This window comes from Rothia sp. HMSC065D02 (assembly GCF_001815285.1).
In the GTDB taxonomy this organism is placed as follows: Bacteria; Actinomycetota; Actinomycetes; order Actinomycetales; family Micrococcaceae; genus Rothia; species Rothia dentocariosa.
The window spans coordinates 156,783-238,683 of sequence record NZ_KV820091.1; the positions used below are offsets into that span (position 1 = coordinate 156,783).

Genomic DNA, 81,901 nt, shown 5'->3' on the forward strand with positions numbered 1-81,901 from the left:
AAACCCCGACACCCGCATCCACATCTTCAACAACCCCGAAAACAAAGGCCTCTCTGCTATGCGTAATCAGGGGCTCGAACATGCACGGGGTGAATGGGTAGTTTTCCCCGATTCTGATGATGCCCTCGAACCCACCTTTTTGGAACGGCTACATCAGCAGGCTGAGCTTACCGGTGCAGACGTGGTGAATTGTGCCCATAACATGGTAGATACGCGGGGGCACAAGACTAAACGCCTCAAGGGTACACCGGGTATACGCACCGGTGAACAAGCAGCTTACGAGCTTCTGCAAGATGAACTTTCCCCCTACGCTTGGGATAAAATCATTCGCCGTTCTCTTTTCAACGATGTTCGTTACCCCGATATTGAGCGCGCCGAAGATGAATGCGCTCTCCTCAAGTGCTACTTGGCGGCACAGAGCGTATCAGTGATAGAAGACCCTCTCTACAACTACTCCGTAACTCCAGACAGTCTGACGTGGAGTCGCATCACCCCGGTAGAAGAAACACACCGACTTATCGCATATTTTGAGGATGCTCTCGGAGAGCGCCGCAGCGAACCCGATGCGCAAAAAGCCCTAACCGTCGCGCGAGTTCTTGCGTTTCTTAACAACGCCCAGCAAGCATTAGTGGTCGGCGGTGACAGTGCGCGAGAGACACTACGTGAATGCCGCAAAGGTTTCACCTATACGCAAGCGCTCACAACACTTCGCACCAATCGAGTTTTTGGAGCAGCGGGAGTACTTCTTAAAACTTCCCCAAAACTCTACCGTGTTTTATACGGAATATATATAAAACGTACTTATAAAATGTAGAATATGAATTTTGGTACTGTCACGTATCTATAAGCATAAACAGCAGTCATAAAACACAAAGGGTTGGTATGGTAGGCTCCACACGCGATAATTCCCTTCACCTTAAGGGAACAAAATCCTCAAAGCAGCGCCGTGTGTACCTTGACCTCATCAATTCGGTGGCAATCATGTGGGTGGTACTCCTGCATGTGCGTTTTATTACCCCAGATAATCCTTCATCTTCGGCGTGGTGGGTTGAAAATATCCTATCTGGCTTCGGGGTTGCGGCAGTTCCTCTATTCTTTATGGCGACTGGCATTAATCTCTTGGATTTTACTCGCCGCGAGTCTATAGGAACGTTCTATCGCAAGCGTTTTACCAAAATTCTGATTCCCATGATCTTATGGGCGCAGGTCTATCTTTTCGTTCATATGTGGACGGGTTCTACTCCGTTTCCCGGAGTTCACGAAATTCTGCGAACATTAGTAGCCCCCAGCAGCGAGGCAGCCACCTTCTGGTATCTTGAGGCCTTAGTCGGCGTCTATCTAGTGCTTCCGATTTTCTCTTACGCCATACGTGGTGTTCAGACGGAACAAGCTACCACGACACGCACCGGATTCTTCTGGCTTATGGCGGCACTCGGCCTTGTCCTACCGATTATCACCCAGGCAATCCACCTGATCTACCCTCACGTCCTACCCGAGTTTGTTGCACCCATCACCGGGTATCTTGGGTTCTGTCTTCTTGGGTATGCGCTTGCCAATACCGAATTTTCCCGTGCGTGGCGCATCGTTATTTATCTGTTGGGCATCGTGGGATTAGGAGGATTTATCTTCGGCAGTGCTTATTTAATTGAGCATCGCCCAACATTCGTGCCTCTGGTACACGGATACCTTGCAGTTCCAGCAATTTTATGGGCAAGCGCGGTCTTGGTGTTCTGCAAGTATTCACGTATTGGCCAAGCATCGCCCACGGTGCAGAATATTCTAAAACGCCTTGCGGCCCTCACGTTCGGGGTTTATCTGGTACATCTTCTTATCATCCAAATTCTACAGGCGGTAAACTTCTCTCTGACTAAAGTGCAGTGGGAAGTTCCCTATGCACTCTTCGTGTGGGCTTTATCCGCCGTGATTGTGTGGATGCTGCGGCTCATTCCTCCGGTACGCCGCTGGATTCTACCTTAATGAATTTCATTCAGAAAACTCGTATTAGAAGTTTATCTAGAGTGCGTTAACGCAACACGATGAAGTTTTCTGAAGCTGAAAATCTTTATTCCGTTGGCATATCTAATAACTCTGAGTTACTACGTGTGTAACTAAATAGACTTTATGAGTCAGGCATTCAGATTGTACCCCCGCGATCTGAACGCTCAGCACAGGCGGCTAAGATAAGCCGGCCCTCTTTTCCATATGTATTAGTGGGTTTCGCCTCGTGCGGTATTCTCAACCAGCATTTCCCGTAAAGCCTCGCCCTCACTGAGCGCCTGCGCGGAACGGGCGTGAATCCTCATCGCCGCCAGATGCACCACGAACCCGCAGATAGGGCCCGCATAGAGCGCAACTAGGGCTCGCCCCACCACCGGAAGAGGAGTTAAAAACGCTACCGCGATAACTACCACGGCGGCGGTTGCCCACCCCGTTACATACGCACGATGGCGCCCAATAGCCAACACCATATTCCCCGACAGGGAAATTAGCGCCAGCACGGCGGAGGCAAAAACCAATACCGCCATGACTGTACCGGTGATAACTTCGGCATAAGCATCATTCTGATTAGCTTCCGGCGGGTAAATCAGCCTAAAAAGCATAGGAGCTACCAGGTATGCGGCACCGGCGCCGAAAGCCCCAAGCCCCAGCACCGCTACAGCAGGTTTTAGAAAAGCCGCTAACGGGCGATGCTGCTGCTTCAAGAACGCCGAAACAGCCACCCCCTGAAACGCCTGCAGGGGAATCATAATCGGCGAGCGCGTAATAGAAATCGCCAAAAAGAGTGCACCCATAACGAGTTTGGTGTGTTCACTCTGGTTCGGCTCGCTGCCGTCCAAAATATTGGGAAAGCCCATCATAATCACAGCGGCGGATGCCGAGGACAGGAACGACCAGATCAGGTTCATGCTGAGCTGTTTGACCTCAATATCGGCGCGTGCCGCCCAGGCTTTGCGCCCGCCGGGAAGAAAGAGGGCAAGAAGTATCCACAACGCCATGGGGGTTACGGTGGCGACTTCCAGACCCGTGAGCGTGGGAACCGCGAATGCTGCGGCGATCATCAGCACGAGACGACCCGCCGATTCTAGGGCGCCGATCCCGGCGAAGAGATACCAGCTGTCACGCCCAGCACTGGCACCGCTCATGGTTGCCTGCAATGCGTAAAAGGCTACACCTGCGGCAATGGATCCTACCGCCCACGGGGTATTTGTAGGAATTTGATCATGCGCCCACAGCGGGGAGGTGAGCACCACGAGAAGCCCCGCTAACAGACCGAAAGCACCGGCAACATATATCACGCGCACCCGGTATACGCCGTCACGCCGTGCTGCGCCAACCGCGCGGGTTACTTCCGGCTGAATGCCCGTAATAATACCGGTTACCGCGAAGAGCGCGCCCCAGAACAGCAGAAACTCTTTCATCTGGATACCGCCGAGCGCATGATTAGCGATAACGGTAGTGCCTAAAGTCGCCAGCGCCGTCAGCACCGAGGACGCTAAAAGCGCCATCGATTGATACCGGCTGATAGTCCCGCCGGCTGTGCCCTGCTGATCCGTATTCTCGGGGGTTATGTTCTCTGGGGCGGGGTCATCCTGGGGTGTGTTCTTCGCGCCAGCCATTGGACCTTACTTCACCACATGAACGGCAAGGTTTTTCACGCCCTGCCATTTCTTCGCCATGGCCGCCTTCGGAAGCAGCGTCAGCGCGTGAGCACGGGATGAGAAGCGAATGCGCGCCACCCGCGCTGCCTTCTTCCACCCGAGCTCGTCCATCTCGGCGGCCATCGTCTTGTAGTAGCCGCGTTCCTCTTCAAAGCGGGTGCCTTCCAGGGCACGCCATGACGAGTCGGACCCTCCGTGACGCCGGTACATGAAGGCTACCTGCGGATCGTAGTAGAGGGCGCCGCCGCGCATCGTAATGTCGAGGATAAGCGCCATGTCTTGGATAACGTTAAGGCCTTCACGGAATCCGGTATCTACAATAGCCTCAGCACGCCAACCGAGCGAGGGGAAATAGAACCAGGCACCGCGCAGCAGAGAAACCGCGAGCTCTTCACCCTGAAGAACCGCCTCTGCCGCAGGACGGTAGTGTTCTTTCGTGCGCTCCACAAGAGTATTAGACAGCGCATTATTCTCGTCAATAACCACCACACCGGGCTGGAAAATACTAGCTTCTGGGTGGGCGGCGGCGGAATCTACCAGCCACTGCACATAGTTGGGGAGCATCACATCATCCGCGCCCATAACGGTTACGAGGTCGTTCTCTACGAAGGTCAGACACTTACGGTAGTTGGCGTTCGCGCCCAGGTTCGTTTCGTTGCGCATATAGGTGATGCGCTCATCGTTCAGCGAGGCAAACCAGCCGGGAATAGACTCGTCCGGGTAGCCGTCATCCACTACAATCAGGCGCCAGTCGGGGTTGGTCTGCCGCACAATAGAGAGCACAGCCTGCTTCATCATTGAAACATCGCCGTAGTAGGGGAAGAGGATATCAACGGTCATCGTGTTCAGCTCCAGAGGTTGAGTCTTGGGGGTCTTGATCGGGATCTTGCGGGGTGCGATGCGCTGGCGCACCACCGGGCTGCTCGTGAAGCGCCCGCAAGATAGCCACTTCTTCGGCAAGGATGCGCGTCTTCTCCGAAAGCCTGGAGACCTCTAAGGTGAGGTGCAGACATACGGACATCAACAGCACGATAGAGAGCAGGAAGAGCAGGTTAACCGGCAGCGTTAAACCCACAAATTCGGTAATACCGTCCAGCAGTCCGGGGAATATTCCCAGCACAATAATGGCGGCACCGACGCCCAGCCACAGGGCCGCGTATTTTTCTTTCATCTTCAGGTTGCGCACCTGAATAATAACGAGCGTACAAATACACAGCGCAACGATAAGGAAGAATATACTAGCGCTCATGCTGATCCTTCCTATCAGTCTTTTTACGGTTCATCGAAATCCAGTAGGCAAAGAGTGAACGAACAAGATAAACCGCCGATTTCACCGGACCGGAGGAAGGGGTTCCGCCTTGACGCTCGCGCATTCTCACGGGGGTCTGCTTCACACGCAGACCCTGTCGAATAGCCATAGCGGTAACGTCGATGGTATCGCCTAAATACTCGGCGGGCAGGAATTTACAGTAGAACTTGATACCTCTGCGGTTGGCGATTTTGAATCCGCTCGTCACATCGGTGAAAGGGGTTTTCGCGGCGCGGGTGAAAAGGTGTGAAAGCAGGCTCATCGCCCATTTTCGAGGACCAGATACGTTGTATTCGCCCGAGCCCGCAAATCGGGAGCCAATAACAATATCGCAGTCCTGCGCGTGCGCAATCAAATCTGGAATGCACATAGGATCATGCTGACCGTCGGAATCCACCTGCATCGCATAATCGTAGTCGGCTCGGCGAGCATATTTATACCCGGTGCGCATTGCCGCCCCTACCCCCATGTTGTAGGGCAGATCGATCACAAAAGCACCGGCTCTGCGCGCGATTTCTGAGGTATGATCCGTGGAACCGTCATTCACCACAACCAGGTCTACCTCGGGAACCCTCTGTAAGAGCTCAGTGATGGTGTTACCGATAACCTCTTCCTCATTCCACGCAGGCATAATGACGAGTGTGCGCGGCTTCGGCTGCGAACTCTCTGAACTCATGCGTAGGGGATTCCTCTCGGTGATACTGGAATACACGTGTTATGACTGTACTCAGTCTATCAGTCAAAGGCAGAGAGCATTGAAACACTCGTGACAGCCGCCGCTACCCCCGTGTATGTATGTTCTCAACAGGGAATACCGCTCATTACTGAGGGGTTCCACAAGCCGTAATGCGGTAAAGAGTTGCCTCGCCCTTGGAGTACACAGGCTCCGCAACACCTTTCTGCTGCAGATTTTCCAGACCGGGGTACTGGGAACGATGATCTCCACGAATCTCTTCGTTAATCTCCCGTCCCTTAAAGTCCAGGTAGTAGTATGCCTTTGAATTTTGCACCGCAGAGCATACGGCGGGGTTATCGGCGGCCTCGTTGAGGTGCTGATAGATCTCACGGGCATCGGGGGTAGCCGTGTACAGAGGATGCGCAGCCGTCACCTTATATCCGGTGAGCGCATACGTCACCGCGCTGCCGGTCCAGGGCTGCACAATTACGGTTTCTCCAGTTGGCACGTAATCATGCAGATGCTCAATCACGTCACGTTCATCGGCCGAGAGGAGTAAGGCGTCTGACTTGGGAAGATACCGTTCCTGGGTGCCCTTAATATAACCCTGGATATTAGGATCTGTCTGCAGGTTGATACCCAGCGGAATCAAGAGAATAACTGCCAGCGCCAAGGATATAATTCCGCCGTGTTCCTTAAGCGGTGCGATGCGCTCGCCCAGGACCGCAATCGCCGCCTTAAGCCACTGATACGCGGCGTGCACGCCCACAACGGCCATCGGAGCCGCCAGAATTGGCACATTCGCGGCCAGGCGGAACGGATCGTGGTACCACACGCCCAAAACCCAGTCACGCCCGTCGTCCCAGACCATCCACCGGGCGGCAACATAGAAGTACATCACATACACCCAGCTGAGCAGCAGCCAAACGCCGATGCTTCGGGTACGCAGCAGATAGTAAGCGCCCATCAAAGCAAGCACCGAAACGGTCCAGAGCAAACCATTACTCATTTGACCGTTCAGAAGAGCTTCACCCACGGCCGTGCTATCCCATTGTGTGGGTTCCCAGCCGCCCGCCTCGCGAGGCGGACGAACGATACCCCACAGGATATTTAGGGTAATCGGGTATATCGCCAAGAGAACTAACTGTATAACGCAGACAAGCGGTTTGAGTTCGCCGCGCCACGCCGCACGAATCTGAAGCGCCGCACGCACCAAAATAATAGGCAGAGCGAGCGCGAGCATGGTCATCAAGACGTTAGGATGCGCCAGTGCAAGCCCTAGCGCCATGAAAAAGCCCATGTACAGCGCCGGAACCGTCTCGATGCGGCGCGCCTGTACCGTGCGTAGAAGCTGGGCGAATAGGCCCAGCACGGTGGGAAGAAGCGCAAGACCCAAGCTATTGGGGTAAAGCACACCGAAGTTGATGAGCAGCATGGGGAACGCCGTGAACGATGCCGAAACAACGCCCACGCTGAGCAGAGCCGGAATGCTGGCGCGCATCGTGGAACGCACCAGATACATGACCGACAGCGGCCAAATTACTGCTCCCACCAGCACGCTCATAAGGTTCGCGGTGGCGGGTACGCTTATGCCCGTTACCTGGTAAATAACCGTGGCAATACCGTGCCAAACGGCGGGATAGAAGGTCGGTGCTTCTCCGCCCGAGGTCATATTTGCGATGGTTAGCGAGGAAGCATCGCCCGTATCTGCCATATAGCGAATGGCGTTGAGGTGAAAGTTTACGTCATAGGTTTGCGAAATATATTCGGGGCGTCCGATAGCGCGGGCAATGCTGATGTACAGCAAGATAAAGCCAACGAGAACGCTAAGCCCCGCCGCAAGAGTCTGCGGGGTAAACCAGCCAGAACGCACAATTGCGGTGTTTTCCTGCTGATCGCGCAGTTTCTGTGGGGCGGGAAAATCTAGCCAGCCTCGACTGCCAAGCAGGCGACAGATCAAATACCCCAGACCGGCGAGAATAACCGCGAAAGCGAGCGGAATCAGGAATGAAAAACGCACTCCCACTTTGGAGGCAAAAATCGCGCTCACCCCAAATATACCCACGGAAATAGGGGCGGCAAGACCTAACGCCTCCACACCGCGCTGCCGCATAGCCAAAGCAACGATAAGACCCGGAATAAGGATTATCAGAGCACCCACTATCAACGGGATAGTGAGCGAAGCCCAGGTCGTTTCCATGCGGTTATCTCCTTGTGACTATGTTTTGCCGTGGCGGGCTCAAGTGTGCCGTATGCTGCTTGTGCTTGTGTACGTTTTATATGTGTTGCGATGTAAACCTTTAGTTTCCATAGTAGTGGCAATACGCCTGAGTACAATTTTTCACACCTTTTTGTGCACGTCTGTGTGGCGATTCATAGGTTTCCGCGAGGTATCAGCGGCATACGATTCGTTGAAGAGCCTTTCCGAATGTTTTGCGCGGTTATCCCCGGAACCCGATGGTCTTTATGTGTGTCAAATACCGGAACCTGGTGCATCACAAATTCCGGGGCAGGTCTGCTTTCGGTCATGGAGCTTTCCACCCGTTGTACTGTGGACGCATTCGACACAGGAACCTGCCAAAATCCCAGGTTTTATTACGTAATGTTGCTTGGTGCCCGTCATAAAAGCCCTGTCAGAGAAATATTGAGCAATAAACGTGTGCTGGGGGCGGCGGCGTTTTACTCTAAAGATAGTTTGCCCCACATTCACTGGCGATGCAGTATGAGAAAGGTCTTAACTATGGCTGAGCCTCTAGAATCAGAAACATCAGAGCTTTTCAAGCAAGCATTCGGACATCATCCTGCCGGAGTTGCCGTTATTACCGCCACCGATGATGCTGGCGAGCCCGCGGGTTTTACCGCATCCTCACTCACCTCGGTCGCCGCCGAACCCGCGATTGTAGCGTTCTCCCTCAAGGCTGACAGCGGATCTGCCGGTAAGATCGCGGCCGCTCCCTCATTCCTCATCCACATGCTTGATGCCGAGAATGTGCAGCTCGCCAAGAATTTTGCCACCCACGGCTACCCCCGTTTTGCGGATAAGTCTTCATGGGAGTTCCTCTCCAGCGGCGAGCCTCTCGTGCACGGGGTGCGGCGCGTACTGCGTGCCACCCCGCTCAGTCGTGTGGAGGCTGGCCCCGCTCTCGTGTTCACCGCCAGGGTTGAGGAATTTATTCGTCACGATTTGGGCGGTACTCCCCTGGTTTATCATTCGCGTTCATTCCACGCGCTCGGCAAGCATTCCAACGTAGACTACGCCATCTAAACCTGCCGCCGACCGCATCATATGGCTGCATCGAGGCTCTTGGGAGTGAATTAAAACGTTAGAAAACCCGCTTTAATTCACTCCCAAGAGCCTTTTTACTATGCATGAAAGCCGATTCACAGGCCCACAGAGGCGGCAGACGCGCTAAGGTATTAAAGAGAACGTAAGCCACATAACCCCACACAGAGCCACAGCATCGAAGGAGAATCCGTGAGCACCGAGGACCCCGCCCAGAGCGCAGCGCACGCCGGCGGCACAGCATCCGACATCCCCGTAGAGCCTCAGTCCTTGGAGTGGATGCGCCGCCTAGTTGCTATTCCCAGCATCTCGGGCACCTCGAATCTGGGCGTTATCGAGCTTATCGAGGCGGAATTCGCGCGCTACGGGTACGCCGGGCAGCGCACCTATAACGCAGATCAGACCCGCGCGAATCTGTGGGTTACCATACCCGCCGCCGATGGTTCGACCGAGGGCGGCATCGTGATTTCCGGTCACACCGATGTGGTTCCGGTCGAAGGGCAAACTTGGGATTCCGATCCGTTCATGCTGCGGGTTGAGGGTTCGCGCGCCTACGGGCGTGGCGTATGCGATATGAAAGGCTTCCTGGGCGTGGCACTGTGGCTTTTGCCGCAGGCCGCGCGAGCGCAGCTGAGGGTTCCGCTGCATTTCGCGTTCTCCTACGACGAGGAAATCGGGTGCGTGGGCGCCCCCACCATGCTTGAAGATGTTGTGAACCGCAATATCAGACCTCAGTTCGCGATCGTGGGTGAGCCGTCGAGTATGCGCGTGATTTCTGCGCACAAGGGGGCGCATCGTGGGCGCGTGGAGATCACCGGCACGGCGAAGCATGCATCGTTGGCGCCGCACGGCGTGAGTGCGGTCAATGCCGCTGGCGAGTTCATTACTTTCTTCTCACGCCTTGCCGACACGTGGCAGTCTGAGGGGCCTTTTGACGATGCGTTCATGGTTCCCTATGCGACCGGCGGCGTGAATTTTGTGCGCGGCGGGCTGCAATACAATATTGTGGCCGAATACGCCGAGCTTGAGTACGATCTGCGCACGCTGCCCTCAATGACCACCGAGTCTGTGGTGGAGTTGATTGAGGATGAGCTTTTCGACAAGATCCTGCCGAATCTAAAGGCGCGTGCTCAGAAGGCAGAGGAGCTTTCCGGTGCGCATTCGGGGGTTTTGCAAGAGCGTGTTCAGATCAAACATGAGCTTCTTGCCGCCGTGCCCGGCCTGGGAACGGCAGACGACGCCCCCATCATAGCCCTCATGAACGAGCTTTTAGGCACGAGTGAGGCCCCCGAAAAGGTCACCTACGGTACGGAGGCGGGGCAGTTCCAGCGCGCGGGCGTTGAGAGCGTGGTATGCGGCCCCGGCGATATCGCCCAAGCGCACTCCGCCAATGAATGGATTGAGCTGGAACAGCTTCGCGAATGCGAGCGCTTCTTTGAGGCAATCCTGAGGTGGACCTCGCAGTAGAGCCCCCTCCTTCCCCCGCTTTTCTACCTGGCGAGTTATTGCGCATGCGGCGACTTAATAACCCGCGAAATGCACAATAACTCACCGAATAGAAAGTCTGCGTGAGGCACACTCACCTGGGACATTTTCATAAAATGATTGTTATAATTCATGTTATGAAAACGTCTGCGCCCACATTGCTGCCTCTGCTGCGCAGTAACCTGCAAGGTGAGGTGACTGCGCTTCTTTTTCTGCATCCCGAACGGCAGTACACGGTTTCCGAAATTGCGGCTCTTACGAATGCATCGCAGGCTACCGTCTCGCGGGAACTGAGCCGACTTGAGGACGCGGGGCTATTAGAGTCTCGTCAAGTTGGCAAGAGTCGCCTCGTCAATGCGCTTGTGCATACCCCGGTGGGGCAAGCGTTGCAGCAGCTTATGTATGTTACCTACGGTCCCGTCCCGGCGCTTCGTGAGGCTTTAGCACAGGTTCCGCGTCTTGAAGCTGCGGCAATTTACGGCTCATGGGCTAAGCGCCGCAGTGGAGAGCCCGGGCAAGTCCCCCACGACCTTGATGTGCTCGCTATCGGCACTCCATCACGGCACGCTCTTTACGAAGCTATTGATGATGTTGAGCAGCGTCTTGGCCTAGAAATCAACGTCAAAAAACTCTCTCGTGAAGGCTGGAATTCGGATGATCCTTTCGTAAAAACCGTGCGTTCGCGCCCCATAACCCCGCTTTTCGGCGATTTAGGAGATAACGATGCCTGAAAAGCCGAAACCGGCTAAGCCTATGAAAAAATCGTGGACAACCGGGCGTGAGAAAGTTACTGAGCTTCTGGGCAGAGGAGAGCTAGAGCATGTTGAGGTAAACCCCGAACATGCCAAAGCTTTGATAAACCGTGCAGATAAACACCTTGCGACGGCACACATACTCGTTGAGACTGATCCGGAAGGCGCATACACCCTGCTCTATGACGCATCCCGGTTGGCTTTGACCGCAGCGCTTGCAGTGCAGGGGTTACGCCCTACAACTCGTGGAGGACATGTGGTCGTAGGGGATGCATTGCGTGCCCAACGCGGTCCGCACGATATGGTGAGCAAAATTTTTTCCCGTCTGCGCCGCACTCGGCATGAGGTTGAATACCCAGATGCAGACTATGAGCCCGTATCTTCAGATGAAGCCGAAGAAGCTTTGGAAGACGCGCGGTATATTGTGGCTCAGATGAAGAAGTTCATCCCGCAGCTGGGTGCTTTTGTAGGGTAGAGCTTCTATTGGATTAAGCCCGACCCAGATATAGACGAGGAATTATGTATCCGGCGAGGTATTGCGCATGCGGCGACTTAATAACCCGCGAAATGCACAATACCTCGCCGAATAGTTTTAAAGCCTCAGGGTTAGCGCCAGTAGTTGTTGGCTGCCGCGATGGTCTGGAACTCGATGGCTACCACCTGCGCCGCAGCTGTCAGCGAGTCCGGGTCTACCGCGTATTCCGGACGCCCCGCTTTGAGAGCATCCGGGTTAGGCTGAATCTGGTGGATGGTGTGCCGCGCGATGAGCATCGCCAACTGCCGCCCTTCTTCGGGGGTTTCGGTGATGAGAGTACCACCGGGAATACCCTGTAGTTCTTCTGCCGGAAGTCGCTGACTCATGGTAAATACTCCAATCTGCATATACTCCTTCAACGCCACCGTAATGAACTGCCCCGGGCGCCCTCAAGCAAGTTTCCCCTGATGCTCGGGTTAAGCCACCCCTTATAGCCAGCACCGCAGCGGCAAGCAAAAACCGCATCAACATCCGTGCCGCTTAAACACGCGTGATTCGCCTCCAAACCCTGGACTATCACACGTGATGTACGCCCCACTTTTCCACACAAACCCACGAATACCGCTTATGTCTTTGGGTTACTTTATCCCAAAGTATTGCTATTTCTAGCTCTATCACGTCTTATAGAAACACATATAAAACCAAATATTCCAACATAAACACAAGCGGAGGGTTCCGTGCACACCATCAGCCCCTACCTCGCCGAATTCCTAGGTACACTCATCATGTGCACTATCGGATGCGGCGCCATCGCCACCGTCGAGCTGCGACGCTCCAAAGGGCACGGCGACAACTTCTTCACTATCGCCTTCGGCTGGGGTTTTGCCGTAGCCTTCGGTGTCTACGCCTCACATCCGTATTCCGGCGGGCACCTGAACCCCGCGGTCTCGGTAGGGTTGGCGGCTTTTGGTGAATTTGATTGGGCTAAGGTCCCCGGGTATGTGATCGCCCAGCTTCTCGGAGCCATGGCAGGCGCGGGGCTGGTGTACCTGAACTACCTGCCGCATTGGAAGGCCACCGCCGATCAGAAAATTAAGCTTGGCGTATTCTCCACGGTTCCCGCCATTCACAACTATTTCACGAACGCGCTTTCCGAAATTATTGGTACGTTCATGCTCGTCTTCTCGGCGCTGTACACCGGCGTGAACTTCAAGCCCACGATTACCACCAGCGGCATGGAACTCTCCCTGAACCTCAACGATGTGCTCAAGCCCCTCGCCTTCGGCTTCATGGTAGCTGTGCTCGTGGTTGGGCTAGGCGGGCAGACCGGTTACGCCCTGAACCCTGCGCGCGATCTGGGGCCGCGCATCATGCACGCTCTGCTGCCCATTCACAATAAAGGAACCTCACGCTGGTTCTATTCGTGGGTTCCCGTCTTTGCCCCGCTTGTGGGCGGTTTTATGGGAGGAGCGTTCTTCAAACTCTATTACGAGAGTGAGTTCACTCTCTGGGTTGTCATCTCGTCGGCATGCGCCATCGCGCTTTTAGGGTTCGCGTATTGGGCAAATAGCCACCTGTACCGCGCACCCAGCGCAGAGGTGATTCCGCAGGGCGAAGACACCCAGGCGACTGCTGCGAGGGCTGCGGCGACCTACACCGCCACCGGTTCCATCCCGATTATCGAGAAGCGAACCTATCAGCAGTAGGCTCAGGTTAAGTTCGGGAGCGAAAAGTTGCAGCGGGAACGTGTCCTTCTGACTCGTTACCTCGTCAGCTTCGGAACGTTATTAGGTGCCTCGCACGCTCGGAATAACGTCCCTCAGCGACTGCAACTTTTCACTCCTGGATTCTCGATGTACCCTTACCCGATATGATCCGGCAGGTGGCGGTAGCGCATCCGACGGCGGATCCGACGCCACACAAGCACAAGGAGCGCACCGATCAGGGCGCCGACGGTGTTGTTGATAATATCGTCCACGTCGAAAGTGCGGTATGTGCAGGGCACCAAGCCCCAGTTGCCGCTCAGCTGGCTCAGTTCGATGAAGAGAGACAGCCCGAAACCTGCCAAGGCTGAGGCACGCAGACCCCAGCGCAGGCATCCGGCAGTAAACAGCCCTATAGGAATAAACAGGCCGATGTTAAAGAAGAGTTGGGCGAATGCCCGCGAGGTCGCGCCGCCGGTTCCCGGGGTTTGCAGCATCTGGAATGCTTGGATCCAGCTCCAGCCAGCATAGAGGCGTGGATAGTATAGCTCTGAGTGGCATTTTCCATCGCCCACCCCTATGGGGGTGAGGGTCAGCACCAGAACCAGCGCCAAGAACAGTGAAAATATGCCGGTGATGATATAGTGCCGGACTGTCAGCGACGATCCCGCGCGGCGAGCGCGCGTTCTCATCAGAAGAAAACCAAGGGCAAAAAGAGCGAGGGTAGCGCAGATGATTTCAAGACTAACCGTCCCCATCTGCTCCGATAGTAGTTTCCTCATCCACATTCCTCGTCAATAATGTACAGCGTCTATAGGCAAGCCGTGAGTGGTAAAAACTCGCCTAGCACCAGTGTAAAGCTATTGGGGCAACATCAAAGAACCGGAGCTTCATACGCCGCCGAATGCGCCCCTCACCTGTGCTGCACCCCATACGGATGCACCCTGTAGACCCTACCTAGCCGGGTTAGAAGAAAATATCGATAGGGATGATGGGGGCTACGTCGTCCCCCAGCAGCAGGACGAAGCAGAGCGTGCCCGCGAGCGCCGCGAGAACTGCCCCGATAACCTGCACGAGCCAGAGCATCAGGAATTTGGCTCGTTTGCCTTCGCGGCGTGCCGTAAGCGCTTCGACCATCGCGGTGGAGAAGGTGGTGAACCCACCGAGCAGACCGGTGGTGATGGCGGTACACCAGAAGATGACGGATCCGGAGGCACCGTAGTGAATATCAAGCGCGTTCGGGTTGGCGACCGGCATAATCAGCAGCCCGTAGAGGAATGACCCCACCAGGTTAATCACGAATACGGGGCTGATAATAGAGCGTTCGGTGCGTAGACGGGGCGACATTTTGACGTCGAGAAAATACCGGGTCATTGCCCCTAAACCGCCGAGCAGAAAGACCGTTAGTGAGAACATGATGAGTCCTCTTGAGCACTGGCACGGCGGGCCTCACAGCGGGCGGCGATTTTTCCGCCCGTAAAAAGACCTGATGCTGCGGCCGCTAGACCGCCGATAAAGAGCACGGCAAGGCTGAGCAGAACGTACCACCCGTGCACCGTGTAATGAATGAATACCGCCTGCGCTGTCACCGCCGCGATGGACGAGTAGGTGGTATACCCGCCCATCATGCCGGCGCCGAACAGGAAGCGGAACGGGCGCACCGCTTCTTCGCCGTGCATACGGGCGCGCGATGCCCACAGCGCGGTCAGAAGCCCCAGGGTGAAGGAACCGATCAGGTTCGCAGCAAGCACGCCACCGGGTGTGTGGATGCGGCAGAAGGCACCTATACCTCCTCCTAAGAAAACCAGCAGCGGCGCGGGTATGCGGTTCAAGTATGCGGCGAGCGTTCGTCTTTCTGCCATCGTACGGTGCGCCCCTTCGATGCGCTCGGGGTGAGAACTCGTGTTCTCGCGGCGATCCCCTACTTTCACCTTAGACCACGGAGGTACCAAGACGTTAATAAACGTGTTTTGTGTAGCCTACCGCTTATCACCTAAAAAGCGCGAGCAGGTCTTTTTTGCTCCGACAAGATAGGATTTTCCTACCTGCTCGGCACAATACGACCTGCTCGCGCGGTATGCGATATTAGCGGTTATTCAGTTTTCTTCTTCGCCCAGGGAATCTCAACCTCGGCCACTTTTTTCGCCGCAGATTCCTGTGCTGCTTCAGGTTCCTGTGCTTCGGTTTCTTTCTTCTCGGAATCGTCGGATGCCTCAGATTCGCTAGGCGCTTCATCACCATCGTCGGATTTATCCGAGTCTTTGTGGTCCAGCTCTTCCAGAAGGGTCGCGCCTTCCACGTCCATATTCGGAACGAGCTTATCGAGCCACTTCGGCATCCACCATGCTTTATCGCCCAGCAGGGTCAAAACCGCGGGGGTGATAGTCATGCGAACCACGAAAGCATCAACCAGCACGCCGAAGGCCAGGCCGAAGCCGATGGGGCGAATCATTGCGGATTCGGCGAAGATGAACCCGCCGAACACCGAGATCATGATAATCATCGCGGCAACCACCACACGCACCGCATGGTTGTACCCGGCGACGACGGCGGTTTTCGCATCCTTACCATGAACATATGCCTCGCGCATGCCGGAGACCAGGAACACCTGATAGTCCATCGCCAGGCCGAAGAGAATACCAATCATCAGGGTGGGCAGGAACGCCAGGATCGGCCCGGGATCGTGCACCCCGAAGATGGTACCCATGAAGCCCATCTGGTAGACCGCAACCACGGCACCAAAGCTGGCCAAAATCGAGAAGAGGAACCCGACCGAAGCAACCAGCGGCACCAGAATTGAACGGAACACCAGAATCAGCACGATAAACGACAGACCCATGACGACCGCCAAATACAGCGGCAGTTTCTGCGCCAGCGTATTGGAGACGTCGATGTTGCCGCCGGTCAGACCGGTCACGCCCAGGCGCACATCGGTACCCTGCACGTTAACATCAACCTGCCGCAGCTTCTCAACCAGGTTCACGGTTTCAACCGAGCTAGGCCCGTGTTTGGGGATAACCTGGAAAATCTGCAGGGTGTGATCATCAGTTTGTCCGATGGGAACTACGGTTTTTACGTTGTCGGGGTCTTTCGCCTCAACCGCATGGGCGATATCGAGCTGTGCCTGCTCGGCCTGCGCATCGCTCATGCCTGCAGGGGTGTGTGCCACTGCAACCACAGGACCGCTCATGCCTTCACCAAACTTGTCTTTAACAATTTGGTAGGCCTGGTACTCGGTGCTTTCCACCTGCGAGCTTTCTGCCGAGGGAAGACCCATGCGCATCTGACCCATCGGAATGGCAATAGCACCCAACGCCACCACGCAGAGCAGGATGGTCACCACAGGTTTGGCGAGCACAATTTTCAGCCAACCGTGCGGGGTAGCCTCACGTTTTTCCTGCTCGGCGTGATGCGCGGCGATCTTCTCGGGAGTATCGATAGATGCCCACGTTTTCTTCGACATGACCCTGCGGCCGATCAGCGAGAGCATAGCCGGGGTCAGGGTTACCGAAATCAACACAGCCACGAAGACGCACAGTGCCGCCGCATCGCCCATGTATCCCAGGAAGGGAATACCTGTCACGTTCAGAGCGAGCAAAGCGATAATCACAGTTGTTCCGGCGAAGAGAACCGCGTTACCGCTGGTGCCGTTAGCGACCGCGATAGATTTTCGCAGCGGCATGCCGTCCATCAGGTTAGACCGGTGCCTGTTGAGAATGAACAGTGAGTAGTCGATGCCCACCGCAAGACCAAGCATCATGCCTAGCATATAGGTGGTTGAGCTCATATCGATGAGGGATGAGAACGACAGGGTTCCCAGAATACCTATCACCACGCCCACAAGCGCCATAATGATAGGTAGCCCGGCGGCAATAAGAGTACCGAGCATAACGATAAGCGTGATGAGTGCCACCACAATACCGATAACCTCGCCAATACCCATACCCACATTAGGAGATTCGGCGATATTCTGGTCAAAATAGACCTTCAAACCCTTCAGATCGGCACTCTTGAAGTGTTCCATGAGCTTTTCTTTATCAGCCTGAGGGGTTTCTGCACTCTTTGTCTTGAAGAAAACCCCGGCGATTGCGGTCGAGTTATCTTCAGAGACCGTTCGGTAATCGCTTGTCAGTTCCAAAAGCGCAGATTTGCGGGCGTATTCCGACTGCTGTTCGGGGAGTTTCTTCTCAGCGTCGGCAAGTTCAGCAGACTTAGCGTCATATTCTTTCTGAGACTCTTCCAACTTGGCACGTTGCCCGTCCAACTGCCCCTGTTGGGAGCCGAGCTGTTCACGCACAGACTCTAGAGCGCCAGCCGCTTTGGCTTGTTCGCGGGCTTCGTCGAGTTGTTTTTGTGCAGCATCCAGCTGCTCTTTACCGTCTTTAAGCTGTTTACCGGCTTCTTCGAGCTGTTTCTTGCCATCCTCGATCCGCTGCGGGGCGGCATCTAGCTGAGGCTTGCTTTCTTCGAGCTGCTTTTTACCGTCGGCTATCTGCTGTTCGGTGGCGAAGGGATCGCTGACGGCATCAACAGCCGAGTCCTCATCCTTGAGGCTGTTCAGCGTGGTTATGAAGGCCTGTTTCTGTTCCTCGGTGATTGCAGACCCGTTATCTGTCTTTACAACGATCTGCCCGTTACCACGGTTAGCATCGGGGTACCGAGCAGAGAGTTCGTCAGTAAGACGCTGGGTTTCGGTTCCGGGCATCGTGAAGGTGGTCTTTAGCTGCCCATGGAATGCGCTATAGCTACCGGCAACACCGGCAATAACAAGCACCCAGATAGCAATAACCGCCCACGCCCTGCGTGCGGCAAAGCCACCTATGGAATATAGCCACTTAGCCACTATGGTTCTCCTCAAATGTCTCTGTATCGGTTGAGTATGGTGCGCGTATTTACCGCGCCTATGTGTATTTGCCGTCGATTAGCTCTTCGACATAGTCAAGGCAGTGTTCTATGTTTTCCCGCATTTTTTCGGCATTTTCGGGCGGCTGCGGGTTGCCTTCGGCGTCGTAGAAGGAGGTCGCGATTCCCTCGCAGATAGCGGAAGCAATAAGGTTCCCGAAGATTGCGATGCGCATCCGCGGTATGTCCTGCCGCTCCTGCCATAGCTTGTCAATGACCATCTCAATGGAGTTCAAATAGGAGGTTGAGCTGTACTCATTGAACTTATTATCGAGAGCGTAGTCGTGAAGGGCGAACAGCAGCCGAGCGTGGGGTTCTACATGCTCGGCAAGGCGTTCGGTGGTGAATGCGGCACGCACGCCGTTGAGCATATCCCGCTCAGGATGTGCTCCTCTGGGGGTACAAAAGTCGGGGATAACCTCAAAAATACGGCGCAGATACTCGTTCAGGCGTTCAACGACGGCGGCTTCAACCGAGGAAAAATGATTGAAAATGGTGCGCCTGGATACACCGGATTCTTTGGCAAGCGCATCCGCCGTGAGCGCCTTAAGACCGCCTGCGAGCACAAGTTTTTCTGCCGCATCCATAATGGCGATGCGGTTCTCGGCTTTGCGCGCGGAGCGTTTATCTACAATCTTTTGAGCAATACACACAGTTATTACACTAAGTGCAATATTGCACCAAGTGCAACTATTTTTTGTGTGAGCTCAACCATATTTCTGCACTCAGTGCATATTGTTTAAAAAGTCTCTGCTCGCCAGAAATCCCCGAGCCAAGCGGTCTATGAGACCGAAACCCCCTGCCGCATAAGCGGAAGACGTACCGAAAATTCGGTTCGTCCGGGGCGACTTCGCACAGAAATCAGCCCGCCGTGTGCCTGCACGATCGCCTGTACGATCGCCAACCCGAGGCCGGTCGTCCCGTCAGAGCCCGAACGCGCCTTGTCTGCCCGCGCGAATCGGTCAAAAATCTTAGGCGCAAACTCTGGGTCAATTCCGGGACCGTTATCCACAATGGTCATGAGCGCTTCACGCCGATCCGCAGATACCCGCAGCCCGGCAATAACGGTCGTACCCTCGTCCGTATGTTTGCGCGCATTAGAGAGTAGATTCAAAATAACCTGCTGAATCTGCGAGCGGTCCGCGATCATCTCAACCGGTTCATCCGGCACATCCATGCGCCAGATATGGTCGCGTGCCGCCGCCTGCATATCCGAAACGCTCTCGACAAGCAGCTCGGTTAGGTCGATGTTCTCAAATTTCGGTTCACGCCCTTCGTCCAAGCGCGCCAGCAACAGCAGATCTTCCACGAGACGCGACATTCGTTCAGTCTGCGAATCGATGCGTGCAAGCGAGGACTGCCCGCCGTCGGCGAGAGGTTCCGTCCACCGCAGCATATCGGAGTAGCCCTTAATGGCGGCCAGCGGGGTGCGCAACTCGTGGGATGCATCCGCAATGAAGGCACGTATCTGCTTTTCGGTACGTTCACGCACGTCAAGAGCCGAACTCACGTTATCAAGAAGTTGATTGAGCGCATACCCCACAGACCCCACTTCGGTGCGGGGATTCGCGTCCTTGGGGGTCACACGCACTTCGGGAGCAATAGTGTCAGATTCCAGATTGAGGCGCGCCACCTCAGTCGCCACACCGGAGACACGCTCTAGGGGCTTCATCGTTCTGCGAATTACGAACGAACCCAAAAACCCGGTACCGATCATCACGGCAACCGACCCAATACCCATTGTGATAGAGAGCATGGTAAGGGTCTGATACATTGCCCCCAGCGGCACACCGGTGATAAGCGCGTCCGAAGAAGGCCCCGGTGAAGAAACCTTCACCATGTATTTACCAACGTCAAGGTCCACTTCGGTAAGCTGACTATCTTGATTTGCAGTGCCTCGAAGAGCATTCAGAGTCGCGCGGTCTTTGTCACTGAGCTCCTTGATGCTGCCGTCGGCGCTCAAATACCCCGAAAATTTATACTCGCCCTGACGATCGACGCAAAGATTAATGGTTCCGGCACCCTGACCCGGCGTATACAGAGGGTTTTTCGGATTAGATTTATCGAGGCATTCAAAACCGTGACCGCTGGGAGAATTATTGGGGTTGGCGGCGCGATTCGCAGTTTCTTTGAGGGTACTGCCAATTTGCGCCCGCAGAGAGTTCTGTAGCGTGGCATAGGTTGAAACACTGGTGATAAAACAGGCGATTCCTAGAGCTGAAACGAGAATAAGAATAAGCCGCCTGCGCAGATGCGGCATTGGGCGTATGGCGGTTTTATCCCGTTTTTTTCGACTACCCTGTGGGGGCTGTGTCTCGGGAACACTGGGAGCTTCCACAATGGTCACAGACTTCACCCCTTCCAGGATATATTACTAAATCGGAATATAAGAATATATGCACCTTGACTAGGTGCTTTACGCAATCAGGGGGCTTAAACTGCCGGTCGAATCACATAGCCAGCACCGCGTACCGTATGGATCATAGGCTCACGACCCACATCAATTTTCTTCCGCAGATACGAAATATAAAGCTCCACAATATTCGCCTGACCGCCAAAATCGTAATTCCAGACATTATCCAAAATCTGGCTTTTAGAGACCACGCGCTTCGCATTCTCCATCAGATAACGCAACAGGTCGAATTGGGTTGCCGTGAGAGCGATAGGTTCACCGCCACGTGTAACTTCGCGAGTATCTTGGTTGAGCACCAAATCCCCCACAACGAGTTCGGCATCGTCAATAGCGGCAACACCCGAACGCTGCACCAGTCGGTGCAGGCGAATCATAACCTCTTCCATCGAAAACGGCTTGGTCACATAGTCGTCGGCACCGGCGGCAAGCCCTTCGATGCGGTTATCCACCGAATCTTTCGCGGTCAAGAAGAGGCAAGGCACTTCGGGGTAAAACTTCCGGATGCGGTCCAACAGTTCCAGACCGTCGAAACCGGGCATCATAATATCAAGCACCAGCACATCGGGGCGCCAATCGCGGGCAATAGCTAAGGCTGCGGGTCCATCACCAGCCGACTGCACCTCCCACCCGATCATCTTCAGGCCCATACTGACGAGTTCTTTGAGCATCTCCTCATCATCGACCACTAGGGCACGAATAGGGCTGCCGTCCGGATGTTCAAGGGTCGGCAGGTTTTTAGCGATTTCGGTTGCTTTGCTGCTCATAGTGTTAAGGGTAGCGGTATTTAAACGCCTGTGTAGGTTTAGTGGCTACTTTTCGAGCAGAACATAAAATATACATGCCCCGTACACAGCCTGCACACAGTATTCCTAACCCGCCAGTACAAGGATGTCCACAAAAAGTGGGTGACGCGCATTAGTCCACGTCACCCACATTATGAGGAATTATTTAGAGGCGAATACCGCTTGGTACTACTGTACGAGGCTGAAGCGGCACAACACCACCGCCGCCGGGAGAGCCATATCCGTTAACGCGGGATGGCGTGGCTGTTTGGGCATCCGAGAAATCTTCATCCCGAATCTCTCCTCGATCAGTGATCTCGGTGAGTATTTCTCCCGGTCTCCCACCCGTATCTCTTGGGGAAATATTTCAATCCATGAGCCGTTAGAGCAGGTCATGACTTTTACTTCCCGGTCTTTAATATACCGATAGGTGCCGTCCGCGTTAACGTATGTTTCTTGTCGGGTTCCATACCCGTAATTAGCTTCGGTGATTTCCTGCCAGGAACCGTCAGCATGCAGTTCTGCGCTGTGGCTCTTTGTTTTCATGGTCCAGGTTCCATCAGCTTTGACTTCCCCATGTTCATCGCCGCGCTTATCGTAGATCCATGACCCATCGGATTCGTTGATAGTGGTCCATTTCTTATCTTTGCTGTCCACAGATTCGGTGGATCTGGGGCGGGGCTTACCTGCTTTGTTATCGTCAGTCAGCGCTATCTCTTTTTCGCTGATGCCCTTTTTCTTGAGTGCTTCAAGGTCTGGGTTTTTGCCGGATTCGTGGCTCGGGCAGGTGATTGGAAACTTAACGTCCCGCATAAAATCAAGACCCCGTGCCTTTTCCGGGTGCTCCAAAAGTTCAGATACTTCAATCTGCTGCCCAGCAGACGAGGTGTTCGAGCCGGAGGATGATGCCACAGCATGCGAGGTTTGGGGCGAGGAACTATTGGATGAAGATGCGGTTCCTGATGAACACGCACCCAGGGCAAAAACCAGAGCAATGCCCAAAGAAAATACAGAAAGTCTACGCATTAAAAGTCCTTATCGGTGACTATGAGGGAAGTTACAGAATCAAATATACCCCGCCTCAGGTCTTCGCCACCGAAGACACGCTTCTGCCGGTCATAGGAACCAAACGTAGGTACCCTTCTACGAACACTTTCTAGCGCCCATTATTTAACAACCCGCAAACCATTATTTAACTCAACACCTGCTTTTACCCTTATATTCTGGGGATTTTTTTGGAAGAGTGCAGAATCATTATTTAACCCAAGGTCACACAGTATTTACTCTGTTACCGGAGGATCTTACATACCATCACGTAAAATCTGCGGAAGCATCCCGAGTTCATCAAGTTGCCTCACCACATAGATCGTCAGATCGTTTCCCTGCACCCGTACACTGTATTGACGAGTCCCCTCAGGTCGATACAGCAAATCACGATCAACCAGTTTCTTCAGGTATTTACTGCGAACCGCTGCAGACCCAGGCACAAGGTCTTCAACATCTTTAGCATGAGCCCGGCCCATCTCAGCAATACGAAGAAGCACCGCAACATCACGACTTGTCAGAACAGCATTCTGATAAGCCTTTTCGAGTACCGAACCGTAAAGCTCATTCAACACAAAACCGGTAGACGATAATTCAAGAATGTTCTTCACATCGGATTCGATTCCCCGCAAAACATATAAGCACCACGATTCAAGATCATCATCGCGCAACGAATCGGCGGTCTCCAAATGCCGATAGTAGGCGTGACGATCCGACCCAAAAACAACGGTTGGGTTCAACGCTCGATACCCATGTGTTGCGGTAAAGCCAAGCTTAACGAGCATCGCATAGGTGATGAGCCGTGACACACGACCATTTCCATTCCCGAAAGGATGAATCCACACGAACCTGTGATGACTAATAGCAACCTGCAGCAGGTGATACTGCGGGCTCATGGGTTTGTTCATAAACTCAACAAGTTGGCGCATATCAGCGGATACGGATTCCGGTCCGGGCGGCTGGTGCGTAGACTTTGCGATGCGCACCCCAGAACTTCGATAACTTCCAGGGATAGCATCACCTTCCCGATCAAGCCCATCGACTGCGAGCGCATGAAGTTCTCGAATAAACATTTCCGTCAAGACAAAATCTTCAGTCACAACGTCGTCAATATAAGCACTGGCTTTTTCAAGATTGAGGATTTCACGCACACCGTCATCAAAGCTCTGCCCATCACGCACACCTTGGAGCGCATCCAGCATCGTGGTGCGATTTCCTTCGATGCGCGCCGACATAATATTAGAGAGATTTTGAAAAAGCTTTTGCAGGTCGCTGTAGAGTGGCAGATCCGTTTGATCCTGCCCCTGCAAAGTGGTTCGAATTCGTTCAAGCTCAATAATGGTCGAAGCTAGATCAGAGGTAAAACTGATGTGGGGAATACGAATAGGCTCCATACCTTCTATACTACCTACAAAGACTGCATTAATTTAACAGCCCGCAAACCATTATTTAACCCAATACCCATCTTTACCCTTATATTCCGGGGAATTTTTGGAAGGGCACAGAATCATTATTTAACCTTCAGGCAAATATTATTTAACTCCGAGTCCTTGATGATGTGTGCAAAAGGGTGGCGCATCCAGCCATACAATCTGGATGCGCCACCCTCTACCTTCTTCACAAACAATTTCCGTTAAGACACAGCCTGCTGACCGGGCTGCAGAGGCTGACGCGGGGTCAGCGGAATGACCCCTCCCCCGCCGGGACCATCACCTCCACCAATCAGTAAATCTGGTTGAGGAGGAACGTAAATATACCGTTCTTTATCTACCGAAGATACCTCGCTCTTACGTGATGACGATTCCCGATATACTTTGCCGTCCGGGGTACTGTATACAGTTTCATAGGCGTTTTGAGTACGCCAGGTGCCATCAGATTTTACTTCTTCTGTTCGATCCCGCTCTTTTCTCTGCCAACTTCCGTCAGGGTTTACGTGAATAATATCTTCCCCGTCGCTGCGTGTATTATTTTTGATTTCCCATGAGCCGTCAGCATACAACACAGTAGTTTTATCATAATTACCGGAGTTATCAGAATCTTTCTGCGTCCACGTGCCGTCTGCTGCAACATGTATTGTCGTGTCACCATCGCGCGATTCCCAGCTCCACGAACCATCCGGATTGACCTTAGCCATACCGAAGAAGGGGTCTTTTTCTGAACGTGGTCGGGGCTTGCCCGCTTTATTCTCATCCGTCAGGAGTATGCCCTCAAGTTCAGCGGTAGCATGCTTATACTCATCGGTTCCAGGAACAGCCTCTTTAACGGGCATTCCCAAGGGCAGAGCCGTACGCGGTTTCAGGGGAATAACACCATTTTGAGGAATATACAACCCCATATCGTACATACTATTCATGTATTCCCTAGGAGTTATAACCCCACTCTGCGCCCCATGTGTGATAGATTTTTCCTCCCCGGTTTCTGTATTCTTTTCCACGGCTGTACCGTCAGGGTTTCCCGTGATGACCTTATTATTCGAGTATCCGCTAGACTTCCACGTACCATCGGCATGTGCCTCGACATTTTCTGGGGAAGATGAATCGCTCTTACGCTCGACACTCCACGTGCCATCAGCATTAACGCGAGTTTTTGTCTGTGAAGAAGAAACTTTTTCAATCCTCTCCCAAGATCCATCTGCGTTAATCGTCATTTCGTGATATATGTCAGACCCCGTTCCACGCTTCACATGGAATGTACCATCGACATTAACTACAACTGATAATTTATCCTGGCCGCTGCCTTCTTCAACAGTCCACGAACCGTCGTCCTTGAGCTTTACATTCTTTCCTAACGAGCTCTGAGACTTCTGTTCAGCGCGCGGGCGGGGTTTACCAGCCTTATTATCGTCAGTAAGACCCACAATCTGTTTCTCATGACTCTGTTCTTCATTCTTCTGTTTCTCCTCTGTTGGGTTCGTCGTGGGGGAAGCGGAAGAAGACTCGGGTGATGCAGAGGAAGATGTAGAGGAGACAGGGGAAGATCCCTCAGATTTACCCGGGTTGGCTCGTTCTACAGTCATGCAGGCACTGAGTGCCAGCATGAGAATACATCCGGCAGATAGGGGACCAAATACGCGAGTGTGATTATCATTCTTCATCGGAAGTTTCCTTACGGCTATGTAGTCTATGCGGTGCTTTGATGCGGTGTTTAAAAATACCTTCAGTTTCAGTCTACGGTTCTTGGACAGACCCGATGCCGCTAACACCCCACGTTTTCTTCCAACACTCAGCGAATATAGAGTACGTTCCCATATTTCTTCCAGCAAAGCTCCAGATAGAAGGGCGTTTTAGACACAAAAAGGGTGGCGCATCCAGCCGTAAAAATCTTGATGCGCCACCATACTACCGAGAGAAGTTCGGGGTTACTGAGCCTTCTCCCCTGGTTTAAGCGGGGTACGCGGTTTGAGAGGAACAACGCTGTTGCCGCCTACGCCGCCTTCAGCATAAGCAATCGGGTTTACAGGAACCGTCGAAGGGGTAAGCTCTTTCCCAACTTCACGCTTCTCTTGGCCTGGTTTCTCTTGGTAGACCTTGCCGTCGGCAGTTCCGTAGAGGGTAGAGTACGAATCTACGCTGCGCCACGTTCCATCGGCCTTAACCTCCATGCCCTTAGCACCTTTAGTCAGATCCGTATCGCCGCTCTCGCGTACTCGAATCCAGCTGCCATCCGGGTTTACATGAACCCGCTCGTTCCGTTGTGCGTCAAAACTTTCCCAGGTGCCGTCGGCATTCAGATTAGCTTTATCGCCTTTACTATTAGTCCACTCCCAGGTGCCGTCGGCTTTGGTGGTCATGGTATGGCTCTCGCTCTTATACTCCCATGAACCATCCTCATGCACTGTCGCTCCAGGGTAGGGGTCTCCGTATGTCGAGGTTGGCCGCGGCTTACCGGCCTTATTATCATCGGTCAGGGCTTTTGAGGTAGCGCTCGAACTTGCCGAAGCCGAGGCGCTGGTGCTGCTGGAAGCTGAGGCGCTGGGCGATGCAGTTTCCGAGGCAGAAGCGCTCGCGCTCGACGAGCTGGCGGCGGAAGACGAAGGTGTCACAGTGCTCACCGAGGAGGAGCAGGCGCTGAGGGCGAACACCGCAACAAGAGCGGCGGAAAGCGGCATCGCTAAACGATGAGGGTTATGCATAGAAGTCTCTTTCAACAGTGATTATTGCACGGTGTTTATAGCACCGACTTATTCATTCTATCGGTATCTCTCCATAAAATGCAGAATATATCCTTCATATTTTAGAAAGACCGCATCGTATTTTGGTAAAAGGTGGCAAGCTTAGAGCGCATAGATTCGCTTTCTCACGGTAAATAGCGCGAGGGGGCTGTAAAATCTTGAGAAAGCTTCGATACCGCCCACACGGAAGGAGGGATGCATGCGCATCAGCCGCATCTATAACAATAATGTCGCCCTCACCCGTGATTCCTACGGGCAAGAGGCGGTAGTTATCGGGCGCGGACTTGCCTTTGGTAAACGCAAGGGCGATCTGGTCGATCCGAGTAAGGTCGAGCAGACGTTCATTCCCGAACACGATATTTCCGCCGAACGGCTCAGCTGGTCACTCTCCGAGATCCCCCCGGAGATTCTTGCCATTGCCTCCGAACTTGAAACGAAGGTTCGCAATACCCCCGATATTAAAATCGCGAACTCCTTCATCATTCCTTTCGCAGACCACCTGCACTATGCTATTGCGCGCTCTCGCGAAGGACTGCAGGTTGATTATCCTCTCGCACCAGAGGTAACGCTGCTGTATCCGCGTGAAGTTGAATTCGGGCGTCGGGCACTTGATCTGGTATATGAGCGCTTGCATCTCACCCTAGATCCGCAGGAAGCGATTCCTTTGGCGTTGCATCTCGTCAATGCCCAGTTTGCGACGGCCGATATGTCGCGAGCCTTCCGCATGACTGAGGTTTTTGCGCAGGTTTTTGATGTTATCGGAGCAACGTATGGTAAGCCGATAGACACAAATTCCATGTCGGCGGCGCGGTTTATCACCCATCTGCGCTATCTCTTCGTACGTGCCGATCGAGAGAACAATAAACAACGACGGCATATTACTCAGCCCGGTGTTTTGGCGGCGCTTCGGGCGGATGCGCCCCAAGCCTTCGCATGCGCACAAAAGGTTCTTCTCCTATTAGAGATGCAGCTCAATCAGCCGTTACGCCAGGATGAGCTCACATATTTGACGATTCATATTGACCGCCTCGCCCAAGAGATGTGGGGTTCTTAGAATTTAAAATCATCACCTCCGTGCAATAAAAATTCTCTTGATCGTAAATAATGCAGAATTTTTAATGTTTTATTCACGATCACAAGCATTTTTAGTCAGAATACACTTTACCCCCTGACAAGCTCTCCCAAAACTCGATATATTCCTATATTGGAATATAAGAATATACGCTATTAATGTATCAAAATACAGCAAATAACAGCTCTTTACCCCCTGTCCGACTGATAACCTTTCACGCTCTCCACCCTCTAGACCATGTCCTTAAGAACGACATAGTTTAGGTCACATATACTATATTTATGTGCCGAGCGGTTCTCGTGTAGAAGCATTTTTTCATATATTTTTCTCCATATTTAAAACCATTACCGACCGTGATATTCTCAAAGGGCTTAGACCCTTAAATACGGAAACAACACACATTCTGTAGTAACGAGAGGACCATCATGGTCACTATCATCGTGGCGGCACACGGGGAGTCAGCACCCGCGCTCTTAAAGACCGCCAGCATGATCCTCGGAAACCTCGATAACGTGTATCCGGTGACATTTCTCCCCGGGCAGGGTCCGGAAGATTTGATCGAAGAGTACACGCGCATCGTTGCGGAAACAGGATCCGAAGAAACCCTTATTCTCGTCGACCTCTTCGGCGGCAGCCCCTACAATGCAGGCGCTCGATTCGCGGCAGAACACGAAAATATTGATGTTGTCGCAGGCGTCAACGTGCCGATGCTCATCGAAGTTATCAGCGGCGCCGGTCGCAAAAATGCAACCCTCAAGAGCCTGGTCGCCAAAGCCCATAAGGCGGGCGTGAAGGGTATTCGCTCCTTCCAAGAAGCCAACCAACCGGTACAGGAAGAAAAGCCTTCTCAAGAGGCAAAACCCGCCAAAACACCGGCGGCACCGGAAATACCCGCAGAACAGCAGGTTGAAGGCGGGCATATGGATGCTATTTTCACGCGCATCGACTCCCGCCTTATTCACGGGCAGGTCGCGGGCACCTGGGTTCCTTATGTGGCACCGCAAACCTTTATTGCCGCATCGGATGCAGCCGCCCACGACAACCTCCGCAAGACCCTGCTGCTGCAGGTGGCGCCCGCCGGAGTCAAAACCAATGTGCTCGATATTGCTAAAGCGGGGCGCGTATACAACAACCCCAAGTACACCGGCATGAAAACCATGTTTGTACTCGAATCCCCAGTCGATGTGGTGCGTCTAATAGACGAAGGCGTCGAAATTCCAGAGGTCAATGTTGGCGGAGTAACCTACAAAACCGGTATGACGCAGCTTTCTGAGGCTGTCTACGCGAGCGAAGAAGACCTCGACGCGTACCGTGAACTTCTCAAACGCGGCGTCAAGCTGTACGTACAGCAGCTTCCCAACCACAACCCCGTCGATCTGGCAAAAATTTTGAAAGAGAAAGGTCTCGCCTCATGAGTCCCCTCGCATTTATTCTCGTCATTGTGGTGGCGTTCATTGCGGGTGTCGCATCCGTGGTAGACGAACGCCAGTTCCACCGCCCCTTAGTAGCATGTACCCTCATGGGTTTCGCTCTCGGCGACCCTACCACTGGCATTATCTTGGGCGGTATGCTCGAACTCATTGCCCTTGGGTGGATGAACGTCGGCGCGGCGATGGCACCCGATGCGGCACTCGCATCATGTATCGCAACGGTCGTCGTCATTCACGGTCACCTTGATAAAGCGCAGGGCATCGCCGTTGCTATTCCGATTGCAGCAGCCGGGCAGGTACTCACCATTTTCGTGCGAACTATTACCGTCTTCTTCCAGCATCAAGCCGACCGGTTCGCCCAAACGGCGAATTTCCGGGGTATTGAGCTCATGCATATCAGCGGCATGGTTTTGCAAGGTTTGCGCGTGGCTGTCCCAACCGCCGTGGTTGCCCTTATTAACTCTGCAACCCTGCAGAACTGGCTGCAGTCTATTCCTGCTGAGGTGACGAACGGCCTGCGTATCGCTGGCGGCATGATTACGGTGGTCGGTTTCGCCATGGTCATTAACATGATGAAGTCCCGCGCCCTCATGCCGTTCTTCTTCCTCGGATTCATCGCGGCAGCCGCTATTCCGGCGTCCCAGGAAATCACGCTCAGCGGCGGCAACCATGATGCTATCGGCAACCTCGCCGCAACCCTGGCAGATCCCGCGCAGCTGAACCTAGTCGCGATCGGTATTGTCGGAGCGTGCCTGGGACTGCTGTATACCCAGCTGAATCCAATCTTCCATAAGAGTGAGGCGGCACCGGCAGCCGCACGCCCAGCCGACGACCTCGATAACGAGCTTGAGTAGGAGCGAATCATGACTGAGAACACTCAAGAAAAAGTAACCGCAGAGGTTCCCGACCTCACCAGGCGCGACAAGATTGATACCTACATCCGCTCCACCTTCCTGCTCGGCTCCTTCAACTTCGAGCGTATGCAGGCCATTGGTTTTGCGGTGTCGATGATCCCCGCGATTAAACGTTTCTACACCAAGAAGGAAGATCAGGCGGAAGCACTCACCCGTCACCTGGAGTTCTTCAACACCCAACCCTGGGTCGCGTCCTCCATTATGGGTGTGACTGCCGCTATGGAGCGCGAAAAGGCAGCCGGTAAAGAAGGTATTGATGATGCCGCCATTACCAACGTGAAGGTTGGTCTGATGGGACCGCTCGCAGGCGTGGGTGACCCGATTTACTGGGGTACCGCGCGCATCGTGCTGGCGGCGGTAGGTGCATCCTTCGCTATTGCGGGCAATATTCTGGGACCGCTGATTTTCTTCTTTGGCATGACCGCGATTCGGTGGGCTACCCGCTGGTACGGCTTCAAATATGGGTACGAAAAAGGTACCCAAATCGTGGGCGAAGCGGGCGGCAACACCCTGCAGAAGATTACGCAGGGCGCCTCGGTGATGGGCCTGTTCGTGATGGGGTCGCTCGTATACCGATGGACGACCATCAACATTCCGCTCAAGCTCACGGAATACGAACAAAACGGTAAGAACGTTGAGGTCACCGTGCAGTCGATGATGGATCAGCTGCTGCCCGGGCTCGCCGCACTGGCCCTGTGTTTCCTGTGCATGTGGCTTCTGCGCAAGAGGGTTAACGCCATTTGGATTATTTTCGGTCTCTTTGCCGTGGGTATTGCAGGTTCCTACCTCGGATTCCTGTCACTTCCCTCCTAGATCTGGGTGACCGTTTGATAACCCTGCGGGATGCGCGCTTCGGTAGACTGGTATCGGGCGCGCATCCCGTGATTTTTAGCCACCACACAGATCTGAGGAATCCCATGAAAAAACTGATGGCATTCGACTTGGATGGAACTCTGCTTTTTGACCGGATCATTGATCCCGCGAATGTACAGGCTATTCACCGTTGGCAGCAGGCCGGGAATCTTGCGGTGTGTGCGACGGGGAAAAGTATTTTCGCCACGAAACTTGCCCTCGATAAAACCGGCGTAACCTTCGATTACAACGTGCTGTACACCGGTGCGGTTGTGACCGATGCCGAGTACAATATCCTCCACGCGCAAACTCTACCGGTGTCGGTGGTGCGCGCCTGCTATGAGCGGTTCAAAGAAGAGCCGGGAGTCGCGCTTTTTGCAACGACTTTAACCCATGACTATCGTCTGGCGGATAATGTGGGGTCTTCGACTAATATTCTGCCCGAGTTCCTGCCGCTGGCAGAGTCCGAGATTGATACCCAAGATTATGTGGGTGTGCCCCTATGGATTCCTGAAGACGATGCTCGCGAGCGCACCTACCGCTGGATTCTTAAGGAGTTCGGTGATTCAGTGGATTGTCACAAGAACCAGGATTTTCTGGATATTGTGCCCCCGCGGTGCACGAAGGCGACCGGGCTGGCGTGGCTTGTGGAGTATCTGAAACCGGTCGAGTATGAAACCTACACGATTGGGGATTCCTGGAACGATGTACCCATGCATGAGTGGGCGGATCATGCGGCGTCGTTCAGCTATTCCCCGGATGATGTGAAGGCGCGAACCGAGGTTTCGGTGGATCATGCGTGGGAGTTTATTGACTCTTCGTTGGGTGCGTAGATTCTACGTTTCACGTGAAACTTTTTGCGAAAACAACGTCTATAGATTGTTAAAGCGGGGTAGATGGCGAATGTCTTCAACAAATAAAGAGCGCAATCCCGAGAGTTTTGGCGATGCTTTTCGGCAGGCCGCCCGTGAGTCTTTGGTGAAGAACCAGCGCGAGCGTTCCAGCGATATTGTTTCTATTGCCCCGATTCAACTGGCGCTCGCCGCGTTGGCTATAGGTATTTATGCCCTGTGGAATAGTTGGTTGTGCTTGATTCCGCTGGGAGTGGTGCTGGTGCTCATGTGGGTGCGGTACACCATGCAGCGGCAGATTTCCCGCGATTTTGCGCAGCTGGATGCGGCGCGCACGGCTTGGCGTAAAACCCGCGATAAGCAGTATTTAGAGTTTATGGCGGAGAATGCCGGGCGCATCCTGAAGGAGAATAAGGCGCTGACCAAGGATGCGCGCAAGCGTGTGCAGGAGTACGCCGACTACGCCTCATCCCGGCTTTAATCCGCTGCCCACTCCCTCGTTTTCCGCGAAAGAAAGGCTCTTTCATATGGACGAAAGAGCCTTTTGCAGCGATTCTGCCTGCTGAGTAGTACACCCAGGGGTGTTTTGATCACCCCTGCCGAGTACGTTGCTGCATTTATTACATATATGTAATAAATGCAGCAACGTACCTAACCTAAACCCATGCTTCCCCATTCCAGACTTCTTCTTTAAGTTCTCCCTTCATCACCTGATCCAAGAAATTTTGGGCAAAATTTTGAGCTTGAGAATACGACTCTGGGAACATTTGGGGTTCATCTACTGATTTTGCGATAAGTTTCCTGTATTCCTGATCATTCCAGTTCTCAGGGAAAATTAACCCCTGACAATATGGGTCAAGGTTATTTTCTAGCCTTTTAGCTTCCAGTGCTTTGTACAGATCTGCCGCACGTATCCCAAGAGACTGCTGCGCAAGTACTGGAATATCAATAAGATCTTTAATACGTGTGCTCCGAGAACCGCAATGTCCTACCCCTGGATATACCTGCATAGTTGCAGTTACTTTATCTGCAATATGATCTACCAGTGGATATAGGCTAATATTAGGCATTTCAGGAACATCAAAGACTTCTGCTAAATCATTTCCTGGATAGGATTCATAAGGGGCTGTCGTTATATCTCCCACAACAAGGTCAATATCAATCGGAGAGCATACCGGAGCTCCTGATGCTTTCGAAAGTATGGAAACTTGAAGTTTTCGCCCTGCTTTATCACCCGGCATGACGATATTACCTTTTTCTCGTAGCCTCATCACAACATCATCAGGCGGTATATGTGCGGGGTTTCGGATAAGAATATCCTGTAATGCTTTGTGAGCATCCTGGATAGTTGATTGTGTACTGAAAAGGTCAATATCCCTAGTAGCACGGGCTTTCGTATCTCGCCATAAAAGCGCATTACCCCCTTTGAGAACCCAACCGTGTGGTGATGCCCCAAATATACGTGCTAATACAATGGCACGGTTAAATTCCGCGTCCCGTCGAGCGGGTGCAATATCAGAATATCTTCCTTTACCATCTTTCACTGAGGTGCGTGCCTGAAGGTATGTTCGTGCCAAGATTCTTCTTTCATGGTCGTGTTTTTATAAATTTTCCGGGATATTTCAACTCGATCTGAGGGATAGATGATATCGGGATTACCAATATGCCCACGACCCTCAACCGGCATAATTTTTTCGCCAGATTCTAGGTATGAATCCAAAGCCGGATGCGCAGAAACACGTGTTTCAATCCTGGTTTTGAGAAGCTCACCCATAATCCAAGGTGCGGACGCCGAGTAAACCCTGTAAGAGTACTTGTGCACTGCATCCACAACATCAGACCAGTGAACCTCATACTCTTTCTGAATAAGTTCCTGCAGAACGAGTGAAACCTTCTCAAGGTCGCGGCCTTCCCGCAAGAAATCACAGATCAGTCGGGTTGGAGGAACCAAGGGAAGACCTTCAACAATAGTGGCTTCAGCAGACATATCTTGGCGACGCGACAGACGAATATCCTCGAAAGAGATCTGCTTACGCTCCCGTGAATAAAACTCGTACTGCTGTGTATAGAAGTCGCCTACCCCATATACTTCGGCCGCAGAGGCAGAAGCAACAATAAATTGGGGAGAATCCCACAGTCTCTCCCCCGCACTCTTTTTGGGGTCCAGCGAAAGCCACGCCGCGCGAAGATCGCGATGGATATCCCAGCGAGCAGAGGACAAAACGTACACACCTCCCCGCACCTGCTGTACATACCCTTGACGCACTTTACGATGCAGAGTCGCACGGCTTACCCCGCGCACATCCACCTGTGCCGAGGTTATGAGCCCATACTGTTCGCCCGCAAGAACTTCTACGTCTAGCCATCCCATACTGAGATTATTTCATATATGAAACAAAAACAGTAATATTTGAGATTACAAACTCATTTTAGAAGGTCTTATACTCACGACTGCCTCACAAGAACCTGGTTCGGCAAGGATATTCGCGAGGGCGTAAACCTCGCTATCGAGAACTATGCTCTGTTGCATAAGCTCTGGCGCGAAGAGCGTGTGAACAGGTCGGGGCGCTTCCGCACGCCGCTCAACGGATTTACCTCAACCCCGCGCCCGCTCAACGGTGTTGCCCCGTTCGTATGACACGGCAGCATCCGTACTCCCAAAATTGCGGAGCAGGCGGCATACTACGGCGACGGCTTCTTCCACAACAACATCTTCTGGCCTAAGGAACACACGCACGTGCCGGAGGCACCCACCCACACCTCGCTGATTGACTGTAAGGAACGCGGTGAAGCGCCCATTCTCGGCGGTACGCGTGCTCAGCAAGCCCAGCGGGCTGCGTAATTCAGCAGTGCATTCTTTGGCATTGCCAAGGGTGCCGCAGTTATCGATGCCGGTCCGAGTGATGATCCGCATCGCCTTACAGTCACCCCGTTTGAGCAGCTTCTTCAGGATGCTCACGACGGGTAACGATTATCTCGCGTGTGGTTAGATATAGGGGTGGGCGGACTATCAAAATCCGCCTACCGTTATATTCTTATTTTGGAATATATACCTTTTGACATGGCAATATTCCATCATTGATATAAGAAAATGTAGGGGAGATTCAGCACAACAGTGCATCGAATCTCCCCTTGCTATCAGGTTTTCCGTGAGGGCGAATATACGCCACGCTTATTTTCTGAAGGTCTTACGTTCTTTTTACAGAAGCAGTATCTTTTGCCCCATTCTCCACAACCTCTGGAGCATCAGGAAGATCCTCCGGCAGAGGGTCTGCATCCATATCCACAGCCGGTTCAGCAACTTCTTCATCAAGACGCTGCACCACCGGTTCGCCGATCTTTAGTTCTGATTCATCGGGACGTTTGAGCTGAGCGCCAAGATGAGTCAGTTGATCGCGGTTAACCAAGACAACTAATACCAAAGCGTTCAGAAAAAGACCGACGATAAAGAAAATCCAGCCGATCAGCATAAACCTTCCTCCACTGAGCACAGCACCTACTATCAGCAGTGCCGCCGAGCATAGATATGCGGGTGAGAGAAGGAATTTTGTGTTCATAGCAGACCTTTAGCGAACGTTTGAGCGTGGGTGAGAGCCTCGTGAACCGTTGGGTTTTGAGGGAAGAACTCCAAGCTTACCGGCATCAGACTCGCGGGTCGAAGACTGCGCGGCTTCATCCGATGCGGAGTTTTCTTCTTCACCATCATAAGCCCCGTCATCACCCTCAGGACTGTCATGACGCTCCGTATTTTTATCGCGCATAGCGCCCACAAGGTTATTTTCCATCTCACTTAAGCTTGTCACCAAAGCGGGCGTAGGCTCTCCTTGAGCCTTGGAAATAGTGACCATGTGTGCAAGAACATTCAATCCCAGCGCGGCAAGAACTAGAATCCATCCGAGCCACAGCAGCCATGTCTGTGAGAGGCTAATCAGCAAGGCACCGACCACGATAAGAAGTAGGGAGGTGAGATAGGCGGGCGAAAGTTTTTTAGAATTCATGGGTTTTCACAGCTTTTCAATTATAAAGAAACGCATAAAATATTCGTATACATTATGCGTTTGAACGGCGTAAAATTCCTCTTAATCCAATTTTAGATGATATGAGGTCTCAAAGCATTTCATACCGTGAATTTCCTTAATTTTCCCAGGTTCACGGTGTGAAAATCATAGCTTAACGTTGTTCATCAAATATGGCATTAGAAACATATGGCGAAGAAGGGGCGTCCTTCACGATGGGAATAGTCGAAGTTCCCAGATGACTGCGGAGCATGTTATACCTTTCAAGAGCTACGGCAGGCAACGAAGGCAGAATAAAGTTATTATTCGTGCGCACATTCTCAGCCTGAACCAGAATATCCAACTTACGAATTACTCGGGAAACATCGTGGGAATCGTAACGATCCTGAGCTGAAATCACTGCACGCTGTGCCGCCATCAGCGCCGCATCACGCAGACGAATATAGTCGCTTCGCTTATCCTTGAGCTTTTCGATATGGGGCTTATATTCCTCAGGCAGGCTCTCGATAATCTCGTCGCGGCGAGTAATAGCGGTGTACATATCCTTCACGCGAGCGTAGGTCTCTGGATCAACCGTTGCCTTTGCTTCTTCCTGCAGGGCTTCCAAAGCCGCATTCTGAGCCAGTTTGAGCAGTTCGGGAACGGCGGTATCTTCCTCATGGTTCACCTGCACCTTCAAGATCCTCACCACAAACGGCAGGGTCAGTCCGGGCACCACGAGGGTAAAGAACAGAACCGAAATCATCATCACGATAGCGTCTTCGCGCACCTGTTCCATACCGTCGATCATGGGAATAGAGAGCGCAAGAATCAGGGTCACTAGGCCGCGCATCCCCGACCAGGTCATCACGATAACCTCGGCGAAGGATTCAGGAGCGCCTTCATGCACCGGGCGGGCAGCCTTACCAATCAGCCAGATTACCGAGAACCACACAAGACGAATTATCATTGCGACCACAGCAATAACGGCACCATCGACGAAGAGACCGGCAATACGCTCTGAGTTGGCTTTATAGATAATTTCGCTCGCCTGCAGACCGATCAGCCCGAAAGCAATACCGGTCATAAGCAATTCAATAATCTGCCAGAAAGATGAGGTCGTTAGACGATCCTCTGCTTCTAAGGCCACCAAATACTTAGTGCTGGTGAATTGAATTGCGGCAATCACCACGGCAATAACGCCGGATGCATGAATATTTTCTGCCACCAGGTAGGCAGCGAAGGGAATCACAAGAGTTACGGCATTTCTCGTCACCACATCGTGGGCGCGCAGACGCACATAACCACCGATCCAGCCAAACGCAAAACCGATAATAACCGCTAGAACCGAGCCTAAAGCGAAGTCCCTCATAACTTCGAGTGGTTCGATGGCGTGGTGCTCCTCCATCGAATGAATAGCAGCATGAAAGAGCACAATCGATATAGCATCGTTGAAACTACCCTCAGTCTGGAGCGTGCCAATCAAACGTCGTGGAATACCGACAGGTTCGGCAACGGCCTCAACAGCAACGGGATCCGGAGGCGAAACTGCGGCACCGAGCGCCAGGGCGACAGCGACCGTCATTCCGGGAACCCACCACAGGGCAACACCGGCAACGGCAAGCGCAGATGCCGTGGTGAGCAGCACCGAATAAAGGAGAACGGACTTCCAGCGGCGCCGGAGTGTACCCCAGGAGAACTTTACACCGATAGCCCACAGCAGCGGTGGCAGGAAGATCGGCAGAATAATATCGCTGTCGATTTCAATATGGGGTCGATCGGGAGGTAGCAGCAGCGCTCCAACACCCAGGATGGTCATCATCACGGGCCAGGGAAGATTAAGGCGATCGCCAACGCTCACCATAATGACTGTTGCAAGTAGAATCAGAACTATAACGGATAAGTAGAGCATTGTCTCTCGTATCAACCCCTTGTATTTTTAGATACACTCATACTCAACTTTACCGGAGAGTCACAGGTAACAGCCCTTCTCGCAGGAGAGTTCGGGTAATGTTCACCTACAAGACGAATAACCGTAAGGTAATACTATTCCAATTTTGGAATATATCGTTTTACCCCGCAAAGACAGGGAACCCCTTCACCAAAATCAACCTCTGCGATCTTGGTGAAGGGGCAATTATATTCTGTGAGGGAAGCTGAATGCTATGCCGACCCACAGCCGCCGGAACCGCATCCGCACCCATCAGAAGCGGCAGGTTTCGGAGTCTCAACTGGCTGAGCGGACTCGTGCCCACCGCAGCATCCACCTTCGGAATGCGCATGCTGTTCTGTCGAGACGGAATCGGATCCACAGCCACCCGAGCCACAGCCGCAGCCACCCGAGGATGCGGCAGACTCGCTTTCGTGTCCGCCGCAGCATCCGCCGCCATCAACGGAACCGCAGGCTGAGCCGCGTGCCTCACGGTGACCCATCAAATCAACGCCGAGCTCCGAAAGATACGCTAGGTACCCGGCGAGCGCATCACGACTGCCCGAACCGGCGATCACAATCCCGCCGTGACGCAGTGCTTTGAGGGTTTCATTCACGAGCGGCCAACGCTCAATATCATCGGTAATGGTAATAGCACTCACAATATGCATAGCCAGAGATGCCAGCGAACGCAGCGACTCTTCATAGCCTTCGGGAAGGTGAATAACCTTATCGGGGGCGGCAAGCCGCAAGACGGAGAGGATGCGCATCAGCGTCATCGGAACCGCCTGCTGAGGTAGTTTTACGGTAATGCCGGTAGATTTCCCAGCTCCTAAAGCCACCATCCGGTCAGCGAGTTCATGAGAATCAATATCTTGGCTTATATCTAAAATTTCATAAGAATCAATAGAAATTGAACGTGTACCTAATGCTTCAGCTAATTCCTCATCTTCAGTATGAATTGCTATTACATTGCGAAATTCTTGGCGGCGAAGTGCAGATGCTGCTTCAATAAGCGCAAAATCTTGACCGTCTTCAGTGCTCAGAAGCGACTGCGCTTCATCGCGGGTCAATCCCTCTCCCCCGCTAATGCGTGCCACAAGTTCGGAATATGCGTTACTCATACCATTTATTAAACACCTACGTAAGCCTCAATTTTTACAGTTATGCCACTAGCAATTTCTATAGTTTTCTACATAAATACAATTACTTCTTCATACTCTTTACGAGAATTTATAGGTGTTTTTCATGACAGCAGAGAGATTTCACCCGTAAAATAGACGTGTGGTACTTTCTCAAGCAAAAATTTTAGACACAGCATTTGATCTTCTGGTAACCAATGGTTTAGCGGATTTGTCGATGCGCCGTTTGGCAGCTGAACTTCAAGTTGCTCCCGGCGCCCTCTATTACCATGTCAAGAATAAACAGCACCTTTTGGTGCTTCTTGCGAACTATATCTTGGATAAGAAAGCTCCAAAGGAGCTTCTTATGCCCGCGGATTCTAAGGATCCAGAGGCAGTGAAAGAGTCCTTGATCGTGCGCGGACAGGTTCTTTTCGAGACTATTTATTCTATTCCAGAATTTCCTGAAGTTATTCGCCTGGCATTGGCAACTAATCCTGAGCGGCTCAAGCCCGTGGCGGCCATTGCCTATGACGCTCAAAATATGGGGTTTGAGCCTGGGGAGGCGCTGCGCCGCGCCCGCATGCTCATTCACCTTGCCTTGAGCCTGGTGGAAGAGGCACAGGCTATTCCTGTATTGACTTCGCTGACTGCGGAAGCCGAAGAGAATCCCCTGCAGGAAATTCCTAAGCCGGTGTGTGAAGCATATACGGCTGATATTTCCACCGCGATCGATGGGCTCATGCTCTCCAAATAATTCCCGCATACAGATGCATATGCATCAGCCGGGGCTGCTGCCGTTGTGCAGTCGTGCCCCGGTGCGCAGGCGTGCAGATGGTATGTTGAAGAGTACCGTTTTATCGCATTGCCTGAATGGAGTTCTATGACGACCACCGCAATCCCGCAGTGGGCTTCTCTGCCCGAACATCAGGATGAAATTCAGCGGGTACGCCAAGCGTTTCGACAGACCTATGGTAAAGAGCCTGATGGGGTGTGGTCCGCCCCCGGTCGTTTGAATCTCTTGGGTGAATACATCGACTTTCTGGGTGGTTCGTGCATGCCCATGCCGCTACCCTACCGTACCTACATTGCGGGGTCGCTGCGCCGAGACGGGGTGCTGCGCGCATCCTCTCTGCAGATGCCCGGAGACGAACGCACAATCGTGATTCGGGATATTCAACCCGGGCATATTAAGGGCTGGTTCACCTATGTTGCCGGTGTTGCGTGGGCGATGAATCATGAAGGTGGTCGCGATATTATGCTTCCCGGTCAGTTCGGGGCTGATTTGCTCATTAACTCGCGGGTTCCCGTGGGAGGGGGGCTTTCTTCGTCCGCCGCTTTAGAATGCTCCACAGCACTGGCGCTTCTTGACCTTTCCTGTCCGCTGCGCCCCGGTTGCCCGGATACTGATGCGGTTCCTTCCGACCGCTCCCCCGATAACGATGCACTCCGGGCTCGCCTGGCGCAGGTATGCATCACCGCAGAGAACAAGGTTGCGGGCGCCCATACCGGCGGACTCGATCAGACGGCGTCGCTGCGGTCAAAGCTAGGTCAGGCTTTGGTCGTCGATTTCCGTGACTTTTCGATAGACCCTATTCATCTGAACCTGCAGAAGCACGGGCTAAGTTTTCTTGTTGTTGATACGAATACCCCGCACGCGCTTGCACATAATGGTTTTGCCGACCGGCGTGCCGCCTCTGAATCGTGTGCGAAAGCGCTTGGTCTCACCTTTCTGCGTGATGCTCTTCCCGAAGATCTTTCATGTGCACACCACGACGAACGTGAGGCTAAAGAGTGGCGTTTGGAACTAGTAGATTCTTCGGTTAATCGTTCTCTGACAGCATTAGAGGAACGTGAGGGTCCGGCAACTTTCCCGCGCGGCTGGGTTCGCCATGCGTTTCACGATATGACACTGGTGGGGCGCGCCAGCTACCTGCTCAAACATGCGGATGAACTGGGGTATCGGGCTTTTGAAGAGGCTGGGCGCATCTTTACCGAGTCCTTTATTTCGATGCGCGACGAGCTTCGCGTCTCCCGCCCGGAGATCGACGTTGCGGTTGAAGCCTGCCTGGCACACGGAGCCTTAGGGGCGCGCATCGTTGGAGGCGGTTTCGGCGGTGCTGTGATGGCTCTTGTTAAAACATCCCGACTTGAGGAAACAGCTCAGGCGATCGCCCAAGCATACGCCGAACACGGGTACGCCGAGCCTCGTTTTCTGCCGATGGTTGCCGGTTTTCCTGCGGATTGTGATTGGCTCTCGGAGAACTTTAGATAAATTTCACCCTAACTCATGTCATGATATTTCGAGGGTTGTTTATACTCTGTACAACCTCTACACTGTGTTTCATCCAGTCACCCAAAATAAAGGAGAGTCTTATGGGTTTCGATCCGAAGAACATCGTCGAGCAGGGCATCGACAAGGCAAAGAACTTCGTTAACGACAAGGCAGGTAAGGACGTCGTCAACGACGAGCACACCTCGAAGGCTGAAGAGGTCGTCAATGAGAACGTCCAGAAGATTACCGATAAGTTCGGTAAGTAAGATTCTAGTCTTCAAGAATTCCCCGCATTCATTTTCATGATGCGGGGAATTTTTCTGTATTCGAAGGCCTTTACCAGCAGATTCGTGATTCTTTCGCCTATGCTGGAATTATTGTCTCAAACGCTCTGTTTTTGTAGTGTTAGACAGCCCGCATGCAGCCTGTTGCTTTACCCCGATGGGTCACAGTAACCGCGGCGGGCTCCCTATTGTGTTATACCTTTGGAGATCAAAATGCTCGAACGTCAACAAGCAACCCAAGAAGACGCACGCAAAGTTCAGGAAGACGGCGGAGTCGTCATCTATTGGCGCCCTGGATGCCCCTTCTGCGAGCGCCTCGATTCGTCGTTAGGCGACCTGGGCAATCATGCAACCTGGGTCAATATTTGGGAGGATCCTCAGGCGGAGGCTCATGTGAAGAGCCTCAACGACGGCAACGCGGTTGTTCCCACGCTCGATACCGGCGATATGCATTTCGTGGTAGCTGACCGCCAAACTCGCGAGAAAGCCGCAACTCTCATTCGCAACACTCTTTCCTAAACCACCGAAGGACTCCCCTATGCCGCGTCCACCACTGAACCGCGATACGACCCTTTGCATTTCCCTGTCTGGACGACCGTCAAACCACGGCATCAAGTTCCACAATTATCTGTATGAGAAACACGGCCTTGATTACCTGTATAAGGCGATGACAACCACGGACATTGAGGGTGCTATCGCGGGTGTGCGCGCCCTGGGTATTCGCGGATGTTCCGTTTCTATGCCCTTCAAACAGGCGGTTATTCCGCTCATGGACGAGGTCGATCATTCGGCGCAGGTCATTGGGGCGGTCAATACTATCGTCAATACGGACGGGCACCTGCACGCCTACAATACCGACGTGATTGCAGTAGCTTCCTTACTGAAATCGCATGCTGTTGATCCTAAGCTGCCGTTTCTTCTGCGCGGTTCGGGCGGCATGGCGGCGGCCGTTGCGGGTGCCTTCTACGATGCTGGGTTCCGGGCGGGCACTATTATCGCTCGCAATGAGGATGCAGGCACGGCGCTCGCGCACCGGTACGGGTATGCGTGGGCGCCTGAACCCGGCGATCTTACCGCCCCAGTGATTGTGAATGTTACCCCGATCGGTATGGCTGGCGGTGCCGAGAGCGAGCAGCTGGCGTACCCGCAGCCCACGATTGAGGCGGCGTCGGTGGTATTCGATGTTGTGGCGATGCCTGTGGAAACCCCGCTGATTCGTGCCGCTCGCGCTGCCGGTCGTGAGGTTATCACGGGCGGCGAGGTGATTGCTTTGCAGGCGGCTGAACAGTTCCGGCTGTATACGGGTGTTACGCTTAGCCCCGATGACATTGCTCAGGCTGAGGCGCAGGCGAACTAGTCTGTACAAGCGTTCCTCTGGGTGCAGTTCGTTGATCGAGCTGCGCCCATTTTTTGTAATTACACATCCTGGGTTTTAAGTTTTCCACAGGTGGGGATAAACATGGGGAAAACCTTACATACCTGTAATTTCGAGATGATAAAGCCTTCTATCCACAGGTAAAAACGGAGTACTAACAAATGTGAAATTACATCACTGTAGTTATTCACAGTGTGGAAAACTCATGTGGATAATCAAAAATACAGGTGTTTTTCTGTGTTTTAAAGCAACCGGTGAGCCGCAGTATCCCGCCTTGTTCCCACAGGGAAACTTGGGATGCTGCGGCCCACCAAAAATTAGTTATCCACAGGTTTTTTGAGTATTACCTTTGGATACTTCGTGTGCGCTGAATAATCTGAGGCGCTAAAAGCGCCGCTGTGGCAAGAGCACCGACCGCAAAACCGCCCGCATGAGCCTGCCAGGAAATCCCGGGAACGAGGAATCCAAAGGCGACGTTCACGGCGATCATAATCATGAGGGCCCGTATATTATCCCGTTCGCGCAGAACCACCATAATCACCAGGTAGGCACCGATCAGCCCGAAAATGCCCCCGGATGCGCCCACAACCTCCGCAGTTGGATCGTCCAGAAGAAGCACGCCAAAAGAACCGCCTACGATGGAGAACAGGTATACGAGCAAATACCGCCACCATCCCATCATCTGTTCTAGGGCAATACCAAAGATGTAGAGGGAGAGCATATTCATCACAATATGCGAGTAATCGTTCTGTGAGTGCAAGAAACCACTGGTTAGCACGCGATAGTACTCCCCTGTGAATTCGGTGTAGTCCCATTTCAGGGCAAACATGGAATACACCCAGTACTGCGGGATGATGAGCTGAAGCAGATATACCACCAGGTTAATCCCGATCAGGGTGTACGTTACGTAGGGAACGAACCTGCGCGGTGCGCGCGCCTGATATTGGCGTCCATATAGCTCTCGGTAGCAGTCAGGACAGATCATCCCGACGTCCAGATTAATTTGACATTCCCCGCAGGCGGGACGCATGCACCGTTTACACCGTGCATAGCTCACACGGTCGGAATGCCGCGGGCAGGTGGGCTCCGTCTGAGAGCTATTTTGCTGTGGATTAGATGGGTAGTCCACGTTTTTCCTTTCATACGCTCTTACTCAGTCCCTCGGTTCCCGTGGTTCGGCTCATGGATTACGAGAAGAAAGCAGATACGGTGAAGGACCCGTCCCGGTTGCCCAGGCGGGTCCTTTCCCAGCACTAAATTAGAGTTTCTTGATGTCGATTGAAGAGATAACGACATCCTTCACCGGGCGATCCTGTGCACCGGTTTCAACGCTTTCAATAGCGTCTACAACCTTCTTTGAGGCTTCATCAGCGACCTCACCGAAGATGGTGTGGCGACCGTTCAGCCAAGGAGTCTCTGCCGTGGTAATAAAGAACTGCGAGCCGTTGGTGCCGGGGCCTGCGTTTGCCATTGCGAGCAGGTAGGGCTTAGAGAAAGAAAGCTCGGGGTGAATCTCGTCCTTGAACTGGTAGCCGGGGCCGCCAATACCCATGCCGAGAGGGTCACCGCCTTGAATCATGAAGTCCTTGATAATACGGTGGAACACCACATCTTTGTAGAGCGGAGTGTTCATGACCTCGCCGCTGCGGGGGTGCTTCCACTCTTTAGAACCGTCTGCCAGACCGATAAAGTTCTCAACGGTCAGCGGTGCATGGTTGCCAAAGAGATCAACGACAATATCACCGTAGTTGGTGTGAATAGTTGCTTGAGCTGTTGCATTAGTCATAGGTCTATTTTGTCATGTTGTCTCTATGATGCGCTAGAAGCCGCGCTATCACGGCGTCACGTTAAATTTAGCCTGCTGAGAAAACACGGGCGGTTTATCAGTATTTTTAGCTGAGGTGAGGGTTTCAACAAGCATTTTTCAGGGTAATTCCTTATGCTGAGAGGTGAACATTTACCCGCGTACGTGAGGTATTGCGGTATGACTGATGGAGGTTCACAATGTTCTGCAAGAAGCGCAAGGCTCGTAAAGCCGCGAAGAATTCGGCTGTCGTCGCCGCTATGGCCATGGCAGAGAAGGCCGATGACCTGAATATCCCCGGGCACGCAGATATGTTTGCTGAGAAGCTCACCGGCAAGAAAAAAGCCATGAAGAAGGCTCGCAAGACCGCCTCGAAAACCGCACGCAAGGCTCATAAAGAGCTGGCACGCATCGAGCGCAACGGCGGTAAGCGCCCCCGTAAGGGTCTAGCCCTGGTGGGTCTGGTTCTTGCGCTGGGCATTGGAGGCATTGCCGCCTACAACGCGGCCCGTCCGGTTGAAGACCCCTGGAAGAGCGCCTAGTTACCCTCTCCCCCATATCCGAAAAGCCATTTTCTTGATTCCCTTGTTCTCACGGCGGATCGCAGAAGATGGCTTTTCTGTTTTAGGGTTCCTCTACTGAGGTCATATAAGTCTGATACCAGACCAACGTGCAAACACGTAGTTCACTGTGTACGCCCACTGGGTTCTAGAAGCTTCAAGATGGCAATCGAGGCAAAGAGAGCCGATACCGGCCAGAGGAGATCTCCCCAGCCGAAAGACCGAAAGAATGCGACGCCAAAACCCGTGATCATCGCGGATGCAGCTGCCAAGATTACCGAGGCGGTTAATGGAATACGGCGTGGCAGAAAGAAGTGGGCAGTCCACAGTAAAGCCATCAGGAAGAAAATGGCGGATAGTCCTCGCCACCACGGTTCCAGCTTGCTGATCCCAGCTTCGCCCGAGGTGACAACTGCGGCTATCCAGCCGATGATAACCAGTGCCACAACGGCTACTGCCATAAGACCTGAAGCCACGCGGGAAATGTCGTTATCCTTTTTCATCATATCGGTCATCAAGGTGCTCCCATCGCCCGGGCAGGGATTTTATCCTACTGTTTACACCTGTCATGGCTAGAGTCCATAGGGTGGCAACTGAACGTAGCACTGACGGATATTGGCTGAATATTCAGCGCCGCAACAGATAGAGCCTGCTGAATTATCTGGTGAAGAAGACTATTTCGACAAGGATAAGTCATATACACAGCAGAGGGCTAGTAGGTTCGGTATCGTGCAGATACACATTTTGACCATTAGCCCGTTTTATATATGAGCAAGCAGGCAGATATAGCAAAGAGGCCTCAGACATAACGTCTGAGGCCTCTTCGGAAAACTAGTCCGGCGACAACCTACTCTCCCACACCCATCAAAGTGCAGTACCATCAGCGCAAAGAGGCTTAGCTACTGGGTTCGGAATGGAACCAGGCGTTTCCCTCTCACTATAATCACCGAAACGTGGAGGCGAGGGGACTCGAACCCCTAACCCTCTGCTTGCAAAGCAGATGCGCTACCAATTGCGCCACGCCCCCGCGGTGCTCTACTACTATAAACTACTTTTTATAACGTAAGCAAATCCAGCAGAGCGTTTCTTATGAGAAGTACATCACAAGATTTACAGACCCCTAAAAATTGTTTCCTTCACACGTATGTGCATTTCTTTGAGCCCCTCCAGCGTAACCCTCTGTTCACGCATATACGTTTGAGCCACATCGACGAGATCTTCGGGATTTCCATCAATAACAATAATCAGACTGTCCTTCTCACCCGACTTACGGCTGCTGCTTTTTCCTGAGGTATCGTCCATCCAGCGTGCCGTGAAGCTCTTCAAGTTATTGAATTCCTGGGTCTCCATAGCATCCTGAAGCGCCATAGTTATCAGATTCAAACGCTCGGCACCCAAAACCTGAATTGAAATATCCGCAGTAGCACCCGAAGGAACCTGAAGTTTATTGCGCTGCACGGTATATTGCACTCGCATTCCCTGCGAGAACTGCGCGTTTTGCAGGGTTCGCAGATTTTCCTTGATCTTGTTCCATGCGCCCTTCGTGAGGCTTGCATCGACGTCAAGGGTATTCGAATCGTTATCTTTTTGAATGCTCAACGTATCAACAGCATAGCGAGGTACCGAAACCCCAAGAATTGTTCCCCACTCAGCTTCGGATATTCCCTGTGGGGCAGGAATGGTCATAGCTGCTTCATTATCCGAGGGTTCAAGAGTAATGGACTCGGGGTGTCCATATTCCCACAAGGCCGAAAGAGCACGTGCGGTACCGGCAGAATCTTGTCGCCCACGACTCGTTATCGAGATACGCCCAATAAGTTCAAGATCATCCTCGGAGTTATCGTCCTTGTTCCGACCCTGAATCGTAAATTCTTCGACCTTGAGATAGGTTCCGTCAATATTCTCTCGAATATCGCGCTCCCATTTTTCAATCTGTTTCCTCCGCGAAACAGTCGCCGCCGCCTCATCGCCTAATATTCCAGCACGGGCAAACTGGGGCATCATCGCAACAACGTCGGCAGCCACGATGCATCCCGCCGTCAGCAAAAGCGAGCGCCTGCTCAGAGAATTCACACGCTGAGGAACATATTTCTTCCATCCGCTAGACTGAGCATCTTTGTGTGCAACATCGTTATTTTCCGCGTTCTGCGACATTACGATATTCCTTTCACCGGTGAGTGAGATTCTACGTTTTTATCTCTACTCCCAGAATACCCAATACCATCGCAGAAGAACTCATCAGGACTGTCTCATCCGCTTCACATCACATGAGATTACGTTCAGGCAGATTAGTATGCGCACCATAAACACTTAAAGCTGTGGGGCAAGAATTACTGCAATTCTCGCCCCACAGCTTTGTCTTCGGATTATCCTAGGCAGATTCAGCTTTTTGAGTCTCTTCTTCATGCTGCCCGGCGTTGTTTTGTTCAAGTGCCTCGTTCTGGAGTGTCACATCGGCTGCCGCAAGTTCGGCAATACGGATTTCCCCGGTAGTGGGGTCATCATAGGTGACATATTCAGGATGCCCCTCGATCTCAGTACCGTCATTTACGTGAGTCTCCGATATTAAGAAACCGTGTGCACCTAAAATTTTGGCGACTCGGTCAATATCTTGAGGGGTTGGTGTATGGTCTACCACACGACGAATATATTCGTTAATGCGTTGGTCACTTACATACGCCTCGCCGCGAGCGGCACGCGACTGCATAAGACGACGCACAACTTCTTGAAGCTGTTCGTCAGTCAAACGCATTTTCAAAATTGCCATAACCGCTGCACGGTCTTGAACAGGAACGTCCTTCGGGTAACCGACACTGAGCCAGTCAACAACACGCGAGATGATGTTTTTATCCGGCATCGGATACCTCCTCTATACGTTCATCATATCTATCTTCAAGCATGTATTTAGTGACCTCCACCGGTCACACCAAAAATATTCCACCCAAAAGTATGGAAGATGAAATCTTTGGCGACCCACAGAATGCCAATAAACACAATTCCTATGATGATAGCAAATACAACGCTCGCGGCAATCTTTGAACCGCGACTAGGAGGCTGAATCTCGATAAGTTTACCGTCTGCCGTGTACTCGGTATCCCCCGCCAGCAAGCGCATTCCAAAGGCGTAGAGTGCTGGCAAACCGGCACCTAAGAAAAGCCCAGCAAGAACAACAGGGACGATCTTTTCAAACAATTCGAAAAGAGACATTATGCACCCGCCTTTTCACGTGCCGGAGAGGATAATTCAGGAATGTCTTGATCATCGCTTTGGCGACTCTCAAGAGTTTCGTCCTGAGTCTCCTCTGCCTTGCTGTCATTCTTGCTGTCGTTCCAATCGGCGGTTACATTCGATGCGTCCACAGCATCCTTCTGGGAATGGCGCCACATCCAGATACTAAAGGCCAGCAGGATCAAGAAGACAACCAATTCACCCACGTAATGAGTGTTCGTCAGGTTGTTTAGTCCCGTACCAATCAGCCATGTAATAGCACCGATAGCGGATGCGGCGGGAAGGGTAATCACCCAAGCAATTACCATACGCCCGGCAACACCCCAGCGTACTTCTGCGCCTTTACGGCCCAAACCGGTACCCAGAATTGATCCGGTAGCAACATGGGTGGTCGAAAGTGCCATGCCAAAGTGCGAGGAGGTCAGAATAATTGCTGCGGATGCTCCGTCGGCGGCTACGCCCTGCGGGGTATCAACTTCCACAATGCCCTTACCCAGAGTGCGGATAATACGCCAGCCACCCAGGTAGGTACCCAAGGCAATGGCTATGGCACAAGATGCTTTGACCCAGAACGGAATAGCATCGTCGTTTTTTACGGTACCGGAAGCAACTAGGGCTAGGAAGATCACGCCCATAGTTTTCTGCGCATCGTTGGTGCCGTGCGCCAAGGACATAAGGGATGCGGTACCCACCTGACCCCAACGGAATCCATTGGTCTTCTTATCGTCAGATACCGGCGAGGCGACGCGATAGACCAACCATGTACCCACCGTAGAAACAAGAGCCGCCACAACCGGGGACATCACGGCGGGAATTACGATCTTGGAAACAACGCCTTCCCACTGCACACCATTGAGCCCCATAGCGGCGAGCGCGGAACCGATCAAACCACCGAAAAGAGCGTGGGAAGAACTGGAGGGAAGCCCAAAAAGCCAGGTCAGCACATTCCAGAGAATACCGCCTACAAGGCCGGTAAAGACGATCAACATAAGATCGGAACCGTTAGTACTGATATCAATCCTGTCAAGGTTTACCAGCCCTTTACCGACGGTTTTAGCAACCTCAACGGATAGAAAGGCACCCACTAGGTTCAGCGATGCTGACAACGCCACCGCTGTCTTAGGCTTAAGCGCACCGGTAGCGATGGAGGTCGCCATCGCGTTTCCGGTATCGTGAAAGCCGTTTGTGAAGTCGAAGGCCAGTGCCGTCAACACCACAATCACGAGGATGATAAGTTCAGTAGTCACATTTTGATTATGGAATGTCTCGCGTAAAATCTAAAGTATTCTTCCCCGAAACGAAATAACACTTAAAACAACATAAACCAACACAATACCTGTGGACTACGATACCTCCTCTTGGCCTAAAAACCCGAGAAATAAAGGATATACGGATAATAAATCCACCATATATCACGAGTCTTTTCCATGGTTTTCTGTGGTTTATAGCGTTTCCTAAGATTCTCCCCAACAGCAGGTCTCCTCATGTATAACACGTGTTCATCTACTGTTCATGTAGATGCGAGGATTTATGACGCAACGCGATTATAAGGTTTGTAATTCTATCTAGGAACACTACATATTTGAGAGAATTTAGCGGAATTTTGGTAATGAAACAAAGGACCCCGAGTTCTATGCTCGGGGTCCTTTTCTAAAACTAGTCCGGCGACAACCTACTCTCCCACACCCATCAAAGTGCAGTACCATCAGCGCAAAGAGGCTTAGCTACTGGGTTCGGAATGGAACCAGGCGTTTCCCTCTCACTATAATCACCGAAACGTGGAGGCGAGGGGACTCGAACCCCTAACCCTCTGCTTGCAAAGCAGATGCGCTACCAATTGCGCCACGCCCCCGCATTAGCGGAAAATCGCTATGAAGTTCTAAATGGAATCTGTAGATTCCTGCCAGGCCTGACGAACCTGCTGCGACTGAACCTTTTTGAAGCCCAGAAATGCCACGATCGAGACAGCCGCAAGAACAAAGAGCTTTTTCATAGCAACCTTTCGTCATGGAGAGTGGGCGTACCAAGACTTGAACTTGGGACCTCTTCGTTATCAGCGAAGCGCTCTAACCGCCTGAGCTATACGCCCTCCCATTCCGGCGGAATTCTCCGCAAGAACGAAATATAACTATACAGATGTTTTACCCTGTTGCCAAATCTCTTAGATGTGCATTACAACACAGACAGAAGCCCCATAAAACCAGAAAACCGGGGGAGTATCACTCCGATACTCACCCCGGTCGATAACGCACAAAGACGGCGGTCTTAGATACTCAGGACTATCTTATGATTCGTCGCTGAGGGTCAGCGTAATACCACCCACGAGCTTAGCGGCCAAGTTATACAAAATTGCGCCGATCATACTCAAAAGCGTGAAGATAACGGTGTTAATGACCGACAGAATAGTCGTTGCCAAAGCCACCTGACCGATATTGACCATCTGGGTAATATCAATATTGGTGTTACCGGTACCCATGGAGGTTAAGATCTGGTTCACGCCGGTAAAAGCACCCGAAGCCTGCAAGAAAAGCCAGAGGATTACCGAAGCCACAATGGTCACAATGCCCAGAGCCATAGAGAGCAGGAAGACCATCTTCGCAACCGACCAGGTATCAATTCGCTGAACCACCAGACGAGCGCGGCGAATACGCGAGCGTGGAACCGGGCGGATAGACTGGCGTCGTTGTCCCTTGTTTTTAGGGCGTGTACCATTGGCAGGACGCTTCGCAGAACGCTGCTGTGATGAACCACCAGGCTTAGATGCGTTGCTTTGCCGGTTAGAAGCATTCGTGCCGCCCGCAGGGGTTCCCTGTGCTGCGGGTGCCGTTTGTTTTCCTGGAGCCGACCCCTGTGGGTTTGCGCTCATTAGTTACCTCCGTCTACATCGGTGGATGCGGTGGTTGGCGTATTTTCTTGCGTATCCACCACCTCGGAATTTATCACAGATTCTTCTGTGGCTTCCACCTCAGCGTCGTCTTCTTTCTGTTCATCTAGCTGGCGATCTTGGTTACGAGCAATACCAATAATGCTATCGCCCTTACCCGGCTTCGCAAAGATAACGCCCATAGTGTCGCGTCCCTTGGCAGGAACTTCGCTCACATTGGTGCGAACAACCTTACCGCTCTGCATCACAACGAGCACCTCATCGTTCTCAGATACGATCAGGCCACCCACAAGAGCGCCACGACCTTCCACAAGCTTAGCAACCTTAATACCGAAACCGTTACGACCCTGAACGCGATATCCCTCAACATGAGTACGCTTGGCGTATCCGCCCTCGGTCACGACGAACACGAAGGACTCAGGGATAACAACCTGTGCCGAGATCAGTTCATCACCGTCACGGAACTTCATGCCGGTCACGCCCGAAGTCGAGCGCCCCATAGGACGCAGAGACTCATTGTTAGCGTGGAAGCGCAACGACATACCATTGCGCGAAATCAGCAGAATATCATCTTCGGGGGAGACGAGGAACGCAGAGACCACTTCGTCATCGTCACGCAGGTTAATCGCGATTAGACCGGCGGTACGGTTCGTATCGTAGTCGCTCAGGCGAGATTTCTTGACCAATCCACCCTTCGTGGCAAGAACCAGGTACTCGGCATCCTCATAGGTCTTCAGGTCCATGACCTGGGCAATATGCTCATCCGGCTGGAATTCCAAGAGGTTCGCCAAATGTTGTCCCTTGGCATCACGCCCGGCCTCTTGCAGTTCATAGCCCTTGGTGCGATATACGCGCCCCAAATTGGTGAAGAACAGAATCCAGCTGTGCGTGGTGGTCACGAAGAAATGCTCCACAACATCGTCGCCGCGCAGCTGAGCGCCTCGAATACCCTTACCACCGCGATGCTGGCTGCGGTACTGGTCGCTGCGGGTACGTTTGATGTATCCACCGCGGGTAATCGTCACGACAACTTCTTCCTCAGGAATAAGGTCTTCCATCGACATATCGCCGTTGAAACCGCGCAGAATCTCGGTACGGCGGTCATCACCGTAACGATTCACGATCTCGCCCAGTTCCTCGGAAATAATCTCGCGCTGGCGGTCTTCAGAAGCAATAATCGCGTTGTATTCCGAAATGAGGCGCTGCAGCTCGTCGTGGCGATCCTGAATCTTCTGACGTTCCAGAGCCGCCAGACGACGAAGCTGCATATTCAGAATTGCCTGAGCCTGCGCTTCATCAATATCCAGGAAGTCCATCAAGGCCGAACGAGCTTCATCGGCTGTGGGGGAGCGGCGGATAAGTGCAATAACCTCATCCAGAGCGTCCAGAGCCTTGAGCAGACCGCGCAGAATATGTGCTTCTTCCTCAGCCTGACGCAGACGGTACCGAGTACGACGCACAATCACGTCCATCTGGTGGTTTACCCAGTGGCGAATAAAGGCATCAAGTGAGAGAGTACGCGGTACGCCATCCACAATCGCCAGCATATTGGCGGAGAAGTTCTCCTGCAGCTGGGTGTGCTTATACAGGTTGTTGAGTACAACCTTGGGCACGGCATCGCGTTTGAGTACGATCACGAGGCGCTGACCGGTACGGCCTGAGGTTTCATCACGCAGATCGGAAATTCCGGTGACTTTACCTTCCTTGATGAGATCGGCAATCTTAATCGCCAAGTTATCGGGGTTTGCCTGGTACGGCAGCTCGGTCACCACAAGGCAAGTGCGCCCGTGGATCTCTTCGACATTGACAACCGCGCGCATCGTAATGGAACCGCGGCCGGTGCGGTAAGCATCCTCAATACCCTTGGTACCCAAAATGGTGGCGCCGGTGGGGAAGTCCGGTCCCTTAATACGCTCCATGAGGGCGCTCAGAAGCTCTTCATTCGTGGCGTTCGGGTTCTTGAGGAACCATTCCACGCCTGCGGCAACTTCACGCAGGTTATGCGGAGGAATATTGGTTGCCATACCCACAGCGATACCTGAGGAACCATTCACCAAAAGGTTCGGGATTCGCGCTGGCAGTACCGTGGGCTCAAGCGATTTACCGTCATAGTTAGGCTGAAAATCGACGGTATCTTCATTGATGTCACGCACCATTTCCAGGGCGATCGGCGCCATCTTCGTCTCGGTATAACGCGGAGCCGCAGCGCCGTCATTACCGGGGGACCCGAAGTTACCCTGACCAAGCGCCAGGGGATAGCGCATAATCCAGCTCTGGATCAGGCGTACAAGGGTATCGTAAATGGCACTGTCGCCGTGGGGGTGGAATTGACCCATCACATCGCCCACTACGCGAGCGCACTTATTGAAGGCACGATCGGGTCGATACCCGCCGTCATACATCGCGTAGATTACACGACGATGCACAGGCTTGAGTCCATCACGCACATCGGGCAGGGCGCGACCGATAATAACCGCCATTGCATAGTCCAAGTAGGAACGCTGCATCTCGGTCTGCAGATCTACCTGTTCAATATGACCGTGGGGATCGTCAAGCACAATCTCACCACTATTTGTGGTGACCTCGATATCTGGGTTTTCGCTTTGGTTTTCTTCACTCATAGTTGTTCCGTTCCTCTGTGACTCTCTCGCTTATATTCCGTTTGGGAAATATAGCCAATTGGCTATATGCCAAACCCTTTAGATATCGAGGAATCGAATGTCCTTGGCGTTCTGCTGAATAAAGTCGCGGCGGGCTTCTACATCCTCACCCATCAGAACCGAGAAGATCTGATCGGCAGCAGCCGCATCCTCCATCTTCACCTGAAGCAGGGTACGGCGTTGAGGATCCATCGTGGTATCCCACAGCTCGGTGTAATCCATCTCGCCAAGACCCTTATAACGCTGAATGCCGTTGTCTTTGGGCAGACGCTGATTCTTTGCCTGACCGCGCGCCAGAGCCTCATCTCGCTCGGCATCCGAGAACACATAATCATGCGGGGCATTTGACCACTTGATGCGATACAGCGGAGGCTGTGCCAAATACACATATCCGGCTTCGATGAGCGGCCGCATAAAGCGGAAGAGCAGGGTCAGTAACAGGGTGGTGATATGCTGGCCGTCCACATCGGCATCGGCCATAAGAACGATCTTGTGGTAGCGAGCCTTCTCCAGGTCGAAATCGTCGCCGATACCGGTGCCGAAGGCCGTAATCATAGCCTGAATCTCAGCATTGGAAAGCGCTCGATCGAGGCGAGCACGCTCCACATTGAGGATCTTACCGCGCAGCGGCAAAATAGCTTGGCTATTTGGATCGCGCCCCTGCACTGCCGAACCGCCCGCGGAATCACCCTCCACCAGATAAATTTCGGAGATCGACGGATCCTTTGAGGCACAGTCCTTGAGTTTGCCGGGCATTGAGCTGGTTTCCAGCAGCCCCTTACGCCGAGTCGTTTCACGCGCTTTACGTGCCGCCATACGCGCCTGTGCCGCCGTAATAGCGCGGCGCACCACATCCTTGGCGACAGCGGGGTTACGATCGAACCAATCGGCCATATGATCGTTAATCTCGCGCTGGGTAAAGGATTTTGCCTCGGAATTACCAAGCTTCGTCTTCGTCTGCCCTTCGAACTGCGGCTCGGAAATCTTAATCGAAATAACCGCAGTCAGACCCTCACGCACGTCTTCACCGGTGAGGTTATCGTCTTTATCGCGCAGCAGTTTATTCTCGCGGGCATAACGATTCACCAGAGATGTCAGCGCAGCACGGAAACCCTCTTCGTGAGTACCGCCTTCGTGAGTGTTGATTGTATTCGCATAGGAGTGCACCGATTCTTTATAAGAACCGGTCCACTGCATAGCCACCTCAAGCGCCATATGACGCACGGTGTCCTCAGCCTCAAAGTAGATAATATCTTCGTTAATAACGGTTTTTGAACCCGCGTTGAGGAAGTGCACGTAGTCGAAAAGACCATTATCGTAACGATAGGTGACCGTGCGGTACCCCTCGGAGTTTGCGCCTACACGGTTGTGGGGAAGAACTTTATCTTTCTCATCTTCTTCTTCGGCGACCTCATCGCCCCCCTCGAATTGGTCACGCTCATCAGTGAGAGAAATTGTCAGTCCCTTGTTCAGGAACGCCATCTGTTGGAACCTGGCACGCAGAGTCTCAAAATCAAACTCAACGGTCTCAAAAATTTCGGGATCAGGGTAGAACGTCTGAATAGTACCGGTCTTCTGAGAGGCTTTACCGCGGCGCAGGGGACCATCAGGAATACCACCGTTAGCAAAAGAAATGTGCCAGGAATAACCCTGACGGTGGACTTCGGTTATAACCTTTTTTGAGAGCGCATTAACGACAGAAATACCCACGCCGTGCAAACCACCGGAAACGGCATATCCGCCGCCGCCGAATTTACCGCCAGCGTGAAGAACAGTCATAACGACCTCGACCGTGGATTTATGCTCGGTTGGATGCTCATCCACGGGAATACCGCGGCCATCATCTTGAACGCGCACGCCACCATCGGCCTGAATTGTAACTTCAATATGGCTTGCGTAGCCTGCGAGCGCCTCATCTACGGAGTTATCGACCACCTCGTAAACCAGATGGTGTAGACCGCGTTCGGTTGTTGAGCCGATATACATACCGGGACGTTTACGAACCGCTTCCAGACCCTCCAAAACGGTAATGTCAGATGCGCCGTATTCATGGGGTTGTTCAGATGTCACGAGTGCGTAACTCCTTGGGGTAGATCTCATGCCCGGTGATGTATCACCGCTGCACCCCGACGAGCGCAGTATCGGCATATTCTCTACTATTCTACCGAATTTCACGACTTTACGCCCATATTTTGAAGGGTGTGGAACGGCTTATTTCGGATATACAGCCTTCTAAGGCTTTTCTGAGCATATTCACCCCGGTATGCGGTGGGGGATATATACCGTACCGTTATCTTCGTTTCCGGCGATTTAGGCCCTTATGACGCAAAAGTGTCAAATAAGCGGGTTATCCGTAAGTGTCTCGTACCCCTCGGCCTCCCGGTGCCCGTTTAGGACCGCGCGATGCCCAGCGCCCGTTATTCGGCCCGTAAATACGGATGTTCGTCACCACGCCTTCACCGAGTTCACGCGCGAACATCTGCACAATCTGATTACGCATGAGCCTAAGCTGCGTTGCCCACGCGGTCGAATCACACTGCACATCGACCACGGCATTCTCAAAGCGCGTGGGTTTAGCATGCGTGGCAAGTTCGGGCCCAACAAGTTCACTCCATCGCGCCATAACACTGGAGACCGCCACGGGCTCTTTCCACCCACGAGAACGAATCAGGTACGAGATCACGCCGTCAAGCAGCTTCGGATCGCGAGAATCTTCTCCAGAGGCGGTATAGCCGCCCAACACGCGCATATCGACCCGCTGGGCGCGAGTTTTCCGCTGTCCCGGTTCGGCGCTCATGGCAGAGCCAAATTCACGAAGAATCTTCTTTGCAGAGAATGCGTTGAGTCGCCCCTCGCCGCGGGCTGCTGCGGCGGCGCGCATTCGTTCTACTATGGCGGCGGGGGCATCGACCTCATCACGATAGTATTCTTGCTCGGGATCAAGTGAAGATTCTTCATGATTCGACGGTTGCATGCCTATTTCCTCACCATCATCCCAGAGTTTCTCGCTCATGAGGACAAATCCTCAGTCTGCGGTGCGTCTGTGGTTTCGGGCGCATATTCGGCGTGAGCGGCACTCACCCGCACTAAGCGGTACGTCCCCAGTTCCTCGGGAATATCGCTCAGCACGGCGCTGGTGAGCAAAACCTGTTCTGCCTGGGCTACTAAAGCACCGAGACGGTGACGTCGTTCTGAATCTAGTTCGGCAAAAACATCATCAAGAATAAGAATGGGGGAAGACCCGGGGGAATCATCGTCGGCACGATGCACAAACCAGGAAGCCAACCGTAAAGAAAGCGCAACCGACCAGCTTTCCCCGTGAGAGGCAAATTGTTTAACAGCTAACCCGCCCAAAAGCAGCGTTATATCGTCCCGATGCGGTCCCACCAGAGTCACCCCGCGTTCCAGTTCGGCGGCACGACGCTCGCGTAAGCGCTGCGCCATCGCATCTTTAATATCGTCGATGCTCATACGTGAAACATGTTCGAGCCCTCGCTCGGTGATCTCGGGAAAAACCGTCGAATCGTAGGTGAATGAGATGTTCTTTGACCCATCGGTAAGCCCGGCGTAGGCGCGCTTCAGGTGGGGAAGCAGAAGCCATAGAACACGAAATCGTGCTGCGAGGAGCTGTGCCCCTAGCTGAGCCAATTGTTCCGACCACACATCAAGGGTGTGCATCGCGTTTTCATCGTCTGCCGCCAAGGATCCGCGGCGCTGCAATGTTTTCAACAGCGAATTGCGCTGGCGCAAAATGCGTTCGTATTCCTGACGGTACCCGGCAACAACGGGTCGCAGCGAAACCGCTAAATCATCAATAAAACGGCGTCGTCCCGCGGGTTCACCCTTGACGAGCTGCAAATCTTCGGGGGAGAACAACACGGTGCGCGTAATCCCTAGAGCCTCGCGGGCGCGCACGGGAGCGGCTCGATTGATGCGCACCCGATTGCTCGCCCCGGGTGCTATCTCGAATTCGGTGACCGTTTGTTGTGAACCACGCACCGTACGCACACGAATATAGGCTCGGGATGCGCCCACCCGCACGAGCGGACCATCATGGCTTACGCGGTGCGAGGAAAGGTTCGCGGTGTAGTCGATAGCCTCAATAATATTGGTTTTTCCAACACCGTTAGGCCCTAAAAAAACGGTAACTCCGGCGCTCAGCGGTAGGTTGAGAAGGGGGTAGGTGCGGTAATCAAGAAGCGAAAGATGATCAAGATACACAATACCCCCTTCTATAAAAACGAATGTTTATTCTAATTTTCTATGCCCCGGCGCCAGAATGCGCGATTAGTTAGCGGGCAGTCGAATCGGTTGAACCAGGTACCGGTAGCTAAGATCTTCTTCACTTAGCGGCTCATCCTGACCGGAGAGCACGGCAGGTTTAGGAGCCTCAGTAAAGGAGAAACGTACAAAGTCGGTATCGAAGGCACCCAACCCCTCCGAAAGGTACGTGGGGTTGTATGCCACCGTAATTTCGTGACCGTCCAGCTGCGCGGGCATCGATTCGGATGCGCGAGCCTCATCGCCGCGCCCAGCATCGATCGAGACCTGTCCGTCTTCGGTGAACTGTAGACGCAGGGGAGTGTTACGTTCTGCCACGAGGGAAATACGGCGCGCCGCCTCCGCCAAATCTGATGTACGGACTACAGCATGAACCGCGGTTTCGGTTGGGAAGAGGGCACGAAGATTCGGGTACTGACCGTCCATGAGGACACTCGTAGTTCGGCGGGATCCCGCAGAAAAACCGATAAGATCGCCATTTTCAGGAAGTGCGATAGAAAGCTCTCCTGAGCTTGAGAGGGTACGCCCCACCTCGGTCATGGTTTTGGCCTTGAGCAGAACCGCAGCCTCAATTTCAGGATTCTCAGGGTTCCAGGTAATTTCGCGCATTGCCAGGCGGTACCGGTCGGTAGCAAGAAGAGTCATGGTTGAACCGGAGATTTCCAGGCGAATACCGGTAAGCAACGGCAAAGTTTCGTCTTTGGAAACCGCGATCTGAACCTGGGAGACAGCTTTAGCGAATTCCGCGCCATCAACGGTACCGGAAATCTGTGGTAGTTCGGGAAGCTCCGGATAGTCCGCCACCGGCATACCCGCTAACTGGAACTTTGCGGAACGACAGGTCATAAAAATTGTGGAGTCATTAGCCACAAACTCAACGTCTGCGTTAGGCAGTGAGCGGCAAATTTCGGCAAGCATCTTACCCGGTACTAAACAGGTTCCTTCCTGCTCTACCGATGCCTCGATCGTCTGCTTAGCACTGATTTCATGATCGAAGCTCGAAATAGAAACCTCACCACTTTCAGCTTTGATGAGAAGGCCGTTGAGCACGGGAGAGGTGGGACGAAGAGGTAGCGAGCGTGCGGTCCAACCAACCGCCTCGGCAAGTACGTCACGTTCAACGGTAAATTTCATCAAAGAGCCTTTCGGTGATGAAGCAAACGGGTTTGGAAAACAACGATGATGAGCTCATGGATGCGTATGGAATTGAGAACCCTACATCGTGCGTGTGTAGTTTATGCAAAACTGCATAATCCATCCTACCGGATACAGGTTCGTCAAGGAGAGGGTACAGGTTAGTTCCGCTCAGAGGGTTTAGAAAATTTTGTAATTACATCTTTAGAAAGGTAGATCATGCAGGACAGCTTCAGAAGGTTATGAAAATTGTAATTACAAAAATCTGATGCTGTTATCTCGCTACCATCGTCAAAATAGTTGGATACTGCGTTCGATTGGACCTGCGTGGGTGCGCTTCATGTTATGTGAGGGTGTTTTCTTTAAAGTACAGTAATGTTAATAACCCCTGTGGATATCGTGGAAAAACCAGAGTTTCCCTGTAAAATCAAGGAAATCACCTGTGGATATTAAGTGGACAAAAATTAGCGTTTCTGAGGATGTATTGTGTATGGATATTTATACATCTACCTTCGTCCACACATCATGAATAATCATGCACTTAATATCCACTTAAAGCCCCGGTTTAACACACATGTTATCCACAGGCTGTTTAAACCTTGAAATTCCGGGGAACTACCGACTTTCACGCTGATCCTGCTTGATTTTGTTCGTCAAATCGGTGACCTGGTTAAAGGTAGTGCGTCGTTCGGCCATTTGTGCCCCCACCTTCCGTACCGCGTGCATAACCGTTGTGTGGTCGCGGCCGCCTAATTCCTGCCCGATGCGCGGCAACGACATATCTGTGAGCTCACGCAGTAAGTACATGGCAATCTGACGTGCATTTGTGAGGGTTCGAGTACGGGATTTTGACCGTAGATCCTCTAGAGTCACATCGAAATAGGAAGCCGTGGTCGCTAGCACTTGCCCCGAGGTAATTTCGGTGTCGCCCGCATCTGTAATGAGATCCTTGAGCACAACTTCGGCTAAAGCAACATCGACGGGCTGTTTATTGAGTGAGGCAAATGCCGTTACACGAATGAGCGCGCCCTCCAACTCGCGGATATTCGCCGTAATATGCGATGCAATATACTCCATCACATCATCGGGAACGTTGAGCGATTCGCTCTGTGCCTTCTTACGCAAAATAGCGATACGAGTTTCCAGCTCGGGAGGCTGAACATCGGTAATCAGACCCCACTCGAAGCGTGAACGCATACGCTCGGCGAACCCGGTGAGCTGTTTTGGCGGCAAATCGGAGGTAATCACAACCTGCTTTTGGTGATTATGCAGGGCATTAAAAGTATGGAAGAACTCTTCCTGTGTATGCTCTTTACCCGCCAAAAACTGGATATCGTCGATCAGAAGCATATCGACATTGCGATAAATCTGTTTGAAAGATGACCCCTCATCGTCACGAATCGAATTGATGAAATCGTTCGTGAACTCCTCAGAATTTACGTACCGCACGCGCAAGCTCGGGAAAAGATGCTTGGCATAGTGCCCAATCGCGTGCAGGAGGTGGGTTTTACCCAGCCCCGAATCGCCATAAATAAAGAGGGGGTTATAGGCTTGGGCGGGGGACTCTGAAACAGCAAATGCTGCGGCGTGTGCAAAGCGGTTAGACTGACCAATCACAAAAGTATCAAAGGTGTAATTTGGGTTCAGACGTGCCGAAGAATCCCAACCGGAATCCGAAGAAACAGCGGTATGAGTATCTGCGGTTTGGGAAGAAATATCCTCAGTCTCTGCAGGAGAAGAAATCGGCTGAGCGGGAACGGCAGAGTCCACATGCTGCGGCGTGTGTACTTCGGAAAAATCGGTGGGGGAGGGGGAAGAACTCTGCGGGCGCTCGGCGAAGATGGCGGGATCAACCGGTGACGCTGTCGGTGCATCGGCAACGGGCACATCCGCAGTTTGATGAGGCGGTACAGGGGTGTGGAGCTCGGCCTCAACCTCATGAAGTGGGGGCATAGGAGAATCATCTTCGATCTGCGGTATCGAAGGCGAAACCGTCTGAGACGTTTGTGCAAGCGATTCATCAATCGTAAAAGCCTCTGATACACCGGGACCAAAAACGGTGGTCAGAGCCTGTTGGAAGGGCGCCTTGAGCTGAGACTGAAAAATATTGCGGGTTAGTTCGCTGGGAACGGCAATCAGAAGAACAGTTCCCACGAAAGCCTGAGGCTGTGCAAGATTCACAAAACCACGCAGACGCTGAGAAACCTCAGGATTCGCTTGCAGAATGCTTATGACCTGTTCCCAGCGTTCCTGAAGCTGCGTGTGCTCAGCGTCCATCAGTAATTCCCCTCGTAAAGATGACAAAGATATGTACAGATTCTACCGTAGGTTATACACATGATAAATAGCTTATCCACAGGAGTTATACACAATGTGGAAAAAATGTGTCTTTCCTGAGGATAACCGGTTGAAAAATTCTTGAATTTCGTTATTTTTCCTTGATATATCAAGGAAATTAAGTGTATAACAAGGATGTGGAAAACTGTGGATATGATGTTTTGAAGGCCCGTTGAGAACATCTGTGGATAGTCTAATCCCCACAACCTGGGGATAACCTGGGGTTATGTGTGGGGCGGATTAACTTGCTTTGCAGCATAGACTCTTCTAGAGTTGTTCTGTTGTATGTGTACCGCCTACCTCGAAGTGTCGAGGTACCATCGGGCACGAAAAAGCTTAGAAATCCTAACCAGCGGGCTAGGATTTTGTGTCCAAGGAGATAAGTATGAGTAAACGTACTTTCCAGCCGAATAACCGCCGTCGTGCGAAGAAACACGGTTTCCGTCTTCGTATGCGTACTCGTGCCGGTCGTTCTATCCTGTCGAACCGTCGTTCCAAGGGTCGTTCCAAGCTTTCGGCATAAAGAACTCAGCAAAACCCGCTAACGCATTCGTGTTAGCGGGTTTTCCACTACAGGGAAGGAAAACGTGCTGCCAATCCAGCACCGGATGCGCACCAGCTCCCAATTTTCCGCGACTTTTCGTTCCGGTACCCGCTCAGGGCGCCGGAACTTAGTTGTATATACGGCTCAAAAACCCGGAAATACAACCAGGATAGGTTTCATTGTGTCAAAAGCCGTTGGAAATGCTGTGACTCGTAACCGTGTTAAACGGCGTTTGCGTGAACTCGCTGCCGCAACCGTTAGCACCTACCCGCAGGGACTGTATATTGCCGTGCGGGCGCTTCCCGCATCCGCTGGAGCGAACTGGGAAGAATTGCGCGCAGACTATCGAGGTGCCCTAGAATCCTCTCTGAAAAAACTTGACCGTCAAGATCAACACTGCAATGTTGAAAACCGTGGGGGAGGGGACTATGAACCATCGTCGATGTGATGAGCGTTTTCACCCTCATCACAGCAGCACACATCATCCCCACACACATCAGCTTGATCCCGATGAACGCCTCGCACAAGCGCCCCATGAGTTTGTGCATCCGGTATCTTTTCTGCATGCGGTCTACACCCTGCCGCAGAATATTCTGATTGGGCTTATTAAGGCTTATCGTAAAGTCGTATCCCCACTCTATGGGGATGTGTGCCGGTATTATCCGACCTGCTCCGCCTACGGGTTGGAAGCGGTCACCACTCACGGAGCCCTCGGCGGTCTCAGCTTAACCGTGCGGCGCATTCTGCGGTGTAATCCCTGGGCAACCGGCGGAGTCGATCCCGTCCCGCCCGGAAAACGGACCTTTGCTTCCGGTCAGGAACCTAAAATTATGCTCCTGAACCATCCCCTAGAAACTCACTCGAAAAACCACTAACGGTTGTCGAGATTCCTACGAAGACTTAGCCGAGTCATAAGGAGAAAAACTCCCGTGAACATTTTTGACATGATCCTTTGGCCCTTTAAATTGGCCGTGTCTGCGGTGCTGTGGTTCTTCCACACGATCTTTACCAGTATTGGTATGGATCCGTCCTCAGGCTTTACCTGGGTGCTGTGCATTATCTGCCTGACCCTGGTTATGCGTACCCTCACCATCCCCCTTTTCGTCAAACAGATTAAAGCGATGCGCGGTATGAACGCCATGCAGGGCGATCTTGCAAAGCTGCAGGCCAAATACAAGGGGAAGAAAGACCAGCTTTCCCGCCAGGCGATGGCACAGGAGCAGATGGCGCTGTACAAAAAACACGGCACCAACCCGTTTGCCTCCTGCCTGCCGATTATTGCCCAGATGCCTATCTTCTTCGGTTTGTACCAGGTGCTCATGGGTATTTCCGGGGCAGCCGCTAAAAATGAAGGCATTCTGCTACTTCCCGCAGAATTGGTTAAACAGTTCAGTGAAGCCCACATTTTCGGTGCCCCCATTTTCTCGACCATGATGAACCCCGGCAACGGTAACCATGCCGCTACCGTTGCCCAGGCCATCATCATGATTCTACTCATGAGCGGTACTCAATTCTTCATTCAGAAACAGCTCAGTGCCAAGAACATGTCCGAGGCAGCCAAAAACTCCCCAATATTCCGTCAGCAGCAGATGATGATGTACATTTTCCCCATTATTTTCGCGGTGACGGGCATTAACTTCCCTCTTGGTGTGATGTACTACTGGACCGTCTCAAACTTCTGGGCACTGGGCCAGCAGTGGTGGGTGATCCGCAATAATCCTACTCCCGGTTCCCAGGCTGAGAAGGAACTCAACGAACGCCGCGCCGCTAAAGGTCTGCCCCCCGTTGGGAAAACCAAAGAACAGCACGAAAAAGAGCTTGAGGAAGCGCGTGAGCGTGCTGCCGCGGGTCAGCGTCAGCAGCCCATGAGTAAGAAACGCCAGAAACAGCAGCAGCGTAAAGGTGGCGGGCAGAACAATTCGGACAATAAAAACTCGAATAAGCCGAAACTCAACTAAACACAGCATCGATAAATTCAAGGAAAACCATGACTGAAATATTTGAAGAAACCGCAGAATCGCCAAGCACCGCATCGGAAACTGAGGCTGTCGAAGAAATCGACGAAATCAGCATGATTGAGGAAGAAGGGGATATAGCCGCTGACTACCTCGAAGAACTTCTCGATATCGTTGATCTTGACGGAGATATTGATATTGAGGTGCGCAACCAGCGCATCTATCTCTCTGTAGTGAATGATGACGATGGGAACGAAGATCTGCGCCACCTTGTTGGTCGCCGCGGTGAGGTCTTAGACGCTCTGCAGGAACTCGTGCGTCTGTCGGTTCTGGCCGCCAGCGGCAACCGTTCGCGTCTTATTCTCGATATTGCGGGTTACCGTGCACAACGTCGAGAACAGCTCACCGAAATAGCCCTCGACGCCGTTGAGAAGGTGCGTGCCTCCGGCGAAGATTTCCACCTGAAACCACTGGGCGCCTATGAACGCAAGGTTGTACACGATGTGGTTGCTGAACAGGGGCTCTACAGCGAATCCGAAGGCGAAGGTACACGTCGCCATGTGGTGATTTCCCTTCCGGAGGCGTAAATGACGGTTCCTTGTGAAGGTCAAGACCTTGTAGCCGCCACCGCAATTTTTGGTGATCGTCTTCCTCTGGCACAGCGCTATGTGGAACATTTGGCGACGACGGGGATTGAGCGCGGGCTCATTGGTCCGCGTGAGGTACCGCGTCTGTGGGCTCGTCACGTGCTCAACTGTGCCGCTGTGCAGGAATATATCGCCGAAGGTGCATCCGTGGCGGATGTAGGCTCTGGAGCGGGTCTGCCGGGGCTTTGTCTGGCTATTGCCCGCCCCGATCTATCAATCACGCTCATAGAGCCTCTGGAACGCCGTGTGATATGGCTTCATGAAGTGGTTGAGGATCTAGGCCTTGAGAATGTAAAAATTCTGCGCTCGCGTGCCGAGCAGGCTGTCGGGCAGGTTGAAGCCGATGTGGTGACTGCTCGCGCCGTATCTGCGCTGGTGGGTCTTGTGGATATTACCCTGCCGATTTTGCGCGGTACCGGTGAGCTTCTGGCTCTCAAAGGGCGTTCTGCACGGGAGGAAATCAAGAAGGCTAAGAAGAAACTCAACCGTTTCGGGGCTCGCGAGACTGAAATCCTGACGGCGGGGGAGGGGCTGCTGGATGAGCCCACAACCGTTGTGCGAGTTACACTCTAGTCTCGATAAACTCTGAAGCTGCGAGCTTCATAGGGGTTGAAGATACATCCGAGAATGTATCTTCAACCCCTTTTCTTATGGTCTTTATTTGATACCGGAGAAAGAGTTTGTGGTACGTGAGAGATGAAGGGGAACTTTCGGCGGGGCACCGTAGTTTTTCGTGAATGTGGAATATTAAAAATGAGTAATAGAAGTTGTATAAATTTTCCTGGCTGAGAGGTTGATAATCGGTTCATGATGCTGTGCTGAGAGTGAATACTTGGGGATGAAATCATAAATTTTCGTGAAAAAATACGAATCCTAGACAACTTCTCGAGGGTGTACGTGGTATATCGCTGTTTTGACAGGTAATCTTAAAGAGGAACGCGCAGACCGGAGACAGCATCGGTGTTTCACGTGAAACATCCTTGATGCTCTTTATTCAATGTTTCACGTGAAACACGGTGTGCGTATCTTTATCTGGCGAAAGACACATCAACCATCAGCATCAGGCGCGGAGGATATATGACGATCACCCCCGGTGGCTCGACGCCGCCTTTACTGCCCAAGCCCCCACATACACGCGTCTTTACCATCTCGAATCAGAAGGGTGGAGTCGGTAAAACGAGTACCGCCGTGAATATTGCGGCCGCCCTTGCAGAAGCGGGAATGAACGTTTTGGTCATTGATAATGACCCTCAGGGAAATGCTTCGACGGCTCTCGGTATTGAGCATGGCGTGGAGCTTCCCAGTACTTACAACACTTTGATTGACGATACTCCGCTTTCCGATATTGTGCAGGAGTGCCCTGATCTCGATAATCTGTGGTGCGCGCCCGCGAATATAGACCTTGCCGGGGCAGAGATTGAACTTGTTTCGGTCGTGGCACGTGAAAAACGCCTCAAAAACGCTCTGGAGGACTATACTGAGTGGCGTGCCCAGCAGGGGATGGGACGGCTCGACTACGTATTTATCGACTGTCCGCCAAGTTTGGGACTGCTGACCGTTAATGCTTTTGTGGCGGCAGAGGAAATCCTGATTCCTATTCAGTGTGAATACTATGCCCTGGAAGGTTTGAGCCAGCTGCTCAAGAACATTCAGATGATTCAGAAACATCTGAATTCCAATCTAGAGATTAGTACGATTCTGCTGACTATGTACGACGGACGTACCAATCTTGCATATCAGGTAGCGGAAGAGGTACGGGAACATTTCCCGAAGGAAACTCTACAGACCAAGATTCCGCGTTCTGTACGCATTTCGGAAGCACCGAGCTACCAACAGACCGTTATCAGCTATGATCCAACGTCTACCGGTGCTCAGGCCTATCGTGAAGCGGCGCAGGAAATTGCGCGCCGCTAAGAGGAATACGGAGCATATAGATGCTCTGAAATATCGGCATATCAGGATTGGTAATTACTCCGATATTATCCATAAATAAACTTTTTGAGATTTATATCTAGGGAAATACCGAATTTTCTGAGCGCAGATTTTACGGTGCTGCAAGGTTCATATGAAGTGTAATCGGCATGTATGAGAGCGGTAGAAAATTTGGTGTGAGGAAGGAAAAATATGGCAGAGAAGCGACGGGGTCTCGGAAGGGGACTGGGTGCTCTCATTCCCAATAATACGACGCCTGTTGTGACTGCTTCCGATGTTGCCGAGAAAGAGGCGGAAAAAAAAGTAGCGGCGACTCGCAAACCTCAGCAGGAGGAACAAGCCGCCGCATCCTCAGCAAAACGCCCGAAGACTCGCAACGTAAAGCCGGAGCCGCAGAAAAAATCTGCCCCGAAAAAGGAACCGTCTGCGACAACGAAACGGACAGAACAGCAAGAGAACCGCATCTCTTCGTCGCAAAAGGCTACGGATCCGAAACCTCAGGAATCTTCTGCTGAGACTCGGAAACCTTCTGGTTCATCGAAGCCGCAAAAGGTTTCTGCGATTAAGATGCCTAGTCTTAAAACCCCTGCCGTGAAAGCGGGGGAGAAAAAAGAAGAGAACGTACACGTCTCATCTGCTTCTTTGTCCGCATCGCAGCCTGTGCAGAAATCAGATGTTTCACGTGAAACGTTGTCTCAGCCTCGCGAAGTTCAGAAGAAGAAACCTCGTATGGATATGGGTGCGGCACTTCGCAATACGACGTTAACACGCCGCCCGGTAGATTTCTTCTTTGGTGAAGAAACGAAGGAAGCTGAGGAAGAGGGTAACAGCAACCTCGTACCCGTTCCTGGAGCTCAGTTCGCAGAAATCAAAGTTTCTGATATTCACCCGAACCGCAAACAGCCTCGCGTTGATTTTGATGAACAAGATATGGCTGAGCTCATCCATTCGGTTCGTGAGATTGGTGTTCTGCAGCCTATTGTGGTGCGCCCTTCACGCGAGAAAAATGCCGAAAAATATGAGCTGGTGATGGGTGAGCGGCGATGGCGCGCAACCCAGGCTGCGGGTCTAGAAACTATTCCTGCCATTATCCGTGACACGCAAGATATTGATCTGCTTCGAGACGCCCTGCTGGAAAACCTGCATCGTAGCCAGCTGAATCCCATTGAAGAGGCGGCCGCATATCAGCAGCTTATGGAAGAGTTCAGTACCACCCAAGAGCAGCTTGCAAAGCGTATTGGGCGTTCTCGTCCACAGATTTCGAATACGATTCGTTTGCTTAGGTTGCCTCCTCTCGTACAGCGCAGGGTAGCGGCAGGCGTTATCGCTGCCGGGCATGCGCGCGCCCTGCTGACTTTAACCGATCAGGCAAAGATAGAGACCATTGCTCAGAAGATCGTGAATGAAGGGCTTTCTGTGCGTGCCGTTGAGGAGCTTGTTGCCCATGCGAGCGAAGCTCCGGCAGAGAAAGAGCGGAAGACCCCGCAGCCACAGAAGCATCACGAGCGATTGGACTATATTGCGGATGCGTTTGCTGACAAACTGGATACCTCGGTTAAGATTTCGCTCGGTGCTCGTAAGGGCAAGATGACTATTGAGTTTGCTAATGTCGAGGATCTCAACCGCATTATTCGGGTTCTGGATTCTGATTTCAAAGGTTCTTAGTTCATACGATAGCTTAGAACCCTTCCCCGTAATCTACTGGGGGTGGTGATGTTTCACGTGAAACATCACCACCCCCAGCCCTGTATAAGGCGTGTATATCTGGTTTAGTGAGCATTGTGGCGGGTTATTTGCCTTGTCCATCTGCCATTGTCTCCGGATAAGAAGAACTCACAGAGGTCTGGAGCATGTTGTGAAAACGGTAGGTATATGAGTCTTTGCAGAACCTACAGCGGTGTATATAGCAGAGCAGGGGAGTGGGATGAGACTAACACGAACTCCGAGCTGAAGGTAATTGTAAGCCTGCGCCTCCTTTTTGGATATTGAGAATTACAAGGGTATTTATCGAGACAGGCTAAAATCCACGTTTTCGACACTATGAAATGGTTACAGGAAGAACTATGCCAAAGTCATACAGAGATTCACGGATAGTATCTTCATAAGATATTCTTATCTAAATTACAACCTCAAAAAGTATATAAAGTGTTTGTAGCCCTGTAAACGAAGCAGGTATAAAGATAGAAGGTGTGGATGTTTCACGTGAAACATCCACACCTTCTATGGGCTTTTGAGGATGAAGGCTTGAAGAAAACCTACTTGATGTATTCCTCAAAATCAGCAATGAGTGCCTGTTTAGGACGAGCGCCTACGCTCTTCTTTACAACCTGCCCATCTTTGAAAAGGTAGATCGCGGGGATAGAAGTAATGCCGTATTCCATAGCGGTGTCGCCGCTCTCTTCGACATTAACCTTCACGACATCGACCTTCTCGCCATATTCGGCGGCGATTTCATCAAGAACCGGAGCGACCATGCGGCAAGGACCGCACCACTCGGCCCAGAAATCAACGATCACTGGTTTGGAATTTTCCAGAACTTCAGCTTTAAAAGTGGCATCGGTTACTGCTTTTGCATTGCTCATATCTGTTTCTCCTGACTAAAGGTTTTCGAGGTAGTGCTGTGCGTCGAGTGCTGCTACCGCACCCGAACCGGCGGCGATAATCGCCTGACGGTAGGTTGGATCAATGACGTCGCCCGCGGCGAAAACGCCGGGCAGAGAGGTTTTTGACGAGCGTCCCTGAACCGCAATCGTGTTCTGATCGGTAATCTCCAGCTGATCCTTAACCATCTCGATACGCGGATCAGAACCGATAGCAATGAACAGTCCGTCAAGCCTCATATCGCGGGTAGCGCCAGTAACGGTATCGGTCAGAACGACCTCTTCCAGCTTGGAATCGCCGTGAATCTCGCTCACTACGGAATTCCAGAGAACTTCAATCTTGGGGTTGTCGAAAACGCGCTGCTGCATAATATCGGATGCGCGCAAAGAATCACGGCGGTGGATCAGGTAGACCTTGGACGCGTAGGTGGTGAGGAAGAGTGCTTCTTCCAGAGCAGAATCGCCGCCGCCTACCACCGCGATTTCTTTATCTTTGAAGAAGAAGCCATCGCAAGTTGCGCACCACGAGACGCCGTAGCCAGAAAGTGTATCTTCACCTTCAACACCCAGCTTGCGGTACTGCGAACCGGTTGAAATAATAACGGTTTTCGCCAGGTGCACGGAACCGTCGGAGAGAATAACCTTCTTAATATCGCCGTCGAGCTCCAACTTTTCGACATCCTGGTAGCGAATATCCGTGCCGAAGCGCTCCGCCTGGGCACCGAAATTGGTCATGAGCTCAGGCCCCTGGATTCCCTGCACAAAACCGGGGAAATTCTCGACTTCGGTTGTAGTCATGAGAGCGCCGCCGGGGGAGAGGGAGCTTGCGAAGAGTACCGGTTCAAGGTTGGCACGCGCCGCGTAGACGGCGGCAGTGTACCCGGCAGGGCCGGAACCCACGATAATAACGTTGTGGACCTTCTGATCGCCCTCAGAGGCCGTTTCTTGGGCTTTTTCTTGGGGGGTAGAGGATGCGGCAAGGTTCAGACCGCCGAGAGCGGCGCCTCCGAACAGATTGCCCAATGTATTTTCAGTGCTCATTCTTCTCTTCCTCAATTTTCTGCTGATAGTCGCTCAACGCAACAGTATCCCCAATTATTCCATTCTGGGGGCGGCTAATCCATATTGACTGGGGTCGAAGTAAAAATGCCGGGTACCGAAGAAAAATGTGACATTTTATGTTCGTGGCTGCACCCGACGGAGAATACTGGTCGGGAGGTCTTGAGAGAGTGAGATCGAGGCAAAATAAATGGCGCATCCCCATGTATGAGGATGCGCCACTCGTTGAGGCTATACGCTACTCGGCCTTAATCTCGCCAATGCGCAGACCATAGCTGTACCCTGCGATAGGCTGCGAGAGCTTGGGTGCTTCATCGAAGACGATGATGATGTAGCCGCCCTTATCGGCAGACTGCTTGTCCTTATCCAGCTCAACCGTGACGTCCTGCCCAGAGAAGCTTCCCTTGCCAACTTCGGTAGCACCGCTCATCGAGGCTTGGTTATTGGTGTATACGGTGAAAGAACCGCCGGAACCGCCCGTCTGCTGAATAGTTAGTTTAGAGACAACCGTGGGAGACTCTAGTTTAGCGGCAAGCCCGAATTCCTTGACGACACCACCGAAGGCGGGGCTACCAAAACCATAGCTGGACCAGGTGCTTGAGGGGCTACCATCGGTCAGTGCAGGAAGACCGGAATCCATATCCGCCATAAAGTTAGGGTTGCTCGGCACCAGACGCAATACGGAGGTAACCTTTACTGGGGCGTTGGAGGCGCTGGGCGATGCCGACGGGGAAGCTTCCTCAGATTCTGTAGACCCTGCCGTAGCGCTTGTGCTCGCCGAGGCGTTCTTACCTTTAACCGGATTCGATGCGTGATTCGACCCCAAACCGGTTAGCGTGGTGAGCACGCCACCTGCAACAATGACCAATAGAAGCACAGCGGCGAAGGCAATAGCCCAGGTTCCGCGGTTTGTACCCTCGTCTTCGTCGTCTTCATAGACGCCGTCATCGTTCGGTCCGGAGACCATAGGTGCAACGTTCATCGAGGGGATCTGTGAGACCTCCCATGCCTTTACGGCGCTGATAGCGGAGGTTTCGGAACCCACCATTGGAATGTTCTCGTAAGTTTGCGGTGCGGCACCGGTAAGGCTGTCACCGAAGATTTCGGCCCCGAGTGCCTCATCAGGGTTACCGTCGGGAGAGACCGAGGGGTTGTCGGTCAGTAGGGTGTCAAGTAAAACATCCGGGCGGCTGTATGAGGTCACCAGGTATTTATTGCCTTCGGGGGCGATTCCCATATCGAGAATCTGAATGTTGTAGCGGCTATTGACCGCCAGCGCCCGCGAATTCTTCTCCAAGAGGTGGCTGCGCACGGGAGAAGCCACCACCACCGAAACCTTACGGTTCAGAATCTGATCCTTACCTTCGAGGATCATATCTGATTCGGCGGTGATGATAATCTGTGCGGTGATTTCGTAACGGCCACCCAAAACGGTTCCGACCGGAATCTGCTGCGACAAGTTCTCTCCCGTCATGTATTTTCTCGCCTATAGTTTAGTAGGCTCTTCCAAAGATTTTACCCGGATTATGCCAGATACGGTGTTTTTAGCGGTTTGCGGGCTGGTTTAAGATTCGTTTGAGGCCCCTCGCCGTGCGAGCGCTTTTACCTTGCCTGCAATGGGTGCGAAGAGAGCATCTGCCTCACGCACGCGGAAAATCTTGAGCATCACCACATAGCTGAAGAGCATGGTGAGACCACAGATTATAAGGGTTATAACCGCTGAAATTTTTGATGCCCAGGCGAAGCCATCAAGATTGTATCCGCCCAATACCCACAATACGGCGGCGGCAATAACTCCCGCAAAACATGCCGCGAGGGTAGTACGAGCGTACATGTTGATAATACGCTTCTGCCCATAATACCCAAGTCTGCGGCGAATTTCGTAGTGGCTGATGGCGACCACGAAGAGGTTCTGCACCGGGAAAATCAGGGAGAGCGCATACACGGTGTAGCGCGGGTCAAGCAGGGAGGCAACCCCACTCATAATGACCATAACAATCGCGGCGTAGAACTGAATGAGGAAGGGGGTGCGCGCATTCTCTCGGGCATAGAGAACGCGCCCGTAGAGGAAGGATATGGTCAGTGCAGGGGTTCCCAATGCAGTAATAGCAATGAGGCGCCCAATAACGGTTGCCGCAACCGGGTCGCCGCCGCTAAAGAGCACCGCCACGGGACCGGCGAGGACGATAAGTGCGAGCGCACAGAAAACGGTGGCAATACCGGCGGTACGCATGCCGTGCGAAAGGGCGTGAATGACGCTGTCGCTATCGTCCGCGATGGCGGAGGAACTCATGCGGTTAAAGAGCACTGTAGCGATGGAAATGCCGATCACGCCGTGGGGGAGCGAGTAGAGCATTGAGGCGTAGTTCATGGCCTGCAGACCGGGAATCTGAATACCCATATCGGCATACTGGGCTCGGGCGCTCACCACGGATGCGGCAACCCGCGTCATATACATATACGACAGGTTAGAGACGGCACCGGCGGCAAGGGTCCAAATTGCCAGACGAGATGCTTCCCGCAGTCCGATACCGCGCCAGCCGAAGTCCGGCTTGAGCCGCAGCCCCAGCTTCCTGAGTGGGATAAAGAGAACGATAGCCTGCAGTGCCACACCCAGAGTTGCCGATCCGGCGAGGAAGATCGTCTGCATCGACGTCCAGCTTTCGACCGAGTGGCGTGGCGGATTGATGGTTGTATCCTGCGCCCCGAAGGTGAAAATAAAGATAAAGAGCGCAGCGATAGCAACGACGTTATTGAGCACGGGCGCCCACATGAAAGCCCCGAAGGCCTCTTTCGCGTTGAGTACCTGCCCAATGACCGTATAAAGCCCGTAGAAGAAGATTTGCGGCAAACACCAGAACGAGAATATATACCCGAGTTCTTTCTGCTCTGGCGTCCATGTAGAGCCCATAACGTTGATAATAGGGATGGCGCACGCCAGCGTAATCGCTGTAATCAGACCGATGGCCGTCACCGTAATTGTTACGAGCTTGGAAATATACCGTTCGCCGCCGTCTTGGGCTTTAGCGGCTTTGATAATCTGCGGCACGAGCACGGCGTTGAACACACCACCGGCGACCAACACGTAGATGAGGTTGGGGAGCGTATTTGCGGTCTCGAAGACGTCACCTACGGTCGAGAGGGCACCCAGTGCCACCGTGAGAAGGATTGCCTTAAGGAACCCTAGAACACGGGATACGAGCGTTCCCGCCGCCATAATGGCGCTTGAGCGTGCATCGGTACGTGCCAACTTCTTCTCCTGGTTGTGACGTTAGAGCTGGGTATTAATATACTCTCGTGCAATATCTGCGATGCGCCGTTCATTAGCGAAAGAGAGTTTCTGGCTAAGCTCTGCCAGGGGTACCCACGCAACATCGACTGCTTCATGATCGGGGTCATGCTCAATGGTTAGGCGGCCGCCGGTAGCACAAAAAAGGTAGTGATGTACCGTTTTATGGATGCGCTGCCCACTAGACGTAAACCAGTAGTCGATATACCCGAGGGTAGCAACAATGTAACCGGTAATTCCGGTTTCTTCGGCTATTTCTCGCTGAGCTGTTTCTATCAGACTTTCATGACCTTCAACATGTCCCTTAGGTAGACACCATTCGAGCTGTCTGTTGCGGTTATAGCGCGCAATGATTGCCACCGGCAGGTCGGGACTATCAAAATTAATCATGAGCCCTCCCGAAGAGACCTCTTCAAGCGCAGGCACCGGAAGCTGGGGCGCGAAGGGGCGCATTTTGGGTGCGCGCGGTACGGGAAAACTCATAGTTCTACCTTATCCGATGCGGCGCTATTTTGGGCTATGGTGCGGCTGATAGGAGCCCGCTAATATGCTCTTGCCGCTAATATCTGGCAGGATTAAGAGACTATGTCGCAAAAACTTGATGTGCTCTCAAAATATCCGGATGCTGTTGAACTCGGCGAACTCTACCGCCAAGCGGGTTTTGATCTCTACCTAGTCGGTGGTCTGGTGCGTGATGAACTACGCAACACCCCCGGCGAGTTTACCGATTTCGATATGACCACGAACGCCACCCCCGCCCAGAGCGAGCGGATTTTGAGCGCCTGGGGCGAGCACATCTGGGATATCGGCAAAGAATACGGCACCATCAGCGCCCGCAAAAACGGCGCTGTTTACGAGGTAACGACCTACCGCGCCGAAGTGTACGTCGCCGATTCCCGCAAACCCACGGTGGAATTCGGCACCGACCTGAAGGCTGACCTGATACGGCGCGACTTCACCATCAACGCCATGGCTGCTGCGCTGCCTTCGGGGGAAATCGTGGATCTTTTCCACGGCACTAAAGATTTAGCAGAGGGCGTTTTGCGAACCCCGCGCTCGCCTCAAGAATCCTTTTCCGAAGACCCGCTTCGTATGATGCGCGCGGCGCGGTTCGCTGCTCGGTTCAACCTCACTGTAGCGCCGGAAGTATTCGAAGCGATGCGGCAGATGGCACCGCGTATCGAGATTATTTCGGCGGAACGGGTGCGCGACGAACTCATCAAACTCATCTGTGCAGATTACCCGCGCGTGGGCCTGAACCTGCTCGTAGAAACCGGACTCGCGGACTATGTGCTCCCGGAACTGCCCGCCCTGCGCATGGAAATGGACCCTTCACACCACCATAAAGACGTTTATGAGCACTCGCTCAAAGTCATGGAACAGGCGATCGAGAAGGAAACCGACGCTGACGGTCCCTGCCCCGCGCCCGATTTTGTGCTGCGTTTCGCATCGCTTCTGCACGACATCGGCAAACCCAAAACTCGCAGATTCGAGAAAGACGGATCGGTATCTTTTTTGCAGCACGATGTGGTTGGCGCGCGCATGGTCAAAAAACGGATGCGCGCCCTACGCTTCGATAACGACACCATCAAGGCGGTGGCGCGCCTCGTGGAGCTTCATATGCGTTTCTACGGCTACCGTGAGGCCGGGTGGACCGACTCGGCGGTACGTCGATACGTGCGGGACGCAGGGGAGCAGCTGCAGCGTCTCCACAGGCTTTCTCGGTCGGATGTCACCACGCGCAATAAGCGCATGGCGCGCTCGCTGGCGCAGGCATACGATGATTTGGAACGGCGTATTGATGAGCTTGCCGCTCAAGAAGAGCTGGATGCGATGCGCCCTGAACTGGATGGCGAACAGATTATGGCGGTGCTGGGCATCGGTCCTGGGCCTCTTGTGGGGCAGGCGTATAAATTCCTGCTGAACCTGCGTTTGGATGAGGGTGAACTTGGTGAAGAAGAAGCGACCCGCCGTCTGCTTGTGTGGTGGCAGGAGCACGGAGAGCCCTAAATCCCCATAATACGGCGGAATACTGCGGAAAAGAGTATGACGGAGACTACGGTGTATAAGGTTCACTAAATGCCTCTGTGAAGCTAAATTGACGTGTAGGATGGTACTCAGCGGCAGCGTTCGCCGCGCACGAATACACATTCACCGAAAGGGCATTACTATGTCTGATAACTCTGCCTTTAATCCGGCTTCTAACCCCGCATTCAACGGTTCTCAACCTCACGGACAGCCCATACAACCTATTGCCGTAGCACCGGTCATGATGGTGCAGCAACCCAAATCCATGGCGGTGGCATATCTGCTGTGGTTTTTCCTAGGTTCCCCTGGTATTCACAAGTTTTATCTGAACCAAACGGGTCAAGGGATTCTATACCTGTGTTTATTCCTTACTGGCTGGGCAACTGTTTGGTTTCTTATCGGGATAATTCCTCTTGTAATTTTGGGCATATTGCTCATCATTGATATTTTCCTGATACCTGGCCGGGTGAACCAACTCAACGGTGTAACCCCCGTTGTCGTGAAGCAGTAACAGCCCATTATCACGATCCCACCGCGCATTGGAGAATCCCGCATCCTCACAGTCGAGGATGCGGGATTTTTGTCTGAACGAAGGTTGGTGCGGTGGGGGAGGGGAGGGCAGACTCCCACCGAATACACACCCCGTTCCCAGGGTTTGCGCATGTGAACTGTCTAAACTTGCAGTGAGCGCGTTATATACAGCGCGCTGAAACACTCACGAAGGAAGGAAATATGTCGCAACAGGTTTATGAACCTAAACTTTTCGCCCATGGAACCGTTCCGGGCAGCCGTACTTATGTGAACTCCGAACATGAACAATCGACCGTCGTCGTGATTCGCCCCAAATCTGTGATTCTCACCTATGTGCTGTGGCTTTTCCTCGGATGGTTAGGCATCCACAAGTTTTATCTGCGTCAGCCAATTCAGGGGCTGCTTTATCTGGCGCTCACCGGTATAACCAGCCTGCTGACGCCCATAGGTTTAGGTTGGATAACCGGTATTCCGCTAGGCCTTCTGCTCTTCAAAGACCTCTTCACGAATATCCTTCGAGTCGCCATCCTCAACCTTCGGGACTCTTCGGTTCGTTACTACTAAAACCAGAATTTTTAGCGTTCAAGACTCTAGCTTCAGGATGCTCCCGTTACACCCACGCGGTGTGGCGGGCGCATCCTTCTCTTTGCTGGATTCTACCCTGTATTCTCGTGTAGTATAGAAGAATCTGTGTGTGCATCCTGAACAAGAGGATGCTGCACCGGGTGCCACATGAATCTCCTGCTATGGAAATCCCATAGCCGTTTAGCCCAAAGGAGGGGTTTAATCATGCGTGCATACGAACTGATGGTTATCCTCAACCCCGAGGTTGAGGACCGAGCGGTAGAGCCGTCTCTGTCGAAGTTCCTGGAAATCGTCACCAACGCTGGCGGTACCATCGACAACCTTGACATCTGGGGTCGCCGCCGTCTGGCATACGAGATCCAGAAGAAGTCCGAAGGTATCTATGCGGTTGTTAACTTCACCGCGAGCCCTGAGACCGCCGCTGAGCTCGACCGTGTTCTAAACCTGAACGAGTCCGTTATGCGTACCAAGATCATCCGTCCGGAGGATCAGAAGGTCAACAAGTAAGACTCTAAAACCGCGACCTGATTAAAATGTCAGGTTCCTATGGTTACCTAGAGTTATATACTTGAATCCATTCGAGGAGGCATCAATGGCAGGCGAAACCATTATCACTGTGGTCGGGAATCTCACCAGCGACCCTGAGTTGCGCTACACTCCCGCAGGTGCAGCGGTTGCAAACTTTACGATTGCATCTACCCCGCGTACCTACAACCGTCAAACCGGTCAGTGGGAAGACGGTGAGGCACTGTTCCTGCGTGCGTCTATTTGGCGCGACTACGCAGAGAACGTCGCAGAGACCCTGAAAAAGGGAACCCGTGTGATCGCCCAGGGTCGTTTGAAGTCTCGCTCGTATGAAACGAAGGAAGGCGAACGCCGTACCTCAATGGAGATCGAGCTCGATGAGATCGGTCCCGCTCTACGGTACGCTACCGCCCAGGTAACCCGTTCACAGCGCACCTCTGGAGGTAACTTCGGTGGTCAGCAGGGCGGCAACTTTGGCGGTAATAACTTCGGTAATAACCCCCAGCAGGGTGGTTTTAACAATTCCGCGCCGCAGCAGGGCTTCGCTCAGCAGCAGGGCGGAAACGGTTACTCCAGTAATGCCGGATTCGGTGGGGGAGCCCAACAGGCGCCCGCACAACCGGCACAGCAGCAGGCACCTGCAGCTGATCCGTGGACCTCGCAGTCCGGCGGAAACTACGATTGGGGTACCGGTGCCGATGATGAACCTCCGTTCTAAAGAAACGTTCCGTCTTCCTCAAACCAAACCATATATCAATCCATCCCGCGGTTAACGCCGCGGGCTCCCAACCTAAAGGAGCACCACGATGGCTAAGGCTGAAATCCGTAAGCCCAAACCTAAGCAGAACCCCCTGAAAGCTGCTGACGTCACCGTTATCGATTACAAAGACGTCGCCTTGCTACGCAAGTTCATCTCCGATCGCGGCAAGATCCGCGCTCGCCGCGTAACTGGCGTGACCGTTCAGGAACAGCGCAAGATCGCTCAGGCAATTAAGAATGCCCGTGAGGTTGCACTGCTTCCCTACTCCGGCGCTGGCCGCTAACGAGAAGGAGAGTAACAAGTACTATGGCTAAGATTATTCTGACTCAGGAAGTAACCGGTCTGGGTGCCGCTGGTGACATCGTCACCGTTAAGAACGGCTATGCACGTAACTACCTTCTTCCTCGCGGCTTTGCCGTTTCGTGGACCGTTGGCGGCGAGAAGCAGGTTGAATCTATCCGTGCGGCCCGTGCGGCCCGTGCGAAGGCCTCCCTGGAAGAAGCCCAGGAGACCGCAGCTAAGCTCTCTGCTCGCCCGATTGTAGTAGCACACAAGGCTGGTGCTGATGGTCGTCTCTTCGGCTCCGTTAAGGCAGATGCTATTGCTGACGCTATTGAAGAGGCAGGTCTCGGCACTATCGACAAGCGCACCATTCACCTCGGTTCCGCTATCAAGCGCACCGGTGAGTACCAGGTGACCGCTCGTCTGCATGAGGATGTTGTTGCCAACGTTACTCTGGACGTTGTAGCAGCCGCATAAGCAGGGCGTATTTAGACGCTGTGAGGGCGTCGCATTCCGACTGGGATGCGATGCCCTTTTCATATGTGGAGCCAATTATCCGTTTTACCCGAGAAGTGCGGGGTAGGGGAGGGGTATGTTTCACGTGAAACATTGCGTGTTACAGAGTACCGTCAATAAAATCTATGACCGCTTGGGTTACCTCTTCCAAATGCCCCTCGATCATATGACCACCCGTTTCGAAGATACATGTGGTGAGATTCGGGTATCGGTACATAGAACTCTGCACATGCCCTCGCGGCTGGGCAAAAGGCACAACTCGGTCATCTTGTGCATGGATCAGAAAAACGGGCGGTTCCAAGCTCTCAATGGGGTATTCCTCAAGATGGACCGCCATATCCGGGTTTGTGATAGCTGCGTCGATCTTGGCTCCCATACGTCGCTCCTGTAGGGGGAACATCCCATATATGGTGTGTGTGGGAAGCCCAAATAGAGGTTTGAAAAACGGAGACAGCAGCCACATGATGTAGTCATGGTTCAGAGCGGCAGGAGGCCCCATACGCGTGGGCAGCTTTCGTGGTTTTTCCTCCCAGGGCGGAGCAGAGCTGAGGAGAATAAGACCTGCGGTCCGTTCCGGATAATCCAGAGCGAAACGAAGAGCGGGGGTTCCTCCGGCAGAGGCGCCTAGCACATAGACCTGCTCAATATTGAGGATATCGAGGAGGGCCATCAGAGCCGCTGCCTGTTCTTTGGGACTCCCTTCACCTGCGACCGCGCTTCCGGGGTACCCAAAACGCGATGGAGCAATAATCCTGTAGTGTTTCGAGAGCTCCCTAACGTTCTCAAAGGCTTGGTCGTAGCCGCCATAGATACCGTGCAGAGACAGAATAACGGGAGGGTCGCTATATACTGAGGATGACCCGGTGGGCATAATATCGAGATATGCTATCTCTCCATAGCTGAGATGCGCCGTTTTGGCCGGATACGACGCGAGTTTGTCCACAGCATCGTGGAGTGCCCGGCGGCATCGTATACCTTGAACACTTATGTAGGTTGTGGCAGCAAGCGCTGTACTACCAAGGAGGCACCTGCCCCACCGGACGTATCCTGCACGGTTTTTCTGTGGTTCCGGTGTACTGCTAGTCCTACGCATAGTTCCCTACCCCTTCGTATACGGTCTATTTTTAACTACAGTAATTTCACAGACGTGGGCGCACAACCCTAGGGGACGGGTATCAGGACTATTCTTGGAGATACTTCGATATAGTAGTATTTCTATCTCTATACGTTGGATAACTATATTTCTATAGGAATTTTCTTATAGACAGCATCAATGTTTCACGTGAAACGGTGTATGTAAAAAGATTGAGAAATAATAAAAATTCCGAAGGAACCTCAAAAATCCTATATTCTCCGAAGTGAGAACCGTAGACTGGACGTGATAGAGCAACCTTAAACTTCTTCAGAAGGGTAGATGTAGATGTTACAGGTTCAGAATCTTACTAAGATGTACGGTGATAAAACCGCCGTTAACGATATGTCTTTTATCGTTCCCGACGGTAAAGTCACCGGTTTCTTGGGTCCCAATGGGGCAGGTAAATCGACCACGATGCGCATGCTGGTCGGACTCCATAAGCCCACCTCGGGCGAAGCCCTTGTGGACGGCAAAAATTATCAGTCCCTTAAATCTCCGCTCCATACGGTAGGAGCCCTCCTTGACGGGAAATCGGTGCATCCGGGGCGCAGTGCACGCACGCACCTTATGTCTATTGCGCTTACCCATGGTATTTCGGCGAAACGTGTGGACGAAGTTATCGGCATGACCGGTCTTAGTCAGGTGGCTAAGCGGAAGGTTGGCGGTTTTTCCCTCGGTATGAACCAGCGTTTAGGTATTGCCTCAGCTATCTTGGGCGATCCCCATAACGTTATTTTGGACGAGCCGGTTAATGGTCTTGATCCCGAAGGTGTGGTGTGGGTTCGTCAGTTGGCAAAGTATTTGGCATCCGAAGGTCGGGCGGTGCTGATTTCTTCACACCTCATGAGCGAGATGGCGCAGACCGCTGACGACCTCATTATTATTGGGCGCGGTCGCCTGCTGGAACATACGTCTATTGATGAACTTATCTCGCGAGTAGGCGGTCATAAAGTTCTGGTTCGTACCGATGAACGTGACCTTTTCGCTTCACTCCTTGCGGAACGATCGCTTCCTTTCGAAGCAGTCGATACCGATGGTTTGTTGGTTTCGGCTGATGCTCGCGACCTGGGTGAACTCGCTTTGCGTGAGCAAATTTTGCTCTATGAGCTGGCGCCTCATGAAGCGACTCTTGAGGATGTTTACCTTGAAATTACACGTTCAGAGGTTGAATATGTCTCTGATAGTCTTCCAGGTGCTGGTGCCGTAGCCGCGGTTTCTTCGGTGCCGAATGCACCGGCAGCCGATCCTCAACTGCAACCGGTGACTAGTTCTCCAGAGCACAGCTTTATCGATGAAACCCAGCAGGGGAATGGGAGGAACATATAAATGAGTACTCAAACTTACGCTACTAAAAATGCGCCTGCACCGGTTGCTCATAATCTATCATTCCTGGGTGTGCTCCGCTCAGAATGGTTAAAGATGCGCTCCCTACGTTCTCAGCAGGTTCTCTTCATCATTACGGTAGTGCTGATTTTAGGACTCGCAATGCTGCTGGCTCCTGTTTTTAACGAACAATTGGCACAGTATGAGAAAGATGTGAGTACATCGCAGATTGTGAATGGGCAATCAGTCAACGGTTCCGAGATCATTGACCAGATGAAGAGCGCGTCGTATTCTATCGGAGTTGTAGGCGCTTCATTGGGAGGCATTATTCTTTCTTCCATGGCGACGGTATTTATTGCATCTGAATATGCCACGGGTGCTATGCAAACAAGTCAGTTAGCAGTACCGCGTCGTTCTCTTTTATATTCTGCTAAAGCCCTTGTGGTGACGGTGGTAGCTTTTGTCGTAGGAACCTTGAGTGGTATCTTGGCATTCTTCTTAGGCCAGATGATACTCACGGAAAAGCTACGAGTCTCTTTCGATGGTGAA

At 52.7% G+C, this 81,901-nt stretch carries 80 protein-coding genes, 3 tRNA genes, 2 rRNA genes and 1 pseudogene; 37 read left to right on the forward strand and 49 right to left on the reverse strand.

Annotated elements, in window-relative coordinates; all coding sequences use genetic code 11:
• Together HMPREF3016_RS07170 and HMPREF3016_RS07175 are read left to right on the forward strand one after the other, a co-directional pair.
• A partial coding sequence (locus HMPREF3016_RS07170) for a glycosyltransferase family 2 protein (RefSeq protein WP_070741438.1) occupies window positions 1-814 on the forward strand: 814 nt, incomplete at its 5' end.
• A gap of 68 nt (window positions 815-882) precedes the next feature.
• Window positions 883-1,977 carry an acyltransferase gene (locus tag HMPREF3016_RS07175; RefSeq protein WP_070741348.1) on the forward strand — a complete coding sequence of 365 codons (1,095 nt, stop codon included), beginning with the start codon at window positions 883-885 and terminating at the stop codon, window positions 1,975-1,977.
• A 230-nt stretch (window positions 1,978-2,207) separates the two neighbouring features.
• Here the strand turns inward: HMPREF3016_RS07175 and HMPREF3016_RS07180 are convergent, their stop codons facing one another.
• From HMPREF3016_RS07180 to HMPREF3016_RS07200, 5 genes are all read right to left on the reverse strand, one after another.
• Complete coding sequence (locus HMPREF3016_RS07180; RefSeq protein ID WP_070741351.1) at window positions 2,208-3,617, reverse strand: hypothetical protein; 1,410 nt, start codon at window positions 3,615-3,617, stop codon at window positions 2,208-2,210.
• Between the two features lie 6 nt (window positions 3,618-3,623).
• Window positions 3,624-4,499, reverse strand: a complete 876-nt coding sequence (locus HMPREF3016_RS07185; RefSeq protein WP_048752599.1) for a glycosyltransferase family 2 protein — start codon at window positions 4,497-4,499, stop codon at window positions 3,624-3,626.
• Entirely contained in the window at window positions 4,489-4,908 is a 420-nt protein-coding gene (locus HMPREF3016_RS07190) for a DUF2304 domain-containing protein (protein WP_004005880.1), read from the reverse strand. Before HMPREF3016_RS07190 ends, HMPREF3016_RS07185 begins: the two co-directional genes overlap by 11 nt.
• Window positions 4,898-5,644 carry a glycosyltransferase family 2 protein gene (locus HMPREF3016_RS07195; protein WP_070741354.1) on the reverse strand — a complete coding sequence of 249 codons (747 nt, stop codon included), beginning with the start codon at window positions 5,642-5,644 and terminating at the stop codon, window positions 4,898-4,900. Before HMPREF3016_RS07195 ends, HMPREF3016_RS07190 begins: the two co-directional genes overlap by 11 nt.
• 145 nt (window positions 5,645-5,789) lie before the next feature.
• A complete protein-coding gene (locus HMPREF3016_RS07200) occupies window positions 5,790-7,844 on the reverse strand; it encodes a DUF6541 family protein (protein ID WP_070741357.1) in 2,055 nt (684 codons plus the stop codon).
• 540 nt (window positions 7,845-8,384) lie between these two features.
• On the opposite strand from HMPREF3016_RS07200, the gene HMPREF3016_RS07205 reads away from it, so the two are divergent.
• The 4 genes from HMPREF3016_RS07205 to HMPREF3016_RS07220 all read left to right on the forward strand — a co-directional run bounded on the left by HMPREF3016_RS07205 (window position 8,385) and on the right by HMPREF3016_RS07220 (window position 11,639).
• On the forward strand, window positions 8,385-8,909 hold the full coding sequence (locus HMPREF3016_RS07205; RefSeq protein ID WP_004005883.1) for a flavin reductase family protein: 525 nt from the start codon (window positions 8,385-8,387) through the stop codon (window positions 8,907-8,909).
• Window positions 8,910-9,119: 210 nt separating this feature from the next.
• A complete protein-coding gene (argE, locus tag HMPREF3016_RS07210; RefSeq protein ID WP_083315900.1) occupies window positions 9,120-10,394 on the forward strand; it encodes an acetylornithine deacetylase in 1,275 nt (424 codons plus the stop codon).
• A gap of 155 nt (window positions 10,395-10,549) precedes the next feature.
• Window positions 10,550-11,143: a helix-turn-helix domain-containing protein gene (locus tag HMPREF3016_RS07215; protein WP_070741444.1), complete on the forward strand. Its 594-nt coding sequence runs from the start codon at window positions 10,550-10,552 to the stop codon at window positions 11,141-11,143.
• Window positions 11,136-11,639, forward strand: a complete 504-nt coding sequence (locus HMPREF3016_RS07220; RefSeq protein ID WP_083315901.1) for a HEPN domain-containing protein — start codon at window positions 11,136-11,138, stop codon at window positions 11,637-11,639. Before HMPREF3016_RS07215 ends, HMPREF3016_RS07220 begins: the two co-directional genes overlap by 8 nt.
• 131 nt (window positions 11,640-11,770) lie before the next feature.
• On the opposite strand, the gene HMPREF3016_RS07225 is transcribed toward HMPREF3016_RS07220, so the two are convergent.
• Window positions 11,771-12,046, reverse strand: coding sequence for a hexameric tyrosine-coordinated heme protein (locus tag HMPREF3016_RS07225; RefSeq protein WP_202983050.1), 276 nt, complete (start codon window positions 12,044-12,046; stop codon window positions 11,771-11,773).
• Between the two features lie 330 nt (window positions 12,047-12,376).
• Between HMPREF3016_RS07225 and HMPREF3016_RS07230 the strand changes: the two genes are divergently transcribed.
• Entirely contained in the window at window positions 12,377-13,345 is a 969-nt protein-coding gene (locus HMPREF3016_RS07230) for an MIP/aquaporin family protein (RefSeq protein WP_070741360.1), read from the forward strand.
• Between the two features lie 155 nt (window positions 13,346-13,500).
• On the opposite strand, the gene HMPREF3016_RS07235 is transcribed toward HMPREF3016_RS07230, so the two are convergent.
• The 11 genes from HMPREF3016_RS07235 to HMPREF3016_RS07285 all read right to left on the reverse strand — a co-directional run bounded on the left by HMPREF3016_RS07235 (window position 13,501) and on the right by HMPREF3016_RS07285 (window position 26,615).
• Complete coding sequence (locus tag HMPREF3016_RS07235; RefSeq protein WP_246828510.1) at window positions 13,501-14,124, reverse strand: VanZ family protein; 624 nt, start codon at window positions 14,122-14,124, stop codon at window positions 13,501-13,503.
• A gap of 184 nt (window positions 14,125-14,308) precedes the next feature.
• Window positions 14,309-14,758, reverse strand: a complete 450-nt coding sequence (locus HMPREF3016_RS07240; protein ID WP_238382438.1) for a fluoride efflux transporter FluC — start codon at window positions 14,756-14,758, stop codon at window positions 14,309-14,311.
• Window positions 14,746-15,204, reverse strand: coding sequence for a fluoride efflux transporter FluC (locus HMPREF3016_RS07245; RefSeq protein ID WP_048752584.1), 459 nt, complete (start codon window positions 15,202-15,204; stop codon window positions 14,746-14,748). The genes HMPREF3016_RS07240 and HMPREF3016_RS07245 overlap by 13 nt, the downstream gene beginning before the upstream one ends.
• A 230-nt stretch (window positions 15,205-15,434) precedes the next feature.
• A complete protein-coding gene (locus HMPREF3016_RS07250) occupies window positions 15,435-18,185 on the reverse strand; it encodes an MMPL family transporter (RefSeq protein ID WP_246828511.1) in 2,751 nt (916 codons plus the stop codon).
• Window positions 18,186-18,243: 58 nt separating this feature from the next.
• Window positions 18,244-18,897, reverse strand: coding sequence for a TetR/AcrR family transcriptional regulator (locus tag HMPREF3016_RS07255; RefSeq protein ID WP_070661624.1), 654 nt, complete (start codon window positions 18,895-18,897; stop codon window positions 18,244-18,246).
• A 128-nt stretch (window positions 18,898-19,025) separates the two neighbouring features.
• Window positions 19,026-20,591 (reverse strand): sensor histidine kinase, encoded by a 1,566-nt coding sequence (locus HMPREF3016_RS07260; protein ID WP_070618096.1) that lies wholly within the window; start codon window positions 20,589-20,591, stop codon window positions 19,026-19,028.
• An 86-nt stretch (window positions 20,592-20,677) separates the two neighbouring features.
• Complete coding sequence (locus HMPREF3016_RS07265) at window positions 20,678-21,421, reverse strand: response regulator transcription factor (protein ID WP_004005894.1); 744 nt, start codon at window positions 21,419-21,421, stop codon at window positions 20,678-20,680.
• 207 nt (window positions 21,422-21,628) lie between these two features.
• Window positions 21,629-22,465 (reverse strand): hypothetical protein, encoded by an 837-nt coding sequence (locus HMPREF3016_RS07270; RefSeq protein ID WP_246828512.1) that lies wholly within the window; start codon window positions 22,463-22,465, stop codon window positions 21,629-21,631.
• A gap of 275 nt (window positions 22,466-22,740) precedes the next feature.
• Window positions 22,741-23,877, reverse strand: a complete 1,137-nt coding sequence (locus HMPREF3016_RS07275) for a Fic family protein (protein WP_070741364.1) — start codon at window positions 23,875-23,877, stop codon at window positions 22,741-22,743.
• Between the two features lie 239 nt (window positions 23,878-24,116).
• Window positions 24,117-25,577, reverse strand: coding sequence for a hypothetical protein (locus HMPREF3016_RS07280; RefSeq protein WP_070741366.1), 1,461 nt, complete (start codon window positions 25,575-25,577; stop codon window positions 24,117-24,119).
• A 264-nt stretch (window positions 25,578-25,841) separates the two neighbouring features.
• On the reverse strand, window positions 25,842-26,615 hold the full coding sequence (locus HMPREF3016_RS07285; protein ID WP_070534571.1) for a hypothetical protein: 774 nt from the start codon (window positions 26,613-26,615) through the stop codon (window positions 25,842-25,844).
• 238 nt (window positions 26,616-26,853) lie between these two features.
• Here HMPREF3016_RS07285 and HMPREF3016_RS07290 point away from each other — a divergent pair, with 238 nt between their 5' ends.
• The 6 genes from HMPREF3016_RS07290 to HMPREF3016_RS07315 all read left to right on the forward strand — a co-directional run bounded on the left by HMPREF3016_RS07290 (window position 26,854) and on the right by HMPREF3016_RS07315 (window position 32,254).
• A complete protein-coding gene (locus HMPREF3016_RS07290) occupies window positions 26,854-27,708 on the forward strand; it encodes a PRD domain-containing protein (protein ID WP_070741369.1) in 855 nt (284 codons plus the stop codon).
• A gap of 443 nt (window positions 27,709-28,151) precedes the next feature.
• Entirely contained in the window at window positions 28,152-29,141 is a 990-nt protein-coding gene (locus HMPREF3016_RS07295) for a mannose/fructose/sorbose PTS transporter subunit IIA (protein WP_070741372.1), read from the forward strand.
• Window positions 29,138-30,010 carry a PTS mannose/fructose/sorbose transporter subunit IIC gene (locus HMPREF3016_RS07300; protein WP_070741375.1) on the forward strand — a complete coding sequence of 291 codons (873 nt, stop codon included), beginning with the start codon at window positions 29,138-29,140 and terminating at the stop codon, window positions 30,008-30,010. The genes HMPREF3016_RS07295 and HMPREF3016_RS07300 overlap by 4 nt, the downstream gene beginning before the upstream one ends.
• Window positions 30,011-30,019: 9 nt before the next feature.
• Window positions 30,020-30,883, forward strand: a complete 864-nt coding sequence (locus HMPREF3016_RS07305) for a PTS system mannose/fructose/sorbose family transporter subunit IID (RefSeq protein WP_004005902.1) — start codon at window positions 30,020-30,022, stop codon at window positions 30,881-30,883.
• A 104-nt stretch (window positions 30,884-30,987) separates the two neighbouring features.
• Window positions 30,988-31,755: an HAD family hydrolase gene (locus HMPREF3016_RS07310; protein WP_070741378.1), complete on the forward strand. Its 768-nt coding sequence runs from the start codon at window positions 30,988-30,990 to the stop codon at window positions 31,753-31,755.
• 70 nt (window positions 31,756-31,825) lie between these two features.
• Window positions 31,826-32,254 carry a hypothetical protein gene (locus HMPREF3016_RS07315; RefSeq protein ID WP_048751402.1) on the forward strand — a complete coding sequence of 143 codons (429 nt, stop codon included), beginning with the start codon at window positions 31,826-31,828 and terminating at the stop codon, window positions 32,252-32,254.
• A 175-nt stretch (window positions 32,255-32,429) separates the two neighbouring features.
• Here the strand turns inward: HMPREF3016_RS07315 and HMPREF3016_RS07320 are convergent, their stop codons facing one another.
• Window positions 32,430-33,317, reverse strand: coding sequence for a nucleotidyl transferase AbiEii/AbiGii toxin family protein (locus HMPREF3016_RS07320; protein ID WP_048755412.1), 888 nt, complete (start codon window positions 33,315-33,317; stop codon window positions 32,430-32,432).
• Window positions 33,314-34,144 carry a type IV toxin-antitoxin system AbiEi family antitoxin domain-containing protein gene (locus HMPREF3016_RS07325; protein ID WP_070741381.1) on the reverse strand — a complete coding sequence of 277 codons (831 nt, stop codon included), beginning with the start codon at window positions 34,142-34,144 and terminating at the stop codon, window positions 33,314-33,316. Before HMPREF3016_RS07325 ends, HMPREF3016_RS07320 begins: the two co-directional genes overlap by 4 nt.
• 96 nt (window positions 34,145-34,240) lie before the next feature.
• Between HMPREF3016_RS07325 and HMPREF3016_RS10825 the strand changes: the two are divergent.
• Window positions 34,241-34,507 (forward strand): annotated as a pseudogene (locus tag HMPREF3016_RS10825) (LLM class flavin-dependent oxidoreductase); the annotation flags it as partial.
• Between the two features lie 454 nt (window positions 34,508-34,961).
• On the opposite strand, the gene HMPREF3016_RS07335 reads toward HMPREF3016_RS10825, so the two are convergent.
• The 4 genes from HMPREF3016_RS07335 to HMPREF3016_RS07350 form a co-directional block, all read right to left on the reverse strand.
• Window positions 34,962-35,330: a hypothetical protein gene (locus HMPREF3016_RS07335; protein WP_048751397.1), complete on the reverse strand. Its 369-nt coding sequence runs from the start codon at window positions 35,328-35,330 to the stop codon at window positions 34,962-34,964.
• 9 nt (window positions 35,331-35,339) lie between these two features.
• Window positions 35,340-35,771 carry a hypothetical protein gene (locus HMPREF3016_RS07340; RefSeq protein WP_048751395.1) on the reverse strand — a complete coding sequence of 144 codons (432 nt, stop codon included), beginning with the start codon at window positions 35,769-35,771 and terminating at the stop codon, window positions 35,340-35,342.
• Window positions 35,772-35,943: 172 nt separating this feature from the next.
• The gene (locus HMPREF3016_RS07345) at window positions 35,944-37,680 is read right to left on the reverse strand and encodes a cation:proton antiporter (protein ID WP_048751393.1); all 1,737 of its coding nucleotides are present in this window, start codon (window positions 37,678-37,680) and stop codon (window positions 35,944-35,946) included.
• A 251-nt stretch (window positions 37,681-37,931) separates the two neighbouring features.
• Window positions 37,932-38,822: a biotin synthase gene (locus HMPREF3016_RS07350; RefSeq protein WP_070741387.1), complete on the reverse strand. Its 891-nt coding sequence runs from the start codon at window positions 38,820-38,822 to the stop codon at window positions 37,932-37,934.
• Between the two features lie 160 nt (window positions 38,823-38,982).
• Here HMPREF3016_RS07350 and HMPREF3016_RS11445 point away from each other — a divergent pair, with 160 nt between their 5' ends.
• The 5 genes from HMPREF3016_RS11445 (at window position 38,983) to HMPREF3016_RS07375 (ending at window position 42,735) form a co-directional block, all read left to right on the forward strand.
• Window positions 38,983-39,576, forward strand: a complete 594-nt coding sequence (locus HMPREF3016_RS11445; protein ID WP_037231446.1) for a TetR/AcrR family transcriptional regulator — start codon at window positions 38,983-38,985, stop codon at window positions 39,574-39,576.
• 126 nt (window positions 39,577-39,702) lie between these two features.
• Window positions 39,703-41,094 (forward strand): galactokinase, encoded by a 1,392-nt coding sequence (locus HMPREF3016_RS07360; protein WP_070741390.1) that lies wholly within the window; start codon window positions 39,703-39,705, stop codon window positions 41,092-41,094.
• A gap of 101 nt (window positions 41,095-41,195) precedes the next feature.
• A complete protein-coding gene (locus HMPREF3016_RS07365) occupies window positions 41,196-41,360 on the forward strand; it encodes a hypothetical protein (protein WP_048755416.1) in 165 nt (54 codons plus the stop codon).
• 231 nt (window positions 41,361-41,591) lie between these two features.
• Entirely contained in the window at window positions 41,592-41,897 is a 306-nt protein-coding gene (locus HMPREF3016_RS07370; protein ID WP_013398139.1) for a glutaredoxin domain-containing protein, read from the forward strand.
• Between the two features lie 19 nt (window positions 41,898-41,916).
• Window positions 41,917-42,735, forward strand: coding sequence for a shikimate 5-dehydrogenase (locus tag HMPREF3016_RS07375; RefSeq protein ID WP_070741393.1), 819 nt, complete (start codon window positions 41,917-41,919; stop codon window positions 42,733-42,735).
• 361 nt (window positions 42,736-43,096) lie between these two features.
• On the opposite strand, the gene HMPREF3016_RS07380 is transcribed toward HMPREF3016_RS07375, so the two are convergent.
• Both HMPREF3016_RS07380 and HMPREF3016_RS07385 read right to left on the reverse strand, forming a co-directional pair.
• Entirely contained in the window at window positions 43,097-43,738 is a 642-nt protein-coding gene (locus HMPREF3016_RS07380) for a rhomboid family intramembrane serine protease (RefSeq protein WP_246828513.1), read from the reverse strand.
• Window positions 43,739-44,011: 273 nt separating this feature from the next.
• Entirely contained in the window at window positions 44,012-44,539 is a 528-nt protein-coding gene (locus HMPREF3016_RS07385; RefSeq protein ID WP_004005916.1) for a peptidylprolyl isomerase, read from the reverse strand.
• Between the two features lie 218 nt (window positions 44,540-44,757).
• Between HMPREF3016_RS07385 and HMPREF3016_RS07390 the strand changes: the two genes are divergently transcribed.
• A complete protein-coding gene (locus HMPREF3016_RS07390; protein WP_070449398.1) occupies window positions 44,758-45,099 on the forward strand; it encodes a hypothetical protein in 342 nt (113 codons plus the stop codon).
• A 143-nt stretch (window positions 45,100-45,242) separates the two neighbouring features.
• On the opposite strand, the gene HMPREF3016_RS07395 is transcribed toward HMPREF3016_RS07390, so the two are convergent.
• The 18 genes from HMPREF3016_RS07395 to dnaA form a co-directional block, all read right to left on the reverse strand.
• A complete protein-coding gene (locus HMPREF3016_RS07395; RefSeq protein ID WP_070449400.1) occupies window positions 45,243-45,632 on the reverse strand; it encodes a hypothetical protein in 390 nt (129 codons plus the stop codon).
• 319 nt (window positions 45,633-45,951) lie between these two features.
• Window positions 45,952-46,068, reverse strand: a 5S ribosomal RNA gene (gene rrf, locus HMPREF3016_RS07400).
• A 3-nt stretch (window positions 46,069-46,071) separates the two neighbouring features.
• Window positions 46,072-46,144, reverse strand: a tRNA-Ala gene (locus tag HMPREF3016_RS07405).
• Window positions 46,145-46,227: 83 nt separating this feature from the next.
• On the reverse strand, window positions 46,228-47,271 hold the full coding sequence (locus HMPREF3016_RS07410) for a Tat (twin-arginine translocation) pathway signal sequence (RefSeq protein WP_070741399.1): 1,044 nt from the start codon (window positions 47,269-47,271) through the stop codon (window positions 46,228-46,230).
• 217 nt (window positions 47,272-47,488) lie between these two features.
• A complete protein-coding gene (locus tag HMPREF3016_RS07415; protein ID WP_004005920.1) occupies window positions 47,489-47,974 on the reverse strand; it encodes a DUF3349 domain-containing protein in 486 nt (161 codons plus the stop codon).
• Between the two features lie 47 nt (window positions 47,975-48,021).
• Window positions 48,022-48,324, reverse strand: coding sequence for a hypothetical protein (locus HMPREF3016_RS07420; RefSeq protein ID WP_004005921.1), 303 nt, complete (start codon window positions 48,322-48,324; stop codon window positions 48,022-48,024).
• Entirely contained in the window at window positions 48,324-49,592 is a 1,269-nt protein-coding gene (locus HMPREF3016_RS07425; protein WP_070741402.1) for an inorganic phosphate transporter, read from the reverse strand. Before HMPREF3016_RS07425 ends, HMPREF3016_RS07420 begins: the two co-directional genes overlap by 1 nt.
• 412 nt (window positions 49,593-50,004) lie before the next feature.
• A 5S ribosomal RNA gene (gene rrf, locus HMPREF3016_RS07430) occupies window positions 50,005-50,121 on the reverse strand.
• Window positions 50,122-50,124: 3 nt separating this feature from the next.
• Window positions 50,125-50,197: transfer RNA gene (locus HMPREF3016_RS07435), tRNA-Ala, on the reverse strand.
• A 27-nt stretch (window positions 50,198-50,224) separates the two neighbouring features.
• The gene (locus tag HMPREF3016_RS11005) at window positions 50,225-50,338 is read right to left on the reverse strand and encodes a DUF2648 domain-containing protein (protein ID WP_115333524.1); all 114 of its coding nucleotides are present in this window, start codon (window positions 50,336-50,338) and stop codon (window positions 50,225-50,227) included.
• Between the two features lie 22 nt (window positions 50,339-50,360).
• Window positions 50,361-50,434, reverse strand: a tRNA-Ile gene (locus HMPREF3016_RS07440).
• A 195-nt stretch (window positions 50,435-50,629) separates the two neighbouring features.
• Window positions 50,630-51,211 (reverse strand): DUF3566 domain-containing protein, encoded by a 582-nt coding sequence (locus HMPREF3016_RS07445; RefSeq protein ID WP_070449406.1) that lies wholly within the window; start codon window positions 51,209-51,211, stop codon window positions 50,630-50,632.
• Window positions 51,211-53,850 carry a DNA gyrase subunit A gene (gene gyrA / locus HMPREF3016_RS07450; RefSeq protein WP_013398147.1) on the reverse strand — a complete coding sequence of 880 codons (2,640 nt, stop codon included), beginning with the start codon at window positions 53,848-53,850 and terminating at the stop codon, window positions 51,211-51,213. The genes HMPREF3016_RS07445 and gyrA overlap by 1 nt, the downstream gene beginning before the upstream one ends.
• A 78-nt stretch (window positions 53,851-53,928) precedes the next feature.
• Window positions 53,929-55,959 carry a DNA topoisomerase (ATP-hydrolyzing) subunit B gene (gene gyrB / locus HMPREF3016_RS07455; RefSeq protein WP_083315902.1) on the reverse strand — a complete coding sequence of 677 codons (2,031 nt, stop codon included), beginning with the start codon at window positions 55,957-55,959 and terminating at the stop codon, window positions 53,929-53,931.
• A 277-nt stretch (window positions 55,960-56,236) separates the two neighbouring features.
• Complete coding sequence (locus HMPREF3016_RS07460; RefSeq protein ID WP_083315903.1) at window positions 56,237-56,902, reverse strand: DciA family protein; 666 nt, start codon at window positions 56,900-56,902, stop codon at window positions 56,237-56,239.
• On the reverse strand, window positions 56,899-58,110 hold the full coding sequence (recF, locus tag HMPREF3016_RS07465) for a DNA replication/repair protein RecF (protein WP_070741405.1): 1,212 nt from the start codon (window positions 58,108-58,110) through the stop codon (window positions 56,899-56,901). Before recF ends, HMPREF3016_RS07460 begins: the two co-directional genes overlap by 4 nt.
• A 66-nt stretch (window positions 58,111-58,176) precedes the next feature.
• Window positions 58,177-59,304 (reverse strand): DNA polymerase III subunit beta, encoded by a 1,128-nt coding sequence (dnaN, locus tag HMPREF3016_RS07470; protein WP_048752405.1) that lies wholly within the window; start codon window positions 59,302-59,304, stop codon window positions 58,177-58,179.
• 615 nt (window positions 59,305-59,919) lie between these two features.
• Window positions 59,920-61,581 carry a chromosomal replication initiator protein DnaA gene (gene dnaA / locus HMPREF3016_RS07475; protein WP_070741408.1) on the reverse strand — a complete coding sequence of 554 codons (1,662 nt, stop codon included), beginning with the start codon at window positions 61,579-61,581 and terminating at the stop codon, window positions 59,920-59,922.
• Window positions 61,582-62,026: 445 nt separating this feature from the next.
• Here dnaA and rpmH point away from each other — a divergent pair, with 445 nt between their 5' ends.
• The 8 genes from rpmH to HMPREF3016_RS07515 all read left to right on the forward strand — a co-directional run bounded on the left by rpmH (window position 62,027) and on the right by HMPREF3016_RS07515 (window position 68,384).
• Entirely contained in the window at window positions 62,027-62,164 is a 138-nt protein-coding gene (rpmH, locus tag HMPREF3016_RS07480) for a 50S ribosomal protein L34 (protein WP_004005930.1), read from the forward strand.
• Window positions 62,165-62,228: 64 nt separating this feature from the next.
• Window positions 62,229-62,633, forward strand: a complete 405-nt coding sequence (gene rnpA, locus HMPREF3016_RS07485; protein WP_048752402.1) for a ribonuclease P protein component — start codon at window positions 62,229-62,231, stop codon at window positions 62,631-62,633.
• Complete coding sequence (gene yidD / locus HMPREF3016_RS07490) at window positions 62,614-63,060, forward strand: membrane protein insertion efficiency factor YidD (protein WP_004005932.1); 447 nt, start codon at window positions 62,614-62,616, stop codon at window positions 63,058-63,060. Before rnpA ends, yidD begins: the two co-directional genes overlap by 20 nt.
• Before the next feature lie 54 nt (window positions 63,061-63,114).
• Window positions 63,115-64,143: a membrane protein insertase YidC gene (yidC, locus tag HMPREF3016_RS07495; protein ID WP_037231454.1), complete on the forward strand. Its 1,029-nt coding sequence runs from the start codon at window positions 63,115-63,117 to the stop codon at window positions 64,141-64,143.
• Between the two features lie 29 nt (window positions 64,144-64,172).
• Complete coding sequence (locus HMPREF3016_RS07500) at window positions 64,173-64,727, forward strand: Jag family protein (RefSeq protein WP_004005934.1); 555 nt, start codon at window positions 64,173-64,175, stop codon at window positions 64,725-64,727.
• Window positions 64,728-65,360: a 16S rRNA (guanine(527)-N(7))-methyltransferase RsmG gene (rsmG, locus tag HMPREF3016_RS07505; protein ID WP_004005935.1), complete on the forward strand. Its 633-nt coding sequence runs from the start codon at window positions 64,728-64,730 to the stop codon at window positions 65,358-65,360.
• 504 nt (window positions 65,361-65,864) lie between these two features.
• On the forward strand, window positions 65,865-66,701 hold the full coding sequence (locus HMPREF3016_RS07510) for a ParA family protein (protein WP_004005936.1): 837 nt from the start codon (window positions 65,865-65,867) through the stop codon (window positions 66,699-66,701).
• 210 nt (window positions 66,702-66,911) lie between these two features.
• Complete coding sequence (locus HMPREF3016_RS07515; protein ID WP_070741412.1) at window positions 66,912-68,384, forward strand: ParB/RepB/Spo0J family partition protein; 1,473 nt, start codon at window positions 66,912-66,914, stop codon at window positions 68,382-68,384.
• A 590-nt stretch (window positions 68,385-68,974) separates the two neighbouring features.
• Here the strand turns inward: HMPREF3016_RS07515 and trxA are convergent.
• From trxA to HMPREF3016_RS07540, 5 genes are all read right to left on the reverse strand, one after another.
• Window positions 68,975-69,301, reverse strand: coding sequence for a thioredoxin (gene trxA / locus HMPREF3016_RS07520; RefSeq protein WP_048755435.1), 327 nt, complete (start codon window positions 69,299-69,301; stop codon window positions 68,975-68,977).
• A 15-nt stretch (window positions 69,302-69,316) separates the two neighbouring features.
• Complete coding sequence (gene trxB, locus HMPREF3016_RS07525) at window positions 69,317-70,360, reverse strand: thioredoxin-disulfide reductase (RefSeq protein WP_048755436.1); 1,044 nt, start codon at window positions 70,358-70,360, stop codon at window positions 69,317-69,319.
• 256 nt (window positions 70,361-70,616) lie between these two features.
• A complete protein-coding gene (locus HMPREF3016_RS07530) occupies window positions 70,617-71,852 on the reverse strand; it encodes a serine/threonine protein kinase (protein WP_070741415.1) in 1,236 nt (411 codons plus the stop codon).
• A gap of 90 nt (window positions 71,853-71,942) precedes the next feature.
• Window positions 71,943-73,628: a murein biosynthesis integral membrane protein MurJ gene (gene murJ / locus HMPREF3016_RS07535; protein ID WP_048752390.1), complete on the reverse strand. Its 1,686-nt coding sequence runs from the start codon at window positions 73,626-73,628 to the stop codon at window positions 71,943-71,945.
• A 21-nt stretch (window positions 73,629-73,649) separates the two neighbouring features.
• On the reverse strand, window positions 73,650-74,150 hold the full coding sequence (locus HMPREF3016_RS07540; protein WP_048755438.1) for an NUDIX hydrolase: 501 nt from the start codon (window positions 74,148-74,150) through the stop codon (window positions 73,650-73,652).
• 102 nt (window positions 74,151-74,252) lie between these two features.
• Here HMPREF3016_RS07540 and HMPREF3016_RS07545 point away from each other — a divergent pair, with 102 nt between their 5' ends.
• The 7 genes from HMPREF3016_RS07545 (at window position 74,253) to rplI (ending at window position 78,855) form a co-directional block, all read left to right on the forward strand.
• Window positions 74,253-75,677, forward strand: a complete 1,425-nt coding sequence (locus HMPREF3016_RS07545; RefSeq protein WP_070741418.1) for a CCA tRNA nucleotidyltransferase — start codon at window positions 74,253-74,255, stop codon at window positions 75,675-75,677.
• A gap of 160 nt (window positions 75,678-75,837) precedes the next feature.
• The gene (locus HMPREF3016_RS07550; RefSeq protein WP_141744107.1) at window positions 75,838-76,206 is read left to right on the forward strand and encodes a TM2 domain-containing protein; all 369 of its coding nucleotides are present in this window, start codon (window positions 75,838-75,840) and stop codon (window positions 76,204-76,206) included.
• Between the two features lie 221 nt (window positions 76,207-76,427).
• Window positions 76,428-76,790 (forward strand): TM2 domain-containing protein, encoded by a 363-nt coding sequence (locus HMPREF3016_RS07555; RefSeq protein ID WP_048755440.1) that lies wholly within the window; start codon window positions 76,428-76,430, stop codon window positions 76,788-76,790.
• Window positions 76,791-77,015: 225 nt separating this feature from the next.
• Window positions 77,016-77,318, forward strand: coding sequence for a 30S ribosomal protein S6 (rpsF, locus tag HMPREF3016_RS07560; RefSeq protein WP_004005946.1), 303 nt, complete (start codon window positions 77,016-77,018; stop codon window positions 77,316-77,318).
• A gap of 85 nt (window positions 77,319-77,403) precedes the next feature.
• Window positions 77,404-78,054, forward strand: a complete 651-nt coding sequence (locus tag HMPREF3016_RS07565; RefSeq protein WP_004005947.1) for a single-stranded DNA-binding protein — start codon at window positions 77,404-77,406, stop codon at window positions 78,052-78,054.
• 88 nt (window positions 78,055-78,142) lie between these two features.
• Window positions 78,143-78,379: a 30S ribosomal protein S18 gene (gene rpsR, locus HMPREF3016_RS07570; protein WP_004005948.1), complete on the forward strand. Its 237-nt coding sequence runs from the start codon at window positions 78,143-78,145 to the stop codon at window positions 78,377-78,379.
• 23 nt (window positions 78,380-78,402) lie between these two features.
• Window positions 78,403-78,855, forward strand: a complete 453-nt coding sequence (gene rplI, locus HMPREF3016_RS07575) for a 50S ribosomal protein L9 (protein ID WP_004005949.1) — start codon at window positions 78,403-78,405, stop codon at window positions 78,853-78,855.
• Window positions 78,856-78,994: 139 nt separating this feature from the next.
• On the opposite strand, the gene HMPREF3016_RS07580 is transcribed toward rplI, so the two are convergent.
• A complete protein-coding gene (locus tag HMPREF3016_RS07580) occupies window positions 78,995-79,837 on the reverse strand; it encodes an alpha/beta fold hydrolase (protein WP_246828514.1) in 843 nt (280 codons plus the stop codon).
• 477 nt (window positions 79,838-80,314) lie between these two features.
• Here HMPREF3016_RS07580 and HMPREF3016_RS07585 point away from each other — a divergent pair, with 477 nt between their 5' ends.
• Window positions 80,315-81,355: an ABC transporter ATP-binding protein gene (locus HMPREF3016_RS07585; RefSeq protein ID WP_004005951.1), complete on the forward strand. Its 1,041-nt coding sequence runs from the start codon at window positions 80,315-80,317 to the stop codon at window positions 81,353-81,355.
• The coding region (locus HMPREF3016_RS07590) for an ABC transporter permease subunit (RefSeq protein WP_371441538.1) at window positions 81,356-81,901 on the forward strand (546 nt) is incomplete at its 3' end. It lies immediately after the preceding gene.

Coding starts and splice junctions, on each gene's coding strand:
- HMPREF3016_RS07345 (WP_048751393.1), bottom strand. CDS start 37,680: ATGCTCTACTTATCCGTTATAGTTCTGATTCTACTTGCAACAGTCATT.
- HMPREF3016_RS07380 (WP_246828513.1), bottom strand. CDS start 43,738: ATGATCTGTCCTGACTGCTACCGAGAGCTATATGGACGCCAATATCAG.
- dnaA (WP_070741408.1), bottom strand. CDS start 61,581: ATGGACGCTGAGCACACGCAGCTTCAGGAACGCTGGGAACAGGTCATA.
- HMPREF3016_RS07420 (WP_004005921.1), bottom strand. CDS start 48,324: ATGTCTCTTTTCGAATTGTTTGAAAAGATCGTCCCTGTTGTTCTTGCT.
- HMPREF3016_RS07540 (WP_048755438.1), bottom strand. CDS start 74,150: ATGAGTTTTCCCGTACCGCGCGCACCCAAAATGCGCCCCTTCGCGCCC.
- rplI (WP_004005949.1), top strand. CDS start 78,403: ATGGCTAAGATTATTCTGACTCAGGAAGTAACCGGTCTGGGTGCCGCT.
- HMPREF3016_RS07390 (WP_070449398.1), top strand. CDS start 44,758: ATGTTCTGCAAGAAGCGCAAGGCTCGTAAAGCCGCGAAGAATTCGGCT.
- HMPREF3016_RS07285 (WP_070534571.1), bottom strand. CDS start 26,615: ATGCATAACCCTCATCGTTTAGCGATGCCGCTTTCCGCCGCTCTTGTT.
- HMPREF3016_RS07290 (WP_070741369.1), top strand. CDS start 26,854: ATGCGCATCAGCCGCATCTATAACAATAATGTCGCCCTCACCCGTGAT.
- HMPREF3016_RS07195 (WP_070741354.1), bottom strand. CDS start 5,644: ATGAGTTCAGAGAGTTCGCAGCCGAAGCCGCGCACACTCGTCATTATG.
- HMPREF3016_RS07275 (WP_070741364.1), bottom strand. CDS start 23,877: ATGGAGCCTATTCGTATTCCCCACATCAGTTTTACCTCTGATCTAGCT.
- HMPREF3016_RS07310 (WP_070741378.1), top strand. CDS start 30,988: ATGAAAAAACTGATGGCATTCGACTTGGATGGAACTCTGCTTTTTGAC.
- HMPREF3016_RS11005 (WP_115333524.1), bottom strand. CDS start 50,338: ATGAAAAAGCTCTTTGTTCTTGCGGCTGTCTCGATCGTGGCATTTCTG.
- rpmH (WP_004005930.1), top strand. CDS start 62,027: ATGAGTAAACGTACTTTCCAGCCGAATAACCGCCGTCGTGCGAAGAAA.
- HMPREF3016_RS07185 (WP_048752599.1), bottom strand. CDS start 4,499: ATGACCGTTGATATCCTCTTCCCCTACTACGGCGATGTTTCAATGATG.
- HMPREF3016_RS07510 (WP_004005936.1), top strand. CDS start 65,865: ATGACGATCACCCCCGGTGGCTCGACGCCGCCTTTACTGCCCAAGCCC.
- HMPREF3016_RS07530 (WP_070741415.1), bottom strand. CDS start 71,852: ATGACGGGAGAGAACTTGTCGCAGCAGATTCCGGTCGGAACCGTTTTG.
- HMPREF3016_RS07340 (WP_048751395.1), bottom strand. CDS start 35,771: ATGAATTCTAAAAAACTTTCGCCCGCCTATCTCACCTCCCTACTTCTT.
- HMPREF3016_RS07190 (WP_004005880.1), bottom strand. CDS start 4,908: ATGAGCGCTAGTATATTCTTCCTTATCGTTGCGCTGTGTATTTGTACG.
- HMPREF3016_RS07280 (WP_070741366.1), bottom strand. CDS start 25,577: ATGAAGAATGATAATCACACTCGCGTATTTGGTCCCCTATCTGCCGGA.
- HMPREF3016_RS07565 (WP_004005947.1), top strand. CDS start 77,404: ATGGCAGGCGAAACCATTATCACTGTGGTCGGGAATCTCACCAGCGAC.
- HMPREF3016_RS07555 (WP_048755440.1), top strand. CDS start 76,428: ATGTCGCAACAGGTTTATGAACCTAAACTTTTCGCCCATGGAACCGTT.
- HMPREF3016_RS07395 (WP_070449400.1), bottom strand. CDS start 45,632: ATGACCGATATGATGAAAAAGGATAACGACATTTCCCGCGTGGCTTCA.
- gyrA (WP_013398147.1), bottom strand. CDS start 53,850: ATGAGTGAAGAAAACCAAAGCGAAAACCCAGATATCGAGGTCACCACA.
- trxA (WP_048755435.1), bottom strand. CDS start 69,301: ATGAGCAATGCAAAAGCAGTAACCGATGCCACTTTTAAAGCTGAAGTT.
- HMPREF3016_RS07500 (WP_004005934.1), top strand. CDS start 64,173: ATGACTGAAATATTTGAAGAAACCGCAGAATCGCCAAGCACCGCATCG.
- HMPREF3016_RS07200 (WP_070741357.1), bottom strand. CDS start 7,844: ATGGAAACGACCTGGGCTTCGCTCACTATCCCGTTGATAGTGGGTGCT.
- HMPREF3016_RS07305 (WP_004005902.1), top strand. CDS start 30,020: ATGACTGAGAACACTCAAGAAAAAGTAACCGCAGAGGTTCCCGACCTC.
- HMPREF3016_RS07235 (WP_246828510.1), bottom strand. CDS start 14,124: ATGAGGAAACTACTATCGGAGCAGATGGGGACGGTTAGTCTTGAAATC.
- HMPREF3016_RS07315 (WP_048751402.1), top strand. CDS start 31,826: ATGTCTTCAACAAATAAAGAGCGCAATCCCGAGAGTTTTGGCGATGCT.
- HMPREF3016_RS07365 (WP_048755416.1), top strand. CDS start 41,196: ATGGGTTTCGATCCGAAGAACATCGTCGAGCAGGGCATCGACAAGGCA.
- HMPREF3016_RS07550 (WP_141744107.1), top strand. CDS start 75,838: ATGTCTGATAACTCTGCCTTTAATCCGGCTTCTAACCCCGCATTCAAC.
- HMPREF3016_RS07415 (WP_004005920.1), bottom strand. CDS start 47,974: ATGCCGGATAAAAACATCATCTCGCGTGTTGTTGACTGGCTCAGTGTC.
- HMPREF3016_RS07375 (WP_070741393.1), top strand. CDS start 41,917: ATGCCGCGTCCACCACTGAACCGCGATACGACCCTTTGCATTTCCCTG.
- HMPREF3016_RS07270 (WP_246828512.1), bottom strand. CDS start 22,465: ATGCGTAGACTTTCTGTATTTTCTTTGGGCATTGCTCTGGTTTTTGCC.
- HMPREF3016_RS07175 (WP_070741348.1), top strand. CDS start 883: ATGGTAGGCTCCACACGCGATAATTCCCTTCACCTTAAGGGAACAAAA.
- rsmG (WP_004005935.1), top strand. CDS start 64,728: ATGACGGTTCCTTGTGAAGGTCAAGACCTTGTAGCCGCCACCGCAATT.
- HMPREF3016_RS07215 (WP_070741444.1), top strand. CDS start 10,550: ATGAAAACGTCTGCGCCCACATTGCTGCCTCTGCTGCGCAGTAACCTG.
- HMPREF3016_RS07265 (WP_004005894.1), bottom strand. CDS start 21,421: ATGAGCAGCAAAGCAACCGAAATCGCTAAAAACCTGCCGACCCTTGAA.
- HMPREF3016_RS07370 (WP_013398139.1), top strand. CDS start 41,592: ATGCTCGAACGTCAACAAGCAACCCAAGAAGACGCACGCAAAGTTCAG.
- HMPREF3016_RS07220 (WP_083315901.1), top strand. CDS start 11,136: ATGCCTGAAAAGCCGAAACCGGCTAAGCCTATGAAAAAATCGTGGACA.
- dnaN (WP_048752405.1), bottom strand. CDS start 59,304: ATGAAATTTACCGTTGAACGTGACGTACTTGCCGAGGCGGTTGGTTGG.
- HMPREF3016_RS07350 (WP_070741387.1), bottom strand. CDS start 38,822: ATGAGTAACGCATATTCCGAACTTGTGGCACGCATTAGCGGGGGAGAG.
- HMPREF3016_RS07205 (WP_004005883.1), top strand. CDS start 8,385: ATGGCTGAGCCTCTAGAATCAGAAACATCAGAGCTTTTCAAGCAAGCA.
- HMPREF3016_RS07585 (WP_004005951.1), top strand. CDS start 80,315: ATGTTACAGGTTCAGAATCTTACTAAGATGTACGGTGATAAAACCGCC.
- HMPREF3016_RS07515 (WP_070741412.1), top strand. CDS start 66,912: ATGGCAGAGAAGCGACGGGGTCTCGGAAGGGGACTGGGTGCTCTCATT.
- HMPREF3016_RS07460 (WP_083315903.1), bottom strand. CDS start 56,902: ATGAGCGAGAAACTCTGGGATGATGGTGAGGAAATAGGCATGCAACCG.
- yidD (WP_004005932.1), top strand. CDS start 62,614: ATGAACCATCGTCGATGTGATGAGCGTTTTCACCCTCATCACAGCAGC.
- HMPREF3016_RS07335 (WP_048751397.1), bottom strand. CDS start 35,330: ATGAACACAAAATTCCTTCTCTCACCCGCATATCTATGCTCGGCGGCA.
- trxB (WP_048755436.1), bottom strand. CDS start 70,360: ATGAGCACTGAAAATACATTGGGCAATCTGTTCGGAGGCGCCGCTCTC.
- HMPREF3016_RS07545 (WP_070741418.1), top strand. CDS start 74,253: ATGTCGCAAAAACTTGATGTGCTCTCAAAATATCCGGATGCTGTTGAA.
- HMPREF3016_RS07410 (WP_070741399.1), bottom strand. CDS start 47,271: ATGTCGCAGAACGCGGAAAATAACGATGTTGCACACAAAGATGCTCAG.
- rpsF (WP_004005946.1), top strand. CDS start 77,016: ATGCGTGCATACGAACTGATGGTTATCCTCAACCCCGAGGTTGAGGAC.
- HMPREF3016_RS07240 (WP_238382438.1), bottom strand. CDS start 14,758: ATGTTCTCACTAACGGTCTTTCTGCTCGGCGGTTTAGGGGCAATGACC.
- HMPREF3016_RS07245 (WP_048752584.1), bottom strand. CDS start 15,204: ATGGCAGAAAGACGAACGCTCGCCGCATACTTGAACCGCATACCCGCG.
- HMPREF3016_RS07360 (WP_070741390.1), top strand. CDS start 39,703: ATGACGACCACCGCAATCCCGCAGTGGGCTTCTCTGCCCGAACATCAG.
- rpsR (WP_004005948.1), top strand. CDS start 78,143: ATGGCTAAGGCTGAAATCCGTAAGCCCAAACCTAAGCAGAACCCCCTG.
- HMPREF3016_RS07325 (WP_070741381.1), bottom strand. CDS start 34,144: ATGGGATGGCTAGACGTAGAAGTTCTTGCGGGCGAACAGTATGGGCTC.
- HMPREF3016_RS07445 (WP_070449406.1), bottom strand. CDS start 51,211: ATGAGCGCAAACCCACAGGGGTCGGCTCCAGGAAAACAAACGGCACCC.
- HMPREF3016_RS07385 (WP_004005916.1), bottom strand. CDS start 44,539: ATGACTAATGCAACAGCTCAAGCAACTATTCACACCAACTACGGTGAT.
- HMPREF3016_RS07300 (WP_070741375.1), top strand. CDS start 29,138: ATGAGTCCCCTCGCATTTATTCTCGTCATTGTGGTGGCGTTCATTGCG.
- HMPREF3016_RS07295 (WP_070741372.1), top strand. CDS start 28,152: ATGGTCACTATCATCGTGGCGGCACACGGGGAGTCAGCACCCGCGCTC.
- HMPREF3016_RS07180 (WP_070741351.1), bottom strand. CDS start 3,617: ATGGCTGGCGCGAAGAACACACCCCAGGATGACCCCGCCCCAGAGAAC.
- HMPREF3016_RS07225 (WP_202983050.1), bottom strand. CDS start 12,046: ATGCAGATTGGAGTATTTACCATGAGTCAGCGACTTCCGGCAGAAGAA.